92 protein-coding genes and 2 pseudogenes (2 of these 94 only partly in view) are annotated in these 115,343 nt (G+C 41.9%); 50 read left to right on the forward strand and 44 right to left on the reverse strand.

The features are described 5' to 3' along the window. Nucleotides 1-413, forward strand: the 3' portion of a protein-coding gene (locus tag J7W08_RS02755) for a TIGR00288 family NYN domain-containing protein (RefSeq protein ID WP_233085126.1). It extends 130 nt beyond the left edge of the window; the window shows 413 of its 543 coding nt (coding positions 131-543); its start codon lies beyond the left edge, outside the window; the stop codon is at nucleotides 411-413. 110 nt (nucleotides 414-523) lie between these two features. Here J7W08_RS02755 and J7W08_RS02760 read toward each other — a convergent pair whose 3' ends face one another. The 7 genes from J7W08_RS02760 to J7W08_RS02790 all read right to left on the reverse strand — a co-directional run bounded on the left by J7W08_RS02760 (nucleotide 524) and on the right by J7W08_RS02790 (nucleotide 6,537). Further along, nucleotides 524-1,702 carry a homocitrate synthase family protein gene (locus tag J7W08_RS02760; RefSeq protein ID WP_233085127.1) on the reverse strand — a complete coding sequence of 393 codons (1,179 nt, stop codon included), beginning with the start codon at nucleotides 1,700-1,702 and terminating at the stop codon, nucleotides 524-526. A gap of 69 nt (nucleotides 1,703-1,771) precedes the next feature. Further along, a complete protein-coding gene (locus J7W08_RS02765) occupies nucleotides 1,772-2,608 on the reverse strand; it encodes an NAD(+)/NADH kinase (protein WP_233085128.1) in 837 nt (278 codons plus the stop codon). Between the two features lies 1 nt (nucleotide 2,609). Next, nucleotides 2,610-3,413, reverse strand: a complete 804-nt coding sequence (locus tag J7W08_RS02770; RefSeq protein ID WP_233085129.1) for a bifunctional fructose-bisphosphatase/inositol-phosphate phosphatase — start codon at nucleotides 3,411-3,413, stop codon at nucleotides 2,610-2,612. Between the two features lie 24 nt (nucleotides 3,414-3,437). Beyond that, the gene (locus J7W08_RS02775; RefSeq protein WP_233085130.1) at nucleotides 3,438-4,445 is read right to left on the reverse strand and encodes a type II glyceraldehyde-3-phosphate dehydrogenase; all 1,008 of its coding nucleotides are present in this window, start codon (nucleotides 4,443-4,445) and stop codon (nucleotides 3,438-3,440) included. Between the two features lie 139 nt (nucleotides 4,446-4,584). Beyond that, on the reverse strand, nucleotides 4,585-4,773 hold the full coding sequence (locus tag J7W08_RS02780; RefSeq protein ID WP_233085131.1) for a CooT family nickel-binding protein: 189 nt from the start codon (nucleotides 4,771-4,773) through the stop codon (nucleotides 4,585-4,587). A 138-nt stretch (nucleotides 4,774-4,911) separates the two neighbouring features. Next, nucleotides 4,912-5,787: a damage-control phosphatase ARMT1 family protein gene (locus J7W08_RS02785; RefSeq protein WP_233085132.1), complete on the reverse strand. Its 876-nt coding sequence runs from the start codon at nucleotides 5,785-5,787 to the stop codon at nucleotides 4,912-4,914. Nucleotides 5,788-6,126: 339 nt separating this feature from the next. Beyond that, the gene (locus tag J7W08_RS02790; RefSeq protein WP_233085133.1) at nucleotides 6,127-6,537 is read right to left on the reverse strand and encodes a helix-turn-helix domain-containing protein; all 411 of its coding nucleotides are present in this window, start codon (nucleotides 6,535-6,537) and stop codon (nucleotides 6,127-6,129) included. A 166-nt stretch (nucleotides 6,538-6,703) separates the two neighbouring features. On the opposite strand from J7W08_RS02790, the gene J7W08_RS02795 reads away from it, so the two are divergent. The 10 genes and pseudogenes from J7W08_RS02795 to J7W08_RS02840 all read left to right on the forward strand — a co-directional run bounded on the left by J7W08_RS02795 (nucleotide 6,704) and on the right by J7W08_RS02840 (nucleotide 16,993). Continuing rightward, complete coding sequence (locus tag J7W08_RS02795) at nucleotides 6,704-7,360, forward strand: cobalamin B12-binding domain-containing protein (RefSeq protein ID WP_048194174.1); 657 nt, start codon at nucleotides 6,704-6,706, stop codon at nucleotides 7,358-7,360. Nucleotides 7,361-7,377: 17 nt separating this feature from the next. Continuing rightward, a pseudogene (locus tag J7W08_RS02800) lies at nucleotides 7,378-8,754 on the forward strand (monomethylamine:corrinoid methyltransferase). Between the two features lie 848 nt (nucleotides 8,755-9,602). After that, complete coding sequence (locus tag J7W08_RS02805; protein ID WP_233085134.1) at nucleotides 9,603-10,976, forward strand: APC family permease; 1,374 nt, start codon at nucleotides 9,603-9,605, stop codon at nucleotides 10,974-10,976. Nucleotides 10,977-10,989: 13 nt separating this feature from the next. Next, nucleotides 10,990-11,253, forward strand: a complete 264-nt coding sequence (locus J7W08_RS02810; protein WP_233085135.1) for a monomethylamine transporter — start codon at nucleotides 10,990-10,992, stop codon at nucleotides 11,251-11,253. A 12-nt stretch (nucleotides 11,254-11,265) separates the two neighbouring features. Further along, the gene (locus J7W08_RS02815; protein ID WP_233085136.1) at nucleotides 11,266-11,493 is read left to right on the forward strand and encodes an AcrB/AcrD/AcrF family protein; all 228 of its coding nucleotides are present in this window, start codon (nucleotides 11,266-11,268) and stop codon (nucleotides 11,491-11,493) included. Between the two features lie 212 nt (nucleotides 11,494-11,705). Beyond that, entirely contained in the window at nucleotides 11,706-12,509 is an 804-nt protein-coding gene (locus J7W08_RS02820) for a helix-turn-helix transcriptional regulator (protein ID WP_233085137.1), read from the forward strand. Next, nucleotides 12,509-13,294 (forward strand): helix-turn-helix transcriptional regulator, encoded by a 786-nt coding sequence (locus J7W08_RS02825; protein WP_233085138.1) that lies wholly within the window; start codon nucleotides 12,509-12,511, stop codon nucleotides 13,292-13,294. The genes J7W08_RS02820 and J7W08_RS02825 overlap by 1 nt, the downstream gene beginning before the upstream one ends. 32 nt (nucleotides 13,295-13,326) lie before the next feature. After that, nucleotides 13,327-15,507, forward strand: coding sequence for a histidine kinase dimerization/phosphoacceptor domain -containing protein (locus J7W08_RS02830; protein WP_233085139.1), 2,181 nt, complete (start codon nucleotides 13,327-13,329; stop codon nucleotides 15,505-15,507). Nucleotides 15,508-15,516: 9 nt separating this feature from the next. Further along, nucleotides 15,517-15,927 carry a response regulator gene (locus J7W08_RS02835; RefSeq protein WP_233085140.1) on the forward strand — a complete coding sequence of 137 codons (411 nt, stop codon included), beginning with the start codon at nucleotides 15,517-15,519 and terminating at the stop codon, nucleotides 15,925-15,927. A 316-nt stretch (nucleotides 15,928-16,243) separates the two neighbouring features. Beyond that, entirely contained in the window at nucleotides 16,244-16,993 is a 750-nt protein-coding gene (locus tag J7W08_RS02840) for a hypothetical protein (protein ID WP_233085141.1), read from the forward strand. Here J7W08_RS02840 and J7W08_RS02845 read toward each other — a convergent pair. Further along, entirely contained in the window at nucleotides 16,978-17,304 is a 327-nt protein-coding gene (locus J7W08_RS02845) for a DUF4405 domain-containing protein (RefSeq protein ID WP_233085142.1), read from the reverse strand. The genes J7W08_RS02840 and J7W08_RS02845 overlap by 16 nt on opposite strands. Nucleotides 17,305-17,756: 452 nt before the next feature. On the opposite strand from J7W08_RS02845, the gene J7W08_RS02850 reads away from it, so the two are divergent. The 7 genes and pseudogenes from J7W08_RS02850 (at nucleotide 17,757) to J7W08_RS02880 (ending at nucleotide 23,043) form a co-directional block, all read left to right on the forward strand. Continuing rightward, on the forward strand, nucleotides 17,757-18,413 hold the full coding sequence (locus tag J7W08_RS02850) for a cobalamin B12-binding domain-containing protein (protein ID WP_233085143.1): 657 nt from the start codon (nucleotides 17,757-17,759) through the stop codon (nucleotides 18,411-18,413). 16 nt (nucleotides 18,414-18,429) lie between these two features. After that, nucleotides 18,430-19,806: pseudogene (locus tag J7W08_RS02855) on the forward strand (monomethylamine:corrinoid methyltransferase). Nucleotides 19,807-20,059: 253 nt separating this feature from the next. Next, nucleotides 20,060-21,433 (forward strand): APC family permease, encoded by a 1,374-nt coding sequence (locus J7W08_RS02860; protein WP_233085144.1) that lies wholly within the window; start codon nucleotides 20,060-20,062, stop codon nucleotides 21,431-21,433. A 15-nt stretch (nucleotides 21,434-21,448) separates the two neighbouring features. Continuing rightward, entirely contained in the window at nucleotides 21,449-21,712 is a 264-nt protein-coding gene (locus J7W08_RS02865) for a monomethylamine transporter (RefSeq protein WP_233085145.1), read from the forward strand. A gap of 12 nt (nucleotides 21,713-21,724) precedes the next feature. After that, entirely contained in the window at nucleotides 21,725-21,970 is a 246-nt protein-coding gene (locus J7W08_RS02870; RefSeq protein WP_233085146.1) for an AcrB/AcrD/AcrF family protein, read from the forward strand. Between the two features lie 84 nt (nucleotides 21,971-22,054). Then, entirely contained in the window at nucleotides 22,055-22,531 is a 477-nt protein-coding gene (locus J7W08_RS02875) for a class II SORL domain-containing protein (protein WP_233085147.1), read from the forward strand. Between the two features lie 98 nt (nucleotides 22,532-22,629). Next, a complete protein-coding gene (locus J7W08_RS02880) occupies nucleotides 22,630-23,043 on the forward strand; it encodes a response regulator (protein WP_233085148.1) in 414 nt (137 codons plus the stop codon). Nucleotides 23,044-23,399: 356 nt separating this feature from the next. Here J7W08_RS02880 and nrdD read toward each other — a convergent pair whose 3' ends face one another. Beyond that, a complete protein-coding gene (gene nrdD, locus J7W08_RS02885; protein WP_233085149.1) occupies nucleotides 23,400-23,756 on the reverse strand; it encodes an anaerobic ribonucleoside-triphosphate reductase in 357 nt (118 codons plus the stop codon). Nucleotides 23,757-24,493: 737 nt separating this feature from the next. Between nrdD and J7W08_RS02890 the strand changes: the two genes are divergently transcribed. The 6 genes from J7W08_RS02890 to J7W08_RS02915 all read left to right on the forward strand — a co-directional run bounded on the left by J7W08_RS02890 (nucleotide 24,494) and on the right by J7W08_RS02915 (nucleotide 28,933). Then, nucleotides 24,494-25,018: a VIT1/CCC1 transporter family protein gene (locus J7W08_RS02890; protein WP_233085150.1), complete on the forward strand. Its 525-nt coding sequence runs from the start codon at nucleotides 24,494-24,496 to the stop codon at nucleotides 25,016-25,018. Nucleotides 25,019-25,070: 52 nt separating this feature from the next. After that, nucleotides 25,071-25,511, forward strand: a complete 441-nt coding sequence (locus J7W08_RS02895; protein ID WP_048193160.1) for a universal stress protein — start codon at nucleotides 25,071-25,073, stop codon at nucleotides 25,509-25,511. A gap of 41 nt (nucleotides 25,512-25,552) precedes the next feature. Then, nucleotides 25,553-26,500, forward strand: a complete 948-nt coding sequence (locus tag J7W08_RS02900; RefSeq protein ID WP_233085151.1) for a calcium/sodium antiporter — start codon at nucleotides 25,553-25,555, stop codon at nucleotides 26,498-26,500. Between the two features lie 122 nt (nucleotides 26,501-26,622). Continuing rightward, nucleotides 26,623-27,069 carry a hypothetical protein gene (locus J7W08_RS02905; protein ID WP_233085152.1) on the forward strand — a complete coding sequence of 149 codons (447 nt, stop codon included), beginning with the start codon at nucleotides 26,623-26,625 and terminating at the stop codon, nucleotides 27,067-27,069. A 209-nt stretch (nucleotides 27,070-27,278) separates the two neighbouring features. Next, complete coding sequence (locus J7W08_RS02910) at nucleotides 27,279-27,557, forward strand: ACT domain-containing protein (RefSeq protein ID WP_048193157.1); 279 nt, start codon at nucleotides 27,279-27,281, stop codon at nucleotides 27,555-27,557. Nucleotides 27,558-27,571: 14 nt separating this feature from the next. Further along, a complete protein-coding gene (locus J7W08_RS02915; RefSeq protein ID WP_048193156.1) occupies nucleotides 27,572-28,933 on the forward strand; it encodes a PFL family protein in 1,362 nt (453 codons plus the stop codon). Between the two features lie 108 nt (nucleotides 28,934-29,041). Here the strand turns inward: J7W08_RS02915 and J7W08_RS02920 are convergent, their stop codons facing one another. Beyond that, nucleotides 29,042-29,551 (reverse strand): shikimate kinase, encoded by a 510-nt coding sequence (locus tag J7W08_RS02920; protein ID WP_233085153.1) that lies wholly within the window; start codon nucleotides 29,549-29,551, stop codon nucleotides 29,042-29,044. 143 nt (nucleotides 29,552-29,694) lie between these two features. Between J7W08_RS02920 and J7W08_RS02925 the strand changes: the two genes are divergently transcribed. The 5 genes from J7W08_RS02925 to J7W08_RS02945 all read left to right on the forward strand — a co-directional run bounded on the left by J7W08_RS02925 (nucleotide 29,695) and on the right by J7W08_RS02945 (nucleotide 34,796). Further along, the gene (locus tag J7W08_RS02925) at nucleotides 29,695-29,919 is read left to right on the forward strand and encodes a hypothetical protein (protein WP_233085154.1); all 225 of its coding nucleotides are present in this window, start codon (nucleotides 29,695-29,697) and stop codon (nucleotides 29,917-29,919) included. Nucleotides 29,920-30,140: 221 nt separating this feature from the next. Next, entirely contained in the window at nucleotides 30,141-31,259 is a 1,119-nt protein-coding gene (locus tag J7W08_RS02930; protein ID WP_233085155.1) for an MFS transporter, read from the forward strand. A gap of 245 nt (nucleotides 31,260-31,504) precedes the next feature. Then, entirely contained in the window at nucleotides 31,505-32,662 is a 1,158-nt protein-coding gene (locus J7W08_RS02935) for a GTP-binding protein (RefSeq protein ID WP_233085156.1), read from the forward strand. Nucleotides 32,663-33,070: 408 nt separating this feature from the next. Further along, complete coding sequence (locus tag J7W08_RS02940) at nucleotides 33,071-34,453, forward strand: ammonium transporter (RefSeq protein ID WP_233085157.1); 1,383 nt, start codon at nucleotides 33,071-33,073, stop codon at nucleotides 34,451-34,453. Nucleotides 34,454-34,457: 4 nt separating this feature from the next. After that, nucleotides 34,458-34,796, forward strand: coding sequence for a P-II family nitrogen regulator (locus tag J7W08_RS02945; protein WP_233085158.1), 339 nt, complete (start codon nucleotides 34,458-34,460; stop codon nucleotides 34,794-34,796). 103 nt (nucleotides 34,797-34,899) lie between these two features. Here J7W08_RS02945 and J7W08_RS02950 read toward each other — a convergent pair whose 3' ends face one another. The 10 genes from J7W08_RS02950 to mtaA all read right to left on the reverse strand — a co-directional run bounded on the left by J7W08_RS02950 (nucleotide 34,900) and on the right by mtaA (nucleotide 50,731). Next, entirely contained in the window at nucleotides 34,900-36,816 is a 1,917-nt protein-coding gene (locus J7W08_RS02950) for a hydantoinase/oxoprolinase N-terminal domain-containing protein (RefSeq protein ID WP_233085159.1), read from the reverse strand. 84 nt (nucleotides 36,817-36,900) lie between these two features. Next, a complete protein-coding gene (locus J7W08_RS02955) occupies nucleotides 36,901-37,746 on the reverse strand; it encodes a cation diffusion facilitator family transporter (protein WP_233085160.1) in 846 nt (281 codons plus the stop codon). Nucleotides 37,747-37,832: 86 nt separating this feature from the next. Then, nucleotides 37,833-38,411 (reverse strand): acetate uptake transporter, encoded by a 579-nt coding sequence (locus tag J7W08_RS02960; protein ID WP_233085161.1) that lies wholly within the window; start codon nucleotides 38,409-38,411, stop codon nucleotides 37,833-37,835. 323 nt (nucleotides 38,412-38,734) lie between these two features. After that, the gene (gene mtaB / locus J7W08_RS02965) at nucleotides 38,735-40,120 is read right to left on the reverse strand and encodes a methanol--corrinoid protein co-methyltransferase MtaB (RefSeq protein ID WP_233085162.1); all 1,386 of its coding nucleotides are present in this window, start codon (nucleotides 40,118-40,120) and stop codon (nucleotides 38,735-38,737) included. A gap of 12 nt (nucleotides 40,121-40,132) precedes the next feature. Continuing rightward, entirely contained in the window at nucleotides 40,133-40,903 is a 771-nt protein-coding gene (mtaC, locus tag J7W08_RS02970; RefSeq protein ID WP_233085163.1) for a methanol--corrinoid protein MtaC, read from the reverse strand. A 790-nt stretch (nucleotides 40,904-41,693) separates the two neighbouring features. After that, entirely contained in the window at nucleotides 41,694-43,079 is a 1,386-nt protein-coding gene (mtaB, locus tag J7W08_RS02975) for a methanol--corrinoid protein co-methyltransferase MtaB (protein ID WP_233085164.1), read from the reverse strand. Nucleotides 43,080-43,092: 13 nt separating this feature from the next. Beyond that, nucleotides 43,093-43,857: a methanol--corrinoid protein MtaC gene (gene mtaC, locus J7W08_RS02980; RefSeq protein WP_233085165.1), complete on the reverse strand. Its 765-nt coding sequence runs from the start codon at nucleotides 43,855-43,857 to the stop codon at nucleotides 43,093-43,095. 151 nt (nucleotides 43,858-44,008) lie between these two features. Continuing rightward, entirely contained in the window at nucleotides 44,009-47,683 is a 3,675-nt protein-coding gene (locus tag J7W08_RS02985) for a PAS domain S-box protein (RefSeq protein ID WP_233085166.1), read from the reverse strand. Between the two features lie 305 nt (nucleotides 47,684-47,988). Next, nucleotides 47,989-49,599, reverse strand: a complete 1,611-nt coding sequence (locus tag J7W08_RS02990) for a methylamine methyltransferase corrinoid protein reductive activase (RefSeq protein WP_233085167.1) — start codon at nucleotides 49,597-49,599, stop codon at nucleotides 47,989-47,991. A 112-nt stretch (nucleotides 49,600-49,711) separates the two neighbouring features. After that, entirely contained in the window at nucleotides 49,712-50,731 is a 1,020-nt protein-coding gene (mtaA, locus tag J7W08_RS02995; RefSeq protein ID WP_233085168.1) for a methylcobamide:CoM methyltransferase MtaA, read from the reverse strand. 573 nt (nucleotides 50,732-51,304) lie between these two features. Between mtaA and J7W08_RS03000 the strand changes: the two genes are divergently transcribed. The 10 genes from J7W08_RS03000 (at nucleotide 51,305) to J7W08_RS03045 (ending at nucleotide 67,589) form a co-directional block, all read left to right on the forward strand. After that, nucleotides 51,305-52,768, forward strand: a complete 1,464-nt coding sequence (locus J7W08_RS03000) for a sulfatase-like hydrolase/transferase (protein ID WP_233085169.1) — start codon at nucleotides 51,305-51,307, stop codon at nucleotides 52,766-52,768. Nucleotides 52,769-52,816: 48 nt separating this feature from the next. Continuing rightward, entirely contained in the window at nucleotides 52,817-53,671 is an 855-nt protein-coding gene (pheA, locus tag J7W08_RS03005; RefSeq protein WP_233085170.1) for a prephenate dehydratase, read from the forward strand. Nucleotides 53,672-53,746: 75 nt separating this feature from the next. Further along, nucleotides 53,747-54,637 (forward strand): DUF7502 family protein, encoded by an 891-nt coding sequence (locus J7W08_RS03010; protein WP_233085171.1) that lies wholly within the window; start codon nucleotides 53,747-53,749, stop codon nucleotides 54,635-54,637. 85 nt (nucleotides 54,638-54,722) lie between these two features. Then, nucleotides 54,723-55,697, forward strand: a complete 975-nt coding sequence (locus J7W08_RS03015; protein WP_233085172.1) for an AAA family ATPase — start codon at nucleotides 54,723-54,725, stop codon at nucleotides 55,695-55,697. A 57-nt stretch (nucleotides 55,698-55,754) separates the two neighbouring features. Continuing rightward, the gene (locus tag J7W08_RS03020) at nucleotides 55,755-56,636 is read left to right on the forward strand and encodes a DUF58 domain-containing protein (RefSeq protein WP_233085173.1); all 882 of its coding nucleotides are present in this window, start codon (nucleotides 55,755-55,757) and stop codon (nucleotides 56,634-56,636) included. Continuing rightward, entirely contained in the window at nucleotides 56,636-58,507 is a 1,872-nt protein-coding gene (locus tag J7W08_RS03025) for a vWA domain-containing protein (protein WP_233085174.1), read from the forward strand. The genes J7W08_RS03020 and J7W08_RS03025 overlap by 1 nt, the downstream gene beginning before the upstream one ends. After that, a complete protein-coding gene (locus J7W08_RS03030) occupies nucleotides 58,504-60,948 on the forward strand; it encodes a vWA domain-containing protein (RefSeq protein ID WP_233085175.1) in 2,445 nt (814 codons plus the stop codon). The genes J7W08_RS03025 and J7W08_RS03030 overlap by 4 nt, the downstream gene beginning before the upstream one ends. A gap of 120 nt (nucleotides 60,949-61,068) precedes the next feature. Next, the gene (locus J7W08_RS03035; protein WP_233085176.1) at nucleotides 61,069-61,824 is read left to right on the forward strand and encodes a hypothetical protein; all 756 of its coding nucleotides are present in this window, start codon (nucleotides 61,069-61,071) and stop codon (nucleotides 61,822-61,824) included. A gap of 192 nt (nucleotides 61,825-62,016) precedes the next feature. Next, nucleotides 62,017-64,422, forward strand: a complete 2,406-nt coding sequence (gene ppsA / locus J7W08_RS03040; protein ID WP_233085177.1) for a phosphoenolpyruvate synthase — start codon at nucleotides 62,017-62,019, stop codon at nucleotides 64,420-64,422. Nucleotides 64,423-64,787: 365 nt separating this feature from the next. Further along, nucleotides 64,788-67,589, forward strand: coding sequence for a NosD domain-containing protein (locus tag J7W08_RS03045; RefSeq protein ID WP_233085178.1), 2,802 nt, complete (start codon nucleotides 64,788-64,790; stop codon nucleotides 67,587-67,589). Nucleotides 67,590-67,672: 83 nt separating this feature from the next. Here the strand turns inward: J7W08_RS03045 and metX are convergent, their stop codons facing one another. From metX to pscS, 3 genes are read right to left on the reverse strand one after another with little or no spacing between them, the layout of a single operon-like run. Next, complete coding sequence (metX, locus tag J7W08_RS03050) at nucleotides 67,673-69,139, reverse strand: homoserine O-acetyltransferase MetX (RefSeq protein ID WP_233085179.1); 1,467 nt, start codon at nucleotides 69,137-69,139, stop codon at nucleotides 67,673-67,675. Then, nucleotides 69,136-70,434, reverse strand: a complete 1,299-nt coding sequence (locus tag J7W08_RS03055; RefSeq protein ID WP_233085180.1) for an O-acetylhomoserine aminocarboxypropyltransferase/cysteine synthase family protein — start codon at nucleotides 70,432-70,434, stop codon at nucleotides 69,136-69,138. The genes metX and J7W08_RS03055 overlap by 4 nt, the downstream gene beginning before the upstream one ends. A gap of 9 nt (nucleotides 70,435-70,443) precedes the next feature. Further along, nucleotides 70,444-71,823 carry an O-phospho-L-seryl-tRNA:Cys-tRNA synthase gene (gene pscS / locus J7W08_RS03060; protein WP_233085181.1) on the reverse strand — a complete coding sequence of 460 codons (1,380 nt, stop codon included), beginning with the start codon at nucleotides 71,821-71,823 and terminating at the stop codon, nucleotides 70,444-70,446. Between the two features lie 647 nt (nucleotides 71,824-72,470). Between pscS and J7W08_RS03065 the strand changes: the two genes are divergently transcribed. Then, nucleotides 72,471-73,586 carry a DUF8173 domain-containing protein gene (locus J7W08_RS03065; protein ID WP_233085182.1) on the forward strand — a complete coding sequence of 372 codons (1,116 nt, stop codon included), beginning with the start codon at nucleotides 72,471-72,473 and terminating at the stop codon, nucleotides 73,584-73,586. A gap of 80 nt (nucleotides 73,587-73,666) precedes the next feature. Here the strand turns inward: J7W08_RS03065 and J7W08_RS03070 are convergent, their stop codons facing one another. The 4 genes from J7W08_RS03070 to J7W08_RS03085 all read right to left on the reverse strand — a co-directional run bounded on the left by J7W08_RS03070 (nucleotide 73,667) and on the right by J7W08_RS03085 (nucleotide 78,388). Then, nucleotides 73,667-74,767 (reverse strand): ABC transporter ATP-binding protein, encoded by a 1,101-nt coding sequence (locus J7W08_RS03070; protein WP_233085183.1) that lies wholly within the window; start codon nucleotides 74,765-74,767, stop codon nucleotides 73,667-73,669. A gap of 9 nt (nucleotides 74,768-74,776) precedes the next feature. Beyond that, on the reverse strand, nucleotides 74,777-75,445 hold the full coding sequence (gene modB, locus J7W08_RS03075; RefSeq protein WP_233085184.1) for a molybdate ABC transporter permease subunit: 669 nt from the start codon (nucleotides 75,443-75,445) through the stop codon (nucleotides 74,777-74,779). Between the two features lie 13 nt (nucleotides 75,446-75,458). After that, a complete protein-coding gene (gene modA, locus J7W08_RS03080; RefSeq protein ID WP_233085185.1) occupies nucleotides 75,459-76,262 on the reverse strand; it encodes a molybdate ABC transporter substrate-binding protein in 804 nt (267 codons plus the stop codon). A 206-nt stretch (nucleotides 76,263-76,468) separates the two neighbouring features. Continuing rightward, entirely contained in the window at nucleotides 76,469-78,388 is a 1,920-nt protein-coding gene (locus J7W08_RS03085) for a sensor histidine kinase (protein ID WP_233085186.1), read from the reverse strand. A 248-nt stretch (nucleotides 78,389-78,636) separates the two neighbouring features. Here J7W08_RS03085 and J7W08_RS03090 point away from each other — a divergent pair, with 248 nt between their 5' ends. The 4 genes from J7W08_RS03090 (at nucleotide 78,637) to ribC (ending at nucleotide 83,106) form a co-directional block, all read left to right on the forward strand. Further along, on the forward strand, nucleotides 78,637-79,194 hold the full coding sequence (locus tag J7W08_RS03090; protein ID WP_233085187.1) for a CBS domain-containing protein: 558 nt from the start codon (nucleotides 78,637-78,639) through the stop codon (nucleotides 79,192-79,194). Between the two features lie 330 nt (nucleotides 79,195-79,524). Further along, on the forward strand, nucleotides 79,525-80,457 hold the full coding sequence (locus J7W08_RS03095) for a right-handed parallel beta-helix repeat-containing protein (protein WP_233085188.1): 933 nt from the start codon (nucleotides 79,525-79,527) through the stop codon (nucleotides 80,455-80,457). A gap of 1,036 nt (nucleotides 80,458-81,493) precedes the next feature. Further along, entirely contained in the window at nucleotides 81,494-82,636 is a 1,143-nt protein-coding gene (locus tag J7W08_RS03100; RefSeq protein WP_233085189.1) for a pyridoxal-phosphate-dependent aminotransferase family protein, read from the forward strand. Between the two features lie 5 nt (nucleotides 82,637-82,641). Continuing rightward, on the forward strand, nucleotides 82,642-83,106 hold the full coding sequence (ribC, locus tag J7W08_RS03105; protein WP_048205117.1) for a riboflavin synthase: 465 nt from the start codon (nucleotides 82,642-82,644) through the stop codon (nucleotides 83,104-83,106). 72 nt (nucleotides 83,107-83,178) lie between these two features. Here the strand turns inward: ribC and J7W08_RS03110 are convergent, their stop codons facing one another. The 7 genes from J7W08_RS03110 to J7W08_RS03140 form a co-directional block, all read right to left on the reverse strand. Continuing rightward, nucleotides 83,179-85,155, reverse strand: a complete 1,977-nt coding sequence (locus tag J7W08_RS03110) for an amylo-alpha-1,6-glucosidase (RefSeq protein WP_233085190.1) — start codon at nucleotides 85,153-85,155, stop codon at nucleotides 83,179-83,181. Nucleotides 85,156-85,195: 40 nt separating this feature from the next. After that, nucleotides 85,196-87,148, reverse strand: coding sequence for a glycoside hydrolase family 15 protein (locus tag J7W08_RS03115; protein WP_310742508.1), 1,953 nt, complete (start codon nucleotides 87,146-87,148; stop codon nucleotides 85,196-85,198). An 88-nt stretch (nucleotides 87,149-87,236) separates the two neighbouring features. After that, nucleotides 87,237-88,436: a glycoside hydrolase family 57 protein gene (locus J7W08_RS03120; RefSeq protein WP_233085191.1), complete on the reverse strand. Its 1,200-nt coding sequence runs from the start codon at nucleotides 88,434-88,436 to the stop codon at nucleotides 87,237-87,239. After that, nucleotides 88,433-89,563, reverse strand: coding sequence for a glycoside hydrolase family 57 protein (locus J7W08_RS03125; RefSeq protein ID WP_375141058.1), 1,131 nt, complete (start codon nucleotides 89,561-89,563; stop codon nucleotides 88,433-88,435). Before J7W08_RS03125 ends, J7W08_RS03120 begins: the two co-directional genes overlap by 4 nt. Nucleotides 89,564-89,625: 62 nt before the next feature. Continuing rightward, entirely contained in the window at nucleotides 89,626-90,795 is a 1,170-nt protein-coding gene (locus J7W08_RS03130; protein ID WP_233085193.1) for a glycosyltransferase family 4 protein, read from the reverse strand. Between the two features lie 62 nt (nucleotides 90,796-90,857). After that, nucleotides 90,858-91,832 (reverse strand): galactose-1-phosphate uridylyltransferase, encoded by a 975-nt coding sequence (locus J7W08_RS03135; RefSeq protein WP_233085194.1) that lies wholly within the window; start codon nucleotides 91,830-91,832, stop codon nucleotides 90,858-90,860. Nucleotides 91,833-92,006: 174 nt separating this feature from the next. Continuing rightward, nucleotides 92,007-93,830 (reverse strand): glycosyltransferase family protein, encoded by a 1,824-nt coding sequence (locus tag J7W08_RS03140; protein ID WP_233085195.1) that lies wholly within the window; start codon nucleotides 93,828-93,830, stop codon nucleotides 92,007-92,009. A gap of 294 nt (nucleotides 93,831-94,124) precedes the next feature. Between J7W08_RS03140 and J7W08_RS03145 the strand changes: the two genes are divergently transcribed. Then, nucleotides 94,125-96,842 carry a cation-translocating P-type ATPase gene (locus J7W08_RS03145; protein WP_259370126.1) on the forward strand — a complete coding sequence of 906 codons (2,718 nt, stop codon included), beginning with the start codon at nucleotides 94,125-94,127 and terminating at the stop codon, nucleotides 96,840-96,842. 200 nt (nucleotides 96,843-97,042) lie between these two features. On the opposite strand, the gene J7W08_RS03150 is transcribed toward J7W08_RS03145, so the two are convergent. From J7W08_RS03150 to J7W08_RS03170, 5 genes are all read right to left on the reverse strand, one after another. Next, entirely contained in the window at nucleotides 97,043-97,930 is an 888-nt protein-coding gene (locus J7W08_RS03150; protein WP_233085197.1) for a glycine betaine ABC transporter substrate-binding protein, read from the reverse strand. A gap of 176 nt (nucleotides 97,931-98,106) precedes the next feature. After that, nucleotides 98,107-98,970 carry a glycine betaine ABC transporter substrate-binding protein gene (locus J7W08_RS03155; RefSeq protein WP_233085198.1) on the reverse strand — a complete coding sequence of 288 codons (864 nt, stop codon included), beginning with the start codon at nucleotides 98,968-98,970 and terminating at the stop codon, nucleotides 98,107-98,109. 95 nt (nucleotides 98,971-99,065) lie between these two features. Next, nucleotides 99,066-99,896: an ABC transporter permease gene (locus J7W08_RS03160; RefSeq protein WP_233085199.1), complete on the reverse strand. Its 831-nt coding sequence runs from the start codon at nucleotides 99,894-99,896 to the stop codon at nucleotides 99,066-99,068. A 3-nt stretch (nucleotides 99,897-99,899) separates the two neighbouring features. Further along, a complete protein-coding gene (locus J7W08_RS03165) occupies nucleotides 99,900-101,111 on the reverse strand; it encodes a quaternary amine ABC transporter ATP-binding protein (protein WP_233085200.1) in 1,212 nt (403 codons plus the stop codon). A gap of 306 nt (nucleotides 101,112-101,417) precedes the next feature. Continuing rightward, nucleotides 101,418-102,485: a calcium/sodium antiporter gene (locus J7W08_RS03170; RefSeq protein WP_233085201.1), complete on the reverse strand. Its 1,068-nt coding sequence runs from the start codon at nucleotides 102,483-102,485 to the stop codon at nucleotides 101,418-101,420. 180 nt (nucleotides 102,486-102,665) lie between these two features. Here J7W08_RS03170 and ribH point away from each other — a divergent pair, with 180 nt between their 5' ends. Together ribH and J7W08_RS03180 are read left to right on the forward strand one after the other, a co-directional pair. Then, complete coding sequence (gene ribH, locus J7W08_RS03175; protein WP_201770303.1) at nucleotides 102,666-103,085, forward strand: 6,7-dimethyl-8-ribityllumazine synthase; 420 nt, start codon at nucleotides 102,666-102,668, stop codon at nucleotides 103,083-103,085. 52 nt (nucleotides 103,086-103,137) lie between these two features. Next, a complete protein-coding gene (locus tag J7W08_RS03180) occupies nucleotides 103,138-104,280 on the forward strand; it encodes a pyridoxal phosphate-dependent aminotransferase (RefSeq protein ID WP_233085202.1) in 1,143 nt (380 codons plus the stop codon). 90 nt (nucleotides 104,281-104,370) lie between these two features. On the opposite strand, the gene J7W08_RS03185 is transcribed toward J7W08_RS03180, so the two are convergent. The 5 genes from J7W08_RS03185 to J7W08_RS12290 form a co-directional block, all read right to left on the reverse strand. Then, a complete protein-coding gene (locus J7W08_RS03185) occupies nucleotides 104,371-104,805 on the reverse strand; it encodes an FAD synthase family protein (RefSeq protein WP_233085203.1) in 435 nt (144 codons plus the stop codon). A gap of 116 nt (nucleotides 104,806-104,921) precedes the next feature. Beyond that, nucleotides 104,922-105,719 carry a DUF1638 domain-containing protein gene (locus J7W08_RS03190; protein WP_233085204.1) on the reverse strand — a complete coding sequence of 266 codons (798 nt, stop codon included), beginning with the start codon at nucleotides 105,717-105,719 and terminating at the stop codon, nucleotides 104,922-104,924. Nucleotides 105,720-105,900: 181 nt separating this feature from the next. Then, on the reverse strand, nucleotides 105,901-106,713 hold the full coding sequence (gene modA, locus J7W08_RS03195; protein ID WP_233085205.1) for a molybdate ABC transporter substrate-binding protein: 813 nt from the start codon (nucleotides 106,711-106,713) through the stop codon (nucleotides 105,901-105,903). Nucleotides 106,714-107,152: 439 nt separating this feature from the next. Then, nucleotides 107,153-108,745 carry a sodium:solute symporter family protein gene (locus tag J7W08_RS03200; RefSeq protein WP_233085206.1) on the reverse strand — a complete coding sequence of 531 codons (1,593 nt, stop codon included), beginning with the start codon at nucleotides 108,743-108,745 and terminating at the stop codon, nucleotides 107,153-107,155. A gap of 1 nt (nucleotide 108,746) precedes the next feature. Next, nucleotides 108,747-108,866 carry a symporter small accessory protein gene (locus tag J7W08_RS12290; protein WP_330217372.1) on the reverse strand — a complete coding sequence of 40 codons (120 nt, stop codon included), beginning with the start codon at nucleotides 108,864-108,866 and terminating at the stop codon, nucleotides 108,747-108,749. 304 nt (nucleotides 108,867-109,170) lie between these two features. Here J7W08_RS12290 and J7W08_RS03205 point away from each other — a divergent pair, with 304 nt between their 5' ends. The 3 genes from J7W08_RS03205 to J7W08_RS03215 all read left to right on the forward strand — a co-directional run. Then, entirely contained in the window at nucleotides 109,171-110,076 is a 906-nt protein-coding gene (locus J7W08_RS03205) for a cache domain-containing protein (RefSeq protein ID WP_233085207.1), read from the forward strand. A gap of 376 nt (nucleotides 110,077-110,452) precedes the next feature. Continuing rightward, nucleotides 110,453-114,211: a lectin like domain-containing protein gene (locus tag J7W08_RS03210; RefSeq protein WP_233085208.1), complete on the forward strand. Its 3,759-nt coding sequence runs from the start codon at nucleotides 110,453-110,455 to the stop codon at nucleotides 114,209-114,211. Between the two features lie 259 nt (nucleotides 114,212-114,470). Next, on the forward strand, nucleotides 114,471-115,343 hold the 5' portion of the coding sequence (locus J7W08_RS03215) for a tetratricopeptide repeat protein (protein ID WP_233085209.1). The gene runs 30 nt beyond the window's last position; the window shows 873 of its 903 coding nt (coding positions 1-873); the start codon lies at nucleotides 114,471-114,473; its stop codon lies off the right edge, out of view.

A 115,343-nucleotide genomic window follows, 5' to 3' on the forward strand; every position in this document is an offset into this window, starting at 1 on the left:
TTGAAGAAATACGCGATGTATTAAAAGAATATGGCAATGTCAAGATCGGCAGGGTATTCCTGAACCAATATGCCTCGGACAAACTTGTAGAGGCAATAGAGAACAATGGGTTCGAACCTATCATATGTTCCAGTGATGTTGATGTACGTCTTGCAGTAGAAGGAATGGAACTTGTTTACAACCCTACAATTGATACTATTGCACTGGTAACAAGGGATGCTGATTTCAAACCACTTCTAAGTAAGGCCAATGAACATGGGAAAGAGACCATTATCTTTGGTGTTGAACCCGGATTCTCAACAGCTTTACGAAATTCATCCGATTATGTTGTAATACTTAATAACAACCAGATGAACTATTATGATGAGGAAGATGCTGAAAATATAAAGCAAAAAAGATTCACCTCAACTTAAAGTTCCATAAAAACCTATTAGAATGGATGTTCTGCATGCAAATAATCTTACATGCAGTTTTTGATATTTTTTTAAACTTCGATCTCGATTCTGAAAAATATTGAACTCATTCATCCCTGATGGGATTGTACAGTTTGAATAAGGGTTTCCAGCCTTTCACGAGATAATCCTTTTTTAACCTCTGTACAGTTCTTTACTTTAAGAATAAGATCGCAGAGCTCATCATTTTCTAAGTTATATCCAAGATCTTCGACTATTCCTTTTAGTGCTTTTTTCCCGGTGTGTTTGCCTACTATGAGGTTGCGCTTTCCGCCTACCATTTCAGGACTAAAAAGTTCATAGGTTCGCGGTTCTTCCAGAATGGCCATTACATGAATTCCGGATTCATGTGTAAAAGCATGCTTGCCAACTACGGACTTATTTACAGCAATTGGTAATCCGGAATATTCCTGAAGCTTATTTGAGATCCCTGTAAGTTTCGTAGTATCATATCTTTCAATACCATGTTGTACCCTTAATGCAACAAGCAACTCTTCAAGGGATGCATTGCCTGCTCGTTCGCCAATACCATTGACCGTTGTATGCAATTGTTTTGCACCGGCCTCTGCAGCTACAAGAGTATTTGCAGTTGCCATTCCCAGATCATCGTGGCAGTGGATGCAAATAGGGGTATTAACCACTTTATTTATCTCAGACACAAGATAATGGGTTGTTGCAGGGCTTAAAATGCCAATAGTATCTGCGATACTGACATAATCGACCTTATATTCTTCAGCTGCAATGAACGCTTTTTTGAGAGTTTCCACATCGGTCCTGGTGCCATCCTCTGCTGCAAACCTGACCTTAAGGCCATGGTCTTTTGCATGCTCAATGCTGCTCATTGCACAGCTGAATACGTCTGCGCAACTTTTGTGATACTTGAACTTTAAATGAAGGTCAGACATCGCAATAAAGATGCTTACTATATCAACATCGCAATCTATCGCTGCGTCAACATCACTTATCACAGAGCGTGCAAGACAGCAAATATTTGAGTTTAACCCCATATTGCTGATCTCTTTGACGATCTCTTTCTCAGAACTGGAGACAACAGGAAATCCAGCTTCGATAACCTCGACGCCTATGGCATCAAGTTCCATTGCGAGATCGATCTTTTCTTCCTTTGTGAAAGCTACGCCTGGGGTTTGTTCACCGTCCCTCAATGTTACATCGCATATCTCGATGTCAAGAGGTTTCGTATCGATGAAGTTCATAAGTTCATTTTTGGAATAATAATCAGTGTTTGACATAGTATTGATTCCCACTCGTTGTTTGAGAAAGCAATATATAAATATGTAGGTTTTGAACCTACTTTTCAATTATCTGAGCTTGCTCTCTACTCTCTCATAAAAACCGCTTGCGGATGTTTCTACAAATCTTGCGGGGAAATTGGACATTGTAAGGGTAACAACATCGTTCTCCTGTATATTATGGGTGTACTGCCCGTCAACTACAAGGGCTGCTTCCTTTTCCGGAATGATCATCTCGACCTTGATAAGGCTCTCTGCAGGAACTACCCATGGTCTTGAAGATAACTTGAAAGGTGCAAGGGGTACAATTAGCGTTGCATTGACATTTGGATCGATGATAGGTCCGCCAGCACTCATTGCATATGCAGTAGATCCCGTCGGGGTCGCAATCACAACGCCGTCGGCACGTATGTCCTCCACTTTCCGGTCATCGATAGTTATCCTGAATGTAAGTATCTTTGCAGGTCTTGCTGTTGTGAGCACAACTTCATTGGTTGCAGGTGGTATCTTTTCCCCGTTGAGATTGACGGAAAGGCGGGAACGCTCACTGTACTTGAAACCTTTCAGAACTTTTTCAATGGTCTCAATTGCCTCTGATGGATTTACATCCACAAGAAATCCAAGTGTTCCCATGTTTATACCTAATATTGGAAGCGGGTCCTCCATGCGGGCAATATTGCGAAGTACTGTGCCGTCTCCCCCTACGGAAATTAGAAGTTCGACGTCCTTTTCCCTCATCTTTTCCACTGGTGTGATCTCCACATCATGTAGGTTCAGGGGTTCGGCAGTTTTAGGAGTTATGGCGATCTCAACTTTCGAATTGAAGTGTTCTACGATATTCCTTACCATCTCAAGTGCATCTTCATGGTCACACCGCGATACTATCCCGATCTTTTTGATGATCATTTTAGTGCCTCTCTATAAGGTTCAATATATCAGAATGTGCATATCCGTTCGAAGCTACCATATAAAGTGGATTTATAACACTTCCTTTGAGCTTAAGCGGGGAGCCTTTTCCATCGGTAACCTTGCCTCCGGCTTCCTCTATTACCAACTTTCCGGCAGCAACATCCACAAGACGCAGGGAACCGCGAACATCAACGAATGCATCAAGCCGCCCGGATGCTACATAACATAGCTCCAAAGCCACGCTTCCGAGTATTCTTATCCTGCGAACGCTCTTGCAAAGATCCACTGTCCTTTCTACATTCTTGCGATATCCATAGAGGCTTATGCAGAATGTGTTCAGGGCATGATTTCTGGAAGGTGCGATCCTTTGACCATTAAAATATGCTCCCTTTCCCAACCCTGCATGGAAAACATCCCCATTTGCAAGGTTCTTCACATATCCAAAATAAACAGAAGTATGGTCCGGATTACCAATTGCAATTGAAATGCTGTAGACAGGAATGCCATTGGCAACATTGTATGTGCCATCAAGCGGGTCCAGAATAATGGAAAATTCGGGATCTTCACCCAGCTTTATCTCTCCGAATTCCTCACTTAAGATCCTCATTGAACGACCATTTTCCCGGAGGACCTCAAGTATTGCTTTCTCTGATACGTCATCAATCAGTTTGGTATCGGTCCCATCAGCACCGACATAGACTGTTTCGAAAGCTTCAGATGTATCGACAAGATTGGAAATTGCATTTCCTGCGGCATCTGATAAGAGATCACACAATTCCAGCGCCTGTGGAAAAGTTATCATATTGATAAAAAAATGATGGGCAGATTAGATGCCCATTTTACTATTCGTTTCAGCAATGGACTTCTGTCCCTCGCTCTCAAGCTCCATCATTGCGCGGATGGCATCCACATTCTCAGGAATGACATCTGATTCCTGGTGGATCGCCTGGAAGAAGTAAAGTTCTCCTTCATACATTGTGATGGATTCATCCCATATGCAGTTCTCCCACATGTCACCTCTTGGCCTTCCAAGGTCCTTTGCGAGTTCCATGATCTCGGCGGTGGATGTGATTCCCTGTCCAACGAACCTGACACGGCTCTGCTCTGCAAGGATATTCTTGACATCTTCTGCAGTACATTCCTTCTCAAGCTCAAGGTTGATGGTATGCATGTGCATTAATGTTGTAGGAAGCTTGACTGCTGTTGTTGCAACGTCAATGCCGGGTATAACGGTCTTTACATCAGGGCCGTGGTGTGAGGGCAATGTGATAGGATTCGGGACGATAGCATTGATAGGGCCGTGTTTGATATCATTAGGGTCAGCAGATCTTCTCATAAGTGTTACACGTGCCTTCTTTACCCCAAACTCCTTATCGAGTGGTGAAAGAACGCGGCAAAGTCCGGTTGTGTTACAGGAAACGACTCTTACGAAGTCCTTGCCAAGAGCCTCTTCGTAGTTGGTCTCAGCGTTGAAGGAGCAACCTGCAAGGTCATGTGCTTCGCCACCCTGCCAGATAGCCTTGGTGCCTGCCTTCTCGTAAAGTTCCTTGTTAGTAGCACCAATTTTACCTGGTGTACAGTCAACCACAACATCGGCTGCTTCGATCATTTCCTCAACGGTACCTGCAACATCGATGCCTTCCTTTTCCATTGCTTCTACCCTGTCCGCAAGAGTGTAGACAGGATATCCTTTCTCCTGTGCAATTACAGTCTCGAAGTTAGGGCGAGTCTTTGCAATACCGATGATCTCCATATCATCCTGAAGCATTACAGCATCTGCCACTCTCTTACCAATGGTTCCGTATCCGTTTATTGCAACTTTAGCTTTAGTCATTTAATGTACCTTCCATTACGAATTTGACACATTTCAGTATAAGTATACAGTATGAACGTCAGTCTGGCACCAGAGCATATGTTACCACAGTAAAAAAGTGTCTGAGGTTACTGATATATCTCCTGTTGCTCCTGTTAATTCAATTTCCAATAATTATAGTTTCCCCTTTTGAAAAATCGACCTCTTTTATTGAACCAAAGATGATCGTCTTTTCCCCGAATATTCCGGTAAGTTCTATGGAATCCCCATCAACCACCATTTTAGTGACTGATTCCATAACCAATTCCCTTTCATCACCGTTGATAACTATTGCATTCAGTTCGCACATATTTACACCTGTTATTGGTATTATTGTGATGGTATGTCAGACCATCGGTGAAAGTATTTTGAACTTATTCACATGCTTTAGATTACGCATTGATATGTTCTAATAATAGATAACTACTTTCACACAATCTTCCTGATCTCATCTCACGAGCTTTGCTACGGAATATCCCATCTCAAGGCCCATGTCTTCTGCTACCGCTTCGCATTTGGTACGAAGCAGATATGCAATTGCTTCAAAATTCCTTTCGGACATGGTTTCGTAGTTAGCCATTCCTTTGCTTATTATCAGGCTGGCATTCTCCAGGGCATCGATGAACTCAGGGGGTGCTTCCTCAAAGCAGACACCTACTGCATTTGATCCTGTGGTCAGCACTCGATCAACTTTCTTGTCCAGCTCCAGCTCCCGTACATTCTCCATTGTGACGTCAGTAAGCATGGGGGCGCCGCGTACTACGAGTGTGATCTTGCCACCAACTTTCCTGATGATGTCAAAAACAAGGGTGTCAAGGATAATCTCTCCGCAGTTGTCAACCACATATACAACATCATCAAGCATTTTGAACATCTCGGAGGTATCGTCCACATCAAGCCCTTTCCGGAATATTTCCGCAAAGGTCTCATCAAAAACGTCTTCTCCAACGTCAAATCCCATGATGCCGAAATCGAAGAAATTTCCAATAACAGATGCTAGTACTGCCCTTCTGAACATTTCCTCGTCTGTCGGATCGCCAGCATAAACCAGGGAATGTGCATATGGATACACTTTTTGTGCGATCCGGTTGCTTAATTGCCTGAGCTCAAAATATGGGTCCTCATCATTGAGCATTTCGTAAGCCTTCCTGTGGATGGCTGTTGATACTACTCCGGCAGCTACTCCTGGTTTGTAGGTCTCTTTGAGCACATCGATCCCTGCAAGCATGGTCTTGTGTATAAGCTCGGTGTCATTGGTTGAAAGCTGTGCTTCATAGTGCACTCTTGAAAGAAGGCAATACGTACATCTTGCATCCATTTTCATTATTTTAGCCCTTTTAGTTGTAATAATAAGTAATATCGATCTTTCAGGTGGATGTATCAAATAGGCGTCATACACATAAGTTTAACTCAAAGTATTCTTGTGTGCCCTGACGCGAGCTTGAACGAAGCGGAAAGGACCTTCCGGCAAAAATTAAACTTAATGAAAACGCTCAAAATCATGGTGAAATATCCCTTAAAAGGAAAAATTTGTCTTAAAATCAAACATTTATTTCCGGTTTAGGTGTATATTATATAAAGATATTGCCAACTCTTGTTTATATACCTACATAAGTGCAGAAAAAAAGAAAATATGGGGAAATGAACAAAATAAAGTACTCTTTTAATCGAGAGATTTCATAATAATCCTAACTTGTTTTAATGAATACTCCACTCCAAATTTCTCTTTGATAAGGTTGGCAACCTGGGTAGTTGTCCAGCTCTTTTGCACCCTCAGGTATATCCTCAGATCATTCTTCTGGTCTTCGCTTAATTTAGAAGGTCTGCCCCCGCCATGCCTGGGTAGTAATCCTGCATATCCATCCTTATTCCACCTTTTTTGCCATACATATGCAACCTTTTTAGTAACGCCAACCTTGCTTGCAGCTTCCTCTACGGAGTCTCCCGTATATCTGTAACGGATAAAGTATAAACGATCCAGTACTTTGATCAATGTCTCAATATATCGTATCCTTTTGTTAAGTTCCTGGTGAGTCAATTTTTTTTGAATAGGAATCATTTCTGTTTTTACCATGTCTGTTGATATGGTTTTATAAGTATAAATACATTGGTTTCAAATTAGAAAAGGTTAAATACGAGTATTCGCAAGGATTATTTGCAGTTGAACAGGACAAACGACCTTTCGGGAAAACAAGACTTTCCGATCGGGCTGTAAGACTGCTATTAAAAAGGTGATGAAAATGGGAAATCAGGAACTTTTTGACAAACTTAAAGATGCAATAGTAAACCAGGACATTAACGGATGTCCAGCACTGACACAGGAAGCTCTCGATGCAGGTCTCTCTGCATTCGATATTATCAACGAAGCACTTGCACCAGGCATGAAGATCGTCGGTGACAACTTCGAAGCAGCAACAATCTACCTTCCACAGATCATGATGTCTGCAAAGGCAATGAAAGCTGCAATGGAGATCCTTGAGCCAATTCTCGCAGAAGAGAAGGGCGACGAAGAGGGTGTCGGAATGGCTGTAACATTCGTACAGGAAGGAGATATTCACGATATCGGTCACCGTCTTGTTACAACAATGCTCGGTGCAAATGGATTTGACATTCTCGACCTTGGAACAGATATTCCAAACGAAGATGTTGTTGAAGCAATTGCAAAGAACAAGGGCAAGAAGATGATCCTTGTAGGTTCCGCACTTATGACAACCTCAATGCTCGGCCAGAAAGATGTAGTAAGATTACTTGAAGAGGAGAACCTTAGAGGCGAAGTCAAGATCATGTTCGGTGGCGCACCAGTCACAGATGAATGGATCGCTGAGTGTGGTGCAGACGGCACAGCCGAAAATGCAGCAGAGGCAGCAAGAGTAGCACTTGAGCTTATGAGCGCATAAATTGGGGAGACATTAAAATGACATTCACAAAATCAGTAACTTGCTTTGACTTCTATGACCGAGCACAGAACGGTGAGAAATGCACCCAGGATGACTGGGATCTGATGACCATTCCAATGAAGGCAATGGAACTCAAGCAGAAATACAACCTTGACTTTGGTACCGAGTTCGTTCCAACCGACAAGGACCAGATGGAGAGACTCTTCAAGGCAGGTTTCGACATGCTCCTTGAGTGTGGTATCTACTGCACAGACACAAAGAGGATCGTCAAATACACAGAAGACGAACTCTGGGACGCAATCAACAACCCAATGCCAGCATTCCAGCTCGGTACAGGCAGAGATGCAGTACAGATGAAGAAGAGATCTGTTGGTGACAAGAGAAAGCCAATAGTACAGGGTGGTCCAACAGGTTCCCCAATCTCAGAAGATATGTTCTCTGCAATTCACATGAGCTATGCACTCGAGAAAGAAGTTGACACAATTGTAAATGGTGTTATGATGACGGTTCGTGGTAAGCCACCTATACCAGGCAGCCCATACGAAGTTCTCGCAGCAAAGTCCGAAACAAGGATCATCAAGAACGCAGCAGCAATGGCTGGTAGGCCAGGTATGGCTGTTTAGGGACCTGAGACCTCCCTGTCAGCTCAGGGTAACATCGCTTCCGACTGTGTCGGCGGCCAGGTCACAAGTGACAGCCACGAAGTATCACAGCTCAACGAGCTTAAGATCGACCTCGATGCAATTGCAGTCATGGCTCACTACAAGGGCAACAGTGACATAATCATGGACGAGCAGATGCCAATCTTCGGCGGATACGCTGGTGGTATTGAAGAAACAACAATCGTAGATGTTGCAACCAGCCTTAACTCCATGATCATGAGCAGTGCAAGCTGGCACCTTGATGGTCCTGTCCACATCAGATGGGGATCCACCAACACCAGGGAAACCCTCCAGATCGCAGGATGGGCATGTGCAACAATCAGTGAGTTCACAGACCTTATGACCGGTAACCAGTACTATCCATGTGCAGGTCCATGTACCGAGATGTGCCTCCTCGAAGCAGCAGCACAGTCAGTAACTGACACAGCATCCGGCCGTGAGATCCTCTCAGGTGTCGCAGCAGCAAAGGGTGTCATCACTGACAAGACAACCGGTATGGAAGCAAGGATGATGGGAGAAGTCGCACGTGCAACAGCAGGCATGGACATTGACTCCGTCAACGCTGTACTCGACAAGCTCGTTGCATCATACGAAGGCGACTATGCAAATGCTCCTGAGGGTAAGACCTTCCAGGAATGTTATGATGTTGCAACCGTTACACCAACCGACGAGTACGTCAAGGTATACGAGGGTGCAAGGAAGAAACTCGAAGAGTTCGGTCTTTCATTCTAAGACTAAGATCTTTACAAGATCCTTTTGCCAGCATTATTTGCTGGCATTCTTTTTTTCTTTTCTACTACGTATATATTAGATTCCGCAAATATTGTGCTATTTGCTGCGATCACAGATCAATAACTAATTAATTTATTGGATATCCATTGTAGCAGCTTTCAATGGCATAGTCCTTATTCATCGCTACTAACATTGATGCAGACATGCTTTTGATAGTTTTTAAAATGAAATAATCTGGAACTTCCTGTTTGATCTATATATTAGTATCATGAACATTTTAAGACTAAATCAAATTCAATTTAACAAATCCTTAATTGTCATTTGCCGAGAACTGAGGTTAAAATATTTCTTAGGTCTGATGGATTGATCTCAAAGGTCCAATTTTCAATAATATTGTGTGCGGCAACATTCCTTTCTATTTAAAAAAACTTAATGTCCATGTGCACAATATATATATACTAGATCTTATCTCCTGCCAAAGCGTATTGTTTTTTTTATAATGTCTAATCGTTCTATTTCTATGTTAACAATTTTTTAACAATCGTAATGTAAAACTATATATATTAAATAGTTCGGCAAGCAAATTCCGGTTATATGTTGACAAAAAAATATAAATACCATAATGTAATTTGTGCCAGAAATTCAGTAAATCAAGAGTAATCTATCCTTTAAGGATTTTCGTGCTGATTACATAGAATTTTGATTGCTAGAAAGTAAAGGTGCATGAAAATGGATACATGGACTATAATCAATGGAATCATCTATTTGACCTGTTTTGTTTTGATAGGTTGGATGTTATTAGATGCCAGTAAAGTCTCAAAATAATTGTGGTTTTTAAGGAGAATTAAATGTCTGGAAATACAAATTCGGAACATGGTGTCGTAAAGACACTCCGCCCTTATCACGTATGGGCGCTTGGAGTTGGTATTGTTCTGGTAGGCGAATACATGGGTTGGAACTTTACAGTTGCAAAAGGTGGAATACTTGGTTCACTCTTTGCATTGTTGGTTGCAGGTACCATGTTTGTAATGGTTTCTTTATGCGCCAGTGAACTAGGATCATCAACTAAACTAGCAGGCGGACCTTATGATTGGGCAAGATTATTCGTAGGACCCGGTGCAGCCGCACTTGTAGGTCTTGCAGTATATATGGAATTCATTGCTCTGGAAGCTGCTGACGCTATTGTCGTTGCATCCATCACAAATTCGATCTTCCCGGAAATAGATACATTCCCGGTTACATTGTTAATTATATCATTCTTAACATTTATGAACTATCGTGGAGTCGTAGCTGCTCTTAATCTTAACTTTGCACTCACATTCACAGCATTGATAGCTATCATAGTATTCTTCTTCATGAACATTACCGGATTTGCCGGCACATGGCACCCGGAATATCTCATATCAGGAGCTATACCTAACGGTTTTATAGGTGTCTTTGCAGCTCTGCAATTTGGACCTTGGTTCTACCTTGGTATCGAAGGAGCAGCAATGTGTGCAGAAGAATGCAAACATCCAACAAGAGCAGTTCCTCTCGGACAGCAAGCAGGCATGATAACCCTTCTTCTCGGTTCAGGTATGACACTCTACTTATGTTCAGGTCTCATCCCAGCCGCAGAACTCGGTTCTTCAGTATACCCACTCTTTGAAGCAGCAACAGCAACAGGTTCTAAATTCCTCATTGCAGCTCTCGGAATCGGTACACTTTTCACCTGTCTTGCAAGCGCAAACGGTACAGTTTGTGACGCATCACGGTCATGGTTTGCCCTTTCAAGGGATAAATTTCTGACAAATTGGTTCGCTGACGTGCATCCACGTTACAGCACTCCATACAGGGCAGTCATTTTCACAATGCCTATCGCGATCGCATTTGCATTTAGTGGTTTCCTCGATCAGGTCATCACCTTTTCAATCATATCAGGTTTAATCTGCTATGTAATGATCCCATTTTCCCTGATCCGCTTTAGGAAGTTATTCCCGGAGCACAGCCAGAAGGTCCGCCCGTTTGTGGGTCCTCTGCAGCCAACAATTGCATACATTACGATTTTCCTTGCCATTGTGATCATGTCTACCCTTAACTGGGGATACAATTACAACCTTATCTTTGGACTCTTGTTCTACGTAATAGCATACTTCTACTTCTCGTGGAGATATAAGAGCATTGAGATAAATCACGATTGGGGAGAAGACCTCGGATGGCCTGAACCCGTACACAGGAGATAATGGAGGAAGAAAAATGGTGAATAAGACAAAATATCACAACGACCTCAAAAAAGATGCAGGCATTATTGTTCTCGTATTAGGACTCTTGTTCTTCTCAGAGACATTTGTCTTTTATAGAATAATATCAACTCTATGGGATGCAGTGCCCGAACTTCGTACCATCTTTCCGGTCTACCTCTTGTTCCTGGTACTTTTGCTCGGGATCGAGACCATCGGTTGCATCACTGTGTACAAATCCATCAAGGAACACATGTACGACTTTAACTATTACGATTAAGGAGGTGGAAATATGGCAAAATCTGAAGCAAAAGGTAGTATTATCATGCAGATCGCAGATATCCTGTTCATCTTCGTTGTCGCAGGTATTTGTGTAATAGCTCCTGTACTTGTACTTGGAGCTGACACTGGACCTGTAGTATTTGACTGGAATCCTTTCGAATACTTCGGCTTGGTGGCAGTGATCCTTGTATTCTTTGCTGTGATCCTGCATCACTCTCTCAAGAACTATATCTATTAAATAGACTTCAAGTAGTTGTGGTTAAAATGCTACAACTTCTTCTTTTTTTTATATTTTTCACTTCAATTGAAGCTTAATTTCTATAATCTTAAATGAATTTCATTTACATTCGTAATAATAATAGAAACCTTCTTATCTAACGAACAATCATTATGCTGTTACTAATAAAAGCTGAAATATATCATCAGCAGCATTTAGGATAAAGGGGTATAATGACATCGTCACTGACAGATCATGTTTGGCTTTCTGAAAAAAGAACGAACCTGCTTTTGTTACTAATGGAAGGTCCTCGGGACATCGAACAGATCAAGATGTCTCTTAATGTTACATCGCGTGGTATGATGCCACAGATAAAGAAACTCAAGGAAAAACACCTTATCATCGAAGAGGGTGAGAACTACAAATTATCGAATATCGGAAAGCTTGTCGTTAGGAACATGCTACCCCTTATCAATACATTGAGTATGATCTCCGAGAACAAGGAGTACTGGGAGCAACACGATATCAATATTCTCCCCCCTCATCTTTTCAAACGACTTCATGAACTAGGAAACTATCTGCTTCTTGAACCTGATCTTCACTATACATTTGAGATACCGAAAGAATTTACAGAAAATCTCCTGAAATCAAAGGAGATAATGTCCATAATCTCTTTTTACAGACCTGAATACCCAAAGTTCTATTCTGAACTTGCAGAGAGGGCAAATAGTCTTACACTGATCCTTTCAGAATCGGCATTTAAGAGAATGAAGACCAACAATATGAAAGAACTGGATTTTCTTTTATCCGCAAAGAACACAAGGGTCTTACTATATCAGGGTGAAGGAAGACCACCGGCAATTGATGTGTCCGAGTGGTTCATGTACATCAGCTTTTTGAGCGAGAACGGTAGCTATGACCACAATGATATTATGAGCTTTGATGAAAGTGCTTTGAAGTGGTGTACTGAATTGTTCGTTCATTATTGTGATCGATCTATGGAAATAACAGACATTCAAGAGGGTGGGGATATATAATGGTATTAGACCTGATCGAAACCCTTTTCCTTTCGGAGAAAAGAGAAAATTTACTTCTTTTGCTTCTTAATGGCCCCACAGATATAAAAACGATCAACTCAAGTCTTGATGTTAGTTCTTCTTCCATACTTCCACAGATAAAGAAACTCCGTGAATCAGGTCTTGTTCATAAGGATGATACCGGAATCTATGAACTGACAACTATAGGACGGCTTATAGTCGAGAACATGAAACCGCTTTCCAGTATGCTGAAAGTATTTGATAAATCGGATCTTTATTGGGATGACCGTGACCTGAACTCAATTCCGGAAGAACTTCTTAACAATATAGGTGACCTGGGAGATATCGAACTTGTTGTGCCTGACCTGGACCACATGTATGAGATTCCGGAAAAACTGATAAGCAACACCAATGACTCGCAAGAAATGAGTTCAATGGTATCATTTTTCCATCCTGATTTTCCCCGATTCTACAAAGATATTACGAACAGGGGGGTAGTTCTTGATCTGATAGTTACAGATTCTGTATTTGAAAGGATGCAAAATGACTATGAAGAGGAAATGAATGCCATATTAGGATCTGGAAATACGACATTTCTAATTTGCAAGGACGAGTTAAAAGCGCCTACTTTTAATGTCACTGAAAAATGTGCCTATATCAGCTTCTTTAATAGCCAGGGAAGATACGATCATCAGGACATCATAACATTTGAGGATAGTGCAATTGATTGGTGCAAAGAGCTCTTCTCATACTACCGTGAACTTTCAAGAACTGCTAACGAATAAGATCGATCATTAAAAATATATATGGGCCGAGTATGCAATGGAAAGACCTGTCACTGAAATTTAAATTAGTACTTTATATAGTCGTAGGCATTTCATTCATACTGTCTGCTTCATCAATTACTATAATTTCTACTGTTACGGATCAGGAAGAACAACTTGCATACCATGACTCTATCCAGAATGCAAAAAGCTTTGCACACCAGTATAATGCCGATATGAAGGCCAACATGGCAATAGCAAGCTCACTGGCAGCACTTATGGTTAAATATGAGTCTGCTGACCGTAATGAAACGAATGAGATGTTAAAAGAGCTACTTGCAGAGAACCCAAATCTCATTGGGGCATATGTTGGTTTTGAGCCGAATGCCTTTGACGGGAGGGATGCTGAATTCGTTGGAGCGGAAGGGCATGACGATACCGGAAGATTTGTACCATACTGGAACACTATAAATGGTCCTATCAGTGTTGAGCCTCTTGTAGATTATGAGGTATCTGAATATTATCAGGGTCCAAAGAAACTCAAGCAAAATGTGGTCACAGAACCTTATCTTTACCAGGGAGCACTGATGGTAAGCTATGATGCACCTATTATCAGAAATGGGGAATTTGTTGGCATCGGCGGTGTTGATGTATCGTTAAACTATGTTGATGAGGCTGTAAGTAGTGTAAAGGCTTTTGATACAGGTTATCTTTTCATGGTTAGCAACGAAGGAATACTTCTTTCGCATCCAATTAACAAGGAATGGATCGGAACGAGCTCCATCTATGATTTTGATATACCGCAAATAAGTATTGCTGCTGATGACATAAGGAATGGAGTTGGTGGTCATATTGACACCATTGATCCTGCAACCTCAAAAGAGGTCGTCATGTTCTATGAACCAATTGAAACCGGTAATTATGCAATTGTACTTGTTGTACCTCCCGAGGAAATGTTCGCAGGGGTTAATTCCATAAGGTCCGACCTGGTTTCCATTTACCTGTTCTCTATCTTTTTCATGGGCTTAATGGCCTTTTTTATAGCATCTTCATTTACAAACAGGATCGATGAGATCGTAGCAGACTTCAAGAAGATATCCGGAGCAGCTTTGAGGGGAGATTTTGATGCAAGGGCAAATACTGATGTTGAGCTCGATCTCAATTTAATACCCAAAGGTTTGAACGAGATCCTTGATTCCCTTACTATCTATTCAAAGGAATTGCAGAACTCCTATGAACTCATAAGCAAGATGGAGGCAGCCGTTAACAGCAGCAGGGTCGTTGTGTTCTGGTGGAAAAATGAAGAGGACTATCCTGTCGAATTCGTTTCAGACAATATAACCCAATTTGGATATTCACTTGAAGAATTCACATCAGGCAAGGTGCTATATGGTAATATAATACATCCTGATGATCGTAAAATAGTATGGAATGAACTACAAGCTTGTGCAGATGAAGGAAAGAAGAATTTCCACAAAGATTACAGGATCGTTACAAAGAATGGGAACATACGCTGGATACACGAAGATACATATATTCAGCGGGATGAAGGTGGAAGTATCACATACTTCCAGGGTACAATTCTTGACATTACAGAACGTGTTGAAGCGGAAGAGAACCTTAAAACAATGGAAGATGTAAGGACTAAGGAGATCCATCACCGGATTAAGAACAATCTTCAGGTTGTTTCAGGAATGCTTTATCTGGAATCTCTGAAGTTCAAGTATCAGGAAGTGATTGACTCCTTCAGGGATAGTGAGAACCGTGTCCGTTCCATTGCACTGATTCATGAAAAGCTCTATCAGTCAAAGGATCTTGTAAGTCTTGATTTTGCTGATTACATTGAAAACCTGACAGATCACTTATTCCATTCATATAATGTAGATAAGGAAAATGTTAATCTGATTTTGAATGTTGAGGATGTTTTCCTGGGAATGGATACAGCTGTTCCCCTTGGTATCATTATCAATGAACTGACATCAAATGCACTACAACATGCCTTTGGAAATGGTGAACAAGGAGACATAGAGATCGATTTCCAGAAAGATAACGATGTCTTCACGCTAATAATTAGTAATACGGGGACCCCATTCCCGGAATATATAGACTTCAAGAATACAGAATCTCTTGGACTTCAGCTTGTAACGAACCTGACGTCCCAGGTCGATGGTGAAATTGAGCTGGACAAGACCAATGGAACCAAATTTAAGATAACTTTCCGTGAGAACAGATGAGGTGTTAATATGAAATCTACCAGGATACTCGTAGTGGAAGATGAGGCTATCGTAGCAATGGTTATCAAAAAGAGGCTCATGAACCTTGGTTATAGCGTTTCGGGAGTTGCTGCGACAGGAAAGGATGCAATTACCAAGGTGGAAGGAACATTTCCTGACCTTGTGCTCATGGATATAATGCTAAAAGGGGACATGGATGGAATAGAAGCAGCAGATGAAATTCGAAAACGCTTCTCAATACCAGTAGTGTACCTTACAGCACACTCCGATGAGAATACTCTGGAAAGGGCGAAACAAACAGAACCCTATGGGTACATACTCAAGCCATTTACAGAAAGGGATCTAAGCAGTAATATTGAGATCGCGATACACAAACACCTGAAGGAAAAACAAAAAGAAAGCTCTGGAAGGATGGAATAACAGCTTATCTCATCCCTATAATATCATTTTTAAGATGCTGCTATCTCTGAACCTTGATTTTTTGATCAAAAGCATTTGATGATCAAATTAATAATGTTTCCTGATCAGTTTGAGCCGGTCAAAAGTGCAAACACAACTTAAGAGCACTTCTACTTTATCTTGACTGATGAAATTAACTTAAATAAAAAATAGAATAATTATGTTAAATCGGATATTGGGTAGTCTAAATCAAATATAAATTAAGTTTAAATAAGGCATTTCGAATATAAATAAAATATATCCCGAATATGGATCATATACGTTGGAAGACCAATAAATGAATAAAACTAATTTGTTGTTAATATTATCAATACCATTAGTATTACTTGCTTTACTATCTGCAGGCTTCTTTCTTAATAATGATGTTGTTGCATCTTCACCTGAGGTAACAGGCCTTGAACATGTCTACAGGTCTGCAATTGAGGATGCAATGATTGCTGAAGAGGATGAGGTATACAAAGAACTGGTTCCTATAACTGAGTCGAATACTGAACTTCAATGGATGGAAGATTCGGGTGAAAAATATGTCCTTGTTGTAACATGGACAAAGTATCCGGAGAGCTATCCTGTCGGAGTAAATGTGTCTACATGGTGGGGAGATACCTGGGTAATGGTTATTCCTGAGCTGAAAGGCTTTGTTCAGCAGAATGATATACATGATGATGAGCTAACGCTTAGGCTGGAGCAGCTTATAGGTCTTCCCTATGATAATGGAAATAAATATTTTGTGGAAATGTGGGTGATGCCCGATGATCTTTTCAGACCAGCTCCTGACCCTGAGGTCACAGATACACAAGCTCAACTTTATTTCCACGAGAACGTTTCACAGGAACATGTCGAATGGTTCAATTCCCTTAATCGTACAACATATGATGAGTATCCATGGACCAGACTGGGATATACATACGACTGGGGTGATCCGAAAAGTGATGTTGGGCTGAGCGAGTACGTCATAAAGGAGAACTCGCAGGTGATAATAAGTTCTGTATCAACTACCCATGATTATTTTGATCAGGAATTAAATTGATCAGGGGACTTTTCCTCACACAGATATTCATCCTTTCTTTTTTCACTCTTTCCGATAAAGTTTCTTTTAATGTATGTGATCCATTTCCAGTGAAGTATGAAATGGACCGCCACAAAAACTGTCAGTAATATGGATGATTTGTTGTGTATCATTGTCCATGTGGCTTTTGTAAGTCCCATATAGTCCTGGTATCTTCCCTGTGGAATTCCCTCAGGTATTACAAGATACATGAAAAAGCCTGTAAAAGCTACGATTATGAAAAGTAGTAAAAGTATGAGGTCCACAATATAATTTGTTCTGGTTCTGTTCAATTTTATCCTCTTTAATCTGGTAAATATAAATAGGGACCATAGTTAAAAATTATTGTCCTTTCAAAAGAATGTTATGTTTTAGGGCAGGGTTCCATACATACTAAATTATTCTGAATACAGATATGCCACTAAAACAATATTTCCGATATTTTGTCTTCATTTTATTTCATTTTTGTATGTTAGTTTTGTCGATTTTAATGCCTTTGTCCTTTTTGATCACAACATCAATTCGGCTTAAAACATACATTTGAAAGAGGGCGTCAAACAACCCTGGGTTTGCCATATTATATTCGCACCATCTGTTCAGAAGGTGATGTAATATTTTAATGCAGTTTCAAAAAACGCCATCGTCTAGGTTATATAAGTTTCAAGACAGTGTTCTATTTAGTAATGCCTGTGATGATCTGGCATTGACTACATCTAAAGTAAGTAATACAAAAAGGTGAAACAAAATGGGAAATCAGGAACTTTTTGACAAACTTAAAAATGCAATTGTGAACCAGGACATTAACGGATGCCCAGCACTGACACAGGAAGCACTTGACGCAGGAATCACTGCTTTTGATATTATCAACGAAGCACTTGCACCAGGCATGAAGATCGTCGGTGACAACTTCGAAGCAGCAACAATCTACCTTCCACAGATCATGATGTCTGCAAAGGCAATGAAAGCTGCAATGGAGATCCTTGAGCCAATTCTCGCAGAAGAGAAAGGCGACGAAGAGGGTGTCGGAATGGCTGTAACATTCGTACAGGAAGGAGATATTCACGATATCGGTCACCGTCTTGTTACAACAATGCTCGGTGCAAATGGATTTGACATTCTCGACCTTGGAACAGATATTCCAAACGAAGATGTTGTTGAAGCAATTGCAAAGAACAAAGGCAAGAAGATGATCCTTGTAGGTTCCGCACTTATGACAACCTCAATGCTCGGCCAGAAAGATGTAGTAAGGTTACTTGAAGAAGAGAACCTCAGAGGCGAAGTCAAGATCATGTTCGGTGGCGCACCAGTCACAGATGAATGGATCGCTGAGTGTGGTGCAGACGGCACAGCCGAAAATGCAGCAGAGGCAGCAAGAGTAGCACTTGAGCTTATGAGCGCATAAATTAGGAGTAATTAATATGACATTCACAAAATCAGTAACTTGCTTTGACTTCTATGACCGCGCACAGAACGGTGAGAAATGCACTCAGGATGACTGGGATCTGATGACCATTCCTATGAAGGCAATGGAACTCAAGCAGAAATACAACCTTGACTTTGGTACCGAGTTCGTTCCAACCGACAAGGACCAGATGGAGAGACTCTTCAAGGCAGGTTTCGACATGCTCCTTGAGTGTGGTATCTACTGCACAGACACAAAGAGGATCGTCAAATACACAGAAGACGAACTCTGGGACGCAATCAACAACCCAATGCCAGCATTCCAGCTTGGTACAGGCAGAGATGCAGTACAGATGAAGAAGAGATCTGTTGGTGACAAGAGAAAGCCAATAGTACAGGGTGGTCCAACAGGTTCCCCAATCTCAGAAGATATGTTCTCTGCAGTTCACATGAGCTATGCACTCGAGAAAGAAGTTGACACAATTGTAAATGGTGTTATGATGACGGTTCGTGGTAAGCCACCTATACCAGGCAGCCCATACGAAGTTCTCGCAGCAAAGTCCGAAACAAGGATCATCAAGAACGCAGCAGCAATGGCTGGCAGACCTGGTATGGCTGTTTAGGGACCTGAGACCTCCCTGTCCGCTCAGGGAAATATCGCTTCCGACTGTGTCGGCGGCCAGGTCACAAGTGACAGCCACGAAGTATCACAGCTCAACGAGCTTAAGATCGACCTCGATGCAATTGCAGTCATGGCTCACTACAAGGGCAACAGTGACATAATCATGGACGAGCAGATGCCAATCTTCGGCGGATACGCTGGTGGTATTGAAGAAACAACAATCGTAGATGTTGCAACTAGCATTAACTCCATGATTATGAGCAGTGCAAGCTGGCACCTTGATGGTCCTGTCCACATCAGATGGGGATCCACCAACACCAGGGAAACACTCCAGATCGCAGGATGGGCATGTGCAACAATCAGTGAGTTCACAGACCTTATGACTGGTAACCAGTACTACCCATGCGCAGGACCATGCACAGAGATGTGCCTCCTCGAAGCAGCAGCACAGTCAGTAACTGACACAGCATCCGGCCGTGAGATCCTCTCAGGTGTCGCATCCGCAAAGGGTGTCATCACCGACAAGACAACCGGTATGGAAGCAAGGATGATGGGAGAGGTCGCACGTGCAACAGCAGGCATGGACATCGACTCCGTCAACGCTGTACTCGACAAGCTCGTTGCATCATACGAGAACAACTACGCAGATGCACCACAGGGTAAGACCTTCCAGGAATGCTACGACGTTGCAACCGTCACACCAACAGACGAGTACGTCAAGGTATACGAGGGTGCAAGGAAGAAACTCGAAGAGTTCGGTCTTACATTCTAAGACTAAGATAGTATATTGATGGTTTTGCTGGCGAGAGATCGCTGGCATTTTTTTTATTCGCCATTTGTCACTATTTAATGAGACAATTCAATGTCATATCAACACTAAACAATGCTAAAGGGGGCATACGATATGGATATGTGGACTTTAATAAACGGGGTTATTTACCTCATAGCCTTTGCCTTGATAGGTTGGATGTTGCTAAACGCTAGTAAGGTATCCAATGAATAAATAATTAGATGGAGGAGGATCAATGTCTGAAAATTCGAATGAACCGATCGAACTGGTAAAGACGCTACGTCCATACCATGTATGGGCACTTGGTGTCGGTATCGTGTTGGTCGGTGAATACATGGGTTGGAACTTCACAGTTGCAAAAGGTGGTATACTCGGTTCACTCTTTGCACTTCTGGTTGCAGGTACCATGTATATTATGGTTGCATTATGCGCTAGTGAACTAGGTTCATCCACAAAACTTGCAGGAGGACCTTATGATTGGGCGAGATTATTTGTAGGGCCGGGTGCGGCTGCTATTGTAGGTCTTGCTGTTTATATGGAATATATTGCTCTGGAAGCTGCCGATGCTATTGTCGTAGCGTGGATAGCGCAATCGATATTCCCGGAGATACAAACGTTTCCGGTCACATTGCTGGTTATTGCAGCATTAACATTTATGAATTATCGCGGAGTTGTGGCGGCATTAAATCTTAATTTTGCCTTAACATTCACTGCGTTGATCGCTATTATTACGTTCTTCTTTATGACCATCAGCGGGGTAGGTGGAACATGGCATCCTGAATATCTTATTTCCGGTGCTATGCCAAATGGTTTTATTGGTATCTTTGCAGCACTCCAGTTCGGTCCCTGGTTCTACCTGGGTATTGAAGGAGCAGCAATGTGTGCTGAGGAATGTAAGCATCCAACAAGAGCAGTTCCTCTTGGTCAGCAGGCTGGTATGATCACACTGTTGCTTGCAGCAGGTATGACACTCTATGTTTGTGCAGGATTTATTCCAACAGCTGAACTTGGTGTTTCTGCATACCCACTTTACGAAGCAGCAACACAAAGCGGAGTTAAGTTCCTGGTCGCATTCCTGGCAGTAGGTACACTCTTTACCTGTCTGGCAAGTGCGAACGGTACTGTCTGTGACTCATCAAGATCATGGTTCGCCCTTTCAAGGGACCACTTCCTTACACCATGGTTCTCAGCAGTACATCCAAAATACAGCACTCCATACAGGGCAGTTATCTTTACAATGCCAATTGCGATCGCATTTGCATTCAGTGGTTTCCTTGACCAGGTCATTACATTCTCGATCACATCAGGATTGGTATGTTATGTGATGATCCCATTCTCTCTGATACGCTTCAGGAAGATGTTCCCGGAACACACACAAAAGGTACGTCCATTTGTCGGACCACTGCAGCCTTATCTTGCATACTTCACGATCTTCCTTGCGATCGTGATCATGTCAACACTAAATTGGGGTTACAGCTACAACCTTGTCTTCGGTCTGGTGTTCTATGTTGTTGCATACTTCTACTTCTCGTGGAGATACAGAAGTATAGAATCAAAACACGACTGGGGAGAAGACCTTGGATGGCCTGAACCTGCACACAGGAGATGAACAGGAGGAGATAAAATGGCAGATGAAGCATTATATCATAGCAAATTGAAGCAGGATGCAGGAGTAATCATGCTTGTATTGGGACTGCTGTACTTCTCAGAGACATATATTGTCTACAATATCCTGTCAACTCTTTGGGGTGAAGTGCCTGAACTCGGTACGATCTGGCCGATCTACATAGTATTCTACTTACTATTGATCGGTATAGAGACGATTGGATGTATAAGGGTCTATAATTCCATAAAGGAACACATGTTCGACTTTGAGTACTATGACTGAGGAGGAAAAGACATGGCTGAAGCAGTAAAAGAAAGAGGCATGTTGGGGCAGATCGTGGATATCCTGTTCATCTTCATATTAGCAGGTGTCTGCGTTGTAACTCCTGTAATCCTTCAGGGAACGGTCCTTGTAGGATGGGAGGGAACAGGTGGAATGCAGTTCGTATGGGATCCGGTCTCATATTTCGGCCTCCTGGCTGTAATAATTGTGTTCTTCGGTGTGATCCTGTATCACTCGGTGAAGAATTACAAGTTCTGAACATGAGAAATAGTTGTCAGCAAATTGCTGGCAACTATATATTTTCAAAGAGCATATAATATACTAATAAAGGGGTGAGATCCTATGACCGAACAAGTAATTAACCACCTGAAAGATCCTGAGAATATGACAGAAACTGAGATGAAGCATGTACCAGTCATCGAATCTGAAGATGTGATGACAGCAGAAGGTTCATTTGAGGTTACTGTAAGGCTCGGAGAAGTCCCGCATGTAATGCAGGATGACCACTATATCGAGTGGATAGAACTGTATCTGGGGGATACGAAGATTGGAAGAGTTGAGCTTTCACCTTCCGATGAGAAAGCAGAAGCAACATTTACTGTAGAACCTACAGAAGAAATTGTTGGAATACGTGCATATGAGATCTGCCACATTCGTGGTGTGAACATTTGTGGAGACTGTGGTACAAAAGCTGTGATAATGAAGCTTAAAGCATTAGCAAGCTGTAATGTCCATGGCCTTTGGCAATCTGTCAGGCAAGTCGAGATCATGTCAAAGAAGGTTAAGGAAGGAAAATCCTGCGCTTGGCATGCAAAATGAATTGAATATGATGTATGGGGGTACATCTAAAAAATGCCGGATCATCTCCGGCATTTTCACATTTTGAAAAGTGATATTCTATTTCAAGAGAGGGAGCTATGAAAGAAAAGAATATCCTCATAGTTGAAGATGAGATGATCGTTGCTATGATGATCAAACTTAAGCTTCTGGATATGGGATACAAGTTTGCAGGACATGCTACATCCGGGGAAGATGCTATAAGGATGGTTGAAGAGAAAAAACCAGATCTTGTTATCATAGATATTTACCTGAAGGGAAAAATGGATGGCATTGAAGCTGCAACTGAAATACTAAAGTCACACTTTGTTCCATTTATATTTCTTACCGGAGATCCGGACAAAGAAACAAGAGCAAGGGCATCTATTGCAAATCCTGCTGGCTATCTTCAAAAGCCTTTTATGGAGGAGGAATTGGAATATGTTATAGAATCTGCTTTCCACAAGTCCAAAAGTCCGATTTTCAAACAAATGGCTCATGATATGGCCGCTTGACATCTTTTTTAATCAATGATGGATGAAAGTCGCGATTTTAAAGCAGAATTACATTTTTTATATGGCGTAGTTTTTTTATTATATATCTTCGAATGAGCATTTTTTAACTTATTCTGAAAGCTCGATTTCATATCCATGTGCACTTTATCGGTGACTCCAACCTCAAAAAAATTTTTTGGGTTACGATATTTTGAACCAATAGCCGTATTTACTGTAAATATAATATTGAATATGGGAGTAGGAGCTAAAGGGACCTTGCCAACTGGCTGTGACTCTGGTTTGACAACCTCCCCAAAAAAACGTTAAACAATTCGCTTCTGTTCCCGCATTACTTTCCTATTTGTGTATGTTTCATATCATTTTATATCAGATCGAACGCGGTCTTTAAGTTCCTGTTTTTTTGCAGCATTCCATCCACTAACATTGGATATATAGCCAGTTACCCTTGAGAGTTGGTGGACACTGTGATTCATGCAATCCGGACACATTGGTTGGTCGCATACAGGACACTGTGCAACAGTTGCAACGGTATCATGAGCACATTTTTCCTCATTAAGTGCAACCCATATGTGAACTGGACATGGATTATTTTCATCAGTTTTCATAGGTTTTCCATCATTGAACTCATTGCACCATTCTTTACATCTGTCAATAAATTTATTCTTTGGGAGTGCAAACAGCTCTTCTGTTGACATTGTTTGTGAATTTGACATTTTTATTTCTCCTGTTTTTGTGTACTCTTTAAATTTGAATTATTGATTAATAATGGTTTTTAAACCCAGAATAGGATACTAATAAACCGAAGTTGGTAACAGAGCTGATAAAATGAAAAATATATTATAATGAGACTCAATCAACCACAATCAACCCCAATCAACATTCCATCTTCGCTCTCGATGATCTTCCTAAATCCCATCAGAAAATTAATTTTGGCAATATTTGGAATCGCTATATAGAAGCTCTTGTAGGATGACTTGAGAGTTGATATTTATATACCAACCATTTTGGAAACATGTTCATCCTTGGTCAGAGATTTACGATACTTGAACATATGCTGTTTGATCTTTCTCTCTCAGGGAAATAATCCATTGCGTATCTATTTCTCCGTTTTAAGGATAAGTTCCTCTGGTTACTTTTTCGTAAAGTCTATGTACTTACAGATACAATATGAATATCGGGTATGGGTGCTATCTGACTATTCCTGGGTATCAAACCAGTCCTCAATCAACAATCGTCAGCAGTTTAGTCCAGCGAAGCCATTGACGAATGTATGAATCAAAAGTATGAACAAATAAGCATTTGAAATTCCAGAATCTGCTTTCCACAAGCATATGGTTGAAAAGAGGGCAGATGTTCTGGTATGGTGATCAGGTCTACGGTTTAATGTTTTATCAGGCCGTCCTCTTCTGATCACCTGCGAAAGTTCAAAAGACCCGGCCGAGAATTGGATATGAAGTTTAATAAAGAACAGGGAAGATACATCATTCTGGGCAGCATCGATGGTCTTTTGGCTGTGCTTGGTGTGGTAATCGCAACGTCACATGTTGTTGACGATCCGTCAATTATCATAAATGCAGCCCTTGGAGGTGCGGTCGCTCTTGCCATGACCAATGGTATTGGATCCTATCTTGCAGAGAGTGCTGTAGAATACGGAAACCTGGCTGAACTCGAGAAACCATTGCTAAGAAGTCTGGAATCAACTGATCTGGAGGCTCAGACAAAGAAGAAGATATGGAACGATTCCATAGCTCATGGTGGTTCGAGCTTTATGGGATCCCTTGTCCCGATCTCACCTTTCTATTTCTTTGACGAGATGGCTCTTGAGATAGCTGTCGTATTAAGCATCTCAGTTCTTGCCATACTGGGGATCTATTCTGGGAAGATAGCAAAGCAAAGTGTCATAAAACATGCTGTGAGAATGGTTGGGCTTGGTGTACTGATCGTTGCTGCTGTTACAGTACTCGGGCTGGAATAAAAGGGAATCCGGTAAATAGATGGAATGCAAATAAACTAATGGAGTTGTCATTATGGGGGATATAGCATACAGGAACATCCTTGTTCCAATAGATGAGACACAAATGTCAAAAAGGGGTGTCGATCATGCACTTCATGTTGCAGAAAAAGAAGGCGGCAATCTCATAATCGTCTATCTGGAAAAAAGAAGGGAACTTGAATCCATCTTTCCAAAAGAGCTCTCTGAGAAGATGCTGGCAGTTGTCAAAGAGAACATCGAAGCTAACATGGAATATGCAATGAACGAAGCTAAAAAAGCAGGGATCCCAGCTGAAAAGATCGTTCTCAGCAGCGAGGATATCGGTAGAGATCTTATAAGAATAGCAGAAGAAAAAGCTGTGGACCTTACGGTCATGGGATCCGAGTCCCTGAGGAGAGATCCGCTTGGCAGTCTCACACGCTGGATTATTGCAGCAGATGTCGGACCCGTACTTGTTATTACCAGCGAAGATTAAGACATTCAATTTAAATGTGATGGAAAGCTATAAGGGAGACCATGGTGATCTCGACTTTATTGCTTTTCCTGTTAGGCCTTATTCTGATTACTAAGGGGGCGGATTGGTTCATCGAATCCGCAGTATCCATTTCAACAAAAAGCGGGCTTCCAAAGATCATTATAGGGGCCACAATTGTAAGCTTTGCCACAACTGCTCCCGAGTTCACAGTTTCTGCAATAGCTGCATATATTGGTCACACTGACCTCACCATAGGAAACGCAGTTGGCTCAGCTATCTGTAATATCGGCCTGGCACTGGGATTGGTCATAACGATAAAGGCAATACCCCTGGAAGATGGAGGTTTCCTCCATAAAGGTGCCATCATGCTCTTTTCAGGACTCACACTTATAGCTTTAACACTGGATGGCGTTCTAACATCAATTGATGGTCTGATATTGCTTGCTATTTTCGTAGGATTCCTTTACTATAACTACCGCCTCCAGTCTGCAATATTCGATGGGTCGGAAAAGAAGAGGGAAAAGGTATCTCTGAAAGAAATGAAGTCTGATATCTTCTATTTCATACTTGGCTCAGCCTGTGTGGTCATCGGCAGCCGCCTACTCGTAGATTCCGGAACTGAGATCGCATACTGGCTGGGAATCCCTGAAATGATTATCGGACTCACACTTGTAGCCCTTGGAACATCATTACCAGAACTCATAACTGCTATATCTGCAACATTGAAGGGACATCAGGACCTCTCCATAGGCAACATCCTTGGAGCCAACACAATGGACATTGCAATGATACTGGGATTCTCTTCACAGATCCGAACACTTCCTATTCTCTCTCAGTCCATTAACTATGACTTCCCGGTTATGATCCTTATCATGCTGATGCTTGTGATCTTTGGAATAACAAGAAAACGACTTGACAGGTGGGAAGGCGGTGTGATCCTTATCACATATGTTGCCTACATTGCGGGTCTTTTCATATTCTACAATTGAAAGGTAGGCGTTTCCAGAAAACGCCTGCGAGATCGATTTATTTTAAAGCCTCTAGAATAAGATGGCATCAGCCTTCGATATGCTTAAGTCCTAACAAACTGAACTTATTATGGGGAATTACTATGAACAAAATCTGGTTGATATTATTGATTGCTATCACTATGATGGCTGCAGGATGTGCTGGCGACGATACTGGGACAATGACATATACTGATGATGATGTGGAGATAACTGTCACAACACCGGAAGATGCTGAAAATGAATGGTGTCCTGTGGGAACTACATGGCAAGCATCAAACCCACAAACCGGTGAGAGTATGGATATGGAGATCGTCGGGACCGAGGTTATTAACGGAGTGACGCTATGCAAAGCAGTCGTCGAGATCGAACCTGTTACAGAAGATATTGCTAAAATTGAATACCTTTGGTCAGAAGAAGCTGAGATGGTTATCTGGACCAGCTACGATGCATCCGACAATGTCAAATCAGAAATGACAATTATCGATGGGGTTATGACAATCACTGATGAGAACGGTCAGGTCATGACCTTCGACATGAATGAACAATAATCTGCCTTTGTGAATATGCGGTATTTTCTGCAATATTCACTTTTTCTTAATGTTTTCTCTATTTTTTCTACTTTCTACCTGGATCTCTGGATCAAATTGATATTTTTATTCTCCCGGAATATTTCCTTGCAAAAGGTAAAGAGCTATAATCCATCACATAGTATAGCTCAGCATCACATTCAATTAATCATTTAGAGAAGGATAGAGAAATGACCTCAACCCGCTTCATAATCACTGTTATCGGTATCGACAAGATAGGTATTGTTGCTAATATCACAAAGGTGATGGCAGATTTCAATGTGAATATCGTTGATATCAGCCAGACCCTTATGGAAGACCTGTTCACCATGATAATGCTGGCAGGGGTGAAAGATGAGAACTTCGATCTCACAGCATTCCAGAAAGCAATGTCCGAAGAAGGGGAAAAACTTGGAGTGGAAGTACGTGTACAGCACGAAGATGCATTCCGCTTCATGCACAGGATCTAAAAGGAGGATCAAATATGCTTGTCCATCCGGAAGAGATACTGGAAACCATCCATATGATCAAAGCGGAGAATCTCGATATCAGAACCGTTACAATGGGCATCAATCTTCGTGGTTGCTGTCACAATGATATCGATGTGCTCAATGAAAGGATCTATGAGAAGATCACCGGTTATGCTAAGGACCTTGTCAGGACCACTGAAGAGATACAGAACCTCTACGGAATTCCCATCATCAATAAACGCATAGCTGTAACTCCGATCGCTATCGTTGCTGAAAGCTGTGATACGGATGATTATGTGTCTATTGCAAAGACACTTGACCGTGCAGCAGAAGATGTTGGAATTGATTTTATTGGAGGTTTCACTGCCCTTGTGCATAAAGGAGCAACTCCCGGAGACATAAAACTTATCAATTCCCTTCCTCAGGCACTTGCAAGCACCAATAAGGTATGTTCATCCATCAACGTGGCTACCACAAAAGCAGGCATCAATATGGACGCTGTGGCAATGATGGGAAAGATCATCAAGAAGACTGCTGAAGCAACAAAGGATGACGATGGGATCGGATGTGCAAAGCTCGTCGTCTTTGCCAATGCACCGGAAGATAATCCGTTCATGGCCGGCGCATTCCACGGCATTGGTGAACCTGATTGTGTTATCAATGTCGGCGTAAGCGGTCCGGGGGTCGTGAACTCCACCATCAGGGAACTCAAGGACCCTGACCTCGGCGAGATATCAGAAGCCATCAAGAAGACAGCTTTTAAGATCACCAGAATGGGGGAGATGGTCGGAAGGGAAGTTTCCCGTCGCCTCAATGTTGAGTTTGGTGTTGTTGACCTATCCCTGGCACCAACACCCGAGATCGGTGACAGTGTAGCTGCCATTCTTGAAGCAATGGGACTCCAGAACTGCGGGACCCACGGAACCACAGCAGCTCTTGCACTTCTCAATGACGCCGTGAAAAAAGGCGGATCAATGGCATCCTCTTATGTCGGAGGTTTAAGCGGTGCATTCATCCCTGTAAGTGAGGATGCAGGCATGATACATGCAGTTGAGATCGGTGCGTTGAGCCTTGAAAAGCTTGAGGCTATGACAAGTGTTTGCTCTGTGGGACTGGATATGATAGCCATCCCCGGTGATACATCAGCCTCCACGATCTCCGCGATCATTGCAGATGAGATGGCCATCGGAATGATCAACAAAAAGACAACAGCTGTACGCCTGATACCTGCACCTGGTAAAAAGGTTGGTGACAGCGTGGAGTATGGTGGACTTCTGGGACGCGCACCCGTTATGGCTGTATCCGAATTCAGTTCCGAGGAATTTATTGGACGCGGTGGAAGGATACCTGCACCGATACAGGCACTTACGAATTAAACAGTGAGCTAATTAACTAACGAATTAATTAGCTAACTAAATATATAAATAAATAATTAAATATATAATTTTCAATGTGAGGAAAGAATAAGCAGATCAACTGCCATTTTAATCGAAGCAGATAGCAATGATCCTATCTGCAATGGCACTTTTTCTTTCACCTTTTTCTATTTTAATGTGAACGTCCAGGTACTTTTCATATAGCACCTTACGCTCATGATACAGCTCTTTCAGGCTTTTATCCTTTAAACCCACAACTCCTCTTTTTGAAGGGTCTATCCTGCGAGCTATCCGACCAAACGGAGCATCCAGGTAAACAATAGTTGAGATGGATTTCAGATGCTCCATGGCAATTTCAGAATAGATCATACTGCCACCTGTTGCAATGATGCAGCTTCCCGATGGCTCAAGGTCAAGAACAACCTGTTCCTCCAGTTCAAGAAAGGCAGCATCTCCGGAATGGTCAATGAATGATTGCAGACTCATGCCAATCTTTTTCTTAATGAGATTGTCAACATCAACAAAACCATAATTCAGTTTTTTTGAAAGCAACTTTCCAATTGTGGTCTTGCCCACACCTGACATTCCGATAAGCGTGATGTTCATATTTTCACTCATTTTAAATTCACTCAAAGATTATCAGGATCGAATATATAATTTTCATCAGTAATAAATTTAATTATAAATATATATAGCCATAAACTAAATCTTAGTTATGTTTATATTATAATTGCTATCCTTTATATATGGGAGAATCTAAAGTGGACCAGTTAAAAGAAAGTCTGGATGGAAAACTGTCTGTAAATAGGCAGAAAATACAGACTCCAATAGGTCATGCATTACGCATGGACACTGATTTTAGCGTAAGAACTCCTAAAGGAACACTGAATGGAAAAGCCGGAGATTATATACTTAAGCATAAAAGTGGCATGGTCTCCATAATTAAATCATATGTTTTCAACAAAAGATATGACATCTTACGCTAAAAGGAATTTTATTAGCATTCTAATGAGAAAATGAATTGCTATACGGATTTAGCTGATGCTATTTATTCATTATTTCTTTCTTTATTTATGAATTTCTTCCTTATGTAGATCAAAAGCGTGTAACTTGCAAGACCGCAATCTTAGAAGAAGTATAGCTCTTTTAAGAGCCCTGTCAGAATGTAAAAGCTTATCTAACTTCCAGAGGAATAACAGAAATTATCATGGATCATGAAAGGTTCTTACTCTATTCTTCTGCTTTTGTAATAATGGGACTTTCCAATGCAGTTATACCCATACTGCCTGAGCTTGCTGCCACCGGGCAGACAACATCTGTCACCTCATCAAGCCTTTTATATTCATCGTTCTTCCTTGGTGCACTTTTCACCATGCTCCCTTTTGGAATTCTCAGTGACAGATTTTGTAGCATGAAATTTGTAGTACTTGGATTGCTACTTTCATTCATATCAGGAATTGTTATGGCCGTCACGGATGATTTCATGGTCCTCGTTCTGGCACGCTTTATTGAGGGAGCATCATGTGGTGCTTTCTTCCCTGCTGCATTTGCAAGGTTAGCACTGTTCACAAAAAAGATGCGCTACATAGGAGAATTCAACTTTCTTATCAATGGAGGGCTTGCTGCAGGTGTTGCAGTCACAGGCTACCTTGCAGATATCAGTATCAAATACGGAATATATCTGTTTGTTATATTGACCGCATTTACTCTCATCTCAGCATTCTATTATATGGCCTGTCCTACCGGGAAACATGATAAAGATGATGTGGCGAAGATCGGATCAATGTCAGTGGGAGCCTATCTCTCATTCATTACGAGCAGAAGTTCACTCAGTATATGGATCATCTCGTTCCTGCTCGCGGGATCAAGTGGTGTGCTCGTATCCCTGTATCCGGAATATAGCAGTAGTTTTCTGACAAAGGCCGAACTGGGGATTGCGATCTCATTATTATACTTCTCAACCATGATCTCATCGATAACAATAGCACGTTTCAATTTTAGCTATGAGGAACTTATCAAAAAAGGAATCCTTATAGCAACAGTTGGGATCATTGCAACAATCTATTTCCCGATGACCGGATTTACTGTTATAGGTCTTGGATCAGGGATCATGCTAGTTGGACTTCCACTGTCTATCACGAACATGAAGGTCGATCATGGAACTGCAATGGGGATCTACAACACCTGTATCTATGCTGGACTTGCATTGATGCCACTGATAGCAGGAGCATTTACAGGAGCATTCGATATAGGGATGATATTTTTAGGAACTGCAGTTCTGTTCGGTGTAACTGTGCTTTTGAATAGTTTTCCTGTTCAATCCTGATCATAAAAGCAATGAAATGATCATTCATTTTTTCTTTTATATGATGCCTGAACTATTTCATGGATAGTGGTTGATTTTTCAGCATCAATTGAAGGTGTAAACAAGCATTTTGGGTGGCAGACCCGGCAATTGAAATCAATATCAAAAGGTATAATAACCAGTAATAGCGAACATATAAAGAGAAGAGGACGTATCATTTTTGGATCGGATGAAACGTTCATAAAAACAAAAGAGGAGCTACTAAAATGCTAACACTTGTAGTTGGCGGTTTTCTCGGAAGCGGAAAGACCACCACGATAATCAATACTGGTAAGTATCTCGTAGATAAGGGGCATAAAGTTGCCATTATTGTCAACGAGATCGGAGAGATCGGGATCGATGGTGATATCATCAATAAGTTCGGTTTCGATACAAAAGAGATTACGAACGGATGCATCTGTTGTTCACTTAAGATGGGCTTACGCTCTACTGTGATTACACTTTTTAATTCTTACAATCCGGATGTCCTTATAATAGAACCTACCGGAATTGCATTCCCGAACGTGATCAAAAGAGAGGTCGAGCTGATGGACCTGGGAGAAGGTGCGGAAATAGCACCTCTTGTGACCCTTATAGACGGCAGCAGGTTCAAACACCTGCTAAAAGAGATGAAACATTTCTCCACCCGCCAGATAGAGGATGCAGAGATCCTTGCCATCAATAAGATCGACCTTATGGACAACATCCAGATACCTATTATAGAAGAGTCTGTACAGCAGCTCAACAAAAAAGCAAAAGTGATACGTATCTCTGCAAATAACACTGATGAGAAATTCTATCGTTTCATGGACATGATTCTTCCTGAAGATATGCTTAATGGATTTCCGGATATAAAAATTCAGGAAATGAAGCCGAAAGAGATGGGTAATTCATCCCTTGCTGCTGCAAGTGGCATATCCCTTGTCAGCAAAAAAGAGATGGAATTTATCAAGGATGAGCAAGAAACTGAGAACTCTATCGATGCATCAGGTGTTGCAACTTACGCTGCAGAGTATACGATCAAGGACAGGACGGGTATCGATAGGGCAAAGATGATCGCTAAAGAAATAATGGCGAACATAAAAACAGAAGTTATGGAGCATAGCCCTGAGTTCATAGGTCATATCAAGATGTTCCTCGATTCTGATGCAGATACAGTAAAAATGAATGTAACTGCCTACTTCGAAGAGCCGCAATTGGAATTGATAGAAACAGGAAAGAATGAGAACCTCAAGTTAAAGATACTTTCAGCGATCTCCAATATGGAAAAAGATGAACTTGTGAGGATAGTAGATACATTTTCAACGGATGCTTTCAAACGTTATGGAATTGAGATTGAAAAACTTGAAGCACACCATGAACACGAGCATTCACACCATCATTAAGACGGTTATTTGCAATTTCAGCGTGCTCCTTACAAACTGATTTTGTAGGGGCAACTTCTTTTTTGTATGATTTTTATAACCTGTTTTGCACTTTTATTTTAAACATTTAGTTCACCTTTTTTTGAGTTGCTACAATATGATGATTTTTTAATATCGCATATTTTACAACCCAAATGATAATTTTTTATTCTTACAATAGTAGGAAATTGCTTGCAGACATACGATTTGACTATAAAGTAAGGTAGTTGACCGCAAAGTAAGGGACTTTATGGGCAAGCCCCAATTAATAGTTAATTTTAAATAATATTAAATATACAGTAAGATTCCGTGTGCCTAATTGGATCGAAGGTACAGGAGTTACAATAGATGATAAATTTAGGAAAAGGATAGACGAAATGTGCCTGCCTGATGTTGCTGGCACTTTTCATCATTTTTACAGCAACTACATTAACAGCATCCGCTGCAACAGTGGATGGAAACGCACAGGCAATTGCTGATCTGGAAACAGCATTGACATTTGTCTGGCTGCTTGTTGCAGGAGCAATAGTGTTCCTGATGCATGCAGGATTTTCACTGGTAGAGGTCGGACTTACACGGTCCAAGAACACTGCCAATATTCTCATGAAGAACTTCATGACCATATGCCTTGGTATTCTGGTATACTGGGCAGTGGGATGGGGTATCATGTATGGTGCCGATGCAGCAGGACTGATAGGCATCGACCAGTTCTTCCTTAAAGGAGCAGACAATGCCCTCTGGAACAGCTGGTGGTTCCAGATGGTGTTCGCAGCAACCGGAGCAACCATAGTTTCCGGGGCAATGGCAGAAAGAACTGACCTGAAAGCTTACCTTATATACACGATTGCACTTGTAGCATTTATCTATCCGGTATACGGTCACTGGGTCTGGAGCGGTGCTGACAAAGCACTTCTCGCAGGTGTTGAAAGCCCCATAGTAAAATTCGCTGGTGTGGGATTCCATGACTTTGCAGGATCCGGAGTAGTACACTCAATAGGTGGTTATTCTGCTCTTGCAGGAGTGATGCTTGTAGGTGCCAGGATAGGTAAGTTCAGAAATGGAAAGCCAGTAGCTATTCCAGGCCACAACCTTACATTTGCATTCCTCGGAACTCTTATCCTGGCAGTGGGATGGATAGGTTTCAACGGAGGAAGTACACTTGACGGTAATGATCCATACATGAATCTGGTGATTGCAAACACATTCATCTCAGCAGCTGCAGGTGCAGTAGCTGTGATGCTGATCACCTGGATCAAGACGGGGAAACCCGACCCCTCACTTACTGCAAACGGTCTCCTCGCAGGTCTTGTGGCAATTACAGCACCATGCGGTTCAGTTAACAACTGGGCAGCACTGGTTATCGGACTTGTAGGAGGAATTGTTGTCTACAAAGGAGTAATGTTCAATGAGACTGTCCTGAAGGTAGACGATCCTGTAGGTGCTATTGCAGTACACGGTTATGCAGGAAGCTGGGGGCTATTAGCAGTGGGAATATTCTCAATAGGAATGGGGAACGGTATTCTTTCCGATGCAGTATATGCAGCAGAAGGATTAGGTTTGATCTATGGGGGATATGGCCAGTTCGTCATCCAGTTCATAGGAATGGTCTTGAGTATCATATGGGGATTTGGAATTTCCTATATTGTATTCAAGATAATTGACCTTGCAATAGGGATCCGTGTCTCTGCAGGAGATGAGATCGCAGGCCTTGACCAGGTCGAACATGGTATCAGGGCATATCCTGAGTATGTTCTGAGCAGAGAGGAGGCCTGATAGAATGCAGAAGATAGAAGCGATCATAAGGCCCACGAAGATACATGATGTTAAGGCTGCACTGGAGAATGCAAAATTCGAGAGCATGACCATAACGGATGTTACAGGCCGTGGTAAACAGAGAGGAATGATCCATCAGTGGAGAGGACGTGAATATTGCGTAGACCTGTTACCCAAGATCAAGGTTGAGATCGTGGTTCCAGAAGCAAAGGTCGATGAAGTGGTCGGGATCATCATGGAGAACGCTTCAACGGGTGAAGTTGGTGATGGAAAGATATTCATCTACCCTGTCGAAAGAGCTATTCGGATACGCACAGGCGAAACAGATGGGGATGCACTCTAAAGTGCATCCCTTTATATTTATTTTGATCATACCTATTTTATTATAATAGGTTACAAATCTTGCTTCTTTTGGGAATACATATCAAACTTTTCTTCATTCAAATTCAAATAATGCCGACACCAACAAAAGTTATTTTTGACTCCATCGGTGGATGATGCCATCCTTCCGGTGAAACATGCTTTTCCGTTACCGTTACATTAACGTTACTTTCCCGAATACCACATTCACTCATGTAGCTATAGGCCATCGATCTGCCATGATCGTTAGCAAAAGTTAATGCCTGTACGTATGTGTCAAACTTTAGCCTTCCGTCAGGAGAGAATACAAAGAAATCCCTATCTGGATCGTTCAATGACACCGGTTTTATCATAATCTCGATCCTTTTGATGCCTTTGCCAAAAAGAGCACCTGCAGCATTACCCACTTCAGCATGATCCGGAACTATCACGTCAGCGTTTATGAAAGATCTGACATCATCCTTATAGGCTATTACAGGCCCTCCAAGAAGTATTACTGGAATTTCGACGTCGAACTTTGCCTTGAACTTTCCATCAACGATCTTTTCAATTCCTGAACGGTCCACTCCTGGAAGGATATAAGACATCAATTCAAGTGACATGTTCCTGGCAAATCTTTTTTTCAGAGAGGCAGAAAGCTCATATTTACCGGTATTATTCAGCTTTGCAATGACATCCGCACCCAATTTGGATGCCTCTGAGTTCCATTCATTGTACTCACCAAGAACATGCAGTACATCTGTTGGTGTAAAACCGATGGCCTGGATTAATCTTTTCTTTATGAGAGAGCTCAATATAAAGGAAGATGGAGGTTTTTTAAGCCTGGTACTCATATCATCGAACGAAACAGGATCTATGCCTATCAAGGATAGGACCATCTCTTCATTCTCTGTCAGTTCAACGATCTCATGGTTGGTTCTTACAAAGAACTTGGTTGGCTGGATATTCTCATCAAAAAGCCTGCGAGAAGGAACTACAATTCTCTTTAATTTTTCGAGAAACCCTTTATATTTAACAGCAGCAAGGCATAAAGGTTCTACTCTTCTGGGACCTATGTACATGTTTTTGTCCTTAGTCCAGATATGACTGTCACCACCCATTGCAGATGTTTCCATATGAATTGCCTTGACCTTTGTCTGCCAGCCACCAACAATTGCACCTGCTTCACTGAGGTCTGGAACGTTTTCACAAAGCATGGAAACGTCAGTACTTGTACCACCAACATCTATGACAGCGCATGTATCAATATCAGAAAGATAGGAGGCACCGATCAGACTTGCAGCAGGACCTGAGAATATCGTTTCGATGGGTCTTTCCAGCGCGTCTCTGATACCAACAACAGAACCATCGCATTTGAGCATGATGAGCCTTGCATCCATCTGCCTTCTCTTCATTTCGGATATTATTGCATTAATGAAATGTTTTCCAACAGGGAGTAATTGTGCGTTAAGATAAGCTGTTACTGATCTCTCATAGGCACCTATATCCTGGGAAAGTTCATGTCCACATACTACCGGTTTACCTGTGAGTTTTGTGATCATCTCCTTTACCCGGAGTTCATGCTCAGGATTGCGTATGCTAAAATGTCCGGATACAGCAAAAGCTGAGACATTATCCTTGACCCTCAGGACGAAGTTCTTCACAGCTTCTATATCCAAAGGTGCCATTTCTTCTCCCATATGGTCATGGCCACCTGAAACAAAAATGATATCATTCGTTGGGAAATCCTTTTCAATATTATGATCACCTGCAAGAATAAGGGCTACCGGATAGCCGGTATCTTCAAGAACAGTATTTGTGGCAAGTGTTGTGGAGAGTGATACAAGTTTTACTTTTTTCAGGTATTCTTCATCGATACCATCAATTGCATTCTGAATTCCCTCGATCAGATCAGGATATGTTGTCAGTGCCTTATTGGAAGTTACAACTGACCTGTTAGAATCCCTTACAAGGATCGCATCCGTATATGTTCCGCCTGCATCAATGCCCAAACTATATTGCATTATTTTTCACCTTTATCTCTGCTCATAACGATCTGAATTTCCGGGTCCAATTTGAAACGGAAATTCAGATCGCTAATAGAAACATTATAGAGGCTCGACGTGAACAAATACGTCCGAAACTCCTCTATAAGTTCTTTTCAGATCACTTTCGATGCGTGCCACCAAACGCTGTGTGTCCCTGATATGCATATCAGACAATACTTTAACACGTAGGTCAACAAAAATGCTCTGCGAAGCTCCATGCGCACGAACCATATAGCAATCCTCCACTCCATCTATCGAATTCACTATTCTGCAGACAGCATTTTCATCTAGCCTACAGCCATCACATAATGTATTACTGGATTCGACAATGATGGATGCACACTCCTTAAAAAGAAATGCAACGATAAGAAATACGACCAGGATCTCTGCCAGTGGATAGATAGTTCCGGATATCAGGATCCCTGCAACTACAATTGATAATAAAAGGTCGGTTTCCACCAGAGATGGAGTTAAAATATCTTTTAGCCCTAAGGCCGAATCTTCTTTTTTGTTTTTTAATATTAAAATATCAAGAATGATTGCAACAAACAATGTGGCAAGTATAAATGGATAAAATTTGTAATAATTATCTACTGATATAGCTGTGATTATCGTTTTTAGAATATAGATGCCAAACAGAACAAACATTAAGGCAACAAAAAGAGACATCAATGAACCATATTTTTTGTATCCATATGGATGATCTCTGTCAGTAAACTGAGAAACTATCTGTGGAACAAATATTCTGGCAGATCCGATTGTACAAATAAACAGCGAATAATATCCAATTGATTCAATTGCAGAGAGACCCGCATAAATTCCTATAGTTAATTCAAGAATTGCAATTGCCAGGTAAACTAAAAGGAAGGCAAATGATATTCCCTTTATTGAATAGATCGTCCACATATTGATCCCTTCATTTTTTCAGATCAAGTAACAACCGATCAGGTGACCGGCTGGAAACTTGAAAGTATCTATTTTTTGCACCGTGATTATAGAGGTGCAACTGTCTTGCCAAATACTGAATTCGCTACAAGTGCAAGTGAGGTGTACATTGCACAAAGACCAAGTAATAAGGTCATGTAACCTGCCAGAGAGCCAATTCCAATTCCAAAGTTTGCTGCTGCATTCAGGAAGAATGTCAGTGTGAGTGTAATGAATACCACAATTATTGCCTTGACACCGATCTTAAACGTAACAAGCAATAATACCAGGGAAACCATGCCCCATATCAGAAGGTAAAAACCAACGGATGCTGCACTGGCTGCACCGAGTACTCCTCCTGCAAGACCTGTAGACATTAGTATGAACGCAAAGGAAAACCAGAATAGGCCAAAAGCTGAGAATGCTGTTGCTCCGAAAACATCGCCTTTTTTCCAGCCCTGCATACCTGCAAATACCTGTGCAAAGCCACCAAGGAATATGGACATTGAGACTACCATTGTAGCATCTGCGAAGAATCCTGACCCCATCAGGCCAAGCATTGTAGCAGCAAGACCAAGTCCCATAAATCCGAGAGGGGCAAAGTCTGCTGTATTATCAACTATACTTCTTAAATTTTCGTCTGTCAAAGATGATCACTTCCTGTTTTATTGTAATAATGGATGTTGTAAACTACCAATAATTAATATGTAGAGTTGTGAATAAATATAAGTCACAATAAATTATAACGCGAAACCTCGCTCATTAAAAATATAAACCAATAATTTAAAGGAGATAAAGGAGTTTGTAAATTCCTGGGTATCGCCTCCTGTCTGTTTGTTTGCTTTAGGGAAAGGGTGTTACCGTAGTTAGTAAAGGGGTTTAAAAACGTCTGTAATACAAGGTGATGAAAAGTAGCCCCGAAAGATCCGGGGCTACAGTCCACGTCTGGGAGAAATTTCCAGTAATCTGCTTAGAGACCGTAGTTCTCAGGCAGGAATACCTTGACTTCTTCCTTGTACTTTGCCATGGAGTCGCTCATGAAGGTGTCCTGGTCGTCTGTAAGTGCGGACAGTGCTTCCTTTGCATCTGCGAGTGCACCCTTCTCGAATCTTGTGAGCTCGAGCTTGCCAGCCATGCCCTCTTCCATGATCTCTATGGATTTGAGTGCAGCGTTCTTTGCACGGAGATATATGTCATTTCCGTCTTTGACAATTGCTTCACCAACGCGGTATGCATTGTCATATGCAAGCACATAGCCTTGTGGATCCCTGAACTTGTCGGAAAGTGTGAACAGGTCTCTGAGATCCTTTGCTTTTCCTGTTGCAGTTGCTGTGTTCATTAAAGCACAGTCATATGCAAGGGATTCTGACCAGCACTGGACAGAGGTTCCACCGAATTCAGCGTGGTATTCTACTGATTCGTTGGACCAGAGGTCACAGCACTGCATGACAAGGTTGCCCATTACATCAGAGTGTGCGCAGGTTGAACTCTTACCTTCCTGTGCGATTGGGACACCAGCAATTGATTTTACGATGGTGTTCTCATATCCACAGTCCTTACCTGGACCTAGAGCTCCTGCCTCGTATGCTGCGAGTGATCTTGGTGCTGAGATTGCTCTTGCAATGATAGCAAGTGTGTGAGCAAGGTTCTTGTCGAGCAGACCACCTGCAATGAACATTGCAGTGTTTGCTTCGGAACAGTCAGTGTCACCGGCTGCAACAACATTGTTCTTCTTTGCAACACTGGCGATCTCCTGCCAGATGAAGTCCATATCAATGGTGCCCAGGCAGCCAATTGCGTAGAGCATACCAGGAACATCGTTCCTAAGGATGGAGTAGTCGAATACTTCCTTACCACCCATTGTTTCAATTGATAACAGGTCTGCACCGTTTGATGCTACTTCTTCGAATGATTCCATGAGGGTGTTGAACTTGTCACCTCTAAGCTCAAGGAAGTCACGGTCTTCACGGATGTCACCAGGTGTGTGTCTCAATGCACATTTGATACCGTATTCATCGTGGAACTCTTCCATGATTTCCTTCTGTGCGTGTGCGACCTCTCCTCCCCATGTTGGGTTGTTGGTCATCTGTTCAACGTGTTCTGTTTCAAGTACTACAGATGGGAACCCTACCTGAACCATGCGGTTCATGATATCTGTGGTGATCCTCTGGTATTCCTTGACGAGTTTCTCCTTTGATGCACCTGCTTCAGGTCTTGGAGCATAGTTAACTTCAGGGGTTGTGTATCCGCCACCGATCTCAAGGCCAAGTCCTGCCTTTACAGGGAATTTGGAATGACCGAAGACCATTTCATCTGCACTGCCGTATGCCATCTTTGTATATCTGTTGATTGCCATTTTTCTCACCTCTTAGTGTTTATGGAATTCCTCTTTCAGTGCGCTAATACTTGCACCGGCAACGATCTTATCTGCCATCTTTGGTGCGTCAGCAGCTTCTTCACCGTAGACCCCCAGATCATAGGTAGCAACAAAGTCCTGATTAACTGCTCCACCGCCACAGGCGAATGGGACCTTAAGACCTGCTTCAAGAAGCCTGTCGTTGACAGCCTTGAAAGCGTACATTGTTGTTGTCATCAGTGCGGTACCTGTAAGCATGATTGGGTTCTCAGCTTTGACAGCCTCGATAACTTCATCCACAGGAACGTCACGTCCCAGGTCAACTACTTCATAGCCGTTTGCTCGAAGAAGAGCAGCAACGATGGTCTTTCCAATGTCGTGTACATCTCCTTCTGCTACGTGGCATACAACCTTACCCTTTGAAACAGGTGCTTCGTCAGACTGATCCTTACAGAAGTCGATACCATCGAGCATTGCATCTGCAGACATCATAACGTTTGGTAGGAAAATGATACCCTGGTCATACAGATCTGTAACAACCTTCATACCTACCATGAGAGCATCGTCGATCAATGCAATTGGATCCTTGCCTGCAGCGATTGCAGCTTCAAGGCCTTCGATAACGTCGTCTTCCTCGCCTTCAAAGATAGCTTCTGCAATTGGTCTGAATAACTCTTCCTTTGGATAGAGTTCAGCTGCAGCGTCTTCAGGCGTCATTGCCTTTTCCATTTTCACATTGTACCTTACCAGAATTTCACTGGGGTCTATATCGAGACTGGTCATGTTTTGCTTCCTTTGTTCTTTTTTATGTATTGAGACGAACATTCTAAATTTAGAAGATCGCCTTCGATCCAATCCATAAGATTTCAACCTGAAATCCTAATAAAACGTCTGGTATTTACGTATATAAACATATTTATTTGCTATTTTTACTATATAAGTATACCTCATAATTCGAATTATTTCCAATAGTTAAATTAAAAAATAAAAACCATCTATTGATTATGAAAATTAGTTCAAAATTTACCATTAATAAAAAATATAACATTATAATGTATAGATATTCTTATATAACATTATTTTAGTTCGTTTAACATGAACTCATATATATATGTATCTCTCAACCGTTGATATGGTCAAACAAATTTAATATGAAAATTAACGTCTATTGATCTCGATAATAGACTTAAAGTAATCCTTATGTTTATAAACTCTATACAAAATTATCGATATATTTATATGACTTATAACTTATTAATTTACTATTGACTGATATTAAAAGCACTAACATTAGGCAGAATAAACAAAAAACAAACAAATCGTGGAATATTAATATAGAAATATTTTGTAAAGATTGGTATGGTTATGCAAATATAATTGATCTTTTATAATAATAATTAATGATTGGTAACTCTATGGTATGCCATAACACTTAAATAGCAAATCTCTGCGCAACCTTTGACTTGACAAAAAGATTATCTTGATCAGCAGGAAATAACACTGTACCGCAATTATAAAAAGAAAGATTGTGCCATAATTTAAAAGAAAAAGTAGAAAATGAGAAGATATTTTTTTAATAACCATAATTTTCAGGTCTGAATTCAGGCATTTCAGCTTTGAATTTGTCCATTTGCTCTTCAATAAAAACATCTTTTTCATCGGTAAGGGAATTAAGTATCTTAGTAGCATTTGCCAGAGATGCTTTCTCGAACTTGGAAAGTTCTAACTGTCCCTTTGAACCTCCTTCAATAATATCACAGGCTTCAATTGCAGCGTTCCTGGAACGTAAATAGATGTCATTCCCATCCTTTACGATGGCTTCTCCTATCCTGTACGCATTATCAAATGCAAGCATGAAGGCCTGAGGATCACGGTAACGATCCGAAACCATAAGTACATCCCTAAAGACTTTTCCATAACCAGCTTCAATAGCCGTATTCAACATTGAGCAATCATAGGATAGTGTTTCACCCCAGCACTGGACACTTGTACCACCAAATTCGCCGTGATATTCTACAGACTCATTAGACCAGAGATCACAGCACTGCATGACAAGATTGCCCATCAGATCCGAATGAGCGCAGGTGGAAGCCTTTCCTTCCTGTGAAATGGGGTAACCTGTAATTGCCTTTATGATCGTATTCTCGTAACCACAATCCTTTCCTGGTCCGACTGCTCCTGCCTCGTATGCAGCAAGAGACCTTGGCGCAGATATAGCTCTTGCAACTATAGCCATCGTATGAGCAAGTTTCCTTTCAAGGAGACCTCCTGCAATGAACATAGCAGTGTTCGCTTGGGCACAATCGGTATCTCCTGCAGCAATAACATTGTGTTTCTTTGCAATGCTGCTGATCTCGGACCAGATGAACTCAACATCAAGAGTTCCAAGAATTCCTATTGAGAACAAAATTCCAGGTATGTCGTTACGCAGGATCGCGGAGTCAAAAGCACCTTTTCCTCCAAGTGATTCGATCGAAAGCATATCCGCACCGCTGGACGCCACCTGTTCAAAAGATTCCATAAGAACATCATAAGGATCTCCACGCAGGTCAAGACTTTCACGACCTCCGCGGATATCGGCAAGAGTATTGCGCAATGCACATTTGATACCATATTCATCGTAATATTCTTCCATGATGGTCTTCTGAGCATGTGCGACCTCTGCTCCCCATTCAGGATTAGTGGTCATCTGAAGAACATGTTCGGTCTCAAGCACTACAGAAGGAAAGCCCACCTGAACCATCCTTTGAAGGATATCAGTTGTGATCTTTTCATATTCTGCGACAAGTTTCTCTTTAGATTCTCCTGAGGATGGCCGGGGTGCATAATTCACTTCTGCAGAAGTATAACCGGCTCCGATCTCAAGATCAAAGCCAGTACTTATGGGATAAAGGGAATGTCCGAAGACCATGTCCTCAAAATCATCGTATGCCATTTTTGTATAACGTTTTATATCCATAAATTAACCACCATCAATGTTTATGGAACTCCTTCCTGAGGCGTTCAACATCAAATCCTTTCAGTATAGCATCTGCGATCTTTGGAACGTCTGCTGCTTCCTCACAGTAGAGGCCAAGATCGTACTGCGAAATGAAATCCTGTGTAACTGCTCCCCCTCCACATACAACAGGAACATTAATATCACTATCAAGAAGGCGGGAATTTACATCCTTAAATGCAGACATAGTAGTTGTCATAAGGGCGGTTCCGGTAAGCATGATCGGTTTTTCCCTTTTCACAGCAGCTATTACCTCTTCTACAGGAACATCTTTTCCAAGATCAATGACCTCATAGCCTTTTGCCCTGAGAAGCACTGTTACGATCTTCTTGCCAATGTCATGTATGTCACCTTCTACAACATAGGAAACGATCTTGCCTCTATACTCATGCTCCTGTCCCGATTGCTCTTTGCAGAACTCAATTCCTTCGATCATTGCCTGAGCTGAGATAATAACATCAGGAAGATAGAGCATATTGTCATCGTAAAGTTCGGATACAATTTCCATTCCTACCATGAGTGCATCGTTTATCAGGGATAAAGGATTTTTGCCTTTAGCTATCGCATTCTGAAGACTTTCAACAACTTCATCTTCATCTCCTTCAAAAACAGCTCTTGCAACTTCACGTATGGCTTCATCTTTTGGGAATAGATTCTCTGCAACTTCTTCAGGAGTCATTTCCTGTTCTACTTTAACATTATATCGCACCAATGTACGTTGAGGATTTATGTCGATCACCAATTACTCCTCCATAAATATCACTGATCTATGGTCCAGCTTATAATAATTAACAGATATCAATTAATAAATAAGACTCTTTAAGGTAAGATATAAATTTAATTGAACTAATTTTAATATTTTATTTTAAAGCTATTTGATTCGCCAGATATCAGATTCTATTCACCTCACGACAGGCAGCTACTAATGCTTCCTGTTTGTTCCAGATACCTTTATTCAATCTTGTTTCAACGGAAATTGCCATCCCTGTGTTGGTTAGTAGAGGAAGTGTAAACACAGTCTCTTTACCTGAAACAGCCTCACTAAAGTAATTTGCTACATCCAGTACTTTATTGTGAGGATGCATTTTGATGAAATTCATGCCTGTAATTTCTTCTTTTGAATAACCAAGTTTGCCTGTCACGCTTTCGTTTGTATAAAGAACGCATCCTTCGTTATCAAGGACAAATATGAGATCATTAATGCTGTCCAGAAGTAATTTCAGATCGTTCTGGTTCTTCTGGAGGTCAACCTCGGTTTCAATACGACCTATTATAGAGCCTATCTGTGCAGCAATGGTCTCAATTGATGTATGAACATCATAGGATATGTCGTATTCGTCATGAGACGCAAGGAAAAGAACTGCTACTATCTCTTCCCGGTACTTTACAGGAATAACTGCAGTAGCAAGAAGTCCTTCATCCACCCGCTTATCATGACGTGTCAGTGGAAATATCTCTGAATAAAGTTTATAGAGCGGATAACCTGTTAGGAAGAACCTATTTTGTATGGAATCCGGGCCATAGTGGGAATACGTTTTCACAAATTCTTCTGAAAGTCCATTATTGGATACGAGGTTGAGATCACCATTGTTCTTGTCAACAATATAAAGGGCACCACAATCAAGGCCCTTTATGTGTAAAGAGAACTCCAGAAGTTGGTCAAATGTTTCCTGAAGGTCTCTGGATGGGGTGAACAGGTTTCCCACCTCAGATTCAATATTAAGGAACTGATCGATCCTTTTACGTTCAGTGATGTCTATTATTATACCCTGGATATGAGCAAGCTTTCCTTCTTCATCATATTGGGGAGTTGATCTTTCCTCTACCCAGCGCACATCTCCGGTTTTTGTTATTATACGATACTCGATACGATATTCCGATGTACCTTCATAATTCTTCCTGTCAAAATATGCGTGCACCCTCTCAGAATCTGATGGGTGAATAATATCACTATAATTCAACTTCCCTGAAATAAATTCCTCCGGGGAGTAACCAAACTTTTCGATATTTTCAGAAACGAACTCCACAGGCCATTCTGATTGGGAACCCCAGAAGAAAACAACGGCCGGACTGCTTTTTATTACAGCCTGCAAAACCTTTTGAACTTCCAGAGTTTCGAGTAATTCCCGCTCTTTTTCTTTCGGTTTGGTTATATCATGAATGATTGTCATTATTGAAGGTTTACCATTGTGGTCAATGCGGGAAGTGGTAATCTCAACTGGAATGGATCCTCTACTCTTCCCCATTAGAATAATTTCAGATCTACGACTTATGCTCTTTTTCTTTTCCAGTATCTTCGATAATAATTTCTCTACCATTCTTATGTATTCAGGTGAAATGTATCTGGTAAATTTTGTATCATGTACTTTGTCAGGGGACAATCCCACGATCTCACAGAACATTGGATTGGCAAATTTAAGCATGCCATCCTGAATAATAATGATGCCATCATTTCCTCTTTCAACAAGGGTTGAATACTTTTCCTCTGAAGCCTCTAATGCTTCATTCGCTTCCCTGTGAATGATCAGTTTCCACATAGATTGCAGAAGCAGTTTGAGGTTATGTGTGTCAAGATAATTGTATGCTGTATCCTTATTTTCGACACCCAGCACAAATTTGATCGAACTGCCATCATAAAACGGGAGTTCTATGCGATGCACTGCTTTTCCTGATATATCAGATCTATTATTGTGGTCTGTCAGAATGTTAGAGAATAAAGGTTTGCCTGTTGAACCGTTTTCTTTAATGGTTCTTTTTAGATCAGAAGAACAATTAATACTTTCTTCATTGAAATCATACTGGCCTTCTTCATCTTTTAAAAGAGACAAACAAAGATCAGGTATCCCATTATCTCCGAATCGTATAATATATCCTTCACTGCTTTGTGTTAGGTCCAGGGCCGACCGAAGGGCAAATCTAATGATACTGGATACATCATCATCCGCCATCTGGCTAAGTTCAAGAAGTATTTTGAGACGGTTTTCATTTTGCTGAAGGGACTCTTCTCCCATCTTGTGAAGTGTTACATCGTCAAAGATGGCCATTCCTCCTTGAGGGAAGCCATCTACGATCAATGAACTTAGATTCAAACGAAGTATCAGTGAATTGTTATCTTTTTTAAGTTGGGTCTCTGATTCAAAATTATTGGATTTTCCAGTAAGTACATCATTAAGACCCTGTCTTATTTTGTCATCTTTCAGGAAATCAAATAAACTCTGTCCTAGCACATTTTCATGAAGATGATTGAATAATTCATCGAATACTTCGTTGGAGTTGGTGATGGTGCCTTTCTGATCAAAACGAACAATTCCCATTGGAGATTTCTCAAAGATGAGTCTGAAGTTTTTCTCAGTATCGATAAGGGCTTCCTTTGCTTTTCTTTTTTCACGAATATCATTAATCGTTATGATTAGGCCGGGTTCTCCTCCATAGTCGCCATGGGAGGCTGTAATTTCCACCGGTATGTTCTCTTCATCTTTTGAAAAGATGTTTACCTCATAACTTTTAGGATCCTTCTTTTTACTGGCCATCCATTTTTTTATCTTTATTGAGATCATTCGATGATATTCAGTAGGAATATGGGAAAAGAGATCTGAACCTATTATATCTTCTTTTTGCAGCCCCCTAAGTTCACAGAATTTCGTGTTAGCATACTTTATGATATCATCCCGAACAACAATTATGCCCTCAGTTCCTTTTTCAACGAGTGAAGCATATTTTTCTTCAGATGAGAGCAGTTCTTCTGCTTTTTTCAGTTCAGTGATATCTTCAAATGCTACAAACAACAGACATCCATCATCGGCGGACAAAGAAAGACGATTTACATTCAACGAGATCGTTCGCATCCCAACGTTGCTAAAAGTATATGTGAATTCGAGATTCTTGACAGGTTTTCCTTCCGCACAGACATCTTTTAATTTACTAAAGAGCTCAGGGGAATCTTGCCTGAACTGAGCAAACTTTCTTGCATTTTTACCAATTACATCTTCAGGTCCAACTTTGAATAATTCATAGAAAGAATCGTTCGCATAGATAACCTCAAAATCATTACCTATTATTAAAATAGATTCTTTTAGCGAATCGATAATTGATTCTAAATAAAAACTTGCATTATTTGAATGAGCAATATTTGATAAGCTTGTCATTTCTATCATGAAACCATAGGCTGATCCAACCGCCCCATCAGCAGTAATTGTTAGAGTATTAAGTACTTTTACATTCGCTACAGAACCATCTTTTGCCAATATTCTGTAGTTCTGGACAAAAGAGGAGGTCCCTTCAAGTTCTCGATAAATTTGCAGCTCGGAGAATACTCGATCCAGGTCATGAGGGTGAACAAGATCGGAATATGAGAATCTTTCATCCAGGCATTCTTCAACAGTATATCCAAAAAGAGAGACATTGTCAGAAACATCCAGGATCTTCCAGTCATTTTCAAGGTCCCATGAAAAAAATACAGAAGCTTCGCTATCGAATTCAGGCGTACTGCCTATAATTGATCCAATTGACTCCTTTTTAGCAGGCTTAAAGCCTGTGTGTACTCTGGAATTGTATATAGTATACATCTCCCGTTTTGTACGTTTTTTAGCTATTAGTGGGAAGACAAACGTATTTATTTCTTTTGAATTCACTGGATATCTAGTGTAACAATACTAATGGTCTCTCCAATATATATGACTTCCACATTTTTATTAGGATAATCTACTGAAACGAAAAGATTATTATAAATCAACGAATAATTGAAATTGCTCACATCTAATGATCTATAGTAGCTTCCTTCGATCCAATCCTTTACTTTTAGATCAATATCCAGTACTGAGTACCTTTTTAGGTGTGAGCTTATATCTAAATTGTTTAGTTTTACCAGGTTTTATCCCATCACTTTGAGCTTATTCCAGTCAAGAACATCCTCCGGACATGCATGAATACACTTCTGACAATGCGCACCATCGCAGAGGTCTGTACGTATGCTGACATTACGTTCCTCCTCTTTAAGGGCATTATTTGGACATATCTCCATACATTTATGGCAATCAATGCAGCCTTCAACTTCCATTTTTAAATATGTTCCAACTTCTTCAAGAACACCTAAACCCTCATCCCCGAGATCAGGGATATCCTTCGTCACACGTTTTTCGACCTCAGGCGTTTTTTTAACAATATCAATTGTTGGAAGTCCCTTTTTCTTCAGGAACTTCTTGAGAGCCTTGAATGGCATTCCTTCGTTCCAGTAGGAAAGTTCCAGAATATATGTTTCTTTGAAAGCTTCATCGGTTGCGAACATGACATGAGTACCAACGATCTCCCTGGCTATTTTCTGGAGTTCCCATAACCTGTCTTCGGAGAGCAGTATCTCTTTTGCAACTATCAGGGATGTATTACCTATCTGACAGATATTTGAAACATTGTAGGGGATCATGCCGATACGATGTGCTTTCAAAGCATCCATATATGTGCCTGCTGCACCGGACATATAAGCCACCTGCACATCTTCCATGGATATCCCGGCAGCATTGCAGAGTGTCACGTGTCCTGCACGTATGGCACCAATAGCTCTTCCTGCTTCTACAAGGTCTTTTTCTGTGAAATTTACATTGTCCTGAAGGTGGAGCATTTTATCGCTTGTTTTTACATTTGGCAATTGGATGATCCCATTGTCCATAGCTTCATCAATAAGTGCTATTACTCCGGTTCCGGTGATGCCGGATGCCTTTATGGATCCTCCTTCGACCACATCACCATTCTTGTAGTTCACAAGGGAACCTTGTACAGTGTTCATCTCTTCGTCAAGGACAAAGTTTCGCAGGTTTCCATTATTGAACTCAATATCAGATATCACGAACGGACGTGCAATGCTTCCGTCTTCGATCTCCTGTCCCTCAAGTGCAGGACCCGCAGCTGCTGAGCCGGTATAGATAATATTTCCCACCTTAAGTGCCATCTCTGCATTGGTCCCATAATCTGTCGCGATCGTGATCTCGTCAGAATCCAGCATCCCGGATTTGACTATCAATGCAAGAGCATCGGCACCGACCTCGTGTTTGATCGCAGGAGGGATAACTACCTTGCAATCAAGGTTCTCAAGACCCTTGATATTGGCACTGTCAACAATTGAAGCATCACGCTCTTGCTCCTGGATGTTCATCAATTGTTTTTTCCTTTCGCCTGCATATGCAAGATCATCGATAGGAATTCCCTGGAAAAATGATAGTTGTATGGGGTTTCCACAAATGGCAACCCTGTCCACTGCAGCATCTTCAGGGTCAAGTTCATCAACAATGTGCCTGAAAGCATTGATAACAAGTTCATGTGCTTTGTCCTGGCCATAGGTCATAGCAAAATCCAGATGATCCATAACATTTGCACCTGGGAGAGGATTTCTCATAGTAATGACAGTCCTCTTTATCTCACCACTATCCAGATCCACTTTCTGTGCCCTGAAACCACTTGTTCCAAGGTCTATTGCAATTCCCGTTCGCATGCTACTGACTCCCTGATCAATCAACCTTGATCGAATGATGTGAAATTAAAGCTGAAATTTAAAAATAAGTTAAAAGCCCTGATGATCAGGACCTTTAGCTAATTCAATTTATTCAAGCAAAGAAATCGTCTCTTGCTTCAACAAGTGCTTTGATGTTCTCGATAGGTGTCTTTGGTGCAATACCACAGCCAGGGGCTAATACAGCAACACCGTCTTCCAGAGCATTCTTTGAGTCTTCTTTGACCTTTGCAACATCACCTGCAAGCAATGTGAAAGGACTGGAGACGTTGCCTACGATCACTGCCCTGTCACCTGCTGTTGCGATTGCACCTTTAAGGTCTGCTACTTTCTCTTCAATGCTGAGACCTTCAAACTTGCAGTCTGCCATCATGTCAAGGATAGGTGTAACATTGCCACAGACGTGTAGGACCATCGGACACTTGACAGCTTCTGCAAATCTTGCAAGCCTTGGCTTGAGCATTGCATCAAATGTGGAAGGGTTCATAAGATCCGGGGATGCCACAGGATCCGGCACACAGATAACATCTGCACCTGCATCTGCCAGTGCATTTGCGTATTCGATGCATGCATCTGTTGCAAAATCAAGGATGGTCTCAAAGTCATCAGGTTTCTTGATCGACCATTTCATGAACTTTTTGACACTTGCAAGATCGGATGCAAGGGTTACAGGGCCTTCCATACCTGCAATTAGTGGAATATCATCTCCTACCTTTTCCCTTATGATCTTTGATGCTTCGAGGACAGCAGGTATCCTTCCATTTTTTAAGAGGTCTGCAGGCATCTCAAGGTTATCAACACCTTTTGGATATGGGTGATCAGTAACAGATGGTTGCCTGTCCTTTGTGCCCATGTTGACCTCACAGCCCATTGCTTCTGCAAGGACGGTAAGACAGTATGGGTACCTCACGCCTTCCAGACCACAGACCTCATGGGATGCGATAGCAAGAGTTGCCATCTTTTCAGGATCTGAGTGGGCTTCCGGCCATGCAGCACCGGTCTGATCCATAAGATCTTCTATACCTGTCTGCGTAACGGATAGTACAGGGATCTTGTCAACTGTTTCTTTTTTTAATGCTTTCAATAATCTTTCTTTTTGGGTTAGATTGGTCATTTATATCACTCCATTACAGTTTGAGATCTGGTCAGGCCAGATGCAACAAATATTAATTTAAAGCTCACAAATTAGGCAGATTTACTCAAAATAAACTCTGGATTCGCAATATATAAACATTTGTTTTTATAAACTTTAATATATAATGCTTTCGACAAAAGGTAAAATGTGTATTAATTTTAATTAAAAAATATAATGTCTATTGTTATTGATTATTGTAAAAATGGTAATTTTATTAAAAAAAATGCTATTTTTTGAATAGAAACTCTTTTATATGATTGTCTAAAATGCAATTTACTAATTTAATATAAAAGCAAATCGATTCAATAAATTATACTTTTTATTTCTTCAATAATTATTAGAGAAAAAGCAATTCAACAGACACTATGAATAATTGATTTAATATTTGTAATTGAATGCATACAATGAACAATAAATAAATTTATATATCATGTGTTAAAAAACAAGGCATAATTAGCAGATAAAGTTGTAAATAACAAGGAAAAATAAAAAAATCAAATCAGAAATTAAAAAACAGTACTTATTTTATTCTGAACAATTATTGTCCACAAGATGAAAAACGGGCATACATCTAATAATATTCATAAAGTTGGATGGATTTTTCTAATTATTTGTTTCATAGTTTCCTTTATCGCACCCCAGGCTGGCGCACTCTCCCAGACAGAGATCAATCCGATTAGCACACCAGATGGAGCAGTCATTCTAATTATCGATGGACTTGGTTCATCCTACATTTATCCTGAATTTACCCCTTATGCACTCGATGGTGCGATCATTGAAAAGCCGGTGGCCAGAAATATCTCCATGATATCAGACAAAGGCCTGCGAGTGGTTAATGTATTAACCCCCTCAACAGAAGGTGAGAGCGGACATTCAGTGATCGTAACGGGAAATTCCGGAGCAACTCCTGCAATGGTTGCTTACACCGATGCAACGATCTATGACATTGCACATAAAAATGGATACCTTACTTTTGGAATACTCCAGAAAGGTGACATCCCGGAAATACTCGCAGAACAGGATGTGGCCGTACATGACATCACGACATCCATCAATGACCCGCAGATGGAAGTTATTGCAAATTTCCAGTATGATAGCCAGTATGAAGATCTGGAAACATCCATAACAGAGGCCCTGGAAATTAATGCAGAATCAGCACCAGCCTACATTGAACAATATCCTGAAGGTAGCATTGAACGTTACTATGCTTACAACCGCTGGGCCATGGACACTGCAGTTCAGGTTCTCGACCTGATGCATGAAACTTATCCTGAACAGAAGTTCATCCTTACTATCAACGTCGGTGCAGTGGATACGGCAGGACTCTATCGCAGGGGTGAAGGTTATGCGGATACTATCGAAGACCTCGACATAATGATAGGTGAACTGTACGAATTAACAGAAAAGAACGATTTGGCATTGATCATAACCTCTGACCACGGAATGACATTCCAGTCTGCAGACGGAAGAGGGGGGAGCAAATCGGATAAATATGCCAGTCAACCGGAAGTTCTCAGGATACCTTTTATTGTTATATCAAAAAACCTGAACAATGAGGTCCCTGAAGGCGAGTTCGGGCAGCAGGATATCGCACCTACCATCCTTAGTGTGCTTGATCTGCCTGATGAGATGCGTTTTACGAATGGCAGGTCTCTCGCATCAAAGGGCTATGTCAATTTTAAGATTATACTGCCTGAAAGAGGTGCTGTCACAATCTCCAGGGGCAATGAACTGGTCGCAAATACAACCGGAGATGATTCATATATTTTTTATGGACTTGAGCCGAACAAGCAGTATGATATCAGGGTGGAGACAGCAGAAGAACCAAACGAGATCCTGAAAAGAACCGTTTATTCAGATACCGACCAGGTTATCAGGTTCGATCCGGTTCCTGATGCTTCGAAAGCATCAGGGAATGTCGGACAAAAAGATATACGTCGTACGCTCGGTTCTGTTCTTATAATATTGATCAACCTGGCTGGACTGGGAATTATCTTCAGGCTAATTAAAAAATGACATGTTGGCAACACAAACTATTTTTATAAAGCAACCCCATTCTAACCGATGATCGTTGGCGTACTTGGACCTGCAGGGTCCTACTCAGATAAAGCTGCAAAAGGCTGGATGAAAAAACAGGGGATCGACGGGAAAGCATCCCTGTTATACTATGATGACATTACTGACACTTTTTCCGCGGTCATCGAAGGAAGAACAGACATGGGTATCGTTCCCATTGAAAATTCTATTGAAGGTTCAGTTGGTATCACGCTTGATCTTTTGCTTGAAAGTGATGTTACTATTATAGGAGAGATTGTTGTACCGATCAAGCACTGCCTGCTATCCAAAGGCAAGATCTCTGATATCAGGATCATACTTTCACATCCACAGGCACTTGCACAGTGCAGGCAGTTCATAAGGACACATTTCAAGGATGTGGAGATACGCACAACAGGAAGCACATCACATGCTGCCAAACTTGCTAATGAGTTCGAGGAAATGGCAGCCATTGCATCAGAAGAATCAGCAAAAGCATATGGTCTCAATATACTGATGCCAAATATTCAGGACCGGGAGCAGAATCATACCCGTTTTATTGCTATCCGGAAAAATGATAAGGAAATGGATGAAAGCAATATCAATGAAGCTGATATTCATAAGACCTCCGTAATAGTCTATATCGGGAATGACCGAGCTGGTTCGCTATATGAGATCCTTGGTGAATTTGCAAAGAGGGATATAAATCTTACAAGGATCGAGTCAAGACCATCCAAGCGTTCGCTCGGTGACTACCTGTTCTATATCGATCTGGAAGGTAACACATCCGATGCAGTTATAAAAGATGCTCTATATCATATTGATTCCAAAGTGTCCATGCTGAAGGTTCTTGGGTCTTATAATGGCTACCTTCTGGATAACTAAACACATATTTTTATATAAAGGGAAGAATAATGGTCGTAGTAATATTAGAAATTTATCATTAAAGGATCTGTACTTATGGATATTGATGCATTTATTAAAAAACAGGAGTCTGCTGCTAATAAATACAAGCGTATCTATAAGATACTTGATTTTTCTATTATCACATTAATATTATTCACTCTGCTGAAGATACTGAAGTTCGACCAGGTACTTTTCGAATTCAGGACCTTTGAACTATATGCAGATTCAACATACGGTCCCTCAGATGCCATTTCGGCCGGGATCTTGTTCCTTGCAGTAATATCCATATTCATTGCGGTCCTGCTTACCTTTGCCATACATTTCCGGGACAGGAAGATCCAGATAGTACCGCTTATCGAAGAAAAGTTCCCTCCATTGAACGAGAAGTTACGAACTGCGAACGATAACAAGAATATCCATAACATCATTGTTGACGAGCTCATGGGCAATGTCCTGGAGATCGCCTCAAAGGTCAACTCTTCCGAGCTTCTGGAAAAGAAGAGGTTCAAGGCAAGCATGGCACTTCTTGTTGCCTCCCTTGCGATCTTCAGTTTTGTCATGGTAACCGATTATCAGTCGGACGTTGACCCCGGTGACCTTGCAGATATTATCCAGGACCTGCCAGGCATGCCTGGTAATGAGAATGCGACATCCCCTGACGAGTCATTTACACTTGAAGGTGAAAGCGGGAACGGTGGCGAAGAAGATCTTATTGGTGAGCCGGCTGTGATCGTAGTTGAAGGAGAAGAGGTCGATCTCTCACTTCCACCTGGGGCAGGAACCGGTTTTACAGGAGGGGAGGAAAGTGAGGAACTACCACCTGATTTTGTGAGCTCGTCTGCTTATGAGGTCGGACTGATCTCATCGCCTGCTTATTATGAGCAACTCCCCGAAGGCTACGAGAGTATCATTAAGGAATACTTCGAGGAGATGGCAAAGAACTGAGATTATCACATTGATTATCATACGAACTATAAAATTACTATCACATTAACATATTCGATCTATCGCAATACAAGGAGAACATTAAATGAATTCCAATGACGCCGGATCCGGTGAACTTGAACGGGTCTACAAAGGTGCTGGAGATGCCTTTGCAGCACTTTTCAATGAGATATCAAAGGTCATAGTCGGACAGAAGGATACAGTTGAACAGATCGTCATTGCGATCCTGTGTAACGGTCATGCACTTATGGAGAGTAATCCAGGACTTGGAAAGACACTGACAGTATCCACCATAGCCAGGACAATGGACCTTGATTTCAGCAGGATACAGTGTACTCCGGACCTTATGCCTGCAGATATTACAGGCACACACATCATAGAGGAAAAAGGCGGAAGCAAGGAATTCAAGTTCGAGCCAGGACCAGTCTTTGCAAATATCGTTCTTGCAGATGAGGTGAACCGTGCTTCTCCAAAGACACAGTCAGCATTGCTTGAAGCTATGCAGGAAAAGCAGGTCACCGTTGGAAATGATACCTTCCTGCTTGACAAACCGTTCTTCTTACTTGCAACCCAGAACCCTATTGAGATGGAAGGTACTTTCCCGCTTCCTGAGGCACAGCTTGACAGGTTCCTTTTGAAGATCCTGCTGGACTATCCCTCCTTTGATGAAGAAAAAGAGATCGTAAGACGCTACACACAGTATGATGAACCACAGGTCAGGAAAGTACTTGACAAGAAAATGGTACTACAATTACAGCGCCTCACAAGGGATATGCCAATTGCTGACGACATAAAGGACAGGGCTATCAGAGTTGTAATGGCTACCCGCAAATGGACGGATTTCATCGAATATGGTGCATCACCACGAGCATCTATCGGTCTGATACTTGCAGCAAAAGCACGTGCATTGGTAAATAGCAGGAACTTTGTCAGCAACGAGGATATCGATGTCATGGCATATCCGATCCTAAGACACAGGATCCTTCTGACCTTCGAGTCTGAAAGACGTGGTATAACTCCTGATCAGGTCATCAAGGAAATATTGACAAAGGTCAAATGAGTTGTTCATAAGTCCAACCAGTGTAAGCCAATGAATAACGAAAACTGATATTAAACCATGAGTGACAGGAAACACAGGATCGATGTGGATTTCTTCCGTCAGCTGGACCGCTTTACTTTCATGGTAAGAAAGCGGGTGTCCAGTGCCTATGCAGGAAGCAGGCGTTCAACACATAGCGGTCGCGGTCTTGATACCATTGGGTATGTTGAGTATCATCCCGGTGATGACCTGAAATCCATTGACTGGAATGTGTATGCAAGATCTGAAAAGCTTTATGTGAGGGAGTTCGAAGAGGACAAATCAGTAACTACCCACATACTGCTGGATTCCAGTAATAGTATGGACTATTCTACCGTCGATGTTACAAAATACGAGTATGGAGCCATGCTTGCCGCCGGTTTTGCATATCTTGTCACCAAGGATAACGACAAGTTCGGCATATCCACATATGCTGATAATATAGCGATCTCCCAGACACACAGAGGCAGACGTTACCTTCTCAGGGACATCGACCGTCTTGCAGAAGTGGAGCTTGAAGGTCAGACCGCATTGAACAGCTGTGTTGAACAGTATGAGCGTGTTATACGTTCACGGTCACTTATTGTCATTATTTCAGATTTCATGGAAGACCTGAGTTCCATTGAATCAGCTATCTACCGATTATCGCATCACGACCTCATGCTTATACAGGTGCTTGACCCTTCTGAAAGCGATCTGTCCATGCACGGGCATGTAAAGCTCATGGACCTTGAAACAGATGATGAACTGAAGACATACCTGAGCAACAATTTCAAGGACAAATACCAGGAAGAACTACAGGCCCATATCGATGGGATCAGGAACATCTGCGACCATGTCGGTGCCGATTTCTTTACATTCACAACTGATACACCTGTATTTGATGCGTTCTTCCACACAATTAGCGGGAGGAGGATCTGATGCCTTTTGAGAACACACTGGGACTTGCAGCCCTTGCAAGTGTGATCCCACTTATTATATTGTACCTGTTACGACCAAAGCCACTTCAGCTGAAGATCCCGTCCCTGATGTTCCTGATGCGGGCAGAACAGAAGAAAAAACGGTTCGCATCCCTTAGAAGACTTATCAGGGACCCTATATTCCTTGCACAATTACTGGTGCTAATACTGATCTCTATTGCAGTGGCAGCCCCATTCTATACATCCGAGGAAAGCCTGAGTGGAGAGCACACTATCTTTGTCATCGATGCTTCTGCAAGCATGAACACTGACGGAAGGTTCGACAGTGCCACTGAGATCGCCAAGACATATGTCAGCAAGAAGAACAGCATCATCCTTGCACAGAACATCCCGGTCACAGTTCTTGAAGCCGAGGGGTCTTCAGCTACAAAGGACACGCTTGACGGATTATCGGGGAAAGGTACGGTGGCAGACCTGTCAACTTCCATAACGAATGCCATGCGAATGCTTTCTAACGAAGGCGGAAGGATAATCGTCATATCAGATTTCACCAACTGGGAGGGAGAGGATCCCGTCTCTGCAAAGAGACTTGCTGAATCCTACGGTATGAAGGTAAGTTTCGTCAGGGTCGGAGCTCCTGCTGATAACGTTGGCATAATTCAGGGCTGGCTCGAGGCTGAAGAGAACGGTTACACTTACAACTGTGTTGTCAAGAACTACAACGAGATAACACAGAATGTCAACCTGGATATCGATACATCCGGAAGCGAGACTAAGAAGAGCGTTACACTTACTGTCAGTCCTTTTTCAACCAGTGAGTTCAAGCTGACGAACCTTGGACCTGGCGTTACAAAAATCAGGATAACAAAAGATGACAGTCTCATAACTGATAATACAGCTTACATCTCAATTCCTTCGGACGTTCACAACGAACTGCTCCTTGTGACCGATGTTAAGAATTCGCCAGCTGCAGTTTCACTTTCATTGTTGCCGAACATAAGGGCAACCCAGTCGAACAATGTTCCATCAGACCTTAGTGATTACAAGGTTATCGTGATAGACACACAACAAAGAGCATTGACTGCCGAAGAGGTCACACTCCTTGATTCTTTCATAAACGACGGCGGAGAAGCGCTGTTCATCGCATCCCCGACACTTGATCCGGCAGCTGCGAACTTTGACCTGCTCAAGGTGCTTCCGGTAAAACCAATTGCCACAATGCAAAGCAACAACGGTGAAACCCTGAAGGTTGTGCAGGAGACAAGACTTACAGAAGATGTGAGATTCGAGGATATTGCAGTTTACACATACCTTAATGCTACCCTCAGGTCAGATGCAGTTTCCCTTGTAAATACTGATTCAGGCATCCCTATGCTGGCTTACTGGAGCGTCGGTGACGGAACAGTGATGTACCTGGGCTTAAGCGATGAGCTTGGTGAAAATGCATGGAACAATTTCCACAACCTGCCTGAGTACCCAGTCCTCTGGGCAAAGATTATCGCATGGCTTGGCGGAGCAGGAGATATCGGTGACTACAACATCCAGACAGGTGCTATTTCCGCACTTCCAAATGAACAGGATGTATCTACACCTACCGGAACCGTGACCACCAGCAGGTTGCTCTATGATGAGGCCGGGATCTACGAGGTTGCAGGAAAGAAAATTGCTGTCAATCTTTACGATGATATGGAATCAGACACCACCATCGATTCATCAGGTGTTCTGGACCGTGCCACATCCCAGGAAGGTTCCCAGATAGTTAGGGAAAATACCTACACAACCAAGAATTACATTGACATTTATCTCATAATCATTGCCATGCTATTGGTGATCGTTGAGATTCTTATTATCAGAAGCCGGGGTGAGCTATGATGGTTACTTTTGAAGATCCAATGGTACTGCTACTTGTCCTGCCGATAATTGCCGGCGGACTGTATCTCATCAAAAAAGGTGCAAGAAGGACATTGATCCTTTCACGCATCATAGTTCTCTCGCTGCTTGTAGTGGCACTTGCATCCCCGTTCTCGATCGTCAGCGAGGTTTCAAGTGATAACACTCCCCAGATGATCATAATTTCGGATGAGACCGGAAGTATGGAATTGTTCGAAGAAGGCGTAGGTGACAAGGTCTATGAATCCCTGACCGCAAACACCCCGACAACCCTTGTCAGGCTCTCCGGGGATAGCACTTCCCTTGGGGATGCGGTCGAGCAATATTCAAGCGGGGATAACCAGATCGTACTGGTAACTGATGGTAACAGCAACTTTGGAAAGGACCTTGAAGAGGCACTCCAGTTTGCTGAGGAAGTTGGAACCACCGTTTATTCAGTGGAACCTGAACTCGAAGAGAACGACATAAGTGTGCAGATACTGGGCGATAAGACCGTTGTCATCGGAAATGAGAACCAATTTGATGTACTTGTCTCACAGGCAGGCGCAGAGGAGATTCGATACAGTTTCGAGGTCTACGCCGGGGACACGCTTGTCAGGAGCGGAACCTTTACACAGAGTACACGCACAAGGACAATACGTGTACCTTACACTTTCAAGAAGCTTGGTGCACAGGAGTTAAGCGTTACACTTACACCTTTAACATCAGACAAGGATCGCATCAATAACGAGTTCTACAAAGCTATCTATGTTGTGCCCAAGCCGAAGATCAAACTGATGACCAGCGATACGTCCGCACCTCTTGGCAATGTACTGTATAACCTGTATGATGTGTCCAACACGAACGAGCTTACAAACATTGATGATAAGAAGACAATAGTCCTTGATAACCGCAATATAAGGACACTTTCAGAAAGTGATGTTGAGATCCTCAAGGAGTTCGTAACAGACGGTAATGGTCTTGTGGTTGTTGGGGGAGAGACATCCTTTGACCAAGGCAATTATTTGAACTCATCATTTGAGGATCTGCTTCCGGTACTCTCAAGACCAACAGACTGGAAGGGTGGCAGGAGCATTGTTCTTGTACTTGATGTGTCCCAGAGTACATTTCACCATGAGACGCTTTCCGATATACTCGGAAATGCTATTTTTATTCTTGAGGACGAGAACCTTAGGGATGCATACGCAGGAGTCATCGCTTTTGGAAGCGAAGGTATTGATGTTTCAGGAGGACTGGTCTATCTTGGAACTCAGGCAAATGTCCTGAAGCTTGAAGAGGACATATCAGCACTGACGCCTGGATCTACCAGTGAGACATCCCTTGACCAGGGACTTCTCATTGCACAGGACTGGCTTGAGAACGAAGTCGGAGAACTTGATATCATCATCATCTCCGATGGAGGTATAGAGCAGTCTTATGAAGACAGTCTTGTGGTCGCAGATGAGATCCACAATGGAGATATCCAATTCTTTTATGTTCACGTAAAGTCAAGTGCACCTTCCCAGAGGGATCAGTTCGGCAACATCTATTCAGAAGACCTTATGGAAAGCGTGGACGGAATATATTTCCCGGTCGAGAGGGGCGAACGTGCAGACCTTGAGTTCGAGGACCTTGACATCCCTGAAGAGACCGAGGACGATGAACCGGTCATGACATCATTCCCGCTTATCGAATACAACCCGAACCACTTCATCACCCGCAACTTGGAAGTTGACGGTAACATCACAGGTTACAATGACGTTACACCAAAAGGAGGTGCAGACAGGATCGTTGTGACAGCCACAGGCAAGCCGGTCATCACCACATGGAGATACGGGCTTGGAAGGGTAGCAGCCATTACTACTGATAACGGTAAAGGCGGGCAGGCAACCTGGAGCTCACAGATGTACTCCGGCAACAATTCAAGGCTGATCTCCTCAACCATGAACTGGGCGATAGGCAATCCACAGGTAGAGGAAGGAACCGTTGTCGAAGGAGATGACACATGGTTTGGAAGCCCTGCAACTCTCTACATCACACGTTACGATGAAGGTATCCCGAAACTCAAGTACAAGGGCGAGACCCTTGAACTTGCTGTAACAGGTCAAAATACCTATGAGACCACGATAGAGCCAAAGAACATCGGAATGCATGATGTTTCAGGCTATCCGATAGCTGTGAACTATGCTGTTGAATATCGTGATGTTGGGCTGAACGAGGATCTTCCTGTGCTCATCAAGGCAAACGGTGGCAAGACCTACAGTGAGAACGAAGCACTTGCACTGCTGCTTACAGATGCCAAGGCGAACTCACTTAAAAGTGTTCAGCAACCTGTCAGCCAGAAACTGTACTTCCTTATTGCAGCATTACTGCTCTTCCTTACAGAGATCGCAGTAAGAAGAATAAGGGAGATCAGGGCCGCGAACAGGGAAAGGGCAGAGTGAAAATCTGCCTTCTTTTTTTTAAAAACGCATGCAGAAGACTACTAATTTGTTCGTAGTTAAAGTAATGAATATATAACATTCGTTCGTTGTATTGCTTGATGACAAACGTCAGGTGATATTATGAGAACAAAAAACGCTTACATCCCGCTAATTATACTGATCATACTTTCGACGATAACTGCCGGTGCTATGATAATGAACGATACTGATAGCAGCGATAAGATAATGGTCGACGACGAAGGACTTGAAGCAGATGCTCCAACTGTTGATGGAGATATTTCCGAAAGCGATCCGCTACAGCCTATAAAGACAATTGCTACTGTCATTGGCATCGACTCATGGGACGGAACAAAAGTCCTGCTTCTTGACCAGGACGAGAGCGACATCGGGGAAGGCTACCCATGCGACCTGTATCTGATGGTCGGAGAGGAAACAACCATCTCAGATAGTGATGGAAACGAGCTTTCAATTGATGATCTTACTGAAGGAACAAGGGTCGAAGCACATTACGGACCAATGACAACAAGAAGCCTCCCACCACAAAGCAACGCTGTGAGTATTGTCGTACTTGATGAGAATGTACCGACCGGTCCACAGCCTGTCAAGACCACCGGAATAATCCTCGGAACTGAAGTATGGAGTGAGAACACAGTTCTACTTCTTGACCAGGATGACAGCGACATCGGAGAAGGTTATCCATGCGATATCTTTCTGGTAACAGCTCAGGAAACGGTTATCACAGACAGCAATGGGAATGAACTTACCATTGAAGATCTTACAGAAGGAACTAGGATTGAAGCTTACTACGGACCAATGGTAACAGCAAGTCTGCCGCCACAAAGTGGAACTTTGAAGATCGTGGTCTTAACAGAGTGAAATAAGAATAGCAATTTCATGGTTACAAAAAGGTGATCAGCTTTTTGACCATGTCTCCTCTTTTCTGATAATTCTGATCAACCCTTGTCATTTCTACCAACTATTTTCTATTCTCCAAAAAGTCTAATACCCTTAAAAATTAATTATATTAACAGTTAAAAGAATAATTCATTCTAATAACGGGGGTTAATAATGGGAGATCGTAAATACATTCGATGGTTCGAAGAGATACGTATAGAGGACATACCTTCGGTCGGAGGAAAGAACGCCTCTCTCGGTGAGATGTATCGTGAACTCACAGAGAAAGATATAAAGATACCAAACGGTTTTGCAGTTACAGCAGATGCTTACTGGCACGTCCTGGAATCTGCAGGTGTGCTGCAAGAACTTAAGGATAGTCTGGAGGGACTGGATACAGCAGATGTAACTGACCTTGCTGAAAGAGGGAAAAAAGCAAGGAGTATAGTACTCGATGCAGGAATTCCGGATGACCTTTGGGAAGAGATCAAAGAAGCCTACGACAAACTGAGTGAAGAGTACGGAGTTGAGACCGACGTAGCAGTCCGCAGTTCTGCAACAGCAGAGGACCTTCCTGATGCTTCATTTGCAGGACAGCAGGAAACCTACCTTAACGTGCACGGCTACCACTCTCTGAAAGATGCATGTAACCGTTGCTTTGCCTCTCTTTTCACGGACAGGGCGATCTCCTATCGTGTACATCATAAATTCGACCACTTCAAGGTCGGCTTGTCAATAGGTGTCATGAAGATGGTACGCTCAGACCTTGCATCCAGCGGTGTGATATTTACCATCGATACCGAATCCGGATTTGAAGATGTTGTCTTCATTACCGGAGCCTACGGCCTCGGTGAAAACGTCGTGCAGGGACTTGTCAACCCGGATGAGTTCTACGTTTTCAAACCGACCCTGAAAGAAGGTTACAGGCCTATCATCAAAAAGAAGCCGGGTAGCAAAGAGATAAAGATGATCTACGGGCGCGGGGATTCACGCATACTTACCCGTAATGTGGAAGTTCCTCTTGCAGACCGGAGGAAATTCTGCATTAACGATGAGGAGATTCTCCAGCTTGCAAAATATGCAGCCACCATCGAGGACCACTATTCCAAAAAGAAAGGTAAGGCTGTACCCATGGATATCGAGTGGGCAAAGGATGGTAACACCGATGAGTTGTTCATTGTACAGGCAAGACCTGAGACGGTCCAGTCGAGGAAGAGAAAAGATGTCCTTGAGACATACTTCCTTGATGAGCATTCGAACGTTCTTGTAAGCGGCAGAAGTGTGGGTGACAAGATAGCTGCCGGTAAGGTCCATGTTATCGACGATGTTTCCAAGCTATCATCCTTCCAACACGGAGAGATACTGGTAGCCGATACCACAACCCCTGACTGGGAACCTATCATGAAGCGTGCCGCTGCCATCATTACAAACAAGGGCGGAAGGACCTGCCATGCAGCTATCGTCAGCCGTGAGCTGGGAGTTCCTGCGGTCGTGGGTGCAGAGGATGCTACTGAAAAATTGAAGAACGGAATGGATGTCACTATGAGTTGTGCTGAAGGTGATATCGGTAGGGTCTACGAAGGAATACTGCCTTTCCACATCGAAACGGTTGACCTCAAGGGCTTAGGAAAAACAAAGACCGAGATGATGATGAACCTTGGTAATCCGGAAGAGGCATTTGGACTTTCCATGATACCGAACGATGGTATCGGACTTGCAAGACTTGAGTTCATCATTACAAGTTACATCAAGGTCCACCCTATGGCACTGATCCATCCTGAAAAGATGGAAGATGAGGGTGTGCTTGAGGAAATTGAGAAACTAACCTCTGGATACAAGACCAAGGAAGATTATTTCGTGGAAAAGCTTTCCCAGGGAGTGGCGACCATTGTAGCCTCATTCTATCCGAAACCTGTGGTGGTGCGTATGAGCGACTTCAAGTCGAACGAGTATGCCAGCCTTATCGGTGGAGAATATTTCGAGTTCGAAGAGAGCAATCCGATGATAGGTTTCAGGGGTGCATCACGCTATTATGATGAGCGCTACAGGGAAGGATTCGCACTTGAGTGCAGGGCTATGAAGAAGGTCAGGGACGAGATGGGACTGACAAATCTTATCCTTATGATACCTTTCTGCAGGCGTATCGAGGAAGCGGAAAAAGTGATCGCTGAAATGAAAAAGAACGGTCTGGAAAGAGGACAGAACGGCCTGCAGGTCTATGTGATGTGCGAGATCCCGAGCAATGTGTTGTTGATAGATGAGTTCAGCAAATACTTTGATGGCTTTTCCATTGGTTCCAATGACCTCACTCAGCTGACCCTTGGAGTTGACAGGGATTCTGAGATACTGGCATCGTCCTTTGATGAAAGGGATGAGGCTGTGAAGAAGATCGTTTCCATGGCAGTGCAGGGTGCAAAAAGGAATGGTAAGCACAGCGGGATATGTGGTCAGGCGCCAAGTGATTTTCCCGAATTTGCTGAGTTCCTTGTGAGGGAAGGTATTGATTCTATTTCGCTGAATCCGGATTCTGTGATGAAGATCTCATTGAAGGTACTGGAAACCGAGAAAGAGATGGAATGAAAGGCGGGCTAATGCTCTGCCCATATTTTCTTTTCAGAACTGAAAACCTCGTTTCAACGGTATTACTAGAGGATACGCTTCTTCATAAAATTCAGACTTCATTTTCCTTCAGCATCTCTCCTTGATTCGCTTTCTATCACGTTTTTTAATGGGATTATTGCTGTAGATCTAAGTTATTCCCTGGTTAGTTCATGGTGATTTTCGAGATAATACCACTTGTGTTTTGTTGCAAACTTGCACAGGAGACTTCTAATGATTAAATTATTAGAATGTTGACTGAATTTTAAAAAGTGATTATCTTAGGATAAATATATTTTTATATTTTATAGGAATTATATTGGCTCGTTCTATTATTGGTGACTAGTATGAAAAAAAGTATAAGATCATATATTCTGAAATCCTCTATTGTACTTTTAGTGTTGATCCTATTTCTTGGAACTGCATCAGCTGCAACAATTACGGTTGGAGAAAGTGGCAAAGATCACACTACAATAACTGATGCAGTTGCAGCTGCAAATCTTGGTGACATTATCCTCGTAAGTGATGGAATTTACAATGAAGTCGTAAATGTCAACAACCCTGTAACAATTATCTCGGAGAATGGTTCTGCAAGCACAGTGATTCAAGCATCAGGTAACTCTGTATTTACAATAAATGCCGACAATGTCACTATTAGCGGATTTAATATTGCAGGTGCAACCAATTGGGGCGAAGCTGGCATTGAGGTATCATCAATTTCTTATTGTAATATTTCAGACAACCTTTTGACTGGCAATTATTATGCTATTTATCTTGATTCAGCAAATAACAACACTTTGACCAATAATACTGTCAGTTCCAATGATTACGGTATTTATATTACTTATTCAAGTAATTATAATACTTTGATTAACAATACTGCCAATAATAACTCTGGCACAGGTATTTTTCTTTCTTCTTCAAGTAATTATAGTACTTTTACCAACAATACTGCCAATAACAACTCTGGCGCAGGTATTTTTCTTAATTCTGCAAGTAACAATAATTTGACAAACAATACTGCCAACAACAACTTTGGTTATGGCATTTATCTTTCCTCATCAAGTAATAATATTTTGACCAACAACACGTTCAATAACAACTCTGATATCGGTATTATTCTTGCTTATGCAAGTAATAATACACTAAATAATAATATAATGTCATCAAATACCTATAATTTTAAAGTTTATGGTGTAACTTTAGGAGATTTCCTGAATGATATAGATCAGACGAATTTTGTTGATGATAAACCGATCTATTACTGGGTCACTCGTTCAGATGAGGAAATACCTTCAGATGCAGGACTTGTATGTGTGGTAAACTCCACAAACATCACTGTCAGAGATCTTGAATTGACCAATGGGTTTGATGGTGTTCTGTTTGCATATACCAGTAATTCAATAATACAAAACGTCACAGTATCAGAAAATAATCGTGGTGTACATATTCAATCTTCAAGCTTTAATGTTCTTGATGATATCACTGTCATTAATAACAAAGTCGGTCTTAGTCTTAATTCTGCAAATAATAACATTTTGACCAACAATACTGCCAGTAATAACTCTTATGACGCTTTTTCTCTTTCTTCTTCAAATAATAATATTTTGACCAACAATACTGCCAGTAACAACTCTCGTTACGGCATTTACCTTTCCTCTTCAAGTACTAATACTTTGACCAATAATACTTTCAGTAACAACTCTGATACCGGTATTTATCTGAATTCTAAAAATAACTATAATACTTTAACCAACAATACTGCCAGTAACAACTCTCGTTACGGCATTTTTCTTTCCTCTTCAAGTAATAATACTTTGACCAACAATACTTTCAGTAACAACTCTGATACCGGTATTTATCTTGGTGGTGCAAATAATAACATTTTGACCAACAATACTTTCAGTAACAACTCTGATACCGGTATTTATCTTTATTTTTCAAATAACTATAATACATTTGCTAACAATACCGTCAGTTCCAACGATTACGGAATTAATCTCTTTTTTAAAAATAACTATAATAATTTTGCCAACAATACCGCAATAGGCAACAATGTTTGCGATTTACTGTCAAATTGTGAAAACACTTTACTGTCAAATTATGAAAACACAGTAGAAAATCTTATGGTAACACATAATTCATCAGCTATATCACTGTTAACTGATACAAGTGAGATTTCAGTAGTTGGGGATGAAACTCATTCCATAGTTCCAGCTGATAAAACTAATGTCAATGGATATGTTGATATTGTCCATTCGTCCGGAGTGTGTTTAAACGTTACATTCTCTTATGATGATTCGGGAATGAGCAGCATCCGGGAAGCTTCCGTCGAATTGTTCCGTTTGAATGGTACCGAATGGGTGGAAGTTCCAAATGCTTCATTAAACACAAGCGAGAACTATGTTTCTATAAATCTCTCTGAATTCGGAACATTCGGTCTCTTTTCTGATCCGGAAATTCCCAGCCCTTCAGATCCGTCTGATTCATCTGAAAAACGTGACAGTTCTGTGGCCAGAAGAATTATTTCAGAAGGAACAACCCAACAGTTGCTTTTAGATGAGGATGGAGAAATAATGGGCGATACCGTTGTAAAATCATCAGATTCAAAAGCAACAGCTACCCTTTTTAAGGGAACTGTAGCTCTTTCTTCTTCCGGAGATCCTCTGAATAAAGTTATGATCACCATGCCGTTATCCCTGCCGGCAGATGTTCCTAAAGATGTGACCTACTCCGGTCTTTACTACGACTTCGAACCCTCAGGATCCACTTTCAACAAGGACGTTATGATCACCATGGATTTCGATCCGAAAGAATTTGAAAGTACAATTCCGACGATCTACACCTACACATCCGAAGACGGATGGGTTGCACTGGACACGGCGGTTGATAGGGAAAATGGCAGGGCGACAGCGATGGTGTGTGAGTTTTCAGTCTATGCACTGTTTGGAACCGACGTTGAAGATGTGAATGAGGTCATTGTGGCTACGCCAGCAGCAACTGATGGACCAGCCATTGTTACGGAGGAAGAAATACCGGTCAAGACTGACACTAATTCCGGCTACCTCTATTTTATTGCTGGTCTTGGAATCGTTCTGGTGCTTGGAATATTTATTCTAAGAAATCAGAAGGACGATGGAGGGCTTTAAGCCCTTCATGTTTATTTTTTAACTAGCAAATAAAAATATAAATTAAATTTGAGTTCTCATTAGAAATAAAAAAGATCAATCGATCAGCCGATCAACCGGTTGATATCCTCGCTATCGATAATTCCCACGAGCCTTTTCTTCTCATCGACCACAGGCAAAGCGGAAATGCTATGCCTTTCCATGCGTTTTGCACCGGCAACTATGGGCTCCTCAGGCATTGCCACAAGTACCTCTTTTGTCATGATATCGTCCAGATTACAGCTTTTAAGTGCAACAGCCTTTGAGATATCCCAGGACGTAACGATACCTGCGAGACAGCCTTTCTCATTGACCACCGGCAGATGTGTAAGTCCTTCCTCGAACATGACCTTTGCAGCCGTTTCTATGCTCACACCTTCTTTGATGGTGGCAACCTCTTCGGTCATGACATCGCCAACGGATGTGTGTGTCAGGAAATTGTGGACCACATAATTGATGTGACCGCTCTCGAGAAGGAAAGCATCGTGGCCATAGCTGGAGTCGATCTCCCTGTAGCTTACATCATGGTCATTGAACAGGAGGGCCTCCACTACCTTCTTTGACTGGTATGGAGGATATAGCCAGTCCGACGTAATTGAGATAAGGAGCATCTTTGCTTTGATGTCCTTCAGACCTTCTGCAAGCGAACCGTTCTTTGAAAGATCAAAATAATCCACTGCTTTTGTCACGTAGAGATAGGAATTAGCATCAAATCTTTCAGTAAATGTTTCTCCCTGGTATTTCAGGTAGCTCTCGACCTGAAAATCATGTGACATGTCGAATTTATAATTCTCCCCTTGCTGAAGCTTCCTGCCGAATTTATCGTGCATCGAGTCATCGCTAAGGTATGTGATATGAGCTATCATCCTGGCTGTGGCTAATCCATGCACAGGGGCCTTTCCGGAATAATAGTTACCTTCATCCCAGTCAGGATCGGAAACGATGGCATTCCTGCCAACTTCATTGAATGCTATTTGCTGAGGTGATGAAACTGCGGTGGATGCGATGACGACCGCTTTCCTTACAAGATCCGGGTAAGCAACTGTCCACTGGAGGGTCTGCATACCACCCATGGAACCGCCTACTACAGCAAGGAGGACCTTGATCCCGAGATCTTCGACCAGCTTTTTCTGTACGTTCACCATATCTCCGATAGTTATCACCGGAAAAGTGATGCCATACGGTTTGCCCGTATCAGGATTCAGTGATGCAGGACCTGTAGTGCCCATGCAGCCACCCAGTACATTTGAACAGATCACGAAATACCTGTCAGTATCGAGTGCCTTCCCCGGACCGATGACATCTTCCCACCAGCCGGGCTTGCGGTCATCGGGACTATGTCTGCCTGCAGCATGTGCATCACCTGTAAGGGCATGGCAGACAAGAATTGCATTACTCTTGTCCTTGTTCAGGTTACCATAGGTCTCGTAGGCGACCCTGATATCCTTCAGGGTCTGCCTGCCTTCTAAAAGGAATTCACCTTTAATTGTATGATAATTTGTTCCAACAATACCTACGGACCTTTCACTCACTTCTGTGACCTCTCTAAAGCCTGATCTATGTCAGCAATAATATCTTCTGCATTCTCAAGACCTACAGACATCCTTATGAAATCATCGGTTACACCGGTCTGCTCACGCTCTTCCTTTGTGAGCTGCTGGTGTGTTGTGGATGCCGGGTGGACGACGAGCGTCTTTGCATCACCTATGTTAGCAAGGTGGGAGAGCAGTTCCACGTTCTCGATGAACTTCCTGCCAGCTTCCAGTCCGCCCTTGACGCCGAATCCAAGAATAGCACCATAGCTTCCGTTCAGGTATTTGCCTGCAAGTTCATGGGATGGATGATCCTCAAGGCCAGGGTAGTTCACCCATTCGACCAGTGGATGGGATGCAAGGTGCTTTGCTACCTTTAGTGCATTCTCACCGTGTCTCTGTACCCTCAAAGGAAGTGTTTCCACACCCTGTATGAACTGGAATGCATTGAACGGGCTCATTGCCGGTCCAAGGTCACGCAGATGTTGTGTACGTACCCTGAGTATGAAAGCAAGATTTCCCATTCCCGGAATATCTCCGAAGGATTCCCAGAACTTAAGGCCATGATAGCTTGGGTCGGGTTCTGTGAACTCAGGGAACTTTCCGTTGTCCCATTTGAAGTTTCCGGAATCCACGATTATACCGCCTATGGAAGTACCGTGACCTCCGAGGAACTTGGTTGCGGATAACACTACAATGTCTGCACCATACTCTATTGGCTTTGCAATTCCTACGCCCACTGTGTTGTCCACAATTAGAGGAACGCCTGCATCGTGAGCGATCTTCGCGATCTTTTCGAGGTCTGGAACATCAAGTTTTGGATTTCCAATTATCTCTACATAGATGGCACGTGTCTTGTCGGTGATCGCCTTCTCGAACTCTTCCGGTTTCGTGGAGTCCACAAAGTTCACTTTCCTGCCGAATTTCGGGAGGGTGTGGTTGAAGAGCTGGTATGTACCACCATAGAGATTGTTGGCAGAGACGATCTCGTCACCAAGTCTTGTGACAGCTAGAACTGTTAAGGAAATGGCAGCCATTCCTGAAGCTACACCAAGTGCACCTGTACCGCCTTCGATGGCAGCCACTCTTTCTTCCAGAACACCGGTTGTCGGGTTCATCAGACGAGTGTAGATGTTGCCGAATTCCTTCAGTGCGAAAAGGTTCGCTGCGTGGTCTGCATCTTTGAAGAGATAGGCAGCGGTCTGATAGATAGGAACAGCACGTGACCCTGTGGGGTCAGGCTGATGTCCTGCGTGTAATGATATTGTGTCCAATCCGTAATTCTTTTCAGTCATAATAGTACCTCAGTTAATGTTAAGTTCGTATTTTTCAGCGATCTCAAGGAATGCATCCGAGAGATAGTGTATCTGGTCCCATGAGAGTCCGTATGTGCTCAGCTTCCAGCTTCTTGTAGCACCGGGGAATTCACCTGCTATACCGCGTTTCTTCAGTTCGTCACTGAAGAAGTAGCCCCTGCGTTTGTGTGTCTTTGCTACCTTATCGAAGCTGTTGGTGGTATCCACCTTGGAAAGAGCATGCTTTCTCGGGAACTCGCTCAGCACTTCATTTCCTTCTATCCTCAGGAATTCGTTGAGGAAATAGTTGGATTTCTTGACTTCCTCATCCCAGTGCTTTGTCCTTTCTTTCACGTATGGGAACGATGCCATCATTGATAGCAATGGAGCTCCCATCAGTGTGCACCCAAGGAACTCGACCTCCTTGATACCAAACTTCCTTCCGGTGACATCCCCAACCATCTGTGTGGTCCTGAATATCTTGTCAGACCATTCTTCCGTGGTTGCCAGTACTCCTGAAGGAGCAACTGATGCCATGCTCTTGTGTCCGGAACCGACTACGAAGTCCGCACCGATCTTCTTTCCATCAACAGGCATGATACCTACTGTATATGCCCCGTTGTACAGGAATGGGATCCCATATTCCTGTGCCACTTTACCGATACCATAGATATCGTGCTCATTACAGAACAGATAGTCGAAATGGTCGATCATGATAAGAGAAGGTAATTTACCAGTTTCTTTCCTGACCTCATCGATCTTGTGTGCCACAGACTCGGCTGTGAGTATTTTCTCCTCGTTCACAGGAGCTTCTTTTACAACTCCACCGGCACCTTCCACAGCGAGGAATTCCGTATAATGTGCAAATGCAGATACGACCACCGTGTCACCCTTTTCAACAAGAGTCGATGCAACGGCCTGGAAACCTCTTCTGGCACCCGGGACCACTCGTGCCTGATCCATTCCAACGAACTCCGCGAGATCTGTGTGGAATTCTGCGATCGAAGGCTTTTCGATCTTATCGAGCCTGAAGGGCTTTCGGCAGTTGTCACAGGTTGAGTAACCATCCCCATAAGCTATGACAGCTTTGCGGGCTTCAGGGGTAAGTCTTCCACCGGCCTGAATGGGCTGTATGTTTATGAACTCCTCTTCCCTTGTTCGGCACATAAGGTCGCCCACAATACTGACAGGTTGTGTTTGGCCGTCTTTTGCGCCTATCTCCTCGATAAGGCCGCCAAGACCCGACACGATCTCAGAAAAGCGTGCAGACTGCTCATCGCTCATACCCGTAGGTAAAGCCTGCCTTACTATTTGCCTGAGATCCTCCAGTGCGAACTGGGTTTCAAATATTTTGTTGGCGAGATATTTTTTATTGATTTGTTCATCCATTCTGTTACCACCTGCTCGTTGAGGGATATGCAAAACTGTAAAAACAATTTTGAACCCCAATCGATCGGTCTGCTATACCTGAACCACTCTCTTGCTGGTTCCTTTAATTTGTTAACAGCGTTAACTGCGTATAGATTTACAAAACTGCTATATAAAAGTAGCTGACTGCAGCACTTATAAGTTGCAGAAGTAAACCCACGCCATACTATGGTGTGATTTAATTATATATAAAGTAAAGGATTGTGGCAATGTATCTATATGCACATTTATATGCCAAATATAGCGGCAAAGTACACACATTTTGGATACACTTTTATATGACGGAATTTAATATATATTATACAAGGTCAAGAGTTTGCCGTTTCTCTTGACCTTAGAACTAATCTGAAAGGTCTGGGGACTTTTCAGATTTTCGATGTGGGGGAACATCTCAACTTGCACATCACGGCCATTCAGCCGTCTGGTCGTGATATGCAAATGCATTATTATTGATAAAATTACAGCCTTTTCTTAAAATTAAATTTTTTCAGCTTATTCGGATCTGTTCTGAATTCTCTGCATTAAACCCACAATTGAATTTTTTTAAGTAAACCTTAATAGCAAGAAAAGCCCAGTACTATATATACAATATTCAGGCGGGGGTTACTATGAAAATTGATCGAACTTTATGGCTATTACCTATACTTTTTCTACTCTTATTCGCAGGCAATGCAAGTGCAGCTTCGATGTTCGATGCCGGAGATACGGTTATCATCGACGATCTAGTTGAAGATGATGTTTACCTTGCAGGCGATACACTAATAGTAAGTGGTACTGTGCTGGGGGATGTCGTGGCTACAGGTGGCACAGTCCAGATCGATGGGAACATTTCCGGCGACCTCATTGTTGCTGCAGGTGATGTTACTATTACCGGCAGTATCGGTGATGACATAAGGGTCGCATGCGGTAATTTTGAGCTAAGTGGAAATGTCGGTGACGATCTTCTGGTAACTGCCGGAACAGTGTCCACAAATGTAGAAGCAACTGTTGGCGGTGACACGACCATAAGATGTGGCGATGCGGACCTTGAAGGGAATTTCGGAGGCCTGCTGGATGTTTCAGCAGGCAATCTGGTATTCTCCGGTAATGTCGAAGGAGATGCGATACTGGATGCAAACGACTTGATCATCGAACCTGATTCCAGCATAAAAGGTGATCTGGAATACAGTAGCTCCAATGAGATCTCCATCCCGGCCGGTATTGTCGGAGAGGAGATCAAGTCTGAAAGAATAGCACAAAGCGGAGATGATTTTGATGGTGAAGGTGTGCTAAAAGTAATATCCTTCATCGGTAAGATCGCGTATTATCTCTTCCTGTTCGCTCTCGGAGTAATACTCATCCTTGTCTTCCCGGAAAAGACCGAAGAGATCGTAAAGGACATACAGGAAGAAACTTTCAAGAACATCGCAGTGGGACTTCTTTTGCTGGTAGGTGTTATCATCGGATCAGCCATCCTGATGATAACTATAATCGGCATCCCGATTGCGCTCTTAATGCTATTGCTGCTGCTGATCGTACTGATGTTCGCAAAGGTATACACTGCAATGTGGCTTGGAGAGATAACGTTCAGAAAAGCAGGTTTCGAATATAATCAGTGGACTGTACTTGCAGCCGGACTTTTCCTGCTTCTGGTTCTGACTGAACTGCCATTTGTAGGTGGACTCATCAGCCTTCTGGCAACGCTGGTAGCAATGGGAAGTATGTACTTTGCATTGAAGTATTGATGCAGGGGACGTACTTTTTCTTTTTTGTTTTTGCTTTTTTAGTTTTTTCAAAAATAGCAGATACACTTCAAAAAGCAAATTCACTCAAAGACCAGCACATCATCCGGCGAGATCTCCACGATCACCCGTGAAAGACCGATATCTCCTGACAAGCGTGTCGGAACCTCGCACAGCAAAATAAAATCGCTACTATCAAGTTCAACAGCCATCATTTTACTGCTGCCTTTATCCGTAATATCAATGACATTGCCGGCAAAAACATTGCCATCGCCTAAAAATAGCCCCTCATCATAGGCCTTTATATGCACATTCTCAGGCCTTATCCCCAGGGACACTTTTCCAGATGGATTAACACTGGAACTTGTTATGAACTCCAGACCTCTCCCTTCGACCACAGTCCCTGCAGTAGAACTTCCAATCACTTTTCCGTTATCAAAAATATTGCTGACTCCCACAAGCTCGGCCACGTTCCTGTCAACAGGGGAATAGAATACCTCCCTCGGGCTACCTGTCTGATGAACCTTGCCATCATGGAGAACTATTACCCTATCTGCAAGCGAAAATGCTTCATCGGGACTGTGGGTGATGAACAGGATCGGGATCTTAAGCTCATTCTGAATTGCTTTGATCCTTTCCCTCAGGCGCATCCTGACGACCATATCAAGAGCGGAGAACGGTTCATCCAGTAGCAGTATCCCTGGTTTTGGAGCAAGAGCACGTGCAAGGGCAACTCTCTGTTTCTGGCCGCCTGAAAGCTGTGAAGGATACCTGTTCTCCAGCCCCTCGATGTGCAAAAGGCGAAGCATTTCGAACATACGTTCTTCTTTCTTCTCCTTATCCCATCCCTTGAGGCCATAGGTGATATTCTTCCTTACATTCATATGCGGGAAAAGGGCATAGTTCTGGAAAACGTAACCCGGCCTCCTGTATTGTGGCTGAAGGTTGATGCCTGAAATACTATCGAAATATGTCTGATCATTGACAACAATGCTGCCATTATCAGGTTTTTCCAGCCCCGCGATGCATCGAAGCGTCGTGGTCTTACCGGAACCGGAGCGACCAAAAAGGACCACCAGTTCATCCCTCGTCTCAAAAGTAGCATCCAGTGAGAAAACATCCTCACTTCCGCTCTTTTTGTTGCGGGACCTGTATTCCTTTGATACGCTCACCTTTATACCCATTTGACCACCTCACACACTCCATCGGTCCACAAACCTTGCAGTCAGTGCCATGGACAACAAAGAAACAACAACAAGGGTTATGACAAGAATATTTGCCAGTGCATCATTGCCTGACTGGAATGCAGTATAAATAGACAGCGACATCGTGTTAGTCTTCCCGGGAATATTGCCAGCAACCATAAGGGTGGCACCGAACTCTCCGACAGCCCTTGCAAAGCTCAGCACGATGCCTGCAAGTATGCCTTTTTTGGCAAGGGGTAGGGTCACAAAGAGCATGGTCTCAAGCTCACTATGTCCAAGCGTGTAAGCCGCATACTCCAGTTCACGATCCACTGAACCTATTGCAGAGGCCGTTGTCTTGACCATCAACGGTAGTGACACAACAAAAGCTGCTATCACCGCAGCATGCCATGTGAAAAGCAGCGACCATCCTGTCAGTTCAAATATCGTCTGACCTATTATTCCGTTCTTACCCAGCAGGACCACCAGAAGATAACCGGTAACCGTAGGTGGTAGCACCAGTGGGAGAGTCACAAAGATATCTGCGAGCCATTTCCCCCTGAACTCCCGCCTTGCAAGTGCATATGAGATCAAAATCCCAAGCACAGCTACAAAAGCAGTTGACAGGACTGCCACTTTGAGAGTTATCAACAGGGGGATCCAGGCATCTTCAAGCATCAATTATCATCCATTAGTTCGCATCTGTTACTGTAAAACCATACTTTTCGAATATAGCTTTTCCTTCATCTGAAATCACAAAGTCGATGAATTCCTGTGAAACTTCTTTTTCGGTCGAAGAAGAAACGATTGCAATAGGATAGCTGATGTTTGTAGTGACCGGAATTTGCGCCACGATCTCGATCTCATTCATATTTGATGTCATCGCATCTGTCATATAGACAAAACCTGCATCTACCTCTCCGTTCTCAACATAGACCAGAACTTGTTTCACAGTTTCTGCATAGATGAGCTTTTCACTTACATCATCCCAAAGGGATGCTTCCTCAAGTGATCCTTTTGCATATCTTCCAACAGGTGCAACTTCAGGGTCTCCAATTGCTATCTTTGTTACCGAATCGTCTGTCAGGTTCTCAAGATACATTATGCGGTTCTCTTTATCTTCACCGGTTGCCGGAGAAATCATCACAAGTGAGTTCTCAGCAAAGTCATGTCTTGTAGAAGTATCTATCAATTGTGCTTCTTCAAGGATGTTCATGTGCTTCTGGGAAGCCGAAGCAAAGACATCGATAGGAGCACCAGCCTCGATCTGCATACGAAGGGAACCGGAACCTGCAAAATTCATATTTACATCAACATCCGGATTTTGTGCTTCAAATTCCTGTTCGATCGCCGTAAAGCTCTCGGTCAGGCTCGCAGCAGCTGAAACTGTGATCTCTGTATTCTCCTCTGCCTGGGATGACGGCATTACTAACATAGCTGCAGCTGCAATGAGTATCAATGCTGCAATAACAATAATCAGATGATTCTTTTCCATAAGATCCCTCATATCGAGCATATTATGCCGTTATGTTTTCATAAACATATCGGTGTGGAATTGGATCTGTGATATAAACAATTATTGCCGAGTTTGATCCTCAATCTCAAAAAACAGTAGATAAATCCATGTCTGGAAATAGCGGCTTAATGAAACATGGTAGACTCTACGGAATTTTCACTGAGCTAAATTCCATAAATTTAATCTTATTCCTTACTTCCACTGACTTCCAGAGTACTTCTGAGCTTTGGGATCTTTATGTGGACTGTGGTCCCCTCTTTCGACTCACTTTCGATCCAGATCTCACCGGAATGTGCATCAACGATCTCTTTGCAGATGTAAAGACCCAGTCCTGTTCCTCCATATTTTCTTCTGATCGATGAATCGATCTGGTAGAACTTCCTGAATAGGTTTGGAATTAGTTCTTTGGGAATACCTATTCCGGTATCGTGGACGGTAAGGTGGAGATATTTTTCTTCCTCATATGCACCCAGGGTTATCATACCACCCGGAGGAGTGAACTTGATCGCATTATCGACGATGTTGTTCAGCATATCCACCAGGCGGTCCTTATCAGCTACTATCAAAGGAAGACCAGAAGGGATCTTCTTTTCAATATGCAGATCGTTAGCCTCGACGAGCATGATAGTATCCATAACGGTGTTGTTCATTATTTCTGCTATCTGACATTCCTTAAAGTCGTATTCAATGATCTCTGCCTGTGCCTGGCTTACGTAAAGGAGAGAATCCACCAGACGCCTGAGCCTTTCTGAATTACGCATTACTGTTCTAAGTGAGGTCTTCTGTTGGTCGTTAAGATTACCAAGGGTTCCATCATAGACATTCTGGGTATAACCTTTGATGCTGGTAAGAGGGGTCCTTAGCTCATGGCTTACATTTGAAAGGAAGGAATCCTTCATCTGGTCCAGTGATTTTAGTTCCTTATTTGCTTTTTCAAGTTCATCCGAATATGTCTGAAGCGAATCAAGAATATCATTCAATCCCGAAGGTATCTTCCTGAAGTCCACCTCTACATCCGTCTCAGCTCTCCTTTTCAGATCGCCTTTCAGGGCAGAATTCGAGATATATGCAAAATTGGAAACAATATCATTGATCGGACGTGTAATTGACATCGCGACCAGATAAGCTGCACCTGCCATGAAGATCAGTGCAAGTGATGATATGAGGATAAGTTCATTCCGCAGGGCTGTTACATCCGCAAGCATATCATCTTCCGGGATCACCAGAATAAAGGAATAATTTCCAGTACGTACCGGCTCATAGAAGATTATCGAATGGTCGCCTGTTGTCGGGTCGATGGTCTCAATATGGCCTCCCTTTCCGACAAGGATATCGTCGCCCATGCGTGATATCTCAGGATCGTTAAAATCATCAAGTGTCTTTGATCCGATCCACTCCTTATGCACAGGATGGGACAGCAGTATGCCGGTGTTACTTGTGGTAAAAGCATAGCCTTCTTCAAAAGCAGTGACATTTGAAACGATCTCGTCTATATAGTTGAGTGATACATCTACCCCTCCTATACCGACGAACTCGCCATTCCTCATTATTGGTGCTACATAGCTCGCAATAAGTTCACCCTGATACACGTATGGTTCTGTAAGTACTTCCTCTTCATTCTGTTTTGGCAACTGGTAGTAATCAAGGGTATCATAGTCCAGAAGAGGTTCCACGAACATGGTGCCGCCGATCTTGTTCCAGTAAGGTACAAGGCGCCCTGTAGAATCATATCCTTCGGTACCTGCAAATTCAGCATCCCTGCCGTCGAAAGCATTGGGCTCGAAGCCTGCATATGTACCTATCAGATTGGGATTATCCACGAGGATCTCCCTTAGAAAATCATTGACTTCCTCTCTGTCAGAGGAATTGTAAACGGTCAGTGTGCTTGCGATCGTCCTGGCAATGGCCATGTTCGACTGCATATCCGAGTTGAATTGGTTTGCATAATTGCTTGCTTTCTCTATGGACTTCTTGTATGCAATTTCCTCATGCTGAGTTGTGCTGGTATTGATAATGATAGCTGTTGTAACACCCATTACTATAAGGACACTGAATCCGATGTACAGGATCAGTTTTACTTTTAGAGGCACATCATCCATTTTCATGCCGGACACCTTACTGAACGCAAACAGATATTATACCGATGCAATATTTTTCTCGAAAGCAAGAAGCACAAAGGAAAGATAGCATTTCCATTAAAGGAAGACTACACTAACCTCAATACCTAATCTAAAATCCCTAATATTATATTTGAATGACAAACATATAAATGTCTGCTTTTTGAAACAATTGAGCAGGCTTTTGAATTAAATAATCAAACTCTTTAAATATAATCATTACTATCAGTAATATTATGCAACTTCCGACTCCTGAGAGACTAAGGCAGAAAAGGATCGAACTGAACCTTACACAGAGTGGTCTTGCAAAGCGTGCAGGCGTTAGTCAGCCTTTGATAGCCCGTATAGAATCCGGCGATGTTGACCCTCGGCTTTCCACACTCAGGAAAATATTTACCGCTTTTGAGGAAGTTGAAAAGGAAAAGATACTTGCAAAGGACATAATGCACACTCTTGTGATATTTGTTTCTTCTGAGGATTCAGTTGAATCTGCTGTTAACCTTATGGAAAAGCATGGTTTTTCGCAGGTCCCGGTGATCGATAATGGAGTACCCGTGGGAAGTATTTCTGAGGATACTATTATTAAATACATGGCTGACAGGAAGGCTTCTACCATATCCCAGATGAGGATCAAGGATATGATGGGCGATGCGTTCCCCACCGTCTCGCCAACCACTGAACTTGATGTTATATCACACATGCTTGAGCGAAATCCTGCTGTTCTGGTGCTTGAGAAGGGAGTTACCACTGGTTTTGTGACAAAGCACGATGTGATCAAGCTGTTGCATGGCTAAAAATTAAGAAAAGCATGCATGTGCCGGATGCATAGTATTATTGTTTTTTTGCTGCTTACAACATGCAATTATCGGGCTATATTATCGAGATGGAGGAACATTTCTCATTTTAGATAATGAAATGCTAGCTACATGTTAGATTGACATCGATTCAATCAAACTATAATAGCATAATAAACAATTAAACCAACTCTGGAATATAAACCTTCTTTAAAAATACAGTTAATCGAATTCATGAATAATATTTAATTCGATGATTAGGGCAGAATCACTTATAATGCTATACTGCATACTATAATACTAAGGAAATTGCTACAAGGGGTAATATATTTGAAAATAAGAGTTTGTTTTATAATAGCTTTTATTTTTCTGATAATGGCTGCAGGTATTACAGTAGCAGATACTATCACTGTGGATGATGGTGGTGGGGCTGAGTATACCACTATAGAGGAAGCTGTAAACAATGCAAATCCTCATGATACTATCATCATTCATCCTGGAACGTACACCGAAAATGTGGATGTGAACAAATCGTTAACCATAATATCACAATCTGGGAATCCAGATGATACTATTGTTCTAACTGCAGATTCGAATGATCCTGTTTTTTATGTGACAGCAGATAATGTGACAATTAAAGGGTTTACTTTAAAAGGTTCTAATTATATTCGCGAATACGGAATATATCTTAATGGAGCCAATAATAGTAGTATTAGCGACAATAAGTTACTTGATTATTGGTTTGGTATCAAAGTTTGGTCATCCAATAACAACATTCTGAGGAACAACAGCATAATAAATTCTAATAATAACCATATTGGAATAAACATGGGCTCTTCCGACAGCAATACCCTAATCAATAACACTGTATTAAATTATCACTATGCAGTTACGATGAGCTTATCCAACAACAACACACTAAGCAATAATAATTTATCATACAGCAACAGCGATGGAATCGCTACAAATAATTGTCAATATAACCTGTTACTGAATAACATTGTAAACTCTAATGCTGATTCTGGCATTCATTTTCGTAATTCAAGCAATAACAGGATAATTGGCAACATCATATGTAACACCACTAAATATGGGGGCATATCTTTTTTAGACGGAAGCCACAATAACATCGTCTACAAAAATCACTTCAACAACAACAAAAATGATGTAATGACTTTTCCCAAGTATAAATTTATTTACGATATTTTTCTAGGAATCTTCCAGAAATATTGGGATTCTTTTTTAAAAATTATTCCTGACTAATTTTATTTAAGGGCAAGGACTTATCTTCATCATAGCAGATTGGATTATAGAATCTCAATCTCGTAACCATTAAAAAAGAAAAAAAGAGGTTCTGATGTTGAATCAGAATCAGTCTGAATGAAGAAGTCTTACTGTGTCCCTGATCCGGAAGGAATCGCCATCATACATACCTGTCAAAGGTAGGTAACCATGGTAACCCTGTCTATCCCCTTCAATATACTAACCATCTTCAACCATACCTCGTAGTGTATCTCTATCCGGACTAAAGTGAAGCACCAAATCCATATAGGTATCACCATTGACATCTTCATATCCAGCCATGAACTCTCCATCTTTGGGTCCATGATTGAACTTATCTGGTGCAACCCCAGCAAACATCACACTATTTAGATCTATCAGGTTTACATCAGAGGTGGGTGAACCCAATATTGCAACTGGGATCTAACCATTGGCTTTTACATTAATGGAATTTGGCTATGAATCATATTTGATGTCTAAACTTACTCCAGGCGCAATCGCGGTGCCCGCGGCCACTAGCGTTAGTAGTAATGCTATGGCTAAAATACCTATTTTCTTTGCTTTCATACCTACTACCCCCATATATTATTTTATTAGATGGTCTTGTTCGGATCAGCTAATATCAATTAAAAGTTATATGTTTAGTAATATATATTCTCTCTGCAAAAATGAAAAAAGATGCGAATTATAATAATGATGAGGTTTTAGGAATAGAACACAGAAATACATAGAAGCCGACAGTGCCGAACCAAGCATGAAAGATATGAACAGTAGTAAAGACCAAGCAGAGACCATTGGATGCCATATCAACATTCAAGGAGATTATGAAATTCTGCCTCATGTAATAGCAGCTCGAAAGCTAACATCTTTATTTCATAAACAGAATGCATAACTAACTATCAATGTGGACAAGCAAAGCATTCAAGAGATTTCAATTCCATGAAACCAGTTATATACTAGGTTTACATTAGATACGACATTCACTTACTTTTATTAATAAAAATACCAGGAGAATTATATGGACCTTGAAGACACATTATTAATGATGCCTGGCCCTGTTCCTGTTGCACCAAAGGTGCTCAGGGCAATGTCAAAACCCATGATAAACCACAGGGGCAAGGAATTTTCTGCAATGTTTGATGACTGTACCGCAATGCTCAAAGAGATCTTCCAGACACAGAACGATCTCATGATAGTCAGCGGCTCAGGAACAGCTTCAATGGAAGCTGCGATCGGATGCACCATCGATAAGGACGACAAGGTTGTCGCTATCGAGAACGGTAAGTTCGGTGAAAGGTTCAAGGACATCGCAGCCAGATACGGACAGGTAGTTCCTCTTGAGTTCGAATGGGGACAGTCCGTTGACCTCGACCTTGTGGAAGAGAAACTTGCAGAAGGTGCAAAAGCTGTCACAATGGTCCACAATGAGACCTCCGCAGGTATCCGCAATCCAGCTCCTGAAGTTGGTAAGCTTGCAAAGAAGTACGATGCACTGTTCATCATGGACGGAGTTACCTCCATCGGCGGAGATGATGTCAAGGTCGATGAATGGGGAGTAGACATCGCTGTTGTAGGTTCCCAGAAATGTGTTGCTGCACCACCAGGACTTTCCATGCTCTCCGTGAGCGAACGTGCTTTTGAAGCAATGACCAAGGAAAACCTGCCATACTACCTTGACCTTAAGGCATACAAGAAGAGTGCAGACAAGTCCCAGACACCATACACACCTGCAGTACCACTTTTCTTCGGACTTCAGGAAGCACTGAAGATCGTGATGGATGAGGGAATGGAAGCAAGGGCAAAGCGCCAGGCAACCGGTGCTGCTGCTATTCGTGCTGCAATGGATGCTATGGGTATCGAAATGTTCCCACAGCTCAATGAGGTCAGCGGTTACTCTAACACCGTTTCTGCAATGAAAGCACCTGAAGGTGTCAGCGGCAACGATATCAAGAGTGGCATGATGGACAAGGGAATCATCATCGCAGGCGGTCAGAACAGACTCAGCGGCCAGATCTTCAGGATCGGAAGCATGGGCAATGTCGCACCAAAGGACATCATGCTGACAATCCAGGAACTCGAACTTGTACTGAAGAAACTCGGCGTTGTTAATGCGATCGGTGCAGGCACAGAGGCAGCTGCCAGCGTACTTGACACACTGTGAATTACATGAAGACCATAGGCGTAGTAGACACGACCTTTGCACGTTTCAACATGGGACGTGCTGCGGTCGATGAGATCCAGCAGAACGTATCCGCTAAGATCAAGCGGATCACAGTTCCCGGCGTAAAAGACCTGCCGGTGGCATCCAAGAAGCTCATAGAGGAAGAAGGATGCGACATCGTCATAGCCTTAGGCATGCCTGGGGCAAAGGAACAGGATAAGATCTGCGCACATGAAGCTTCAACCGGCATTATACAGGCTCAGCTTATGACGAACACCCACATCATCGAGGTGTTCGTTCATGAAGATGAGGCTAAGGATGAAAAGGAACTGGCATTTCTTATGGAAATGCGCTCCCGCGAACATGCCTTAAATGTCGTTAACATGTTGTTCCATCCCGAAAAACTTGTCAAACAGGCCGGTACTGGTCAGAGACAGGGGTTCGAGGATGTTGGTGCTGTGAGGCACTAAGATAGTTTCTTTATTCTTTTTTATCCTCAAGCTCATTTTTTCGAGTTACTGTTTTTCCATCCGGTGTCAACTTTAAACATTTACATCTTCAACATAAGCCCGCAGTATTTCGGCAACGCTCCATGCCTGTGAGATGCATCCTCCGGGTCTGTGCGGGGAATCGCCATCAAATACCTCTGAGATAGTTCCTATTCCGACCTCATCAAGATGAGCTTCAAAATTAACTAGCAATTGCCTGCAATATTCCCGGCCTAATGGAGACCTGTTGTTGACCTTTACATGTGCAGTAATAAATGGTCCGAGTAACCACGGCCAGACAGTGCCGTTATGATATGCGTGGTCCCGACAATCTCTGTCACCCCGGTATCTTCCATTGTAGCGGCTGTCCTTAGGCGATAAGGACCTCAGTCCATAGGGTGTTAATAGATCCTCCTTCACCTTTTCAACGATCATCATTTTCTTTTCATGATTAAGCATCGTGTAGGGAAGTGACACCGCAAATATCTGGTTCGGTCTGACAGCTGCATCTTTAGTGATCGACATATCCTCATTTACAGAAACGCAGTCATAAAGGCACAGATCCGTTTGATTCCAGAAAGTGTCAGTGAAGTTGCTCTCTGCCAGTTGGGCAATTTTTTGATACTGTTTTGTGTTTTCACCTAATATTTTCCCCAGCCTGATGGCAGTACATAGAGCATTATACCACAAAGCGTTTATTTCGCATGCTTTTCCAGCCCTTGGTGTGATCTCCATGTCCCCGATCTTAACGTCCATCCAGGTAAGCTGACCATCATGTTCAATGAGTCCGTCCTCATCCATCCGAATTCCGTATAAGGTTCCTTCACTGTAATTCCGGATTATTGAAACGACTGTTTTCCACATTTCTCCGACAAAAGCTACATCCTTTGTATAGGAATAGTATCTTCCAAGTGAATGGATGAACCACAGTGAAGCATCAACCGTATTATAATCAGGAGGGGAAATACCGTCATCTGAAAAACGGTTTGGTATAAGTCCTCCTGAACAGTTCTCAGAAAAGGTCTTCAGGATCTCTTTTGCATCATTGAACCTTCCTGTTACAAGAGTGAGTCCCGGAAGCGCTATCATCGCATCTCTTCCCCAATCTGCAAACCAGTGATAACCTGCAATGATCGATCTTGAGCTGGTAGAACTGCGTTTGACAATGAAAGAGTCTGCAGCATTAACGAGCTTCTGTGTGAAGTCACCCTTTAGATTGTCATGAACCTGCAAACTTTTCTGCCTTAGAAGTTCCTTTTGATATCTGGAATTCACAAATTCTTGATCAATGTCCTTACTTTTCAGGATGCTGTCCGAGGCTACAACGTACAACTCACTCGAAGGTCCCTGAATTTGTTTTTCAAAATAACCGGGGTTATAGAGATCTTCCTGGTAAGCTTCTCCTCTTTCACGTTCAATGTCATACTCGACACTATAGTTCCAGTAGGGTTTGTGTCTGTAGTGCATATTTGATTGTAGCTGTAGATCACAATCAGCAGTTCCGATCTGAATTTCTTTAGGGTAAAATATTTTACCAAAATTGATGTGTCCTGCCTTCCCAAGATGGTGATAATTCCTGTTTGTCACAAGAGGGAATATCCGGAAAACTATGTCCTCATCATCAGGATTGAACAGTTTATATTTTACAACTGTTGTGTTCTGTCCATAGATCATGAAAATTGTCTTTATGATCCTGATGTTCCTGATGCTGTACTCAAAGGTCGGTAACGGGGAAGCAGAAAAACGATCGAGATATTCGAAACCCGATGGATACAGTGTATTGGGGTACCTGTGATTTGCAAGACGATAGATCTCATCACCAATCATTATCTCTTCATCAAGGGAGGAAAGCAAGACCCTTCGGTCAACCGGAGGATTTGCAGAAGCTATCAGAAGACCATGGTATTTCCTTGAATTTTCACCAATAACAGTGGATGATGCATATCCTCCGATACCGTTTGTGATAAGCCATTCCCGGGAAATAGCAGAAGCATGATCAAATTCAGCATTGTATGTTGCAGATGGGGACATTCGAATTACACCTCGATATATTCACTTCGAACTTAATCTGTCATTCTGATCTCAGCTGGTCCAGAAGCAATGCATTTTCAATAAACAGTGCACAACTCCAGGCCAAAGGCCTGGCCCATGCAGCTTTCCCTGTATTTTTGTCTACCTGCTCGGATAGCAGACCGTTACTCGTTGCACTCCTCATTGTCCATTTTATATATTCAAGCGCCTTATTCACCAGCAGGTCATATTCATCATCCTTGTTCTCCAGGGACATGGCAAGAATGAGTAAGGCACGCGAAAGCCATAATGTTGTCACTACCCACGGATTACCACCGATATAATCATCATTTTCATAACGTTTTATCCCAAAATAACCATTAACCGGAACTTGGAGGGCTTTTTCAATATGCTCTATCATTGATACAATCATAGCTTTTTCATCAGGATCATTCGGTGAAAGAACACCAAAAGGAGTGAAAGTCCCGATCATGCTCGAATCTATTGTTCTGTGGATATTGTTGTCAATAATACCTTTGGAAAAATATCCTTCCTTAAGCCACAGCTTATCAATGGTCTCTTTCCTGACAAGGTCAGCCCTGTCAGACCATTTTTTAGCGAGCATGTGCTCATCAGTCTCTTCAGCCAGATGAGCAGCACCTTTCAGACCTGCATAGATAGCAGCATTTGTATAACTGAATATTCCAATCTCAGATTCCCACAGGCATCTGCATGGATCATGAAGCCCCTTTTCTGTCCTTTTTATCAGATATTCTGCACCCTTCCGGACAGTTTCCCGGATGTTTTCCAGGAATTCAGCTCTTTTAGTTCCTTCAAGTTCCCTATAATAGCGATCGATTGCATAAAGCGTTGAACCGGTCTCATCGATCTGGGTGGTATCGTCAAAATTACTCCATGAGGGGGCTTCCTTTGCATCAAGCCAGTATCTCTGGAACCATGACCCATCAGGAAGTTGTGCTTTTTTACACCAGCCAAAGAACTTTTCGGCATATTCGGGATAACCGGCATTCATAAAGGCAAGAACAGATTCTGCCGCATCCCTGTTCCAGCAAAATCCATATCCCCCACACATCTCAAAAGCAGGATCGAACTCAGGAGCAGCTAAAATTGCCCCTCCTTCGGGATCGGTAAGTAATTTCAGAGAGAGTAATGAATGATCGTATAAGGCCTTTAATTTGTTTTTGAATAGTGGATCATCATCAAGTGCTGATAATTCCAGTGATCTCTTTTTTGATAGCCAGCGAATGGAGTCATTTTCAGATCCGTGCATTATACCATCAGAAGACTGCTTCCGAACATCAGCCATAAGTTCATATATCGGCTGCCTTTCCGAAGCGATGCCAACAAAAATGGTGATCGTGACCGTCTCACCAGGCTGGAGATCAAGGTCCCAGCCTATGGAACTGTCCATATCACCTATATCTTCCATGTTTTGCTGGAGCTGGCCATCTTCCATATCATTTCTGGCACTTGCGACCCAGCCTTTATCCTGTATCTTACCGACCTGCCAATCTTCAAATCCCGGATTACTTGCCAAGCCAATGTAGAAGTTTTGCATGTATTGAACAAGCAGGGCGTTGTTCACATCACAAAAAGCAGAGTTCATTCTATGGGTTCCCCCTGCCTGGAAATTAGAATAATAATAAAATTTGCCTTCAAAATGTTCTTTTGAAGTGATCTCATACTTCCTTACAAGAACCGGATTGGATCGATGCACAATATCATGAATTGATACTTCGATACCGGAAAAATGAGAAAGGTGTGTCCTTATAACGTTTGTGTCATCTGATGATGCCTGTTTTCCATTCCATTCAGGAGAATCCAGCCATAGTAATTTTCCACCTTTGTAAATGCAAGCTTTGGACTCTCCAACGTGTTGCGGTCCATCTCTGCGGGGATAAAAAAATCCCCGTAGATCGCCCTTTTCACCCAGTGACACAAGCAACTTATCATTGCCAAGTATGGCATTTGGATGCCGGATCAGATATTTCACCCCACACTAAGGACTGTTGTCAGGTTATTTATTAGTTCGTCTATCAACCCAATTGTTCGTCAATTGATATGTCCATTCGCCCATTTGATCATGCATCCATTTCTGCCAGTTTCCTGAAAACACAGGATTTGAAATCCAGTAATACTGCAATGAAATTTATTGCTGCATCATAAGGTGATGTATGGATACTGAAATACGAATGTACATCTCCATCACCTAACCATTTTGTACTCATGTAGTAATAGTGATCGGATGTCAGAAGATGTTTCCATATATTGATAAGCTCGGGGTCTTTCGTTCTTTTCACGTAAGGTCCAAGGCGCTTTGCCTCTTCGAAGCATCTGCGTTGCATATCGTTACCAAGCCATGCACTTGTATCTCTCTCCATATCTGCCCATGAGATCGTGTTAAAGTCCCCGACATCGATCTCATCTACAGGATCATATTTCTCAATGACCTCTGAAGGAGTATTGAACTCAATACCTTTGTTAAGAACCTCATTCGGTAAAGCCCGGAGGAAATCAAAGATGCCTGAATCAGCCCATTGATGTTCACCAAAGGTCTCGTAATCCATGAAGATATTAAGGCAATCTCCTTGTTCCTTAGATGCCCAGCATGCCCATTTGTCAGCAGTCAATGGATACTCTTCCCACCATTTTGCGGAGAAACGATATCCGATATCATCACTCATCTTGTAGTTCCTCATAAGAACGGCGATGTCGCAGTCCTTTGCCTTGTAGACATGATTGGGGGAACGTGATTCAAGTAGCTGGTCAACACCTTCTGTAAGGATGGCTTTGTAACCCAGAGATGAGACGGTCTCCGCAACACTATTGTTGTACAGAAGTTCCGTATTTCTGAAGACCTGTGGTTTTACACCCAGCAGGTCTGAAGTGAGGTCATGGTGGGCCTTTACTTCTTCCCTGAATTCATCCTTGCTATCAAAAAGGCCTGCAAGTGAATGATAATTTGTCTCATCAAGGAATTCCACACACTTTGAATCAGCCAGCCGGTTGAAAACATCAAGAACATCAGGATTCCATTTTTCACACTGGCTCAGAAGAGTTCCGGTTATTGAGACACTGAACTTGAAGTCGCCTTCATGCTGGTCAACAAGTTCTGCCAGGAGAGTTGTAGCTGGAAGGTAACATTTGCTGGCAACCTTCTCAAAGATGTTCCTGTTTATTGCAACATCAAAATATCTTTCAAATCCTTTAGAGTCATCCGGCCAGAACCACTTTAAACGATATGGCTGGTGGAGCTGGAAGTACATGCACACAGATCTCATACCTTCACCTCCAGTATTGCACGCTTAAAGTCCGAGATCGCGGAGAATATATTGACAGCCTTTTCATAGCCATGATTATTGTTTTCAGACCCCATCTCCAGTAAGATCTCACTTTGCTGGAAATATCGATAGATACAATTTAATTTATCATATTCCGGAGCACCCTTTATGGACTCCATGATCTTTCCTATCTCGATCAGTTCATGCAGGTACAGATGCTGGGGATGATTTCCCATCAGATTATGCATTCCATAACGGGAGGTTGACCTGTTCATGATAGAAGGAAGTTCTTTTGGCTTGAATTTCTTCAAAGCTTCTTCAGGTGTTACCATGGAAATTCCATATTTCTCGAAACTTGCCGGAAGATCGATCAGGAACTGGAGTATATCGCTCCTGCTTTGCTGATGGGCAAGGATAGAACTATATTTGAAATGCAATGTCGTGACATCGCCTTCCATATTTGCTATCCATGAAGCAAATTTATCGGCTATCAAAGGATAACCTATCCATTTCTGGTCTGAGAAGCGCGATTCGATGTCTTCGCTAAGGGAGATATGGCGCAATAGCGTTGGTATTTGACCGCTATAAATGTGTTTTGGATCACTTCCATATAAGAGATTCTCCGACCCTTCTGAAATAAGACACTTGAACTTCATTTCCTTAAGGATGGTACTGAGTTCTTTTGTAAGTATCAGTTCTGAATTTATGAATGTCCGGGGATTAGTATTGAAGATATCTTTGATCTTGTTCCGATGCATTGAAACCTGTTCTTTAAATTCTTTATTATCAGGGAAAAGGGATGACACTGAATGATAATAGGGTGAAGCTGAAAAACTGGCACCCCTGTCCTTTAACTCCTGAAATGATCCTATTAAAGCAGGATTCCATTTACATTGATCTAAAAATATTCCGGATATATCAAACGTATACTTTGCACCATTATCGATGGAATCCAGCAAAGCTTCATTCATACTAATTATTTGTGGGAGATTTCTTTCTAAGGTAGAGTATATATGTGGCTGATCAAAATATGTTTCAAACTCCGGAGAGTGATATCCCTCAGATGGCCAGTACCATTTTAATACACACGGAAGATGTACTTCCGAACAGATGCAAACTGACTGCATTCACAAGCCTCGTATTTTATTATATTTTCAATACATTAGTTATTTACTAATGCTATTGGAATTCAATTTTTGAGAGCATCAAGGTACGCTTCACTTGTTTGTTCTGCGATCTTGTGCCAGTTGTATTTAGTGTCGATCAGTTTTTTACCAGCTTGTCTCATGCTGCCATTGGAGAGGTCATCAAGCACGTGTTTTAAACCCCATGCAATAGAATCCGGGGTTTTGTAGACAAGGATACCATCGACAAAATTATTAATTATCTGAACAGCATCTGTTGCAACGATGGTCCTTTCAGCATCCCAACCTTCAAGAACAACTATGCCAAAAGGCTCGTTCCTGCTTGGAATACAGAGAATATCACATGCATTGTACCAGTCCCTGGCTGTTTCATCATCCGCATACCCCAGGAAATGACAACGATCTGAAACATTTTGGGCATTTACGAGATGTTCACAGTGAGGGCGCATTTCACCTTCACCAATGAAGATAAACTGAGTATCCCATCGGTGATCCAATACTTCAGGGATCGCTTCAGCAAGGATATCCGGACCTTTTTGGTAGCTCATACGTCCTATGAACAGAACAACCGGTGCAAGAGGATGGATGCCAAATCTTTCTTTTACTTCACCGGGATCAACGTCCTTTTTCATCTTTCCATGGAAGATTCCGTTTGGAATGATGGAGATCTTCTCATCAGGTATCTGGTATAAGAACTTGATCTCATCTGTAAGTTGTTGTGAAGTGGATATGACCTTTATGGATTCATAGCCAGCTTTCCATTCCCTGTGTGATATTTCCTTTGCTTCCCACCAATCCCCATGGACATTACCGTTCCTTCCCCATTCGGTACTGTGATATGTGAACATAAAAGGGATTCCAAATTCATATTTGATCCTTGAGACAACATTGAAAGGATGCCAGTCATGGGCATGCAATATATCAAATTTGCCATATTCCTTCGTAACATCAAGGAATCTCGAGTACATTGAATCGCACATACTGTCCATTTGCTGGACAATGCCTCCGTCAAGAGAATGATATACACGATGGTAGTGAACCCCATTTATTTTCTCATATGGTTCAAGTTCATGATTTCTTGTAAATATATGAACCGAATGTCCCTTCTCAGCAAGAGCTTCTGCAAGTTCGGAAACATGCGGTGCTATACCGCCTACTTTGACCGAGTGTAAACTTTCCCAGGAAAACATCCCGATGTTTAAATTTTTCCCCATTTTCCAACCCTAAATATTTTATATATGTCTATGTATATTTAATATTATCATATAGAGTATCTTCAAAAGTTACCCTGAAGATAATTAACAGCCGTTTCCGGCGGCATTGTATTGATGAATACCTCGGTATTTTTCTCAAATCCCGCTTTCTTAGTTGTAACCGGCTCGATCTTTAAGTTAAAATGATATTCAGTTTCATCCCTTAGTTGATAGAACATGTAGTTGTAAGGTATCTCTCCAATATTGTCCCATAGGCCGGATAGAGCATAATGAATTGCTTTTCCAAGAGAGTTCAACTGATCCTGGTCGAAACCTGATATGTGATTTATATGTACCTTAGGCAGAACCCACATCTCATACGGAACTTTTGAGCAATAAGGTGCAATAATCAGAAAATGATCATTTTCATACAAGAGTCTCTCACTTTTACTTTCTTTCTCTATAATATCACAATAAGGACATCCTGAATATGAATCAATAGCCTTCATTTCTTCCATTAACGCCGGAGGCTTGATTGGCATTGCTATTAGCTGGGAATGTGTATGCTCCAGAGATGCACCTGCCTTTTCTCCCCAGTTCTTGAAAAGTGAAACATATTCTATCTTATCCATGGATTCATAGTGAACTACACGGTCCTGATAGACTTTCATAAGTAGTGCCATCTCTTCGTCAGACAGATCCGGTATCACATTCTCATGCAAAGGCGTTTCAACTATAACTTCATGAAAACCATAGCCTGGGACCACATCGAGATCGGAATGAACTTCACTGGCATCCGGAGCAAGTGCAGGATAAAGATTTGGTACGCAACGCATATCCCATCCTGTTATCCTTGAACCTTCGGAATCCTTCAGGATGCTACCATTTTTATAAACAGCAGTTGCAAGTGGTGTTTTATCTTCTTCACCGGCGCAAAAAACACATCTGTTGGACGCTCCCTCTTTCTTTTCTGCTTTGAAGACCGAAGGTCTCTTACTCCTTCCTGGTGCAATTATGCAATATTCATCCAGAAAATAATGTTTACGTATCTCTGACATTTTCCCCAATATCTCCCATTTAATACTTCAGGTTGATCTTTCCTGGTATCTTTCAAGAATATTTATTATATCCTTCAAACCTGGTTTTCATATGCTTTCAAGCTTACTTCTCATGATATCTTTAATCACTTTTTAATTCACTTTATGGTAATTTGAACGAGGGCATGATGCCCATTAGAGGCCTTTCTGCTCATGTTTTGCTTTTATGCCTGTAAGCATCTCGTAGTATTGGTTAGTAGGTTCCTGCCAGTTCATATCCTTGGCAAGGAGATTTGCTTCCTGGCAGAGGAAGTTGTATTTTGTCTTATCGTCAGTGTAAGTGTCGATGAAGTAGTCCATGGTAAGTGCATAATCTGCTATGGTCTCAAGATAGGACTGATCGATATTGTCAACTACCAACACTCCCCCCATTCCCATTACAAGACGCTTGACAGTTTTTAGTGCATCACTGAACCCACAAACCTTGCTTACAATGCTCGGTGTTGCTTCTTTTCCTGCCTCAAGACCGGTTAACAGGAATGGCTCATATTTGGAAGGGAATATGCCGGCAATGCAACCAGCCATGAACTCATCCACCGTCATGTTGAAACCACCATCGTTGCTTGACAACCATTGAGGATAAAGAACAGCAGAAACATACCTGCTAGCACTTGGAAGTCTGGAACATTCAAGTCCCCTCTCTTCGATCATTCTTTGGATCCGCAGCTCTTCACCGATCAGCACCTCTTCATCGAGCATTATCGGGAAGTTTTCCGGCAGATTAGTTTTCGGACCATGAGCAGTTATGATGAAACAAACAACCCTGTAGTTCTCATCAAGCCTGCCTGCTTCGACCTCTATTCTGACCATCCTGTCAAGAATAAGAAGTGAATCCAGCAGGTCAGGATAGCCTTTATTTTCAATTTCGATCCTTGAGATCGAGAAGATAGGAATGATCCTTTCAGGTGAAAGTTCTACGCTGTTATAGGTATTGTAGATCTTCTCGGAAGTCAACTCCTGGATCTTAGTACGGAGCTTTAGTTTTTTATCCCATAGCTCATCAATGTCCTCGATCTCAATATCGATGCCATTCCTCACAATGATGGAATCAATATCATAGAACAATTTGATCTCTTTTTTAGTAGAATCCCCTACAGCAGTTACAACATCTGCATATGAGGATAACGACTCAAGGGTTGCCATATTCTTTGGAACCCCATCGCCCCATGAACGGTCATTATCACGTATTTTCTGGATGGAAAGATGTCCTGCAACTCTGCCGGGAATAGTTGCATGATAAGTTGCAACTGAATTGATAGGAACGCCGATCTTCTTGAGCCTGGCAATTGCATAAAAGACACCGAACTCATGACAGTGCAATGAAACATGCCATGAAGGCATCAAAGAACTGGCAAATTCGGATATTAGTTCATCTTCATAGGTCTTGGCCTTTTCTTCCCTGAGGGCTACAAGAGTATGAACAAATTCTGATATTGCGTACGAAAGATTAAGGTAATGTGTATATTCGGTCCTGTTACCCATTTCCTCATATGAAAGGGAATCAAGACCTGTGAGCTCATATGCTTCGGCTTTTATCTTATTTTCCAGACAGACATGTTTTCCTTTATATTCAACACCAGTCCTGCAAAAATCATTGGTCTTGAACATAAGGTAGAGGATCTCTATTCCTGAGATATTTTTGGATGCAATAATAAGTTCGATGCCTTTTTCCCGGAGCTTTTCAATGATAAGTGAAAGGCTTTCATCTGGCACGAAATCTTCGAACTCACTCATGTCTGTGATACGGTTGAGACCCTTGTTCCAATCCGAACCACTGTAGCCATAATAAGGACACGCAACGAAGATCCTTGGAGTTGTTTCCTCTTCTATTGTTCCGTCTTCAAGCATTTGAGCAAGAGTTTTTACTTCTGCATCAATAACATTCCATATACCGCCCATTTTGTTGGACTTCGGACCAGCTTCTTCACCAGCGATAATAATACATTTACGTTCGAACACGCAGTACCCCCGTACTTATCAATGTCTACTCATATTGGCAGGAGTAGTATATTAGTTTTTGTAAATTTATCAATTACATTATATGTTTCTGAAGAAAATTGACCTGAAGTATGATCTAAAATCAATCTGAAAAATAATCTGAAATATTCTCGATCTTCATTTGAACAGATGGAATAATCTATATCCTATTATTACAATTGTATGTATAAATATGTTAAATGTTGAGAATATGGGGGTAACATTATACTCAACAATAAAGTTCCTGATTGCGGGGCAAAAGGCGATGAGCATAGTATATCTTTTGAAGAATTTCTCAAAAGGTTCGATGCTGCTGCTGAAGGATTGACATCAGCTGAAGCCTTGGAAAGGCTGGATATCTGTGGAAAGAACATTCTTGAGAACATAGGGAGCGAATCAGCTCTAAAAAAGTACCTAAAGCAATTCCGCAATTTCTTCTCGATCCTTCTGATCACAGGGGCTTTTCTTTCATATACAGCAGAACGACTGGATCCCGGGAAAGGCAACCTCTACATATCGATCGCACTTTTTGGAGTTGTCATTCTTAATGCAACTTTTACTTTTATACAGGAATACCAGGCTGAACAGATAATGGCAAGTTTCCGCCAGCTTATACCTCCTGCTGCCAGGGTTTTGAGAGATGGGACAATTAAGGAAATATTGGCATCAGAATTGGTTGTAGGTGATGTCATATTCATTGAGGAAGGTGACAAGGTACCTGCTGATGGCCGGCTCATTGAAGAGAATACCTTAAAGGTTGACAATTCTTCACTGACCGGAGAGGCTGAGCCGCAGTTACGCTCGCTTGAATGTACTCATCCAAACATGCTTGAATGCAGGAATATGGTATTCTCAGGCACGCTTGTATTAACGGGGAATGGAAAAGCTGTTGTTTATGGAACCGGCCAGAACACACAGATGGGAAAGCTTGCAACCCTTACAAAACAGACAACATCAGTTGAAACTCCTCTTCGCAAAGAGCTTAACACTTTTATCAAGATCATTTCCGTAATTGCAATATTTCTGGGTATATCCTTCTTTGCGATCGGCTTTGTGATACAGGACCTGTTCCTATTGAACCTTATTTTTGCAATAGGCATCATCGTTGCCAATGTTCCGGAAGGATTGCTTCCAACTGTAACCCTTGCCTTAAGCCTGGCTTCAAAAAGGATGGCAAAAAGGAATGCGCTTATCAAACAGCTTGAATCAGTGGAAACACTTGGATCGACCACGGTCATCTGTACTGATAAGACCGGGACACTAACACAGAACAAGATGGCAATAAACTCGGTAACTCTGGGTTTTGAACATATCGATGTGGCAAACGGGGGAGTGCCGCCGGATATACTCCTGAAAGTAGCGGTCCTTTGTAATAATTCAAGGCTCACTGAGGGACCTATAGGATATAAAGGGGATCCCACTGAAGGTGCCTTGTTGATGTATGCATCAAAATTCACGGATATTGATGCTATGCGGGAAAAGAATACTCGTTTGAAGGAATATTCGTTCGACTCCCTGAAAGAAAGGATGCAGGTCATTTACCATTCTAATACTAATACTGATATTGTTACTGATGATAATGCTGGTACTGATACTGTTACTGGTACTAATGAAAAGGAGTCCTACCTGAAAGGTGCAAGTGAAGTCGTTGTCAAAATGTGTGACCGCATCCTGATGAACGGGGATGAGGTACCGATTACCGAAGATGACAGGGACGATCTCCTTGACATGCATCTGAAGATAGCTGAAAGAGGAGAGCGTGTACTTGCTCTTGCATATCGAAGGGCAGAAGAGGAGATCGAATATGATACCGGCTTTACTTTCATCGGTTTTACCGGAGCTGTCGATCCCCCCAGACCGGAGGTTAAAGATGCCATCAATAAATGCCACCGGGCTGGAATCAAGGTAGTAATGATAACCGGTGACCATCCGATAACTGCCGTTTCGATCGCAAAGACCGTGGGTTTCAGTAACAATGTGCATGAGCCGGTGGTTATCACAGGAGCCGAGCTTGATGAACTATCACTTGATGAACTTTCCGAAAAACTAAAGGCACCGGATATTATATTCGCACGAACATCCCCGGTCCAGAAATTGAAGATTGTACAGGCGTTCCAGGCAATGGGTGAGATCGTTACCATGACCGGGGATGGTGTCAATGATGCTCCTGCAATTAAGAATTCTGACATGGGAGTCGCTATGGGAAGCGGTACGGATGTTGCAAGGGAATCTGCCGACATGATACTTCTTGATGATAATTTTGCCACCATCGTCAATGCGGTGGAAGAAGGACGGACGGTCTTTGATAATATCAAGAAGTTCATCGCCTACATCCTTACAAGCAACATCCCGGAAATTTTGCCGTTCATTGCATTTGTCCTGCTTGCGATCCCTCTTCCAATGAACGTACAGCTTATTCTTGCCATAGACCTTGGAACGGATATACTGCCGGCGCTGGCACTGGCTATTGAGAAAGGCGAAGGGGACATAATGAAACGTCCTCCTCGCTCTAAATTTGAAAAGCTTCTGACACCACAGGTGCTTCTGACATCCTATGGAATGAAAGGACCCATAGAAGCCCTTGCAGGTTTCACATGCTACTTTGCAGTACTTCTGGACGGAGGATGGACATGGGGACAGGCATTGCTGAGCAATGACCTCCTTTACAGGCAGGCAATAATGGCGTTTTTTGCTGCTGTCATAATATGCCAGGTCGCAAATCTGCTAGTATCCCGTACAAGGGTGGAATCAGCATTGTCCAGGAACCTGTTCACTAACAAAATGATAGTTCTGGCAATAGTGAGCGAATTACTGATACTTTCCATGATAATGTTCTATCCGTTCGCGAACACGATATTCGGAACAGCACCTGTTCCGGTGGAATACCTTTTGCTTGCACTACCGTTTGCAATATTACTGTTCGTGCAGGATGAGATCAGGAAATATTACATCAGAAAAGGATCATTGCTTGCAAAAGCTTTCCTGAAGTGGTGATCATAATGAATTATAATACATATCAAGATCGAATGACAAGATTAAGTGTCAAGATTGAATGCCAAGATTGGAATTAATGATAGATCACAATGTATTTTCATTTTGAAAAAACGGAATCCATCTCTGTTAAAAGGTAGATAAAAAATCTCTTAGATTTTCCAAGAAAAAAAATCAAAAAAAGAGTTTGTGAGGTGTTAACCTCACTGGTTCCCAAGAACCTCATCGATCTTTTCAGGGTTCTCTGCTAACCAATCTGCAGCAGTCTGTTCGGCTGATTTGCCGTTATCGATCTCGATCATCATGGATTCGATATCATAAAGGTCCATATTGTATCTCTTCATGATCTCATATATTTCAGGCCTGTCTTCCTGGAAGTCTTTCCTTGCAACGATCGCCAGATTATCGTTCTCACCATAGACACCTTCAGTGTCTTCGAGGAACTTCAAACCATCCATCCTTGCAAAGGACCAGTGTGGTCTCCAGAGGGTTACAACGATCCATTCTTCGTTATCAATAGCAGATTGGAGTTCAGTGACCATGCCAACAGTACTGCTGGAGTAAAGTTCAAAGTTGTCCATTTCATAATCTACAAAGCATTTTTCCGTACTCTGCATGATACCGGATCCAGGTTCAATTCCATTTATAATTCCATCGAACTTGTCTGCATTTGCATTAAGTTCCTCGATGGTATCTATTGTGACATATTCAGGAACGACAAGTCCACATTTTGCACCCGTGGATACATTTGTTACATAATCCAGATCTTCCCCGTATTTATCCCAGTATGGTTTCTGTGTAATAGGTAACCATACGCCTACAATTGCATCAATGTCACCCTGTGCAGCTGCCTGATAAAGACCACCTACATCAGCATTTATAACTTCTACCTCATATCCGCCTGCTTCAAGTATCTGCTTGAAGACCTGGGAATTTGCACGTGAATCATCCCACTGTATTATTCCCAGTGTTACTGGTTCGGACACGGTTTCTTCTACTGGACTTTCTTTACTTTCGGATACACATCCGGCTCCTATAATGGCCAGTGCAAGCATGAAACATGCTAACACATATATTGATCTATTTTTCAACTTTTTTCCTCCTGGTATTTATATACAGGGATTTATGCAAATATTGAAGATAGGGATGGACACCCTGTTTGATCCAACCCAAACATAAATTTGAAGAATGATAGAGAACACAGATCCTTTTCAGGTCTGGTAGCTAAAATGGGTATAGTAGCTAAAATAAAAAGTGGGGTGAGTAATTACTCACCAAGCCACTCGTTTACCTTTTCGGGATTGTTCTCGATCCACTTTGCAGCTGCTTCTTCTGGAGACATGTCACTTTCCATGTCAAGCATTACTGACTGTATATCTTCATGTGACCAGTGGAACCTTGTAAGCACGCCATAAACTTCCGGCATGTCCTCTTCAAGACCCATACGTGCAAGGGTGTCCACATTATCTGCCTGACCAAATACACCTTCCGGATCATCGAGGTATTTGAGATCCCAGCGGCCAAATGCCCAGTGTGGTGACCAGAGTGTAACAATTATAGGTTCTTCATCAGCAATAGCCCTGCTAAGCTCAGCGGTCATTCCAGCTGTGCTGCTTGAGATAAGTGTGTAATCAAGTTCGTATACCTCAATTGCATTTTCGGTATTCTGCATGATCCCTGCTCCAGGATCGATGCCTATTATCTCAGAATCAAATGCTTCCTTGTTTGCATTGAGCTCATCGATGGAATCAACTTCAACATATGTAGGAACTGCAAGCCCAAGCTGACATCCTTCAAGGTTGTGTCTTACGTTGACAACCTGGTCACCATACTGGTTCCAGTAGTTCTCCTGGGTAATAGGTAACCATGCGGATGTTGTAAAATCAAAGTCTCCCTGTGAAAGACCCTGGTAAAGTGCACCTGCATCTACTGCTATGATCTCTACGTCATAGCCCTTCATCTCAAGTACTTGTTCTATCACATTGGTACTTGCGATCTCTCCGTCCCAGAGGACATATCCGACTGTAACCTCTTCGGAAACAGTTTCATCTTCGTTTGCATCACCCTGCTCTGTACAACCAGCTGCAACAAGGGTCAAAATCAATACTAGAATCAACATAAATGATTTCATTTTACTTTTCAAAATATCACAAACTTTAAAATATTCTCCAATTTATTTTTATATAGTTATCATACGGCATTGCCGCTATGAAAGAAAGATGCATCTTACTTAGGCGTAAGATGCTGTGTGAACCTGTCAAGTATGACCGCAATAATCACAATTCCAAGTCCTGCTTCGAATCCCTGTCCGATATCGACCCTCTGTATACCAATAAGGACCTGATATCCCAGACCTCTCGCACCAATCATGGCAGCGATCACTACCATTGAAAGTGAAAGCATGATACATTGGTTGACACCTGCCATTATACTTGGCAGTGCAGTTGGAAGTTCCACCTTGACCAGTTTCTGCAGTGGGGTCGAACCAAATGCATCGGCGACCTCTGTCAGTTCCTTTGGGACCTGTCTGATGCCCAGGTTTGTAAGCCTGATGGCCGGAGGCATTGCGAAAACAATAGTTGCAACAAGTCCGGGGACATTTCCAAGTCCGAAGAATATGACAGCAGGAATTAGATACACAAATGAAGGCATTGTCTGCATCAGGTCAAGTATTGGCTTGATCACATGGAATGCCATCTCATTCTTTGCTGAGATAATTCCCAATGGTATTGCAACAAGTAATGCAAGGAAAGCCGATGCAAGTACAAGTGCAATCGTTTCCATCGACAATTCCCACAGTCCCATATTATCGATCAGGAGTAGACCAACAGCACTTCCAATTGCAAGTTTTCGATCTTTCTTACCAATGAAATATGCAGCAATTGCAATGATCAGTGTGAATAATATAGGAGGGAACAAAAGCAGTATATCATTAAGACCGGATATCATGTAATCGGTTGCATCACTGAAAAGGTCCAGCAATACTCCAAAATTACCTTCGATCCAGTTGACCAGAACTTCTATGGCCTCGCCTATCGGTATTTTAGTTATAGCCATCGATCAGACCTCCTCGATCGCAAGTGCACCAAGTACACTTCCTCTTACAATTATTCCACTAAGTTTTCCATCATCCTTTGCGACTGCAAGGGGGGAACTGTTCTCTATTATCGGGATAAGTTCGTTTAAAGGCGTATCTGGATGAATTATTGTGACATCATCAGACATGACATCTCTAAGACCCTTTCCTTCTTTTGAGCCTTTTAATGCATCATCCGCCTTAATGATACCTTCAACATGCTTTTCCCTGTTCACAACAAAAATAGAGGATATGCCATGTTCCCTCATCAATTGCAAAGCAACTTTCGGACCGGCGTTAATTGATACCACTGGTTCGGCACGTTTCATTACCGCTTCTGCAGTAAATATCTTGGTCCGGTCAACACCTGCCACGAACCTTGAGACATAATCATCAGCAGGTTCTGTAAGGATCTCTTCAGCAGTGCCTATCTGGGCGATCTTTCCGTCATGCATGATCATGATACGGTCACCCAGCTTCAGCGCTTCATCAAGGTCATGAGATACGAAAACGATAGTTTTCTGCATCTTGTCTTCCAGTGCAAGCAATTCATCCTGCATCTCGCTTCTTATAAGGGGGTCAAGAGCGCTGAAAGCTTCATCCATCAGGAGGATATCGGGGTCAGTTGCAAGTGCTCGTGCAAGTCCAACCCTTTGCTGCATCCCTCCGCTAAGTTGTGATGTTCTGCTGTCTTCATAACCTTTGAGACCAACTGTCTCGATAGCTTCATTTGCTTTAGGATATCTTTTATCCTTTGATACGCCCTGTATCTCAAGACCGTATGCAACATTATCAAGAACAGTTCTGTGGGGAATAAGTGCGAAATTCTGGAAAACCATTCCCATTTTTTTCCTGCGCATCTCTCGCAGTTCCTCCGAACTTGCTGTGGCAACATCATCGCCATCGAGGAGAATATGTCCGTCAGTAGGATCTATAAGGCGGTTTATACATCGCAAAAGAGTGGATTTTCCTGAGCCTGAAAGGCCCATTATTACAAAGATCTCGCCTTCGTAGATATCAAAATTAACGTTGTAAAGTCCAACGTTCTGACCGGTTTTTTCAAAAATTTCGCGCTTAGTGAATCCCTTTTCGATAAGAGAAAGAGCTTTTCGGGGTTTTTTCCCAAAAATTTTAGTTAGGTTTCGTACTTCAATTTTCTTTTTTGGCTTTTGGATATTAAAATCTCCAGTTAACATTGAATGCATTCTCAATGTTGAATAAAACTTATTGAGGTCTTAATTTCATTGGCTCTAATCAGTGAAAGGATGTGTTATATATTTTGTGGGTTGCAAAATTTATCGATCAGAGTGTCTGCAGATCATTTACAAATCAAATAACATGGCGTCTATGGTACCTTTTTGCAGAATTTATTCCCATGTGTTGAAAAAATAATTGGCAAGTGATCATTAATGATAAGTCTATTTTGATAACTATTTAATTAATGCCGAATCAGTCAATTGTTGGTTGATAGATCAATTAAAAAATTAATAATGGTTTTATGATCAAAATGCCACACCGTACCTGAATAATGATATCAGGAAGATCACATAAAGCACTATCAGTGCTATTCCCTCTATTCTCCTGATCTCCCAGTGAGTGTTAATGAACCATAACAGAACCACGCTGATCATTATCATGAACGGGATCGTGAACATGATACTGAGTCCTGTTATTTCGAGAGGAAATACAAACGCAGAGATTCCCAGTACCAGGAATATGTTGGTGATGTTGGAGCCGATCACATTTCCGATCGCAATATTTCCATAACCTTTGCGTGCAGCAGATATTGTCACCATCAGTTCAGGAAGGGAAGTACCTACTGCAACAAGTGTGACACCAACAAAGGTATCAGGCAACTGAAATAGTTGTGCAAAGAATATTGCTTCGTTGACAAAGTACTTGGCACCGAATATCACTGCTATTCCGCTAACAGCAAGAATAAGAAGGTCTTTTGAAATGCTTCCGCGTTCCCTTTCAGTCTCTTTTTTGTCATCAGAGTTAAAGCCATTGATCCCTTCTCTGATACGATTGTTCATCGACTCAACATATTTGAATTTGACAAAATAACCAATAAACTCCACGAAATAGGACTTACCTTTATATTTTGACTTGTCCTCGAACAAAAAGAAAACATAAGCTACATAAAAAAGGATAAGTATGACTGCTTCACTCCTTGATAGTTGCAGATCAAATGCAAAAAGCAGGAAAAGGGTGGTAGCAAAAAGCATAATGTATCCGTCTCTTTTTAGCATATCTGAATTTGTCTTCACCACCGAAATGATCGCAGCACAGCCTACTATGAGGGCTATGTTCGCAATATTCGAACCTACGACATTTCCTACAACAATTCCGCTTGATCGTGAAAGTGAAGCCGCTATCGAGGAAGCAAGTTCAGGTATGGAAGTTCCAATAGCAACAAGAGTTAGCCCGATAATAAACTCTGAAACCCCAAGTTTTTTTGCAATGGCAGATGCTGAACTGACAAAAAGGTCCGAGCCTTTGACCAATAGTGTCAGGCCGACAAGCAGTATAGCAACATTTGATAGCATCAGCTTGTTATTTGAAAGCATTTCTATTAATCTTTGTGTATCATGCCTTCATTTTTGTGCATGACGTCGTGCAAAATTGGGACACTACTGGGATACGAAATTGGATGAAATAATAGCCCATACGTATATTTATATGCAAGATTGATGTTTAATGAATAATAGAAGTTCGACATTATATACATTATAAAGGAGTTATATGCTTTGAGTGATAGTGAACCTATTAGATTGGGATTTGTTGTAGCTGAGTTTAACAGGGACCTGACATACCAGATGGAGCTTTTGGGAACAGAGCATGCAAAGTTCCTTGGCGCTGAGGTCATAGACACCATTCTGGTACCTGGCGTATATGATATGCCTCTTGCTATCAAGAAACTTTGCAAGAGAGACGACATCGATGCTGTGATCACAATTGGTATTGTGATCGAAGGTGCTACAAAGCACGACGAGATCGTTGTCCAGCACGCTGCAAGGAAGATCACCGATCTTTCACTTGAATTTGACAAACCAGTGACACTTGGTATTGCAGGACCTGGCATGACACGCATGGAAGCACATCAGCGTGTTGATTATGCAAAACGTGCTGTTGAAGCTGCAGTAAAGCTTGTCAGACGTCTTAAATAACCTGTACAATTCCAATTTGACTTTAAAAACGATATAATGAGGGGTAATTCCTATGCCATCATCAAGACTTGAGCGTGTAGAAGAATCGGCAACGATAAAGATCGCAAACGCTGCCAACAAGCTGAAAAGTGAAGGTATCGATATCATCAGTTTCAGTCTCGGAGAACCTGATTTTGACACTCCTGAACACATCTGCAAGGCAGCTGCTGACGCAATGTACCGTGGTGAAACACATTATGCACCATCAAACGGTATTCCGGAACTCAGGGAAGCAATTGCAAACAAGCTGGTAAATGAGAACAAGCTTGATTTGACCTCAAATGATGTACTTGTCACTCCTGGTGCAAAGCAGGCGATCTTTGAGATCATTATGTCAGTACTTGATGACAATGATGAAGCTATCCTTCCTGATCCTTCATGGGTATCTTACAGCCCCTGCATCAAATTCGCAGGTGCAAACCCTGTCTGGGCACCTACTGATCCGGACAACGGATTCATGCCTTATGGAATTGAGGAACTCATAACTGACAAGACAAAGCTCATCATCGTAAATTCCCCTTGCAATCCAACAGGAGGAGTATATGATAAAGAGATGCTCAAGACAGTTGCAGACCTTGCTATCGACCACGACCTGCTTGTGATCTCCGACGAGATCTACGAGAAGATCATCTATGATAAAAAGCACATCAGCATGGGTTCACTGGATGGGATGCACGACCGCACAATAACAGTTAACGGCTTCTCAAAAGCATATGCAATGACCGGCTGGAGACTTGGTTATGTGGCAGCTATACCGGAACTTATGAGCGGTTTCAAGAAGATCCATTCCCACTCCGTAAGCAGCGCTACGACCTTCGCACAGTTTGGTGGCGTGGCAGCACTGGAAGGACCACAGGAACCTGTCAATAACATGATCACGGAGTTCAAAGCAAGACGTGATATCCTTATCGATGGCCTGAACAAGATCGGCTTTAAGTGCAAGAAGCCAGATGGTGCTTTCTACGCATTTGCCGATGTAAGCGCGTTCGGTAACGGTGATGAAATAGCAGACAAACTGTTGCAGGAAGCACACGTAGCAGTAACTCCGGGTTCAGGATTCGGTGCAAGCAGCAAGGATTTCATAAGGATCTCCTATGCTACATCACAGGAAAGGATAAGGGAAGCACTTCAGAGAATAGAGGACACACTCCTCTAAACCTTTTATTTTTAGGTTGCTTCTATTTTTTATTTTAACAATTTTGAATTAGATCAGGCAGATTTGTTAGTTAACCAGTTACTTAGGTAGTTAGTCCTGACTTTCACAATATCGCTCGAGTATCTTATTGACTATTCTTCCACTGCTGTATAGTGGACACTTCAGTGATTCGTCGATGCGTGTGACTTTTGCCTTAAATCCTTTTTCTTCCAGGCTTTTCTGAAGTTCCTCAATATCAAAGGTCTGGTCATGACCAAGAACTATGATGTCGGGATCTATCTCATATAACGGGTCGAAGATGTCCTTTTCACTTCCAAGCATTGCTTTATCTACGACCTTTAATGAACTTATCATTTCAAGTCTCTGAATTTCAGGAACAATAGGCTTTGCCTTGTGTCTTATCATGGAATCCCTTGCGACCAGGACATAAAGCTCATCACCAAGAGCACGGGCACTACTTAAGAAGAAAACATGTCCGGGATGTAAAATATCAAAAGTTCCTGTGGCAAGTACTCGTTTCAACAAAGATCACCCTGAAGATATGGATTAATGGATAGAGATAGATGGATTATGCAGTTCAGGTAATACACAACAACATTAATAATATTACGCCGGGGATGAACAACAGACAATTCTATTGATCAGTGTTCCATTTTCAAAACTTCATTGCGGAACTTCCTGTAGCAACCTTCAATGAGGCCAAGTTCTCCCTCGATATTCACGATGTCAAAGTCAAATATCTCCGCAAACTCCTTCACGATGTCATCGAACTTCTTTTCATAACGCAGTCCGGTATCCAATTTTGCTACTTTCTTGTAGCCGACCGCATCAAAAACGAATTTAGAAGTTTCAGTATCATTTGGGTCCTTTCCAAAACCACCGGCAACAAGCATATCTCCCCAGTTCGCTGCCCACATTGGTGTCAGGAAAAAGGTGCCTATTCCTTTGAAGCTCTTGAGGTGGTGCAGATATGCCTCCCTGCCTCCAAGCACTGCGCCTATGCAATCATCGATGATCTCCCCGTTCTCTTCCTTGAGGATACATATCTTGCACTCAATATCCTCGAGATCCTTTTCAATATCCCCCAGAACATTACCGCAAAGTCCATAGAACAAAAGTATACCTTCCGAGTAAGGTGCCATTTCTTCGACTTTCGCATAGACCTCGGATTTGAGGTTGGTGGGTATAGCATGTAATGCAAATTCAAGTATATTTATGATACAGCAATAGGAATCAGTACATTGTTCTGAGCACAGGGATGCCAGCTTACTTTCAGGTACAAGTTTGTAAGAAACCCCAATATCATCCAGCTTCTCTACAATGCCGGCACAGTCCTTGTTCTCGACTATGATCAGGTTATCTATCAAAGGATCATGTTCAACAAGATGAACGATCTCATCTTCGAACATCCTGCATCCTATCAGGCTTATTACAGGCATAGATCTACTCCTCTTTTAACAGGTAAGTAATGTTGCAGGCCGGAACTATATAAGGATGCCTATCGTCATTTTTATCGCTTTTCTATGGGAATTAGGTGACAATTTTTGGAAACAAATTCGACGAATGAAGAAGATGGTAAAGCTGTCAAGCCTCTAATGCCATTTTCAGAGAAGGGCCTTATCAGGCACCTTCTAGATCATGTTTTGGAATTGTGAAACCGTACTGCTCCAATATCGAGCTACCTTTTTCTCCCGTAACAAAATCGACGAATTTCTGAGACTCTTTCTGGTGTTGGGTTGATGTAACTACAGCGATGGGATAATTAATAGTTTCACTCATCGGTACAGAAGTTATCAATTCTATGGTATCTGGTTTTGCAGTCTTGACATCTGTCATGAAGACAAATCCGGCATCAACTTCTCCTCTCTCTACATGAACCATTGCATTTTTTACCGTGTCACCTATTATCATCTTATTTTGCACGCTATTCCATAGGCCTTTTTCAATCAGCGATTGCTTTGCATACTTACCCACTGTTGAAATCTCTGTATCGGTGAACGCTATCCTTTTTACTTCAGGCTTTGAAAGGTCCTCCATTGTTGTTAGGTTAAGAACATTACCTTTTGGAACTATTATCACAAGGTAGCTACCTGCAAAGTCTTTCCGAGAATCGTTGTAAACGAATCCATCAGAAGCCAGAATATCCATTTGGACTCTATCTGCTGGAGCGTACACATCTATAGGTGCCCCTCCTTCAATTTGCATCCTTAAAGAACCAGCATTTGCAAAGTTTAGTATAACATCTATCTCAGGATTTTCAGCCTCAAACTCTTTTTCCATATCTGTGAACACTTCGGTCAACACCGCTGATGAAGATATGGTGATGGAGGTGGTTTTCTGTTCGCCATCATTTGAATTAGTTAAGATAGCCGAAAGAGCTATGAAAATAATAATTGCTATGGCGAACACTAACGCTTGATTTCTTTTATTCATAAAAAGCACCTTCATTCCCGTATATTTATAGCACATTGATTGGGATTATTTTGCTTAGTTTCCATAAGTTATTTCTATAAATGTCATCAATAGCGTTATGTTCAACTAAACCAATCGGTTATTGGTAACTTCAAGTTATATATAATATTTTTGAATTGTATCTGTGCTTATATAAAATTCAGAGACCCTTTAATTTAAAATTATATGGATATATAAAAAAAAATTTCAGACAAACTGGTAAATGAGTGGAATGATCAATATTCATACATTTCTCATTTTCAGTCTTGCGTACAAAAAGTTTCATATTAACTATATCCCAAAACAATCATTTAGGATTAAATTCGAACTTAATGCAATAATATAAAAAGAGAAACTAAATAAAAAAGTCAGATGCAGGCTTTAACATCGCCTGCAACTCATGATATCCAGTAATAAATTCTCAATTCTTAGTTCCGTAGCACTTCTCAAGGTGATCCACTGCTGGCGGGGTCGTAACAAGACTTACACCAATTGCAACCAGCATTGCCAGAGGGGTTGCCACAAGGATTGGATCGATAACTGTCCATGTTCCTGTAAGTAATGTCTCTGTGCCAAAGAGTGCCTGGCAGATGCCAAGAGGTGCTGCTTCCTTTGCATGGACGAAAGTGAGCCAGAAAAGGCTGCTGAAAGTACCAACGATAAGACTTGCAATTGCACCTTCTTTTGTCATTCTCTTCCAGAACAGTGCACCCATATAAGTTGGGAGGAAAGCTGCTGCACAAAGTCCGAAGAATATAGCAGTAGCCCTTGCAATGATGCTTATAGGCAAAATGTATGCAAGGATGACACTGACAAGGATGGCCACTGAGATACCGATCTTTGTAACATCCACGGTCTTTCCTGCATTCCCCCTCATCATGAACTCGCGATAGAAGTCGTGTCCGATGGCTGTTCCCATTGTGTGGAACTGTGAGCTAAGGGTTGACATTGCAGCTGCAAGCAAGGTTATCATGAAGACGATAACAAACATTTCAGGCATTGCACTGTTGATGTATTCAGGCATGATGACGTCCATGTTTCCTTTTGCAACTTCAATGGCAAGCATTCCGGTAGTATTAAAGAAATAAACGTTTGAAAGTCCACCTACGATGTATGCGACACCTGCCATCATGAGGATGAAAGGGCCACCAGCGAAGACTGCCCTGTTCAGGGATTTCTTACTGTCAACGGTCATGAACCTTACCGCAAGCTGTGGCTGTGCAAGCACACCAATGCCAACACCGAGGATGATGGTTGATACCATTGTCCACCAAATAGGAGAGCCGAATACCGGCATTGCTGTCCATCCCTGATGACCACCTGCAGCCAGTGATTCAGGTACAAGTGGTGCAAGATTAGTGAGTGCCTGATGAGCTTCAACGATACCGCCAAGTTTTGCATAGGTAAGTGCGAGAAGAACTGCCATACCACCAAGCATAAGGGTTCCCTGAAGTGCATCGGTATACATAACAGCAAGCAATCCGCCTGTGATAACATAGGCAGCAACAATAACTGTCAGGATAAGGATCGCAATATTATAGTCAACGGAAAGTGCGGTTTCCATGAACCTTGCACCACCGATAAGGACAATTCCTGCATAAAGAGGCATGAACAAAGCGATAAGAGCTCCGGAATAACCCTGAATGAAACGTGACTGGAACCGTCTTCCCAGAAGTTCAGGGAATGTAACAGCATTAAGGTTCACGCCAATGCTTCTTGTCCTTTTTCCAAATACGACAAAAGCGATGAAAATACCTACAAATATGTTCATGAATACGAGCCAGAGGGTTCCCAGACCAAGCGTTCCTGTCACACCGCCAAAACCGATGATCGCAGCTGTACTGATAAATGCTGCACCATAGGAAAGTGCGAGAATGTAAGGATTGACCTTTCTTCCGGCGAGCATGTAGTCGTCGACCTCTTTAGTTCTCCTGTATGCAAGCCAGCCGCAATAGAAAACGGCGAGCATATAGATCAGGACAAATATTCCCAGGGTTGAAGTACTGACCGCCATCTTAGCACTCCTCGTCCTCTTCTTCGTTCCACTTTAAAAGCCCATATACCATACATCCCAGTGCACTTACGATGCACAGGACATAGGCCAACCATATCTGAGGGTCATCAATACCTAACATAAATACCACTTGCCATTTTTTTTGTTTGACGCTTGCTAACATGTAGCAAGCTCGGATAATGGTAATTGTTAACAAGGACCATACTTTAATGTTTCGAAGTTATTCGTAAAAAATAATACAATTGATTGAATGTAAACAGACATCAATGGAGCTAAAAGTGCATAGACGTTTTAGAGTGAACAGACTTGTGTTGTGAGCATCTCGTAATAAAAAGATGATGTGTTCGTACCAAAAATAAATATTATTTAAACTTTAGAAATATACAAATATAGAAAAATCCTATTGGTATACCTGTGATTACTCGATGAAAAAAATAACAGGCATTTTAATTATTATTTTACTTATATCAACCCTGGGAATGGGTTGTGTTGGATCAACTGAAGACACAGACATTGGTGAACAGGAAGATCAAATAATCGTAGAAGAGCACAGTGAGCTATTTTCCCAGAAACAGGAAAGAATAGACCTGGTCAATGCTGCTATTGAGCTGATAGATGAAAAAGGAGAACTTGCATTTCCTGAATTCAGAGAAAAGGACAGCCAGTGGTACAATAATAATTCCTACATCACCGTCTGGAAGACTGAAGGAATACGTGTTGTCTTCCCTCCTAAAGTAAATGGTGAAGGCGGGAGTGTACTCGATCTTGAAGATTATAACGGTGAACCATTAGGCAGGATGATTATTGAGACTGCTTTAAGCGAAGATGGCGAGGGATGGGTAAATTATTACTGGCCAAAACCAGGTGAGACCGCTCCTTCCAAGAAATCTACTTTCGTCAAGAGAACTACCATCGGCAACGAGACATATCTTGTGCATTCAGGTTTTTACGTCAATGACTACACCTATAATAAAAACCTCGAAGACATTGATGATATCAACTACTTTGGAGAAGCAACCATTAGAAATCTGATCAATCCGAATAGAGTTGATATGGGTCTGGATATAGACTACAGCATTGCACACTTTATAATCAAACCAGGTGATTTCCTTGAGCCACTTATTATGAAGAACCCGGAAACATATTATGTTCTTGAGGGTGAAGGTATTCTCTACATAGAAGATGTGCCGTTTGAACTTAGGAAAGGACAACTTGTCCTTGTACCTGAAAACGCAAAGCAGCACATGGAGAACACCGGAGATGTTGACCTTGAGTTCCTTGCTATAAACGAGCCTGCCTGGAAACCAGAGCACGAGATAATTCTGGAGTGATTTCTCACTCCACTTTTTTAAAGAGAATAATTTGTCATGGTTGCAATAGGAAAATTCAAATTCAGAGTTAAAACATTATCACAGTAATAGTATTATTACATAGACCTGGTCATATTCAATTAGATATAAATCAGATATAATGGAAAGTAAATAAATATCTAAATAAATAAATAAATAAATAAATAGATAAAAATCTCAAATATTTCTTCTTCAAATATCAATTACTTAGAATAAATATTGTATCTCAGGTAGAAGTACTTCTTTCTATTCACAAGAATCTCTAAATTATTATTCTTGTAGTTAGTCTATTTTCAGCAGCAATCAATATATATATATTTTTACAGGTATACTACTCATCCAGTTATTGAGGTGTACTATGAAAAAATCTATGCTATTGGGAAATTTATTGCTTGCGTGTTGTCTTGTACTGATATTGCTATCAACTTCCTGTAATGCAGCAGGTATTGACCAGAACGCAGTTCCAAATTCGAATGAATCCTCTGCTTCAAAAATATCCATAGCACCCCTCAATCCTGCATTCGTCCAGTACCAGGAAGAACTGGAAAAGAGCCAGAATGATTATTCGATAAATTCAGTTACTATTTCAAGTCTCACATTATCAGATAGTTCTGGTGATGTCTCATCCAAGGATATTTTAAACAGCATCCATGTTTTACAGGATGATGAGTTAGCTGGAAATATCGTACATCCAACCGGAATAATTCCTTCTCCTGTAGATTTATCTCACCTTTCACCTGTGAATATGGAAGAATTTGTGGCAAGCGAAGAGTATGGATTTAGATCTTCCGGTGTCATGACAACTGGCACGGCGAGTTATCCTTCCCGCTACGACCTGCGTGACAACAATGGTGTCACAGAAATAAGGGATCAGGGCAATGCCGGTAGTTGCTGGGCGCATTCAGGTATGGCTTCCCTGGAATCCTATCTTTTGCACAGCAGGTCAGAGGACTGGGACTTTTCTGAGAATAATGCCAAGAATACTTTAGTATATTTTAATCAAGATGGATTTGACCGTCCTCATTACGGTGAGGGCCTGGACCTGTTTACAGCTGCCTATCTGACCAGATGGGATGGTCCGGTGCTTGAGTCCGATGATCCTTATAATGACCTTTCAGGATCATCTCCCTCTGATACAACTGTAGCAAAACATGTCCAAGAGATCATGATACTTCCGGGGATAAACACTTCGGATAATCTCTTCAAATGGATACTCACTGATTATGGTGCAATCTCCGTGGGCATGTGGCATGATAACTCATTCTTTAATTCGGATAACAATAGTTATTATTGCTACGACGATGTTGACTACCCGTGGATGAATCATTATGTAACTTTAGTCGGATGGGATGACAATTTTGACAGGCATAACTTCACTCCTGCAGCACCGGGGAACGGAGCTTTTATTATAAAGAATTCCTGGGGTGATAGCTGGGGTGAAGATGGCTATTTCTATATATCCTACTATGACAGTGTAGTTGGATCCGATAAAGGGCCAGAGGGATTAGGTACTAAACCTTATATTTCTAATTTCATGTTCACGGCAGAAAATGTAAGTAACTATGACCATATCTACCAGTACGATTCACTTGGATGGGCTGCCTGCACAGGTTATAATAATACTACAGCATACGGTGCAAATATTTTCACGGCAAGCTCTAACGAGACTCTGGAAGCAGTGAGCTTCTATACTGTGGACTCTAACTCATTCTATAACATCTCTGTCTATCTGGACCCGAAAGATGGCCCGGTAAACAGTTCCGCCCTTGTTTCTGTAAAGAATGGTAGTATTCCCATTGCCGGCTACCATACAATCGATCTCGATGACAATGTTTCAATCCAGACAGGACAAAATTTCTCAGTGGTAGTACAATTTACAACCCTGGATTATAATAATCCCATTGCAATTGAAATGGTAATACCTGGGTTCAGCAGCAATGCCCATGCAGAAACAGGCCAGAGTTATATGAGCCTTAATGGTACCGAGTGGGAAGACATATCCGAATATAACAAGAACGCCTGCATAAAGGCTTTCACAACAGAAGAAAAAAAGCCAGAGGCAGGATTTGTAGCAGGTACAAGGTATGTCCATGTGAATGAAACCGTAGATTTCCACGATGCAAGTCTTTATTCTCCGGATACATGGCAATGGGACTTCGGTGACAATTCCACATCAGTAGCTCAAAATCCTCTGCACACTTATTCAGATCCGGGCAGGTATAATGTTTCTCTAAACGCATCAAATGCTTTTGGTAGTAACATCTCATTAAAAAGCTCTTTTGTTCATGTAGTTAATTCGACCATTGTTGTGAACAGTAGTGGAACTGCTGATTTCACAACCATTGATGAAGCTATATGTGCTGCATCAAGTGGTGATACGATAGTGGTTGAGCCGGGTAATTATAATGAGAAACTCCAGTTCACAGGTGATAACATTAGCCTTGTTTCATCTAGTGGCAACCCTGCAGATGTTAGTGTAATCTCTCCTGATTCCAAAGACCGTACGATCGTTATAATAGCGGATAATATCACAATTTCCAGCATAAATGTTTCAGGTGGTTCTTGGGGGATATATGTTGATGAATCAAGTGGATGTAACATAACTAACTGCTATGTCTCGGATAATTTCATTGGCATCCATATGTATTCTTCACAGAACAACGACATATCGAATTGTACTATGCTGGACAATGGATTTGGATTAATGGTACAACGATCTGGTAACAATTATTTTGCAGACAACTCCTTGGTCGATAATATCTTAGATTGTATGTTTGATTCAGAACCGAATGCCGTGAGTACGAGCAATACAATTGATGGCAAGCCCATCTACTATCTCGTGAACAGTTCTGATGTGATAATCGATCCTGCTTCAAATGCCGGGCTTGTACATCTCATCGGTTGCTCGAATATAACTGTGCAGGATATATTTATTGAAAATAATTTCTATGGTTTTTACCTTCACAATAGCAGCAATATCACGATTAAAAACTGCACAGCTAATGTTAACGCGTATGGTGTCCATCTTTCCTCTTCCGACGAAAATACGATGTATGGTTGCAATATAAGCGACAACATAATCGATGGAATCTCACTCACAGGATCAAGTGGCAATCTGATCTATAACAACTATTTCAACAATATTTTCAGCAATGTACATGTTTCCGGTGGTGCGTCCAATGAATGGAATACTGCAATGACCACTGGTAGCAATATCATCAATGGAACTTATCTTGGAGGTAATTTCTGGGCAAAGTCGGATGGCACGGGCTGGAGTCAAACGCATGATTCCGTTGGAAATGGTTTTTGTCAGGAGTATGATATAACGGATGATGGAAACAACACCGACCTTCTTCCGCTGACCAGTAATGAAGAACAGCAAGCAATAGTTGTTGAAAGCAATGCCCGGAATGACAATGACGGAATACGCATTCGGGTTGCCTCCAGCACCGTATCTGCTGCAAATGTAGCTGCAATGGATTCAAACGTCAAGTTTGTAGGAAGGAATGCTGAGGTGCAGTATGTCTTTACTAATAAGAACACACCTGTCACTGACATACGCTTTGAAGCAGAAACAAATGAAGGGTACGTCATGGCGACTGTTAATCTATTAAATGAGCAGCCGGAAAGTGCACCTGCATCTCCATCAGTGAGAGTATATCAGAGTATGGATATTGTTCTGGGGGATGAAAGATTATCATCTTCAGGCTTTATGGATGAAGCGACAATAGGATTTGCTGTCTCAAAAGAATGGATCATATCAAATGACATTGATGAAAATAGCATCCGTATGGAACACTATTCTGATGGTGTCTGGGATCGATTGCCCACTACTGTGGCATACGAGGATGACGGCAATATATATTTTGAGGCTATAACAACAGGTTTCTCGCCTTTTATTATCTGTGCAGATATCGTTAATGAAAATATTAATAGTAAAGGTCCAGACGCAAATATTCCTGTGCTTGAGGATGATATGTCAGTAGGAGCCAGCGAAGAAGTCCAGTATACTGTTAAAGATGAGATAAATGGTAAACTATTGCTTTTGCTTGCATTAATACTGGTTGCATTCTTTGGTTCCATGTATTATAGAAAGAGATCAAACGGAAAAATATGATCTCTTATTATTTTTTAAGATAAATAATTCAAAAATGGGCTGTTTCGAAAACCTATTTTCTATTTAATTTTCACTAATGGTTTCTGAAGGTCATTGTCACGATTGTTCCCTTATGTTCTTTGTAGAAATGCTCGAATTGGTATGCCATAAAACATTTCTAACAAATTAATCAATAAAATAATATATTATATATGTAATTAGTTAACTTTCAGATTAGTATAAAGCTAAAATGTTCGGAAATTAAAATAGGAGATATATTATGAGATTAGCAAAAACGTTTGTTTTAATCATTTTATTGATAGCAAGCTTTTCCGCTGGTTGTGTTGAAGAGGATACACAGGTTGCCAGCGCAAACGAACTTTTTGAAACAAGTCGATTCAATGAAGCGATCGAATCTTTTGACAAAGTGCTGGAGAGTGAAACAGGCAATGTCGATGCATTGAATGGTAAAGGTGCCTCTCTCAATGCCCTTAGCAGGTATGAGGAAGCTATAATATGCTCTGATAAAGCGATAGAGATCGAGCCTGAGAATCCTAAGTCATGGATTTTGAAAGGAGACTCTCTCAATGGACTTAGCAGGTATGATGAGGCGATTGAATGCTACAATAAGTCAATAGAGATCGATCCAGAAGACGCAGAGGCATGGATCGGCAAAGGATATATCGTTTATTCACTTGGAAAAGATAATGAGTCAATAGAGTACTTTGAGAAGGCGATTGAATGCTCAGATAGAGCAATAGAGAACGACACTCGTAATTTTTATTCATGGCATAACAAAGGATTCTCTCTCGCGGCACTTGGAATGCATAACGAATCGATCGAATGCTATGATAAAGCAATAGAACTCAATCCAGAATTTGTTTATTCATGGCACAACAAAGGATTCACTCTTTTGGCACTTGGAATGTATAACGAATCGATCGAATGTTTTGATAAAACAATAGAACTCGATCCAGAGTCTGATAATTCATGGAATAGAAAAGGGGATGCTCTCAGTGAACTCGGTATGCATGATGAGGCAGTAGAATGCTATGATAAAGCAATAGAACTCAATCCAGAGAATCATAAGGCATGGGCTGGAAAGGGGTGTGCACTTGATGAGCTTGGCAGACCTGATGAAGCAAGTGAATGC

The sequence above is a fragment of the Methanococcoides orientis genome, from assembly GCF_021184045.1.
GTDB classification, from domain to species: Archaea; Halobacteriota; Methanosarcinia; order Methanosarcinales; family Methanosarcinaceae; genus Methanococcoides; species Methanococcoides orientis.

Bases quoted from the DNA above. Each gene is read 5' to 3' on its own strand.
- J7W08_RS02760 (WP_233085127.1), bottom strand. From the start codon at position 1,702: ATGTCAAACACTGATTATTATTCCAAAAATGAACTTATGAACTTCATC.
- J7W08_RS02765 (WP_233085128.1), bottom strand. From the start codon at position 2,608: ATGATCATCAAAAAGATCGGGATAGTATCGCGGTGTGACCATGAAGAT.
- J7W08_RS02770 (WP_233085129.1), bottom strand. From the start codon at position 3,413: ATGATAACTTTTCCACAGGCGCTGGAATTGTGTGATCTCTTATCAGAT.
- J7W08_RS02775 (WP_233085130.1), bottom strand. From the start codon at position 4,445: ATGACTAAAGCTAAAGTTGCAATAAACGGATACGGAACCATTGGTAAG.
- J7W08_RS02780 (WP_233085131.1), bottom strand. From the start codon at position 4,773: ATGTGCGAACTGAATGCAATAGTTATCAACGGTGATGAAAGGGAATTG.
- J7W08_RS02785 (WP_233085132.1), bottom strand. From the start codon at position 5,787: ATGAAAATGGATGCAAGATGTACGTATTGCCTTCTTTCAAGAGTGCAC.
- J7W08_RS02790 (WP_233085133.1), bottom strand. From the start codon at position 6,537: ATGGTAAAAACAGAAATGATTCCTATTCAAAAAAAATTGACTCACCAG.
- J7W08_RS02795 (WP_048194174.1), top strand. From the start codon at position 6,704: ATGGGAAATCAGGAACTTTTTGACAAACTTAAAGATGCAATAGTAAAC.
- J7W08_RS02805 (WP_233085134.1), top strand. From the start codon at position 9,603: ATGTCTGGAAATACAAATTCGGAACATGGTGTCGTAAAGACACTCCGC.
- J7W08_RS02810 (WP_233085135.1), top strand. From the start codon at position 10,990: ATGGTGAATAAGACAAAATATCACAACGACCTCAAAAAAGATGCAGGC.
- J7W08_RS02815 (WP_233085136.1), top strand. From the start codon at position 11,266: ATGGCAAAATCTGAAGCAAAAGGTAGTATTATCATGCAGATCGCAGAT.
- J7W08_RS02820 (WP_233085137.1), top strand. From the start codon at position 11,706: ATGACATCGTCACTGACAGATCATGTTTGGCTTTCTGAAAAAAGAACG.
- J7W08_RS02825 (WP_233085138.1), top strand. From the start codon at position 12,509: ATGGTATTAGACCTGATCGAAACCCTTTTCCTTTCGGAGAAAAGAGAA.
- J7W08_RS02830 (WP_233085139.1), top strand. From the start codon at position 13,327: ATGCAATGGAAAGACCTGTCACTGAAATTTAAATTAGTACTTTATATA.
- J7W08_RS02835 (WP_233085140.1), top strand. From the start codon at position 15,517: ATGAAATCTACCAGGATACTCGTAGTGGAAGATGAGGCTATCGTAGCA.
- J7W08_RS02840 (WP_233085141.1), top strand. From the start codon at position 16,244: ATGAATAAAACTAATTTGTTGTTAATATTATCAATACCATTAGTATTA.
- J7W08_RS02850 (WP_233085143.1), top strand. From the start codon at position 17,757: ATGGGAAATCAGGAACTTTTTGACAAACTTAAAAATGCAATTGTGAAC.
- J7W08_RS02860 (WP_233085144.1), top strand. From the start codon at position 20,060: ATGTCTGAAAATTCGAATGAACCGATCGAACTGGTAAAGACGCTACGT.
- J7W08_RS02865 (WP_233085145.1), top strand. From the start codon at position 21,449: ATGGCAGATGAAGCATTATATCATAGCAAATTGAAGCAGGATGCAGGA.
- J7W08_RS02870 (WP_233085146.1), top strand. From the start codon at position 21,725: ATGGCTGAAGCAGTAAAAGAAAGAGGCATGTTGGGGCAGATCGTGGAT.
- J7W08_RS02875 (WP_233085147.1), top strand. From the start codon at position 22,055: ATGACCGAACAAGTAATTAACCACCTGAAAGATCCTGAGAATATGACA.
- J7W08_RS02880 (WP_233085148.1), top strand. From the start codon at position 22,630: ATGAAAGAAAAGAATATCCTCATAGTTGAAGATGAGATGATCGTTGCT.
- nrdD (WP_233085149.1), bottom strand. From the start codon at position 23,756: ATGTCAAATTCACAAACAATGTCAACAGAAGAGCTGTTTGCACTCCCA.
- J7W08_RS02890 (WP_233085150.1), top strand. From the start codon at position 24,494: ATGAAGTTTAATAAAGAACAGGGAAGATACATCATTCTGGGCAGCATC.
- J7W08_RS02895 (WP_048193160.1), top strand. From the start codon at position 25,071: ATGGGGGATATAGCATACAGGAACATCCTTGTTCCAATAGATGAGACA.
- J7W08_RS02900 (WP_233085151.1), top strand. From the start codon at position 25,553: ATGGTGATCTCGACTTTATTGCTTTTCCTGTTAGGCCTTATTCTGATT.
- J7W08_RS02905 (WP_233085152.1), top strand. From the start codon at position 26,623: ATGAACAAAATCTGGTTGATATTATTGATTGCTATCACTATGATGGCT.
- J7W08_RS02910 (WP_048193157.1), top strand. From the start codon at position 27,279: ATGACCTCAACCCGCTTCATAATCACTGTTATCGGTATCGACAAGATA.
- J7W08_RS02915 (WP_048193156.1), top strand. From the start codon at position 27,572: ATGCTTGTCCATCCGGAAGAGATACTGGAAACCATCCATATGATCAAA.
- J7W08_RS02920 (WP_233085153.1), bottom strand. From the start codon at position 29,551: ATGAGTGAAAATATGAACATCACGCTTATCGGAATGTCAGGTGTGGGC.
- J7W08_RS02930 (WP_233085155.1), top strand. From the start codon at position 30,141: ATGGATCATGAAAGGTTCTTACTCTATTCTTCTGCTTTTGTAATAATG.
- J7W08_RS02935 (WP_233085156.1), top strand. From the start codon at position 31,505: ATGCTAACACTTGTAGTTGGCGGTTTTCTCGGAAGCGGAAAGACCACC.
- J7W08_RS02940 (WP_233085157.1), top strand. From the start codon at position 33,071: ATGTTGCTGGCACTTTTCATCATTTTTACAGCAACTACATTAACAGCA.
- J7W08_RS02945 (WP_233085158.1), top strand. From the start codon at position 34,458: ATGCAGAAGATAGAAGCGATCATAAGGCCCACGAAGATACATGATGTT.
- J7W08_RS02950 (WP_233085159.1), bottom strand. From the start codon at position 36,816: ATGCAATATAGTTTGGGCATTGATGCAGGCGGAACATATACGGATGCG.
- J7W08_RS02955 (WP_233085160.1), bottom strand. From the start codon at position 37,746: ATGTGGACGATCTATTCAATAAAGGGAATATCATTTGCCTTCCTTTTA.
- mtaB (WP_233085162.1), bottom strand. From the start codon at position 40,120: ATGGCAATCAACAGATATACAAAGATGGCATACGGCAGTGCAGATGAA.
- mtaC (WP_233085163.1), bottom strand. From the start codon at position 40,903: ATGACCAGTCTCGATATAGACCCCAGTGAAATTCTGGTAAGGTACAAT.
- mtaB (WP_233085164.1), bottom strand. From the start codon at position 43,079: ATGGATATAAAACGTTATACAAAAATGGCATACGATGATTTTGAGGAC.
- J7W08_RS02985 (WP_233085166.1), bottom strand. From the start codon at position 47,683: ATGTATACTATATACAATTCCAGAGTACACACAGGCTTTAAGCCTGCT.
- J7W08_RS02990 (WP_233085167.1), bottom strand. From the start codon at position 49,599: ATGCGAACGGGAATTGCAATAGACCTTGGAACAAGTGGTTTCAGGGCA.
- mtaA (WP_233085168.1), bottom strand. From the start codon at position 50,731: ATGACCAATCTAACCCAAAAAGAAAGATTATTGAAAGCATTAAAAAAA.
- J7W08_RS03000 (WP_233085169.1), top strand. From the start codon at position 51,305: ATGAAAAACGGGCATACATCTAATAATATTCATAAAGTTGGATGGATT.
- pheA (WP_233085170.1), top strand. From the start codon at position 52,817: ATGATCGTTGGCGTACTTGGACCTGCAGGGTCCTACTCAGATAAAGCT.
- J7W08_RS03010 (WP_233085171.1), top strand. From the start codon at position 53,747: ATGGATATTGATGCATTTATTAAAAAACAGGAGTCTGCTGCTAATAAA.
- J7W08_RS03015 (WP_233085172.1), top strand. From the start codon at position 54,723: ATGAATTCCAATGACGCCGGATCCGGTGAACTTGAACGGGTCTACAAA.
- J7W08_RS03020 (WP_233085173.1), top strand. From the start codon at position 55,755: ATGAGTGACAGGAAACACAGGATCGATGTGGATTTCTTCCGTCAGCTG.
- J7W08_RS03025 (WP_233085174.1), top strand. From the start codon at position 56,636: ATGCCTTTTGAGAACACACTGGGACTTGCAGCCCTTGCAAGTGTGATC.
- J7W08_RS03030 (WP_233085175.1), top strand. From the start codon at position 58,504: ATGATGGTTACTTTTGAAGATCCAATGGTACTGCTACTTGTCCTGCCG.
- J7W08_RS03035 (WP_233085176.1), top strand. From the start codon at position 61,069: ATGAGAACAAAAAACGCTTACATCCCGCTAATTATACTGATCATACTT.
- ppsA (WP_233085177.1), top strand. From the start codon at position 62,017: ATGGGAGATCGTAAATACATTCGATGGTTCGAAGAGATACGTATAGAG.
- J7W08_RS03045 (WP_233085178.1), top strand. From the start codon at position 64,788: ATGAAAAAAAGTATAAGATCATATATTCTGAAATCCTCTATTGTACTT.
- J7W08_RS03055 (WP_233085180.1), bottom strand. From the start codon at position 70,434: ATGACTGAAAAGAATTACGGATTGGACACAATATCATTACACGCAGGA.
- pscS (WP_233085181.1), bottom strand. From the start codon at position 71,823: ATGGATGAACAAATCAATAAAAAATATCTCGCCAACAAAATATTTGAA.
- J7W08_RS03065 (WP_233085182.1), top strand. From the start codon at position 72,471: ATGAAAATTGATCGAACTTTATGGCTATTACCTATACTTTTTCTACTC.
- J7W08_RS03070 (WP_233085183.1), bottom strand. From the start codon at position 74,767: ATGGGTATAAAGGTGAGCGTATCAAAGGAATACAGGTCCCGCAACAAA.
- modB (WP_233085184.1), bottom strand. From the start codon at position 75,445: ATGCTTGAAGATGCCTGGATCCCCCTGTTGATAACTCTCAAAGTGGCA.
- modA (WP_233085185.1), bottom strand. From the start codon at position 76,262: ATGGAAAAGAATCATCTGATTATTGTTATTGCAGCATTGATACTCATT.
- J7W08_RS03085 (WP_233085186.1), bottom strand. From the start codon at position 78,388: ATGAAAATGGATGATGTGCCTCTAAAAGTAAAACTGATCCTGTACATC.
- J7W08_RS03090 (WP_233085187.1), top strand. From the start codon at position 78,637: ATGCAACTTCCGACTCCTGAGAGACTAAGGCAGAAAAGGATCGAACTG.
- J7W08_RS03100 (WP_233085189.1), top strand. From the start codon at position 81,494: ATGGACCTTGAAGACACATTATTAATGATGCCTGGCCCTGTTCCTGTT.
- ribC (WP_048205117.1), top strand. From the start codon at position 82,642: ATGAAGACCATAGGCGTAGTAGACACGACCTTTGCACGTTTCAACATG.
- J7W08_RS03110 (WP_233085190.1), bottom strand. From the start codon at position 85,155: ATGTCCCCATCTGCAACATACAATGCTGAATTTGATCATGCTTCTGCT.
- J7W08_RS03120 (WP_233085191.1), bottom strand. From the start codon at position 88,436: ATGAGATCTGTGTGCATGTACTTCCAGCTCCACCAGCCATATCGTTTA.
- J7W08_RS03125 (WP_375141058.1), bottom strand. From the start codon at position 89,563: ATGCAGTCAGTTTGCATCTGTTCGGAAGTACATCTTCCGTGTGTATTA.
- J7W08_RS03130 (WP_233085193.1), bottom strand. From the start codon at position 90,795: ATGGGGAAAAATTTAAACATCGGGATGTTTTCCTGGGAAAGTTTACAC.
- J7W08_RS03135 (WP_233085194.1), bottom strand. From the start codon at position 91,832: ATGTCAGAGATACGTAAACATTATTTTCTGGATGAATATTGCATAATT.
- J7W08_RS03155 (WP_233085198.1), bottom strand. From the start codon at position 98,970: ATGAAATCATTTATGTTGATTCTAGTATTGATTTTGACCCTTGTTGCA.
- J7W08_RS03160 (WP_233085199.1), bottom strand. From the start codon at position 99,896: ATGGCTATAACTAAAATACCGATAGGCGAGGCCATAGAAGTTCTGGTC.
- J7W08_RS03165 (WP_233085200.1), bottom strand. From the start codon at position 101,111: ATGTTAACTGGAGATTTTAATATCCAAAAGCCAAAAAAGAAAATTGAA.
- J7W08_RS03170 (WP_233085201.1), bottom strand. From the start codon at position 102,485: ATGCTTTCAAATAACAAGCTGATGCTATCAAATGTTGCTATACTGCTT.
- J7W08_RS03180 (WP_233085202.1), top strand. From the start codon at position 103,138: ATGCCATCATCAAGACTTGAGCGTGTAGAAGAATCGGCAACGATAAAG.
- J7W08_RS03190 (WP_233085204.1), bottom strand. From the start codon at position 105,719: ATGCCTGTAATAAGCCTGATAGGATGCAGGATGTTCGAAGATGAGATC.
- modA (WP_233085205.1), bottom strand. From the start codon at position 106,713: ATGAATAAAAGAAATCAAGCGTTAGTGTTCGCCATAGCAATTATTATT.
- J7W08_RS03200 (WP_233085206.1), bottom strand. From the start codon at position 108,745: ATGGCGGTCAGTACTTCAACCCTGGGAATATTTGTCCTGATCTATATG.
- J7W08_RS12290 (WP_330217372.1), bottom strand. From the start codon at position 108,866: ATGTTAGGTATTGATGACCCTCAGATATGGTTGGCCTATGTCCTGTGC.
- J7W08_RS03205 (WP_233085207.1), top strand. From the start codon at position 109,171: ATGAAAAAAATAACAGGCATTTTAATTATTATTTTACTTATATCAACC.
- J7W08_RS03210 (WP_233085208.1), top strand. From the start codon at position 110,453: ATGAAAAAATCTATGCTATTGGGAAATTTATTGCTTGCGTGTTGTCTT.